100 protein-coding genes and 2 pseudogenes (1 of these 102 running past the window's edge) are annotated in these 115,343 nt (G+C 41.3%); 26 read left to right on the top strand and 76 right to left on the bottom strand.

The window, feature by feature from the left end; translation table 11 throughout:
• Window positions 1–930, bottom strand: partial view of an isochorismate synthase gene (locus KO511_RS14975; RefSeq protein WP_215988212.1) — the 5' portion only. The gene continues 372 nt to the left of window position 1, outside the view; only the first 930 of its 1,302 coding nucleotides appear in the window; its start codon is at window positions 928–930; its stop codon lies beyond the left edge, outside the window.
• A 219-nt stretch (window positions 931–1,149) separates the two neighbouring features.
• Here KO511_RS14975 and KO511_RS14970 point away from each other — a divergent pair, with 219 nt between their 5' ends.
• Both KO511_RS14970 and yfbR read left to right on the top strand, forming a co-directional pair.
• Window positions 1,150–2,364 (top strand): pyridoxal phosphate-dependent aminotransferase, encoded by a 1,215-nt coding sequence (locus tag KO511_RS14970; protein ID WP_215988211.1) that lies wholly within the window; start codon window positions 1,150–1,152, stop codon window positions 2,362–2,364.
• A 117-nt stretch (window positions 2,365–2,481) separates the two neighbouring features.
• Entirely contained in the window at window positions 2,482–3,087 is a 606-nt protein-coding gene (gene yfbR / locus KO511_RS14965; RefSeq protein WP_354668166.1) for a 5'-deoxynucleotidase, read from the top strand.
• On the opposite strand, the gene KO511_RS14960 is transcribed toward yfbR, so the two are convergent.
• The 4 genes from KO511_RS14960 to KO511_RS14945 form a co-directional block, all read right to left on the bottom strand.
• Complete coding sequence (locus tag KO511_RS14960) at window positions 3,084–4,136, bottom strand: hypothetical protein (protein ID WP_215988210.1); 1,053 nt, start codon at window positions 4,134–4,136, stop codon at window positions 3,084–3,086. The two genes, yfbR and KO511_RS14960, sit on opposite strands and share 4 nt — an antisense overlap.
• A 20-nt stretch (window positions 4,137–4,156) precedes the next feature.
• A complete protein-coding gene (locus tag KO511_RS14955) occupies window positions 4,157–5,770 on the bottom strand; it encodes a methyl-accepting chemotaxis protein (RefSeq protein ID WP_215988209.1) in 1,614 nt (537 codons plus the stop codon).
• Between the two features lie 93 nt (window positions 5,771–5,863).
• The gene (locus tag KO511_RS14950; RefSeq protein WP_215988208.1) at window positions 5,864–6,274 is read right to left on the bottom strand and encodes a hypothetical protein; all 411 of its coding nucleotides are present in this window, start codon (window positions 6,272–6,274) and stop codon (window positions 5,864–5,866) included.
• 9 nt (window positions 6,275–6,283) lie between these two features.
• Window positions 6,284–7,408, bottom strand: a complete 1,125-nt coding sequence (locus tag KO511_RS14945) for a hypothetical protein (RefSeq protein ID WP_215988207.1) — start codon at window positions 7,406–7,408, stop codon at window positions 6,284–6,286.
• A gap of 324 nt (window positions 7,409–7,732) precedes the next feature.
• Between KO511_RS14945 and KO511_RS14940 the strand changes: the two genes are divergently transcribed.
• The 5 genes from KO511_RS14940 (at window position 7,733) to KO511_RS14920 (ending at window position 14,173) form a co-directional block, all read left to right on the top strand.
• Window positions 7,733–8,419, top strand: coding sequence for a hypothetical protein (locus KO511_RS14940; RefSeq protein ID WP_215988206.1), 687 nt, complete (start codon window positions 7,733–7,735; stop codon window positions 8,417–8,419).
• A gap of 326 nt (window positions 8,420–8,745) precedes the next feature.
• Window positions 8,746–9,468 (top strand): DUF4956 domain-containing protein, encoded by a 723-nt coding sequence (locus tag KO511_RS14935; protein ID WP_125321661.1) that lies wholly within the window; start codon window positions 8,746–8,748, stop codon window positions 9,466–9,468.
• 2 nt (window positions 9,469–9,470) lie between these two features.
• Entirely contained in the window at window positions 9,471–12,092 is a 2,622-nt protein-coding gene (locus KO511_RS14930) for a CotH kinase family protein (RefSeq protein WP_215988205.1), read from the top strand.
• Window positions 12,089–12,760, top strand: coding sequence for a polyphosphate polymerase domain-containing protein (locus tag KO511_RS14925; RefSeq protein WP_215988204.1), 672 nt, complete (start codon window positions 12,089–12,091; stop codon window positions 12,758–12,760). The genes KO511_RS14930 and KO511_RS14925 overlap by 4 nt, the downstream gene beginning before the upstream one ends.
• Window positions 12,761–12,856: 96 nt before the next feature.
• Window positions 12,857–14,173 (top strand): anti-phage deoxyguanosine triphosphatase, encoded by a 1,317-nt coding sequence (locus KO511_RS14920; RefSeq protein ID WP_215988203.1) that lies wholly within the window; start codon window positions 12,857–12,859, stop codon window positions 14,171–14,173.
• Here the strand turns inward: KO511_RS14920 and KO511_RS14915 are convergent.
• Complete coding sequence (locus tag KO511_RS14915; protein WP_215988202.1) at window positions 14,162–15,178, bottom strand: adenosine deaminase; 1,017 nt, start codon at window positions 15,176–15,178, stop codon at window positions 14,162–14,164. The genes KO511_RS14920 and KO511_RS14915 overlap by 12 nt on opposite strands.
• A gap of 341 nt (window positions 15,179–15,519) precedes the next feature.
• On the bottom strand, window positions 15,520–16,125 hold the full coding sequence (locus tag KO511_RS14910; RefSeq protein ID WP_215988201.1) for a tRNA-uridine aminocarboxypropyltransferase: 606 nt from the start codon (window positions 16,123–16,125) through the stop codon (window positions 15,520–15,522).
• A 3-nt stretch (window positions 16,126–16,128) separates the two neighbouring features.
• Between KO511_RS14910 and rrtA the strand changes: the two genes are divergently transcribed.
• The 3 genes from rrtA to KO511_RS14895 all read left to right on the top strand — a co-directional run bounded on the left by rrtA (window position 16,129) and on the right by KO511_RS14895 (window position 20,485).
• Window positions 16,129–16,692 (top strand): rhombosortase, encoded by a 564-nt coding sequence (rrtA, locus tag KO511_RS14905; protein WP_215988200.1) that lies wholly within the window; start codon window positions 16,129–16,131, stop codon window positions 16,690–16,692.
• A gap of 104 nt (window positions 16,693–16,796) precedes the next feature.
• Window positions 16,797–18,101 (top strand): DEAD/DEAH box helicase, encoded by a 1,305-nt coding sequence (locus tag KO511_RS14900; protein WP_215988199.1) that lies wholly within the window; start codon window positions 16,797–16,799, stop codon window positions 18,099–18,101.
• 773 nt (window positions 18,102–18,874) lie between these two features.
• Entirely contained in the window at window positions 18,875–20,485 is a 1,611-nt protein-coding gene (locus tag KO511_RS14895) for a WH2 domain-containing protein (protein WP_215988198.1), read from the top strand.
• Between the two features lie 76 nt (window positions 20,486–20,561).
• On the opposite strand, the gene sohB is transcribed toward KO511_RS14895, so the two are convergent.
• Window positions 20,562–21,623, bottom strand: a complete 1,062-nt coding sequence (gene sohB, locus KO511_RS14890; RefSeq protein ID WP_215988197.1) for a protease SohB — start codon at window positions 21,621–21,623, stop codon at window positions 20,562–20,564.
• 89 nt (window positions 21,624–21,712) lie between these two features.
• Here sohB and KO511_RS14885 point away from each other — a divergent pair, with 89 nt between their 5' ends.
• Window positions 21,713–22,453, top strand: a complete 741-nt coding sequence (locus KO511_RS14885) for a YciK family oxidoreductase (RefSeq protein ID WP_215988196.1) — start codon at window positions 21,713–21,715, stop codon at window positions 22,451–22,453.
• A gap of 55 nt (window positions 22,454–22,508) precedes the next feature.
• Here KO511_RS14885 and KO511_RS14880 read toward each other — a convergent pair whose 3' ends face one another.
• Both KO511_RS14880 and mlc read right to left on the bottom strand, forming a co-directional pair.
• Window positions 22,509–23,456, bottom strand: coding sequence for a chemotaxis protein CheV (locus KO511_RS14880; protein WP_215988195.1), 948 nt, complete (start codon window positions 23,454–23,456; stop codon window positions 22,509–22,511).
• 124 nt (window positions 23,457–23,580) lie between these two features.
• A complete protein-coding gene (gene mlc, locus KO511_RS14875) occupies window positions 23,581–24,798 on the bottom strand; it encodes a sugar metabolism global transcriptional regulator Mlc (RefSeq protein ID WP_215988194.1) in 1,218 nt (405 codons plus the stop codon).
• Window positions 24,799–25,087: 289 nt separating this feature from the next.
• On the opposite strand from mlc, the gene pyk reads away from it, so the two are divergent.
• Window positions 25,088–26,530, top strand: a complete 1,443-nt coding sequence (pyk, locus tag KO511_RS14870; RefSeq protein WP_215988193.1) for a pyruvate kinase — start codon at window positions 25,088–25,090, stop codon at window positions 26,528–26,530.
• A 6-nt stretch (window positions 26,531–26,536) separates the two neighbouring features.
• Here pyk and KO511_RS14865 read toward each other — a convergent pair whose 3' ends face one another.
• Window positions 26,537–27,691 (bottom strand): patatin-like phospholipase family protein, encoded by a 1,155-nt coding sequence (locus KO511_RS14865; protein WP_215988192.1) that lies wholly within the window; start codon window positions 27,689–27,691, stop codon window positions 26,537–26,539.
• Between the two features lie 9 nt (window positions 27,692–27,700).
• On the bottom strand, window positions 27,701–27,793 hold the full coding sequence (locus KO511_RS22320; RefSeq protein WP_215988191.1) for a YnhF family membrane protein: 93 nt from the start codon (window positions 27,791–27,793) through the stop codon (window positions 27,701–27,703).
• Between the two features lie 133 nt (window positions 27,794–27,926).
• On the opposite strand from KO511_RS22320, the gene KO511_RS14855 reads away from it, so the two are divergent.
• From KO511_RS14855 to KO511_RS14845, 3 genes are all read left to right on the top strand, one after another.
• Entirely contained in the window at window positions 27,927–28,520 is a 594-nt protein-coding gene (locus KO511_RS14855; protein WP_215988190.1) for an outer membrane protein, read from the top strand.
• Window positions 28,521–28,926: 406 nt separating this feature from the next.
• Window positions 28,927–30,393, top strand: a complete 1,467-nt coding sequence (locus KO511_RS14850; RefSeq protein WP_215988189.1) for a sodium-dependent transporter — start codon at window positions 28,927–28,929, stop codon at window positions 30,391–30,393.
• Window positions 30,390–30,491, top strand: coding sequence for a MetS family NSS transporter small subunit (locus tag KO511_RS14845; protein WP_215988188.1), 102 nt, complete (start codon window positions 30,390–30,392; stop codon window positions 30,489–30,491). The genes KO511_RS14850 and KO511_RS14845 overlap by 4 nt, the downstream gene beginning before the upstream one ends.
• Window positions 30,492–30,546: 55 nt before the next feature.
• Here the strand turns inward: KO511_RS14845 and KO511_RS14840 are convergent, their stop codons facing one another.
• The 15 genes from KO511_RS14840 to yceD form a co-directional block, all read right to left on the bottom strand.
• The gene (locus KO511_RS14840) at window positions 30,547–30,972 is read right to left on the bottom strand and encodes a hypothetical protein (RefSeq protein WP_215988187.1); all 426 of its coding nucleotides are present in this window, start codon (window positions 30,970–30,972) and stop codon (window positions 30,547–30,549) included.
• 161 nt (window positions 30,973–31,133) lie between these two features.
• Window positions 31,134–32,630, bottom strand: a complete 1,497-nt coding sequence (gene ptsG, locus KO511_RS14835) for a PTS glucose transporter subunit IIBC (protein WP_215988186.1) — start codon at window positions 32,628–32,630, stop codon at window positions 31,134–31,136.
• Between the two features lie 443 nt (window positions 32,631–33,073).
• A complete protein-coding gene (locus KO511_RS14830) occupies window positions 33,074–33,841 on the bottom strand; it encodes a TatD family hydrolase (RefSeq protein ID WP_215988185.1) in 768 nt (255 codons plus the stop codon).
• Entirely contained in the window at window positions 33,832–34,794 is a 963-nt protein-coding gene (gene holB, locus KO511_RS14825; protein ID WP_215988184.1) for a DNA polymerase III subunit delta', read from the bottom strand. The genes KO511_RS14830 and holB overlap by 10 nt, the downstream gene beginning before the upstream one ends.
• The gene (gene tmk / locus KO511_RS14820; protein ID WP_215988183.1) at window positions 34,791–35,426 is read right to left on the bottom strand and encodes a dTMP kinase; all 636 of its coding nucleotides are present in this window, start codon (window positions 35,424–35,426) and stop codon (window positions 34,791–34,793) included. The genes holB and tmk overlap by 4 nt, the downstream gene beginning before the upstream one ends.
• Window positions 35,423–36,439, bottom strand: coding sequence for an endolytic transglycosylase MltG (gene mltG / locus KO511_RS14815; RefSeq protein WP_215988182.1), 1,017 nt, complete (start codon window positions 36,437–36,439; stop codon window positions 35,423–35,425). Before mltG ends, tmk begins: the two co-directional genes overlap by 4 nt.
• Window positions 36,436–37,239: an aminodeoxychorismate lyase gene (pabC, locus tag KO511_RS14810; protein WP_215988181.1), complete on the bottom strand. Its 804-nt coding sequence runs from the start codon at window positions 37,237–37,239 to the stop codon at window positions 36,436–36,438. The genes mltG and pabC overlap by 4 nt, the downstream gene beginning before the upstream one ends.
• A gap of 76 nt (window positions 37,240–37,315) precedes the next feature.
• Entirely contained in the window at window positions 37,316–38,560 is a 1,245-nt protein-coding gene (gene fabF, locus KO511_RS14805; RefSeq protein ID WP_215988180.1) for a beta-ketoacyl-ACP synthase II, read from the bottom strand.
• 93 nt (window positions 38,561–38,653) lie between these two features.
• Complete coding sequence (acpP, locus tag KO511_RS14800) at window positions 38,654–38,887, bottom strand: acyl carrier protein (protein ID WP_004406112.1); 234 nt, start codon at window positions 38,885–38,887, stop codon at window positions 38,654–38,656.
• Between the two features lie 230 nt (window positions 38,888–39,117).
• Window positions 39,118–39,852, bottom strand: coding sequence for a 3-oxoacyl-ACP reductase FabG (fabG, locus tag KO511_RS14795; protein ID WP_215988235.1), 735 nt, complete (start codon window positions 39,850–39,852; stop codon window positions 39,118–39,120).
• Between the two features lie 20 nt (window positions 39,853–39,872).
• Window positions 39,873–40,796: an ACP S-malonyltransferase gene (gene fabD, locus KO511_RS14790; protein ID WP_215988179.1), complete on the bottom strand. Its 924-nt coding sequence runs from the start codon at window positions 40,794–40,796 to the stop codon at window positions 39,873–39,875.
• Between the two features lie 124 nt (window positions 40,797–40,920).
• Window positions 40,921–41,871, bottom strand: coding sequence for a beta-ketoacyl-ACP synthase III (locus tag KO511_RS14785; RefSeq protein WP_215988178.1), 951 nt, complete (start codon window positions 41,869–41,871; stop codon window positions 40,921–40,923).
• A 5-nt stretch (window positions 41,872–41,876) separates the two neighbouring features.
• Window positions 41,877–42,902 (bottom strand): phosphate acyltransferase PlsX, encoded by a 1,026-nt coding sequence (gene plsX, locus KO511_RS14780; protein ID WP_215988177.1) that lies wholly within the window; start codon window positions 42,900–42,902, stop codon window positions 41,877–41,879.
• A gap of 9 nt (window positions 42,903–42,911) precedes the next feature.
• Window positions 42,912–43,082: a 50S ribosomal protein L32 gene (rpmF, locus tag KO511_RS14775; protein ID WP_215988176.1), complete on the bottom strand. Its 171-nt coding sequence runs from the start codon at window positions 43,080–43,082 to the stop codon at window positions 42,912–42,914.
• Between the two features lie 30 nt (window positions 43,083–43,112).
• Window positions 43,113–43,637, bottom strand: coding sequence for a 23S rRNA accumulation protein YceD (gene yceD / locus KO511_RS14770; protein WP_215988175.1), 525 nt, complete (start codon window positions 43,635–43,637; stop codon window positions 43,113–43,115).
• Window positions 43,638–43,789: 152 nt separating this feature from the next.
• Between yceD and KO511_RS14765 the strand changes: the two genes are divergently transcribed.
• Complete coding sequence (locus KO511_RS14765; protein ID WP_215988174.1) at window positions 43,790–44,371, top strand: Maf family protein; 582 nt, start codon at window positions 43,790–43,792, stop codon at window positions 44,369–44,371.
• Window positions 44,372–44,399: 28 nt separating this feature from the next.
• Here KO511_RS14765 and rluC read toward each other — a convergent pair whose 3' ends face one another.
• Both rluC and KO511_RS14755 read right to left on the bottom strand, forming a co-directional pair.
• On the bottom strand, window positions 44,400–45,353 hold the full coding sequence (gene rluC, locus KO511_RS14760) for a 23S rRNA pseudouridine(955/2504/2580) synthase RluC (RefSeq protein ID WP_215988173.1): 954 nt from the start codon (window positions 45,351–45,353) through the stop codon (window positions 44,400–44,402).
• Between the two features lie 239 nt (window positions 45,354–45,592).
• On the bottom strand, window positions 45,593–45,850 hold the full coding sequence (locus KO511_RS14755) for a hypothetical protein (protein ID WP_215988172.1): 258 nt from the start codon (window positions 45,848–45,850) through the stop codon (window positions 45,593–45,595).
• 66 nt (window positions 45,851–45,916) lie between these two features.
• On the opposite strand from KO511_RS14755, the gene rne reads away from it, so the two are divergent.
• Both rne and KO511_RS14745 read left to right on the top strand, forming a co-directional pair.
• A complete protein-coding gene (gene rne, locus KO511_RS14750; RefSeq protein ID WP_215988171.1) occupies window positions 45,917–48,850 on the top strand; it encodes a ribonuclease E in 2,934 nt (977 codons plus the stop codon).
• Window positions 48,851–49,148: 298 nt separating this feature from the next.
• Complete coding sequence (locus KO511_RS14745; RefSeq protein WP_215988170.1) at window positions 49,149–50,708, top strand: SulP family inorganic anion transporter; 1,560 nt, start codon at window positions 49,149–49,151, stop codon at window positions 50,706–50,708.
• A 41-nt stretch (window positions 50,709–50,749) separates the two neighbouring features.
• On the opposite strand, the gene rnd is transcribed toward KO511_RS14745, so the two are convergent.
• From rnd to KO511_RS14705, 8 genes are all read right to left on the bottom strand, one after another.
• Window positions 50,750–51,865 (bottom strand): ribonuclease D, encoded by a 1,116-nt coding sequence (gene rnd / locus KO511_RS14740; RefSeq protein WP_215988169.1) that lies wholly within the window; start codon window positions 51,863–51,865, stop codon window positions 50,750–50,752.
• Window positions 51,866–52,052: 187 nt separating this feature from the next.
• Window positions 52,053–53,741, bottom strand: coding sequence for a long-chain-fatty-acid--CoA ligase FadD (fadD, locus tag KO511_RS14735; RefSeq protein WP_215988168.1), 1,689 nt, complete (start codon window positions 53,739–53,741; stop codon window positions 52,053–52,055).
• A 110-nt stretch (window positions 53,742–53,851) separates the two neighbouring features.
• Entirely contained in the window at window positions 53,852–54,709 is an 858-nt protein-coding gene (locus KO511_RS14730; protein ID WP_215988167.1) for an alpha/beta fold hydrolase, read from the bottom strand.
• Window positions 54,706–55,263 carry a Slp family lipoprotein gene (locus tag KO511_RS14725; protein ID WP_215988166.1) on the bottom strand — a complete coding sequence of 186 codons (558 nt, stop codon included), beginning with the start codon at window positions 55,261–55,263 and terminating at the stop codon, window positions 54,706–54,708. The genes KO511_RS14730 and KO511_RS14725 overlap by 4 nt, the downstream gene beginning before the upstream one ends.
• A gap of 19 nt (window positions 55,264–55,282) precedes the next feature.
• Window positions 55,283–55,585 carry a chromosome partitioning protein ParA gene (locus KO511_RS14720; protein WP_215988165.1) on the bottom strand — a complete coding sequence of 101 codons (303 nt, stop codon included), beginning with the start codon at window positions 55,583–55,585 and terminating at the stop codon, window positions 55,283–55,285.
• Window positions 55,586–55,605: 20 nt separating this feature from the next.
• A complete protein-coding gene (gene tsaB, locus KO511_RS14715) occupies window positions 55,606–56,307 on the bottom strand; it encodes a tRNA (adenosine(37)-N6)-threonylcarbamoyltransferase complex dimerization subunit type 1 TsaB (protein WP_215988164.1) in 702 nt (233 codons plus the stop codon).
• 8 nt (window positions 56,308–56,315) lie between these two features.
• The gene (locus KO511_RS14710) at window positions 56,316–58,244 is read right to left on the bottom strand and encodes an ATP-dependent DNA helicase (protein ID WP_215988163.1); all 1,929 of its coding nucleotides are present in this window, start codon (window positions 58,242–58,244) and stop codon (window positions 56,316–56,318) included.
• A gap of 136 nt (window positions 58,245–58,380) precedes the next feature.
• Window positions 58,381–58,581, bottom strand: coding sequence for a hypothetical protein (locus KO511_RS14705; protein WP_215988162.1), 201 nt, complete (start codon window positions 58,579–58,581; stop codon window positions 58,381–58,383).
• A gap of 196 nt (window positions 58,582–58,777) precedes the next feature.
• Between KO511_RS14705 and purU (KO511_RS14700) the strand changes: the two genes are divergently transcribed.
• The gene (purU, locus tag KO511_RS14700; protein ID WP_215988161.1) at window positions 58,778–59,611 is read left to right on the top strand and encodes a formyltetrahydrofolate deformylase; all 834 of its coding nucleotides are present in this window, start codon (window positions 58,778–58,780) and stop codon (window positions 59,609–59,611) included.
• A gap of 64 nt (window positions 59,612–59,675) precedes the next feature.
• Here the strand turns inward: purU (KO511_RS14700) and KO511_RS14695 are convergent, their stop codons facing one another.
• Window positions 59,676–61,679: an FAD-dependent oxidoreductase gene (locus tag KO511_RS14695; protein WP_436840227.1), complete on the bottom strand. Its 2,004-nt coding sequence runs from the start codon at window positions 61,677–61,679 to the stop codon at window positions 59,676–59,678.
• 208 nt (window positions 61,680–61,887) lie between these two features.
• On the opposite strand from KO511_RS14695, the gene sppA reads away from it, so the two are divergent.
• The gene (gene sppA, locus KO511_RS14690) at window positions 61,888–63,738 is read left to right on the top strand and encodes a signal peptide peptidase SppA (protein ID WP_215988159.1); all 1,851 of its coding nucleotides are present in this window, start codon (window positions 61,888–61,890) and stop codon (window positions 63,736–63,738) included.
• A gap of 329 nt (window positions 63,739–64,067) precedes the next feature.
• The gene (locus tag KO511_RS14685) at window positions 64,068–65,258 is read left to right on the top strand and encodes an MFS transporter (RefSeq protein WP_215988158.1); all 1,191 of its coding nucleotides are present in this window, start codon (window positions 64,068–64,070) and stop codon (window positions 65,256–65,258) included.
• Window positions 65,259–65,358: 100 nt separating this feature from the next.
• On the opposite strand, the pseudogene KO511_RS22625 reads toward KO511_RS14685, so the two are convergent.
• The 3 genes and pseudogenes from KO511_RS22625 to glsA all read right to left on the bottom strand — a co-directional run.
• Window positions 65,359–66,378 (bottom strand): annotated as a pseudogene (locus KO511_RS22625) (response regulator); the annotation flags it as partial.
• A gap of 318 nt (window positions 66,379–66,696) precedes the next feature.
• Window positions 66,697–68,058 (bottom strand): annotated as a pseudogene (locus KO511_RS22620) (histidine kinase dimerization/phospho-acceptor domain-containing protein); the annotation flags it as partial.
• Between the two features lie 203 nt (window positions 68,059–68,261).
• A complete protein-coding gene (gene glsA / locus KO511_RS14675; RefSeq protein ID WP_215988156.1) occupies window positions 68,262–69,299 on the bottom strand; it encodes a glutaminase A in 1,038 nt (345 codons plus the stop codon).
• 445 nt (window positions 69,300–69,744) lie between these two features.
• On the opposite strand from glsA, the gene ansA reads away from it, so the two are divergent.
• A complete protein-coding gene (ansA, locus tag KO511_RS14670; protein WP_215988155.1) occupies window positions 69,745–70,761 on the top strand; it encodes an asparaginase in 1,017 nt (338 codons plus the stop codon).
• Window positions 70,762–70,825: 64 nt separating this feature from the next.
• Here ansA and serS read toward each other — a convergent pair whose 3' ends face one another.
• From serS to KO511_RS14650, 4 genes are all read right to left on the bottom strand, one after another.
• Complete coding sequence (gene serS / locus KO511_RS14665; protein WP_215988154.1) at window positions 70,826–72,133, bottom strand: serine--tRNA ligase; 1,308 nt, start codon at window positions 72,131–72,133, stop codon at window positions 70,826–70,828.
• Window positions 72,134–72,229: 96 nt separating this feature from the next.
• Window positions 72,230–73,576, bottom strand: coding sequence for a replication-associated recombination protein A (locus KO511_RS14660; protein ID WP_215988153.1), 1,347 nt, complete (start codon window positions 73,574–73,576; stop codon window positions 72,230–72,232).
• Window positions 73,577–73,578: 2 nt separating this feature from the next.
• On the bottom strand, window positions 73,579–74,175 hold the full coding sequence (gene lolA / locus KO511_RS14655; RefSeq protein WP_215988152.1) for an outer membrane lipoprotein chaperone LolA: 597 nt from the start codon (window positions 74,173–74,175) through the stop codon (window positions 73,579–73,581).
• A gap of 99 nt (window positions 74,176–74,274) precedes the next feature.
• Window positions 74,275–74,889, bottom strand: coding sequence for a YecA family protein (locus KO511_RS14650; RefSeq protein WP_215988234.1), 615 nt, complete (start codon window positions 74,887–74,889; stop codon window positions 74,275–74,277).
• A 212-nt stretch (window positions 74,890–75,101) separates the two neighbouring features.
• Between KO511_RS14650 and dusC the strand changes: the two genes are divergently transcribed.
• Window positions 75,102–76,055, top strand: a complete 954-nt coding sequence (gene dusC, locus KO511_RS14645) for a tRNA dihydrouridine(16) synthase DusC (RefSeq protein WP_215988151.1) — start codon at window positions 75,102–75,104, stop codon at window positions 76,053–76,055.
• A 26-nt stretch (window positions 76,056–76,081) separates the two neighbouring features.
• Here the strand turns inward: dusC and KO511_RS14640 are convergent, their stop codons facing one another.
• The 5 genes from KO511_RS14640 to cysB form a co-directional block, all read right to left on the bottom strand.
• The gene (locus tag KO511_RS14640) at window positions 76,082–76,876 is read right to left on the bottom strand and encodes an ABC transporter ATP-binding protein (protein WP_215988150.1); all 795 of its coding nucleotides are present in this window, start codon (window positions 76,874–76,876) and stop codon (window positions 76,082–76,084) included.
• A 27-nt stretch (window positions 76,877–76,903) separates the two neighbouring features.
• Complete coding sequence (locus KO511_RS14635) at window positions 76,904–77,818, bottom strand: ABC transporter permease (protein WP_215988149.1); 915 nt, start codon at window positions 77,816–77,818, stop codon at window positions 76,904–76,906.
• A gap of 48 nt (window positions 77,819–77,866) precedes the next feature.
• A complete protein-coding gene (locus KO511_RS14630; protein ID WP_215988148.1) occupies window positions 77,867–78,829 on the bottom strand; it encodes an ABC transporter substrate-binding protein in 963 nt (320 codons plus the stop codon).
• A 135-nt stretch (window positions 78,830–78,964) separates the two neighbouring features.
• Window positions 78,965–80,161 (bottom strand): methyltransferase, encoded by a 1,197-nt coding sequence (locus tag KO511_RS14625; protein WP_215988147.1) that lies wholly within the window; start codon window positions 80,159–80,161, stop codon window positions 78,965–78,967.
• A gap of 63 nt (window positions 80,162–80,224) precedes the next feature.
• Entirely contained in the window at window positions 80,225–81,199 is a 975-nt protein-coding gene (cysB, locus tag KO511_RS14620) for an HTH-type transcriptional regulator CysB (protein WP_215988146.1), read from the bottom strand.
• A gap of 290 nt (window positions 81,200–81,489) precedes the next feature.
• On the opposite strand from cysB, the gene KO511_RS14615 reads away from it, so the two are divergent.
• Both KO511_RS14615 and miaE read left to right on the top strand, forming a co-directional pair.
• Window positions 81,490–82,251, top strand: coding sequence for a DNA repair protein (locus KO511_RS14615; RefSeq protein WP_215988145.1), 762 nt, complete (start codon window positions 81,490–81,492; stop codon window positions 82,249–82,251).
• A gap of 65 nt (window positions 82,252–82,316) precedes the next feature.
• Entirely contained in the window at window positions 82,317–83,096 is a 780-nt protein-coding gene (miaE, locus tag KO511_RS14610) for a tRNA isopentenyl-2-thiomethyl-A-37 hydroxylase MiaE (protein WP_215988144.1), read from the top strand.
• A gap of 16 nt (window positions 83,097–83,112) precedes the next feature.
• On the opposite strand, the gene pyrF is transcribed toward miaE, so the two are convergent.
• From pyrF to glyA, 26 genes are all read right to left on the bottom strand, one after another.
• Window positions 83,113–83,811, bottom strand: coding sequence for an orotidine-5'-phosphate decarboxylase (gene pyrF, locus KO511_RS14605; protein ID WP_215988143.1), 699 nt, complete (start codon window positions 83,809–83,811; stop codon window positions 83,113–83,115).
• 73 nt (window positions 83,812–83,884) lie between these two features.
• Window positions 83,885–85,054, bottom strand: a complete 1,170-nt coding sequence (gene lapB, locus KO511_RS14600) for a lipopolysaccharide assembly protein LapB (RefSeq protein WP_215988142.1) — start codon at window positions 85,052–85,054, stop codon at window positions 83,885–83,887.
• Between the two features lie 25 nt (window positions 85,055–85,079).
• Window positions 85,080–85,361 (bottom strand): LapA family protein, encoded by a 282-nt coding sequence (locus KO511_RS14595; protein ID WP_215988141.1) that lies wholly within the window; start codon window positions 85,359–85,361, stop codon window positions 85,080–85,082.
• A 222-nt stretch (window positions 85,362–85,583) separates the two neighbouring features.
• Entirely contained in the window at window positions 85,584–85,865 is a 282-nt protein-coding gene (ihfB, locus tag KO511_RS14590) for an integration host factor subunit beta (RefSeq protein ID WP_125319832.1), read from the bottom strand.
• 210 nt (window positions 85,866–86,075) lie between these two features.
• Window positions 86,076–87,746, bottom strand: a complete 1,671-nt coding sequence (rpsA, locus tag KO511_RS14585; protein ID WP_215988140.1) for a 30S ribosomal protein S1 — start codon at window positions 87,744–87,746, stop codon at window positions 86,076–86,078.
• A 103-nt stretch (window positions 87,747–87,849) separates the two neighbouring features.
• Window positions 87,850–88,530 (bottom strand): (d)CMP kinase, encoded by a 681-nt coding sequence (cmk, locus tag KO511_RS14580; protein ID WP_171360143.1) that lies wholly within the window; start codon window positions 88,528–88,530, stop codon window positions 87,850–87,852.
• A gap of 126 nt (window positions 88,531–88,656) precedes the next feature.
• Window positions 88,657–88,956, bottom strand: coding sequence for a ComEA family DNA-binding protein (locus KO511_RS14575; RefSeq protein WP_171360144.1), 300 nt, complete (start codon window positions 88,954–88,956; stop codon window positions 88,657–88,659).
• Between the two features lie 138 nt (window positions 88,957–89,094).
• The gene (gene ppiD / locus KO511_RS14570; RefSeq protein ID WP_215988139.1) at window positions 89,095–90,954 is read right to left on the bottom strand and encodes a peptidylprolyl isomerase; all 1,860 of its coding nucleotides are present in this window, start codon (window positions 90,952–90,954) and stop codon (window positions 89,095–89,097) included.
• 204 nt (window positions 90,955–91,158) lie between these two features.
• Complete coding sequence (locus KO511_RS14565; protein WP_125319837.1) at window positions 91,159–91,431, bottom strand: HU family DNA-binding protein; 273 nt, start codon at window positions 91,429–91,431, stop codon at window positions 91,159–91,161.
• Between the two features lie 191 nt (window positions 91,432–91,622).
• Window positions 91,623–93,974 carry an endopeptidase La gene (lon, locus tag KO511_RS14560; RefSeq protein ID WP_215988138.1) on the bottom strand — a complete coding sequence of 784 codons (2,352 nt, stop codon included), beginning with the start codon at window positions 93,972–93,974 and terminating at the stop codon, window positions 91,623–91,625.
• A gap of 136 nt (window positions 93,975–94,110) precedes the next feature.
• Complete coding sequence (clpX, locus tag KO511_RS14555; RefSeq protein WP_215988137.1) at window positions 94,111–95,394, bottom strand: ATP-dependent protease ATP-binding subunit ClpX; 1,284 nt, start codon at window positions 95,392–95,394, stop codon at window positions 94,111–94,113.
• Between the two features lie 70 nt (window positions 95,395–95,464).
• A complete protein-coding gene (gene clpP, locus KO511_RS14550; protein WP_125319840.1) occupies window positions 95,465–96,094 on the bottom strand; it encodes an ATP-dependent Clp endopeptidase proteolytic subunit ClpP in 630 nt (209 codons plus the stop codon).
• 105 nt (window positions 96,095–96,199) lie between these two features.
• On the bottom strand, window positions 96,200–97,504 hold the full coding sequence (gene tig / locus KO511_RS14545; protein ID WP_215988136.1) for a trigger factor: 1,305 nt from the start codon (window positions 97,502–97,504) through the stop codon (window positions 96,200–96,202).
• 580 nt (window positions 97,505–98,084) lie between these two features.
• Window positions 98,085–98,318 (bottom strand): DUF2789 domain-containing protein, encoded by a 234-nt coding sequence (locus KO511_RS14540; protein WP_215988135.1) that lies wholly within the window; start codon window positions 98,316–98,318, stop codon window positions 98,085–98,087.
• A gap of 120 nt (window positions 98,319–98,438) precedes the next feature.
• The gene (locus tag KO511_RS14535) at window positions 98,439–100,751 is read right to left on the bottom strand and encodes a lipase (protein ID WP_215988134.1); all 2,313 of its coding nucleotides are present in this window, start codon (window positions 100,749–100,751) and stop codon (window positions 98,439–98,441) included.
• A 10-nt stretch (window positions 100,752–100,761) separates the two neighbouring features.
• Window positions 100,762–102,009 (bottom strand): outer membrane protein transport protein, encoded by a 1,248-nt coding sequence (locus KO511_RS14530; protein ID WP_215988133.1) that lies wholly within the window; start codon window positions 102,007–102,009, stop codon window positions 100,762–100,764.
• Between the two features lie 660 nt (window positions 102,010–102,669).
• Window positions 102,670–103,278: a DUF2913 family protein gene (locus KO511_RS14525; protein ID WP_215988233.1), complete on the bottom strand. Its 609-nt coding sequence runs from the start codon at window positions 103,276–103,278 to the stop codon at window positions 102,670–102,672.
• 512 nt (window positions 103,279–103,790) lie between these two features.
• Complete coding sequence (gene copI / locus KO511_RS14520; RefSeq protein WP_215988132.1) at window positions 103,791–104,270, bottom strand: copper-resistant cuproprotein CopI; 480 nt, start codon at window positions 104,268–104,270, stop codon at window positions 103,791–103,793.
• A 114-nt stretch (window positions 104,271–104,384) separates the two neighbouring features.
• Window positions 104,385–104,819 carry a hypothetical protein gene (locus tag KO511_RS14515; protein WP_215988131.1) on the bottom strand — a complete coding sequence of 145 codons (435 nt, stop codon included), beginning with the start codon at window positions 104,817–104,819 and terminating at the stop codon, window positions 104,385–104,387.
• A gap of 126 nt (window positions 104,820–104,945) precedes the next feature.
• Window positions 104,946–106,367 carry a Na+/H+ antiporter NhaC gene (nhaC, locus tag KO511_RS14510; RefSeq protein WP_215988130.1) on the bottom strand — a complete coding sequence of 474 codons (1,422 nt, stop codon included), beginning with the start codon at window positions 106,365–106,367 and terminating at the stop codon, window positions 104,946–104,948.
• 164 nt (window positions 106,368–106,531) lie between these two features.
• Window positions 106,532–107,404: a formyltetrahydrofolate deformylase gene (gene purU, locus KO511_RS14505; RefSeq protein WP_215988129.1), complete on the bottom strand. Its 873-nt coding sequence runs from the start codon at window positions 107,402–107,404 to the stop codon at window positions 106,532–106,534.
• Between the two features lie 74 nt (window positions 107,405–107,478).
• On the bottom strand, window positions 107,479–108,141 hold the full coding sequence (locus KO511_RS14500; protein ID WP_215988128.1) for a sarcosine oxidase subunit gamma: 663 nt from the start codon (window positions 108,139–108,141) through the stop codon (window positions 107,479–107,481).
• Window positions 108,134–111,160, bottom strand: a complete 3,027-nt coding sequence (locus tag KO511_RS14495; protein ID WP_215988127.1) for a sarcosine oxidase subunit alpha — start codon at window positions 111,158–111,160, stop codon at window positions 108,134–108,136. Before KO511_RS14495 ends, KO511_RS14500 begins: the two co-directional genes overlap by 8 nt.
• On the bottom strand, window positions 111,153–111,455 hold the full coding sequence (locus KO511_RS14490; protein WP_215988126.1) for a sarcosine oxidase subunit delta: 303 nt from the start codon (window positions 111,453–111,455) through the stop codon (window positions 111,153–111,155). The genes KO511_RS14495 and KO511_RS14490 overlap by 8 nt, the downstream gene beginning before the upstream one ends.
• A 15-nt stretch (window positions 111,456–111,470) precedes the next feature.
• Complete coding sequence (locus KO511_RS14485; protein ID WP_215988125.1) at window positions 111,471–112,721, bottom strand: sarcosine oxidase subunit beta family protein; 1,251 nt, start codon at window positions 112,719–112,721, stop codon at window positions 111,471–111,473.
• Between the two features lie 93 nt (window positions 112,722–112,814).
• Window positions 112,815–114,068 (bottom strand): serine hydroxymethyltransferase, encoded by a 1,254-nt coding sequence (glyA, locus tag KO511_RS14480; protein ID WP_215988124.1) that lies wholly within the window; start codon window positions 114,066–114,068, stop codon window positions 112,815–112,817.
• A 231-nt stretch (window positions 114,069–114,299) separates the two neighbouring features.
• On the opposite strand from glyA, the gene KO511_RS14475 reads away from it, so the two are divergent.
• Complete coding sequence (locus KO511_RS14475) at window positions 114,300–115,334, top strand: GlxA family transcriptional regulator (protein ID WP_215988123.1); 1,035 nt, start codon at window positions 114,300–114,302, stop codon at window positions 115,332–115,334.
• Window positions 115,335–115,343: the final 9 nt, after the last annotated feature.

The following is a 115,343-nucleotide window of genomic DNA, read 5'->3' as shown; positions in this document are numbered from 1 at the left end:
AACTTTCGATAATTTCACCAAATGAGTTTCTTGATCAATATGAAATCGCGTTGAATAAGGTGTAAGGCTCTCAACAATGTCATCTACAACATGACCGTTCTCATTGATATTTTTGGTATCCAAACCAAGCCAGTTCCCTAGCTTCATATCTTGCTTTGAGTTTTCCCCTCGGCCAACAGTTCCTGCTAAAGCTTCGGTATATAAGTTCTGACCATGTTTCAAATACAAACGCTCTGGGCTAGAACCAATAAAGCTGCAAGAATTGTCCATCGCAAACATAAAATGAAAGCTGTTGTGGTTTTTGAGGTAGCTCGATTTGAGTAGCTCAGCCGCTGTGACATTTCCACTCATCTCCACCAACGTTTTTCTAGCTAGTACTACTTTTTTAAAATCATAACCATCAATTCCGGCCAATACTTTGGCCACCAACTCTGACCACTCAACTTTATCTGGGCAATGGATAAGGCTTTTTATGCCTGTCGAAAGTGGCTGGATAGAAGTAATGTTTGTCACAAGATCTGGCAGTCGAGCCAGCACATAGTGCTTATCATGATTCAAATTTACTGCTAGTGACCATTGCGCGCCTTCTCTAATCAGCTCTACCAACGGCAGCACAAAAAAATGAGAATTTGAGATTAATTCGAGACAAGATTGGCTAGCAAAAGGACTTCCCCCCCATAGACGCTGCCCCTCAGATAAGCACCTGTGACTAATTTGAGCACCGTGAAAAACTTCCAATTGTCCTATTGCTACGACTTCTTCGCGAGCGTCACGAGACTGCCAGTAAAACTTAGGGAAAAGTGACTGAGCATCCATCCAATCAATACCATCACTATTTAACGTACTTTGAAAACGGTATAACAGACGCTTCTCATTGGTTTTTGCCGTTTTTACCCGCTGAATCAAGTGCGCTACAGCTTGATGAACCATGACAAACCCACCTCGCTATGCATCAAAAACGTTATTTATTTTACACCGTCAATTTTTGTATTACCCTCACTCAGATCAATGTTGTAGCCCGTGTTACATCAAATTTTGTAAATAGCGCCTATCAATGACAAAAAACGTATTTAGGTAGTTTTTTATTCTAAAAAATGTGTTTTTGATGTAGTTTAATAAAAAAATCGAAACTATTTTAGGTTGTATACAATGCAAGATATCGAGATGTCGTCAAAACTCGATAATGTCTGCTACGACATTAGGGGACCAGTACTCAAACATGCTAAGCGAATGGAAGAAGAGGGGCATAAAATACTAAAGCTTAATATTGGAAACCCAGCCCCCTTTGGCTTTGATGCACCTGACGAAATTTTAGTTGATGTCATTCGTAATTTACCGACATCTCAAGGCTATTGTGATTCTAAAGGCATCTATTCAGCACGCAAAGCCGTGGTTCAGTACTATCAGCGTAAAGGTATTCATTCTCTAGATGTAGAGGACGTCTATATTGGCAATGGTGTTTCTGAGCTGATAGTGATGGCGATGCAAGCTTTACTTGATAACGGCGATGAAATGTTAGTCCCAGCACCAGACTATCCGCTTTGGACAGCTTCTGTGGCACTCTCAGGCGGCCATGCAGTCCATTATCGCTGTGACGAGCAGTCTGACTGGTACCCAGATTTGGAAGACATCCGTAAAAAGATCACCCCAAAGACGCGGGGTATAGTCTTAATCAACCCGAACAATCCAACTGGTGCCGTATATAGCCGAGATTTTTTACTGGAAGTGATTGAAATTGCGCGTCAGCATAAGCTGATCATCTTTGCTGATGAGATATACGATAAAGTCCTTTACGATGGTGCTACTCATACCTCTGTTGCAACGCTCACTGACGACCTACTTGTTGTCACTTTCAATGGATTATCCAAAGCATACCGTGTTTGCGGTTTCCGTGGCGGCTGGATGTTCCTAACAGGGCCAAAGCACCTTGCGCAAGGCTATATTAATGGGCTCGATATGCTAGCCTCGATGCGTTTGTGTGCAAATGTTCCCATGCAACATGCAATCCAGACAGCATTAGGTGGATATCAAAGTATTAATGAATTGATTCTTCCTGGAGGTCGATTGTTGGAGCAACGTGATCGCGCCTATGAACTAATCAATCAAATACCTGGCATATCATGCGTTAAGCCCAAAGGTGCTATGTATTTGTTTCCCAAAATTGATACTAATATGTATAACATCAAAGACGATCAACAAATGATTCTCGATTTCCTGATTCAGGAAAAAGTACTACTAGTTCAAGGTTCAGGGTTCAACTGGCCAGAGCCGGATCATTTTCGTATCGTAACCTTGCCGCATGTCGAAGACTTAGAAATGGCAATAGGACGTTTTGAGCGCTTCCTATCGACCTATAGCCAATAATCTGGCAAGCCTAATATATCAAGTAAGGAGTACCATATTAGTGCTCTTTTATTGACAAAAATTATGTACACAAACTGACCTACACTTAGTTAAAGGCCAGATTTATAAGGAAACATAGTGAAACAAAGCACTTTTATGGCATGGGTGACCCGCATGCCCTTAATTAAACGCTGGGCTTTAATGCATTGCTTTCAAGCAGAAAATGTTTCTGAGCATTCTCACCAAGTATCTGTTATTGCTCACCTTCTCACTGTAATTAAAAACAAACGCTATAATGGAACTTTGAACCCTGAAAAAGCTGCTGTAGTGGCCATTTACCATGAGATTTCTGAAACCAAACTTCAGGATATGAATTCAAAAACCAAGTACCACAGCCCCGAGTTCACCGCAGCCTTTAAGAAACTTGAAGATATTGCCGAACAGGAATGTTTAGAAACACTACCAATCGATTTGCGTGATGAGTTTTCGAACTTGTTAGTGCAAAAAAATGTCGATGCCGAGTATAAAGCCGTTGTAAAAGCGGCAGATATCCTTGCCGCATATATCAAGACTTTAAATGAGCTGAGATTTAACAACAATGAGTTTTTACACGTAAAAGAGGGCCTAGAACCTCGTATCGAGCAACTAATCGCAACTATGCCTGAAGTGAAAGACTTTATGGATATTTTCTGTGATAGCTGCACAACCACATTTGACAAGATCTCTGGTCATAAAAGTATTTAAAGCCCTTTAGCATCAAAGCTAAAACCAAATAGAATAAACCTTTCAATCTCATTAGAGTCGTTATTTTCCGCAAGTCCCATTTGCAATTTGAGCTTTACACTTTTTGATAAATTTTTCACAAAACCAAGGTGGTGAGACTGGAACTGATTTTCATTCAGAGATTTTGAAAGCAAAGCACCCGTGCTTGGCTGTTGACTTGAAATGGCGCTAAAATCATTACGGGCTTTACTTTCTCCATAAGTGTAATATAAAGTCCAAGTTTTAGCTGGTCGGTAGGCTGCATGAACTCTCGCCCTGTACCCATCAAAGACTGCATATTGATCTTCCTTGTAATCGACTACCGTATATTTCAATGACAGCAAAAACGGCTTTATTGGAATGTTGAATACAGCGTTGTAATAGTAAGATACTTTGTCTTCAAGTTCGACAGTGTTGGGAAGATCAACTAAGCCCCCTTGGATACCACTTAGAGATGTACCCGTCAGATCAACCCTAGTTTCAGCAAAACTAAATTTGGTTATAAAATACCCCCACTTACTACGAACCTCAAAACCAAAAGGAATGTACATATCAAGGGTATTCGCTCCAAAAGTGTTATTATTTGATTTCCCAGAAATAAATCGAGCGTGATGTTTATCCCAATCATAATGCCATTGGAAACCTTCATAGTAGGTCACATTTAAAGGGTTAATCTCCCTTGGCAAAGATAGCCAAGGATAACTCATCGCATTGTAAACATTTTCATCAAATATGTGTAACCGACCAAATGCAAGCCAACCAAATGATTCTGTAGTTTTGGCGGCAAAAAGTTCCGAAACCTCAATATCATTCTCATAAAGTCTGGATAGCATACTAGTATGAAAACGCACACCCTGCCATGATTCATCGAGTGTAAACTTTACGTATGAGTCCCCAATGCCCTCACCTTTGATATAAGTTTCATCGACGGGCGCATAAAATATATTACCACTAAATGTTGCTTCGATAGAGTGACTGAGTGGTATAGCAATAATGTTACTAATGAGCAAACATATCCGGAAAATCGGCACTAATGCTGTCCTATCGATAATCATTTAGAAAATTGGCTTATCGCTTGTGACAAGCTAGAAGACAAGTCTGCTAACTCGACTGACAAGTCACCAACCTTACCGACAGTATCTAATGTTGTACCTATTGCACCACGAGAGTTAACAGTATTCGATTTAACTTTATCTGTCGCTCGGGTTTGCTCTTCTGTCGCAGATTTAATTGAAGCGCTTTGCGCCTGAATATCTTTCACCTGCTGTGAAATCAGCTGTAGTGATTCGCCAGCTTTAGACACCATTTCAGCATTTGACTGCGCTCTGTCTTTAGAGGTTTCAAGTACGCTATTGGCACTTTGGACCGACTCGATTAAATTGCTCAATAACGAGTTTATTTGCTCAGTCGACTTCACCGTTCTTGACGCAAGTTCCCTTACCTCTTCGGCTACTACCGCAAAACCACGGCCTTGCTCACCGGCACGGGCAGCCTCAATTGCCGCATTGAGGGCAAGTAAATTTGTCTGATCTGCAATATCATTAATAACACTTAAAATGCTGGTCACATTTTCAGTATCAGCCGCCAGATTTTGGATAACAGAGAAAGTATTTTGCATATCCTCTTGTAGCTGTTCAGACTGCGTTACTGAGCGATTCATTTTCTCTTCACAAGAGCTCAACTCTTGCTCAGCCTCAATGATCAAATCGGATGTTTCGGTCGTTGATGTGGCCACATGTTCAACACTTTGCGCTAACGCTGACATTTCATCAACAAGCTCCGTGGATAGATTATTCAAATCCTCCATAGCATTACTAGAACTGGAAGTGCTGACTTTAAGTTTGTCTGAAATATTAAGCATAGGGTTACAAACCGCTACAACGGCAGCAACCGACTTCTCAAGATTAGCTATAAAAGCATTAAAATTGCGAGCAAGCTGACCTGTTTCGTCATTGCTCCTTGGTTTCAGGCGATAAGTCAAATCACCTCTGCCTTGGCTTAACTTGGCCAAGTTATCAGATATATTTAAAATAGAGACAGTCACATTTCTAGCTATCAATTGGGCAATGACAACAACCAATAGCACCGAGATAGACGATATCGCCAAGATGATTTTTAACTGATTTTCTAGAGCATTATTGCTTTCAATTGCCAGCTGGTTTAACTTATTTCGTTCCTGCTCAACGACTACGTCAATTTCAGCAACTAACTTTTCGTAAATAGTGCTCTTTTGGTTTGCCGCTTGACTTAGTGCTTCAAATCCACCTTCAAAATCTCCACCCAACATAGCCTGCGATACCATTTCAGATAAGCGAACATATTCACTTAAATCATCAAGCACTACTTGCTCAACCGTGTCAGAGCTTGTCAGTAATAAATTGAGCTTTTGTGCTAAGGCATCAGCACTTGCGCGTGCATCTTGCAAGATATCTTCATCTCCAAAGGTAACACTTTGGGTGAAAAGATCTTCTACACCTTTAATGGCAACACTTGAAAGCTCAGCCGCAATAGTATTAGAAAATTGCTGCCCAGTCAGCTTATCAAGAAATACGGTATTTGAAGAAATTGAGCTAATGTTCAGATAACCAATAGATAGGAAAGCGCAAAGCGCAATAGCTGTGATCGAATGGATTTTCATTCGTATCGAAAGGTACATTGACTTCATAGTGACTCCAAACACCAGATAGGAGGCTTAACTCAAAGACACTGTTAAGCCTCTTAATATTTAAAATTCACCAACAACTTTGACGTTATTTACTTAAAACTCACCAATAACTTTAACGGAATCGTTCACGCTGCCTTTATCGATGTAGCCAATTAAGTCGGGGTTATTTGCTATTAATTGGAGTACCTCACTATCACTATCAACTTCTTTTGGAGGTGTTCCTTTCCCCGTGAATATAAGCTTAGACCAATATGCTTTATATTGTGAGCTTGATTTTCCGACAACGTTTTGGTTGAACTCACCGGCTAATGCACTAGACGACGAATGAGCAATAGGAATAACCGGCTTACCATCAGGTAGCTTCTTATCCAAGTTTAAATAAATACGCGAAATTTGTTCTTTATCTAACGTTGCGGTACTCGATTTGTTAACAATCACGGCGACTGCTGATAATGCCTGAGCTGAAAAAAGCAACGACACTAATAAAGTAAGTACTGTTTTCATGTGACCTCCTTAAAATATTATACTGACGCCAGTTCTGAAAAATTGAGTGTCTTCGTCGGCATAGTCATCATCCGTAAAACCGTACTCAAACTTCAAAGCGGCATTAGAGTGGAAGTCATAGCGAAGCCCGATAATATGTGTTTTATCATCTGTCAAAACATTATCAGTAAATGACTTTGCAGAAGCGTAACGAGCATCAGATGTGGACACCTTATCTAAGTCATTGGTTTTATCTGAACTCGAGTAGGAATAATGAAGGGTATATTCTTCATATCTGTATCCAAGCGTTGCCAAGAAACGATCGTCTTCAGCAAGCGATATTACATCATCATCAAACCTGACTTCTGCATATTCAACCCCAAAATAGTAGGTGCCGGGATCATAATACCCTGCAAGTCCAGCAATGTAGCCGCCCATGTCAGTTGGCAAAAAAGCATTAGGTAAATCGGGAAAGTTCTGATCTAGTTGACTTATCGAGGAAGATGAATCTGAATTAGTCACTGTTAACTCAAACTGTGAATAAATTAACTTAGTTTTAAGATCTCCGTAATTGAGATCAAAGTTAGAAATAATGTCATAGGTCCCAGATAGCTCACCCACACTCAATGTTACTTCTCGCTTCCCTGAACCCAAATAAATCGCATAGTCAAATGAGCTAAAACTATTGGTGTAATAGAAATTAATACCATCATAATTAGTCACATTAGCGGCGTACACTTCTATCGGTGGTGCAATCCAACTGTACGCATAGCTAACGTCTAAGTACTCAGAATAAAAGTAAAATGGCGCTCTAAGTCGTCCAATTTTAACATCCGCATTGTCGTTAATTTGGTATTTGACATAAGCCCATTCAAATTCAGGGTCAAAGTCATTTTTCCCCCTTGCGACAAGCTGAACAGTAGCACTTAAACCGTCTGATAAATCTGAAGAACCTTGCAAACCTACCACAGACAAGTTGTCCATTTCTAACTCGTCAGTTAACGTATCATACGATGTACCACCATCAAAAGTTTTACCTGCTGCTATGGTGGCATACCCTCTCCAATCAATTTCAGCGAATACGGTAGCTGGGTAAAGAATGCACACACTGCTTAGCGCTAAGGTTAATTTGTTCATATTTCCTAGCTTTCTCATTTTTCCTTCCTTTGTTTATCGATATGTGGAATAACTTAATGACTAACATTGAGTAAACACATCAATCATTTCCAACATAGTAGAGAAAAACGCCGTATGCTATTTTAAATGCTTAAATTTATTATTGATGTTTTAGACATAACCTTTTTGACTACATTGGCACGACATACTCCAGCTTTATTTCTGCTGGGTTTCAAATGTTCGTACTGCCCTTTCTGTGAACAAATCGATTATTGGCACTATCATTTATAAGGTGAGTGGTAGGGTCACAAGTCTAATTATTCGTTCTATAGTTAGTAGGGAAGTATTGAAAGCGAGGGTATTATGAATCAATGCCTGAAATTTATTTTTTTGCTCGTCTCTATAAGTCCATTATCGGCATTTTCTGAAGAAGAACTTGTTAAAGTAGCAATAGGAAATATCTATAAAGAACAAGAACAAACTGCAAAATATGGCATACATGTGGAGCGCGACCTCCAAGCCATTTATGCTGGAGCTGGACTTATAGCCAAATTCACATACTTACCAAACGAAAGAGCGATTCAATCTGTTATAGAAGGCCGTAACGATGCGCTTGATATGCGAGTATCTAGACTAGAAGAGAGAAAAGAGCTTATAAAAGTCAATGTTCCTCTCGCAAGTTTTGATGTTTATCTTTTTTCTATTGAAGATAAATTCTACAACAGCCTAGATGAAGCCAAAGATGAGACCATTGTTTCATTCCATGGCACCCGATATACCAAGGTATTAGAAGACTATAAGCATCTCTACTTAGTTCATAAAGCCAAACAAGCAGCACTGATGCTCAGAGAAGGAAGAGTCAAACTCTGGTTAGCTCCTGAGGTCTCATATTTATTCATAAAGGAGCAATTCCCCCAAATAAAGGTGGTCAGCCCTATGATTGCGCGAGGTAACTTATACCATTATATACACGTCTCAAACTCCCACTTACTGCCAAGACTAGAGGCTTCTGCAAAAGCTTATATTAAGTCAAAATCACCGCAAAATTAGTGTTAGTAGGTTTACTAATATTTTCTTACTACTGGCAGTTTTCTGACCATCTGGGATCAAACAGACCTTGTTGTTTTTAATTCTCTCATTTTCATTATTTTCAGCCTGTTATTTAACCTATACAAGATTATTTAAGACAACTTTCATTTGGTGTTTTACAAGCAGCTATAACACTGTCTATGTTTATCAATGTCGCAAGCCTCTGATTTATCTTATAAACCACAGCTTGTTAAACATTCAACTCCGTGTCATTTCATAGGGCTCAAGTATCTAACGATTTCCTGTCATGAGATGCCACTAGAGCACAACCTTTTTTTGGGGGTAATATGGATTCAATCGATCCACTCTTGCTAGGATTTCTTCCTAAAGATGTACGAAATATGTTTTTCCCTTATGCAAGTGTGCAGTTGGGCTCACTACTGATTAACCTAATCTTAGGTTTTGCCCTTGCATCACTAATCGGTTACCACTTTAGACGGTATGCTTCAGCTTTTTGTAATAGGCAGGACTTTTCTCGACTATTTCCTCTACTCATGTTGACTGTGATATTAATAATCACTGTGGTAAAAGCTTCTTTAGCTCTGGCTCTTGGTCTTGTTGGAGCACTCTCTATTGTACGATTTAGAACACCGATAAAAGAACCTGAAGAGTTGGTTTATCTTTTTCTGAACATAGGGGTAGCCGTAGCACTGGGCGCAGGTCAAACATTAGCAGCTGTTATTGCTTGTATCATCACTTTACTGCTTGTCACTATTGCCAAACGTCATCAGTCTAAGATTTCCGAAGAACAGGGACTATTCCTATCGCTCCAATACAATGCTTCAGAGGCTCAGAATGTTCCGATCACTCAACTTAAAGAGCTATTATCTAGCAAAGGGAACGGACTAGATCTTAGAAGGTTTGATACACAAGACGATATGTTCAGCGCAACCTTCTTCATTACTGCCTATCAATCTCAGCACCTTGATGACATGCTTTCTCAACTTAGGCAACAGTTCCCTGGTATACAAGTCTCTATGCTTGAGCAGCATAATATTTCCGGAGTGTAATAATGAAATTGACACACGGTCGTACAGCCTTAAAACCAAAAGAATGGTTAGCTATTGCACTAGGGTTGTTATTGGTCTTTGCTCTCATTACCCCATCATTAGACAGCATTAAAGTTTTTCTACTGCAACGTGGATACACAGCATTATCAGAAGACCCCAAGGAAAAGTTAATACAATTCGCTACGGATATGGCGAAAGCCCCAATCAATTTAGCGACTGCGAACCATCACCTTCCAACTGTTCGAGTTGATATCACTTACCCTAATTGGTCACTTTTGATTAAAGATAGAGAAGCTGCTTTTAGCCAAGGGTTTATTCCTGCTATACGTTCGGAAGTCAAAGCAAGGATTTATTCCGATAACAAAGTTCTCGATGCAAAAGTGCGATTACAGGGTGATTTACTCGATCATATCAATGGCGTAAACCGCTGGTCTCTTAAATTTAAAATTGCTAATAAACAGGCTCTTTTTTCTTCTCGACGCTTTGCGCTGATTAGCCCACATGTGCGAATTAACCATGGCCCTTCCCTCTTTGATGAGACAATGAAGCTGGCTGGTTTTGATATTATTTCACCACACTATACTCCTGTGAATGTTATTGTTAATGGCGAAGAATGGGGGGTGATGTACCATGAGCAAGGCTTTGGACAAGACTTACTCGCTATCAACAAACGAACAGAAGGATTAATCGTTCGTCTCGATTTAGCAGAGCAAAAAGATACTGACGGAAAAGTACACCGGATATTTAAGCCCAGAGTTCTGCAACGAAATACCATTCTCAGTAGCACAGCCCTCGGTTATCAGCGACAAATCGCGCTGTCACTAATCGAAGGTTTTATCAACGGAAAATTCAGTGCTAGTGACGTGTTTGATACTCAACGACTGGGGCAATACCTCGCGGTCATTGATACATGGGGCGCTTGGCACGGGCTAGCTTGGAACAATTGGCGCTGGTATTACAACCCCCATACAGCAAAGCTTGAGCCAATCCAAAGTGACGTCAACGTATCACCCGCTAAGCACTCTCTACTGATGAAATCACCAAGTCACTTTTTCTTACTAAGCAAACAGATGCTTGAAGATAAAGAAGTCCGAAGGCATTATGATTATTCTCTCGACAAACTTAAACAGCTACTATCGAACGATAGCCTGCAGCAACACCTCAAAAAAGTACAAACTCCAATTTTAAAAGCATTGCATAGTGGATTGCCTCTCACTACACCATTTAACCCCGATAATTTGCAAGCACAGATGGTGTGCTTACAATCCAATTATAAAGATGATTCTTGTAGTAATGTGTCCAACCTCAGCCAAAACCTACACCAGCAAATGGACTCAATGGAATCCTTACCGCTTTGGGATCTAACCAGTCACTATGCCACTGCGCCAGAAAACCAGCTCATTATTAACAACCCAGAAAGAAAGCCACTACGTATTCTTGGTCTCATAGGTTGGACTGACTTCAATGAGCGATCAAGCCTTGAGGAAGCCAACTACTCTTTTCCATTAGAAATAGCACCTGGAGAAAGCTTTTCTGTCACTCTGCCACAGCACATTAAAACCGTTGAACTGCGTGCTTCTACTGCTGGGCAGTCCATGGGAAACTATCAGTTTAAGCGCAACATTGAACCAATGAGCTTCCTTCCAAGGTCTTCAAATAGCAACAAAGTCACCAAATATGCCTTTATTAAGCAAGAAGAGAACTCTTGGCGTATTACTGCTGGTAACTGGGTCATTAATGACTACCTTGTGACACCAGAAAATTGGACTTTATACCTAGAGAAAGGCGTCAACATTCAATTTAGTAAAGGGGCTGGCATGATGGTATTTGGACAATTAGAAGTTGAAGGTACGCAAAGCAAGCCAGTGAAGCTATCCCGACAAGGTCAGATACCAAATTGGTCTGGAATCAGCTTATTTAACGCAAGCCCTGATACGCAATCAACTATCCGCAACTTGCATATATCCTACGCTGGTAGACCTGACCTGGGGCTATGGCAACCAAGAGGAGCCACTTATCTTGTCGGTGGAAAATTGTCCATTCAAGGCTTGTTTATAACTGACAACGTTTCTGAAGATGCACTCAACATCGTCAATAGTGATGTCGATATCTCAAACCTATCGATTAAAGAAGCGTTATCTGATGCATTTGACTGTGATTATTGCATAGGGAAAATCTACGATAGTGAGTTTGCAAACATAGGTAAGCGTTCAGGTGGAGATGGGTTGGATGTAAGTGGCTCTAACCTTGATGTAACGGGTATCAGCTTTTCTGATATTCGAGATAAGGCCGTTTCTGTTGGTGAAGAAAGCCAAATGCGCTTAAAGGATATTAAATTCACTCGAGTTAACTTTGGTCTAGTGGCTAAAGATGCATCGAAAGTAGAAGCAGAGTCCATTACTGCAGAAGATGTCAGTCATTATGCTTTAATGAGCTATACCAAAAAGCCCCTATTTGGCTCAGCGACTCTACAAGCATTGAAATTCCAATGCTCTGGATGTGAAGCAAAGATTGTCTCAGAGATGGGTAGTGTTCTTAGTGTCAATGGCGTCTCCATAGCAAGTCAGGCGCTTGATGTTGGAAAACTCTATAACACAGTTATGAAGTCGGATAAGCCTTTATGAGTAAACGATTTGAAATCAAAGTACCTATTCCACTTAATCGCCTTAATATGGTAGAAAACTGGCTCATGCTTCATCCAAACCAGTTTAAAACTCACCACCCCGATAGGCATGTCAATAGCCTGTATCTTGACAGCCCAAACTTCAGGCGTTTTGAAGAGAATTTGAGTGGCATTACCCAGCGTAGAAAAACTCGAATTCGTTGGTATGGCGACCTAGCTAACCCCAAAGAGAGCAGGCTGGAGTTTAAATACCGTCGCGGTGGGAAAGGATCCAAAAGTTTACACCCCTTAAATATTAATTGGCTTGATCATAACTCTTGGCAAAGCCTACTAAATACCTGTCGACAACAGCTTCCTTTAGCGGCTCAAGTTTGTTGGGAATGCGAGAGTGTACCTGTATTGATTTCCCGTTATCGGCGGCGATATTTTATTTCAGCGAATGGTTATATTCGTGCCACTTTTGATGATGATATGCAATGTTTTGACCAAAGGTATTCGGACAAAATCAACATCTATAAGGGTAAGTCATTGGGTGACTATGTATTATTAGAATTAAAAACTGATGCTGTACATGAAAATGCCTTATCGAGCTTGGTGGCTACTTGCCCGCTACGTCCATCAAGACATTCAAAGTACGTCAATGGCATTCGGCAACTGATGTGGTATTAGGAGAGTTATTTAACAAGCATCCGTTAAGGCCAAGTTGAACTTTGTAGTTTTTCGAATATTTGTGTACGGTATCATAAAACGCTTGAGAAAATATCTATGACATTCCAAATCAGTAGCTTATGGCACGAACGGCAAGATGATGAACATAAGATCCGTCGTGATGATCACCGAACACCTTACCAACGTGATCGAGCAAGAATACTCCATTCTGCAGCCTTTAGACGCCTACAAGCCAAAACACAGGTGCACGGTAATAGCTTTGACGATTTTCATAGAACACGTCTCACTCATTCGTTAGAAGCCGCGCAGCTAGGGACTGGAATTGTCGCACAGATAAAGAAAAAGCAACCCGAGTTTCGCGACCTACTTCCAAGCGATAGCCTCATCGACTCGCTTTGCCTTGCTCATGATATCGGGCACCCTCCATACGGGCATGGCGGTGAAATCGCTTTAAATTATATGATGAGAAAGTTTGGTAGATTTGAAGGGAATGCTCAAACATTTCGAATCGTAACCAAACTTGAACCTTACACTGAACACTTTGGGATGAATTTAACTCGTCGTTCACTTCTTGGACTTATTAAATATCCAGCGTTACTCAGTGAAACCAGCGCTAGTGACATGCCAGAGAGTGTTTCACATCAAAGGCAGCTCAAAGCGAAACTTTGGAGACCCGCAAAAGGTATATATGACTGTGATCAGTCTCTATTTGAGTGGGTATTAGCGCCATTAACCAAAGCAGATAAAAAGCTCTTCGGTCAAACACAATCAGGACAAACAGACCCCCATCAACACAAAAAAACCTGCTTTAAGTCTTTAGATTGCTCTATCATGGAGCTAGCTGATGATATCGCTTATGGTGTCCATGATCTTGAGGATGCCATTGTTCTAGGAAAAGTCTCTCAAATTCAGTGGGTGGAAGGCGCTCAAAATCCGCTTTCACAGTGCGGTGAACCTTGGTTCGAAGAACATATAGCCTCCATTACCGATATGTTATTTTCAGGCACACATCACCAGAGAAAAGATGCTATTGGTGGCATGGTTAATGCGCTGCTCACCAGCATTTCAATTAAGTCTGTAGAGGCAGGTTTCACCAGTGATTTATTGGCATTTAATGCTTACCTAAAGCCAGAAATGGACATAGCTTTGCAGATACTCAAATATTTTGTCAGTGAGTTTGTGATTCAAGTTCCACAAGTACAAGTTGCAGAATATAAGGGCCAGCAAATTATCATGGATATTTTTGAAGCGCTCAGTGCTGACCCTCAAAGGCTACTTCCGATTACGATACGCCATGCATGGCAACAAACCCAAAACGATAGTGATGGCTTTAGGGTGATCACCGACCACATATCTTCTATGACCGATGGACACGCTCAAAGGCTTCATCAACAACTATTTTCATCCTATTGAATGGCTGTAGAATTGATCTAATTTACGCTGCATATGATATTTTTCATTATCACTAGTAAAGCTGGCTTCTATGGCGTTTCGAGTAAACTGGACCAACTCTGCCTCAGTCAAGTGATGATTGTCTGCTATTGCTAGAAAGTTATCTGTCATATAACCTCCAAAATAGGCAGGATCGTCAGAGTTAATGGTAACACAAAGGTTTTTCTTTAATAAATCAACCACATTATGCAGCTTCATGTCTTCAAATACTTTAAGTTTTACATTGGATAAAGGGCATACAGTTAAAGGCATACGAGATTCAGCTAGTAAACTCACTAGGTGGCTATCATCAGAGCAGCGAACGCCATGATCAATACGTGAGGTTTGGAGTAGTTCAATACTGTTGTAAATGTTGTCTACTGGCCCTTCTTCTCCCGCATGAGCCACAGCTAAAAAACCGGCTTCGATCGCTTTAGTAAATACTTGAGTAAACTTTTCTGGCGGATGGCCGACTTCTGAGGAATCTAGCCCCACGGCAATAATCTTATCTTTATGTTTCATTGCCTGTTCTAAAGCCAAAAAGGCACTTTGCTGATCCAGATGACGCAAAAAACACATGATAATCCGACTACTGATACCCATTTTTTCTTTTGCATCTTCAAGCGCGCGATAGATACCATTAATCACAGTATCGAAAGAAATTCCTCGCTCAGTATGAGTCTGTGGATCAAAAAAAATCTCTGTATGAATCACATTATCTTGCTGACAATGACATAAGTATGACCATGTCAAATCATAAAAATCTTGTTCATGAATCAAGACATTCGCACCCTGATAATAAATATCCAAAAATGATTGGAGGTTGGTAAATTGATATGCCTCTTTCACATCTTGAGGAGTTTTAAAAGGTAAGGGAATTTGATTACGTTTAGCTAACTTAAACATCATCTCAGGTTCAAGAGAACCTTCAATATGCATATGCAATTCAACTTTAGGTAACTGGCGTATAAATGTGTTTTGGTCCATGCATCTATCTCCATTTCATTTATGGGGAGCTAGATAACGCTTCTTTTCAAAAATTAACCAAACGAACAAAGAAAAAGCGCACGATAATTAACTCTCCAAGACAAAACCTTTTATATTTATATTCAGGCATTTACTCCATAAAAAGCCAAGAGTGCTATCAAGCAACTACTACATAAATGCAATTGACTAGCTATATGCCTGTATAAGTTATTAATAACTTTAGCATAGTATGCACATTAACGAATATTGATAAGGTTAAATATATGAGGACGTGGTTTAACGACCTGTGCATGGAAGCTATGATTTTTGATATCGAATTATGAAAATAACAGCTTTGTTCGTTATGAATGGTTTTTTTCAAATGTTCCTGGTGGCATATGTTTAATTTGAAAATCAATCATACGGTTAAAAGTCTCAAGTAATGCAGAAAAATCACGCTCGGGTTCAAGCAGAGATAGTACATGATACCCAGCTTCTACTGTCGATAAGTTATTGTCGCTGGGAGCTTTACGGATTCGATAGTTACCCTTTAAATCCTTGGGTAAATGAATCATTGGCAAATCTTTTAAATTCTTCGAAAGCTGCCAGATCTTGTAGGCTTTCTTCCAAGTCCCATCAAGTAGAATAATACGGACTTTCTTCTGATAAGCTATAGCTTGGCGAACTTTAGAAAAACTCAAAGATGAATCACTTGGATAGAGAACAAAATGCTGATAATCATTATCAGAGAGTAACCGATTAAATTCTTCATGCTGAGTGAAATTTTCACCTTGGAACAAATAACTGCTTGCTAATGAAAGTTTAAGGATCTTTGCAGTACCCATGGGCTTCTTAGCTTCAGTAGGATGTTGTAAAATGATGAGACCTACACTAGGTGCTAAGTTATCTATCCACTGGCAGATACAAGCCTTGGTTGATTTACCACATTTTAAACAATATCGAGACATAGAGTGCGTTTATTTCTTCTATTGGTTGCAATTAGTTTAGTATGCTTTAGCGTGCAGTTTGAACCTTTCGCGAGCTTTACATATTGGCAGCATAAACTTATCTATCAAGGTCAATGGTGGAGAATCCTAACAGGAAACTTTACCCACACCAACTTGATTCATTTAGCCATGAACATTCTTGGACTTTGGGTCATCACATACTTGTATAAGCCCAAGCCTAGATCACTCCTCTGTGTCTTGTTGCTTGTCAGTATATCAGTTGGCATCCTTAACTTAACAACAGCTATGAGCAGTTATGTCGGTTTGTCTGGAACACTACATGGTATTTTTGCTTACTATGCACTCAATGAGTCTCTAAGTGGTCGAAAAAGTAGTTGGCTATTAGTCATAGGCGTTTTATTCAAAGTCGGCTGGGAGATGACAATGGGTGCCTCTCAGTCCACAAGTGAATTAATCAATGCCGCTGTCGCAGTAGAGTCACATCTTTTTGGTGTATTGACAGGGCTGAGCTTTGCGCTGGCTTCAAATAACAAACAACTGCTTGCAACTCTAAAACGCCCGAAATAATAATTTTTATTGATGTTCCCCTGCAAAGGCCTCACAATATCGCCCTTTGGCAGTCCTTTGCGGCTGCGTGAGCGCTCAGCTCAACCTGATACAGAGAAAATTTTATGGGTTTTACCGCTTTAGGCCTTTCTGCTCCAATTCTTAAAGCCATTGGTGACCAAGGTTATGACAAACCATCACCAATCCAAGAACAAGCTATTCCTGCCGTCTTATCAGGCAAGGATGTTATGGCTGCAGCGCAAACCGGAACAGGAAAAACCGCAGGTTTTACCTTACCTATTCTTGAACTTCTTGATAATGGTTCAAGAGTTAAACCCAATAATGTAAGGGCTCTAGTACTAACACCTACGCGAGAACTCGCCGCTCAAGTACAAGAAAACATTTCCAAATACAGCCGTTACCAGCGTTTAACCTCTAATGTGGTTTTTGGTGGCGTCAAAATCAATCCACAAATGATGAAACTGCGTAAAGGTACTGACATCCTTGTTGCCACTCCTGGCCGTTTGCTAGATTTGTATCAACAAAATGCAGTTCAGTTTTCACAGCTGGAAGTACTGGTTTTAGACGAAGCAGACCGAATGCTAGACATGGGGTTTATTCGTGATATTCGCAAAATACTAGAATTACTACCGAAGAAACGTCAAAATCTCCTTTTTTCTGCCACTTTCTCTGATGAAATTCGTAAACTTGCTAAAGGCCTAGTTAATGACCCTGTAGAAGTCTCGGTTACTCCTGCAAACTCCACAGCGACGACCATTGAGCAATCAATTTACCCTACAGACAAGCGTAAAAAAGCGCCAATGTTGTCAAAGTTAATTCTGGATGGCGATTGGAAGCAGGTGCTGGTGTTCTGTCGAACTAAACATGGTGCAAACCACTTATCTCATTATCTCAATAGCCAAGGCATCACTGCTGCCCCTATCCACGGTAATAAAAGCCAAAATGCTCGAACTAAAGCATTAGCAGATTTTAAATCTGGTGATGTGCGCGTGCTAGTCGCAACCGATATTGCGGCGCGTGGCATTGATATCCCTCAACTACCACAGGTCGTTAACTTCGAACTGCCAAATGTTGCTGAAGATTATGTTCATCGGATTGGTCGTACTGGTCGCGCCGGAGAGGTCGGCAAAGCCATCTCTTTAGTCGAAGCAGCAGAAGCAAGTGAATTATTCGCCATCGAAAGGCTGATTCAGCAGCTATTACCTCGTTTTGAGCTAGAGGGTTTTAAACCTGTTAACGCGCTTCCAGAATCCAAGTTAAACACTCGACCAATCAAACCTAAAAAGCCTAAAAAACCTAAAGTCGGTCACCTTGATGGTCAGCGCTCTGGTGAGAATGCTCGTGGTCATAAACCTGCTGGTAAAAATAAACGCCATTATGCACCCAATAAACAACAGAATAAAAAATAGAGCGAAAGTAAGGCGCCTATAGTTTTACTTAAGCCTTTTATAACGTAAAACCCTCGAGCCTTCGCTCTAGGGTTTTATTTTCCTGAGCCGGTGACGCCTAAGGTTGACTCTTCGGTTTACATAAACTTTCCGTAACTTTTCTTGTAGATAAATCTTCTAGATATCAAATTAGAACAATTTTCACTCAGTCCATGTACAACTACTTTCTTTTAAGATCATATCTAACTGATAAATAAAGATAAATTACAATGTATCTTTTGGCATGAATTAATACGAAAAATTATGACTTGAGGAAAAATACTAAGAATAACCAATTACATAATAATAGAGGATGCGAGTACACAAGTTCGTATTACAGTTTTCGCCAGCATAATTAGTGTGTGGTTAGATATTTATATATTAAATACTTAATGAATAAAAAATATACAAATTTTATTAAATACAAAAAATGCATATGATCATTTTACCTCCGCTAGGTAATTTTCTTATAAAATTTAAAATCTTTCATCCATAAAACCTCCATCTCGATTGTAACGTTTAGCGAAGCTTTCTAAAACTTCAATACACAAAAAGAAGTAGTTTGAAATGAGATTAACAACCATTTCAGGCTATTTCATCATAAGAAGGCAACTTTCAATGGATTAGACTAGGTAGAAACTTGATGACAAAAATAATGAAAAGTTCTTATCTATATTTCATAAATAATCTCGTGAATATTCTTCGGTCAATAAACATACTAGGCATAATATGTAAGTACTATATGGTAGAAAAAAATGCAACCTGGTTTCCAAGCTCAAAAAACAAGTGATGTCGACTCTATTCGTCGATCTGAAGAATCAAGCAACAGTAGCAATAACCCTCTAAATGTAACTTCAGTTAGTTCAGTTTCTGAAAAAAAAATCCATGAATTAATTGAAAAAATCATCTATTTTAATTCGAATCCTTCTATAAACAAGAATAATGTAGAAAAGCTGACACTTAATCTAGACAACTACCTAAATGATCAAGAAAAAAGTCCGCAAAAGCTTTCATCTGGTACCGGAAAAGAGCTTAAAATGCCTCCTCCTCCTCCCCTACCACCTAAACCATCTGTAGATAATGACGTCAAATCTGCAAAAGCAGCTCTACTTGATGAAATAAGAAAAACAGGTGGCACTGCTGGCTTAAGAAAAACAAACCTGGCTAATGACACGGCGAAAGATATATCTCAGTCACTAGCCAAATCACCTACTGGCCAAGGTAGAGACGCTCTACTCGCTGAAATAAAAGAAAAAGGGACAACTGGCTTAAGAAAAACAAACCTGACTAATAAGACTGGGAAAGGATTACCACCACCACCTCCTCCTCCAGAAAAATCACCTATGTCTAACGTAACTAGCCAAGGTAGAGACGCTCTATTCGCTGAAATAAAAGAAAAAGGTGCGACTGGTTTAAGAAAAACAAACAAGCAACTAAATCAACACACTAACAGCAATGAAGGCTCTAACATCAGCAATCATAATCCTCTTATTGACGGCATGTCAGAAAAAGGAAAGCAGCTTCTCTTTGAAAATCCAGACCAAATTCTAGACAAAGCCGACCAATTGTCGGATGCAGATAAGAAAGCCATTGCTGCATTTACGAGTAAGATGACTGTTCATGCAGCTAAACCAGATATTCTGGGCGAACTGAAAAAGCAAATAGGTCATCTACAAGCCAATGAAGTTACTGAAAAACACATTAGCGCTATGCCAAAGTATTGCCAAGACTATTTCTCAGTGATAAAGCCTTATACCCATGATATACATACTTCTACCCCCTTTGGTAATGCACTATGCAGAAAGGCTGAGAAGGAAAACTACCAAAAAATCGATGCTGGTAGTGAAATGAGTCATTTGAAAGGTAGATCACCAAAGATAGCTCAAAAAGGCCAACAACAAACTCAATGGCAAAATGTCACAGAGGTACTAGAAAAGCTTCAGATAAATAAACGCTTAGAAGCAACATCATGGCATGAGAAAAGTGGAACAGTAGTAAAAACACCAAAAGAAAGCAGCTCTGTTTTTGCTGAAGCTCAAGAAAAAGCATCCAAGAGCTTAGATAATGAAACGCGTTCTGAATTGCTAAAAAATAACTATAAAAATCAAGTTACCACAGCATTTAAAGAGGATCCTATATTCAGCGGCTTATTCGCAAAAATAGATAAAGATGCAGCACAGAAACTAGAGTCAGGATTTCGTGAGAGCATTAAGAATCCTGAAACTTTAGAAAAAAGCATTGGTGCCTTTGTGTTAGACAAGTTACAAACACAATGTAAAGAGTTTACTTATGCAGGTCTAACCGCTGAAAATGAGTCACTTCAACAAGAAATTGAGCGCCTGAAGGCACAGCTAGCTAACCGTTAATATTCAATGTCTCAGCTAGGTATTAACCATTAAGCCCTCAAATTATGAGGGCTTACTTTTCAATAGCGATTAGACATTACACTATCGGCCGTTGGCCTCGATCAATAAGCTTCAGCAAAACATTATCAGCCGCTTCTCCTGCTATACCTGCCAGCTTTGATGTAAGCTTTTTCTTCTCAACGTAGCGAATAGATAATACGGTTTTATCTTTACATGCTGCTACCACTATATCGTCTGAAGTACGCACCTCATCAACAAGCCCCAACTCGTGTGCTCGAATACCAAACCAGTGCTCGCCTGTTGCCACTTTTTCAAGCTCCAAAGACGGACGACGCTCACGGATAAAGTCTTTAAACAAATCATGTGTATCTTCCAACTCTTGCTTAAATTTATCACGAGCTTTATCTGTATTTTCACCAAACATAGTTAGCGTGCGTTTATATTCCCCAGCAGTCAGTTGCTCATATTCAATATCATGCTTTTTCAATAGTTTGCTGAAATTTGGTAGCTGCGCTATCACGCCAATTGAACCAACGATTGCAAAAGGAGCGGACACAAGCTTATCAGCAATACAAGCCATCATGTAGCCACCACTGGCGGCCACTTTATCAACCGCGATAGTCAAAGGCAATTGAGCAGCTTTAATGCGATCCAACTGAGAAGAAGCCAATCCATATCCGTGCACCATACCGCCACCCGACTCTAAACGCAGCAAAACTTCATCTCCTTGGTTAGCGACTGAAAGAATTGCCGTGACTTCTTCACGCAACGAAGTAACTTCTTTGGCATCAATACTCCCTTTAAAGTCGATAACAAACAAATGAGGCTCTCTTTTTCCATCAAGATCCCCTTCTTTCGACGCTTGCTTAATTTCCTTTTCCCGGGCTTTGAGTTTTTCCTTTTCTTGCTTCTTTTCTGCCTTGTCGCGCGCTTTAATAAATGCGGTGTCATGCAAATGATGCTCAAGCTGCTCGACTGTTTCTTTGTGCTGTTCAGTCAAATTGGTGACTTCTAATTCACCTTTTGCCGCACCGCCCTTTCCGCTTACTGCTTTAGCAACCACTAAAAGTGAAATTACTGCAACTACCACGGTTACAATCTTGGCCAAAAACAGCCCATAGTCCAACAAAAATTCCAATGTAATATCCCCTAATATGCGAATTAGTGTATTGTAACCATCATATTACAGATCCATAAAGCAGAACGTAACAATTAAGGATATATGACATGAATTATTCTATTTCCCCTGATGCTTTACATGACAAAGTCATACTTGTAACAGGCGCTGGTGACGGTATAGGAAAACAAGCCGCTCTGTCATATGCTCAACATGGTGCCACTGTCGTATTACTAGGCCGTACAGTAAAAAAACTCGAACAGACCTACGATGAAATTGAAGCACAAGGCTTTCCTCAGCCAGCCATTATACCGCTGGATATGAAAGGAGCATCTAAACAGAACTATTTTGATATGGCCGACACGATTGGCAGTCAATTCGGTCGTCTCGATGGCGTTTTACATAATGCCAGCTTGTTGGGTGTGTTAAGCCCATTCAATCAAATTAGTGAAGATACATTTGATGATGTGATGCAGGTAAATGTCAAAGCGCAATTTTTAATGACTCAAGCCCTACTACCCCTGCTGCATAAATCCACTGCCGCGAGTCTTATTTTTACGTCTTCAACTGTAGGTCATAGCGGACGTGCTTTTTGGGGGACATATTCAATGTCAAAGTTTGCAACTGAAGGTATGATGCAAATATTAGCCGATGAACTCAGCGACTCTAATATCCGTGTTAATGCTATCAACCCCGGTGGTACAAGAACAGCAATGCGTGCAAAAGCTTACCCGGCTGAGGATACTGACTTACTCAATACACCTTTAGACATTATGCCTCTGTACCTCTATCTCATGTCTAATCAAAGTCAAGGGGTCAGTGGACAGTGTATTGACGCCCAATCGAGGTAACCTGTAGCAGATTTTTGTCATGGCTAAGGCATTCACAAGAGTGCCTTTACGTTAATTAGTTGGATAATACATCTCTCAGCCTATCTTGGGCGACCTGTACCAACAAGTCCGGCTGAAATTTAGAGATGAACCGATCACAGCCCACTTTCTTAACCATTGCATCATTAAAACTACCACTAAGAGAGGTGTTAAGTGTTACATAAAGATCTTTGAGCTTGGGGTCATTACGAATCTCGTACGTGAGTTTATAGCCATCCATCTCCGGCATTTCGGCGTCGGTAATCATTAATAACAGCTCACGCGGCACATCCTTACCTTCTTCAGTCCATTGCTTAAGTAATTTCAACGCTTCTAGCCCATCACAACACTCTAAAATATTGAGTCCCAATTGAGACAAGCATGCCTTGACTTGAGAGCGTGCAGTCGAAGAATCATCCACTATCAGCACGTTTCTCCCCACCATTTGAGCAGACAGATCTTCATCAAGCACACCTTCTGATATAGATACATCATACTCAATAATCTCTGCCAAAACTTTTTCGACATCTATGATTTCTACAATTGCCTGCAGATCATTCTCTTTTACATGGGTAATGGCTGTTAAATAATGCGCTCTACCTGCAGTTTTAGGAGGGGGCTGAATCTCAGTCCAAGTCGTGTTGACGATATTGCGTACCTGACCGACTAAAAAGCCCTGTATTGACCTGTTATATTCTGTAATGATTAGGTTGTGCTCAATATCGTCTTCATGAGGAGGAGGAAATCCGATTGCCCCGCGAAGGTCAATAACTGGTACAGAAGCCCCACGTAAGGAGGCGACACCAGTAATATGGTGGTGGCACCCAGGCATCTTAGTCAATGGTGGTACCTTAATCACCTCACGAACTTTAAAAACATTTATCGCAAAAATCTGCCGACTGTTAAGACGAAATAGCAGGAGCTCCAGCCGGTTTTCGCCAACCAAATTGGTTCGCTGATCAACGCTATTTAAAACTCCAGACATACGACTTCTCAACTACTATGTAATATATCAAAAATAGACTAAAGCTGGACTAAACTAAATAAACCCATACAACTTAAAAGTTATATGTAAAAAAAAAAAAGACAAACCTCAACAATAACAATGGTTAACCTTCAATAACTTTCATTAATAATAAACCATCATAAAGTGCTTGTTTGATTAAAGCTGCGCCTGGCATTGTTGCTTGTTTATAGAACCGGGACTCAACCACTTGTAAACCATGCTGGTAAGCAGGTAGACTTTGATCTTTGATACAGCTCTGAATCGCAGGATACAGTATGCTTTTAGCTTGATTTATCGCCCCACCTATCAAGATTTTTTCTGGATTGAACAAGTTGATAACAATTGATATCGCTGCCCCTAAATAACAGCCAAGCTTTTCTATCACCTCAATAGCTAAATTATCACCGTTAGCTGCTGCATCACAAATGTCTTCAACAGAAACTTCATTAATACTCGATAATACAGAAGATTCACCGCTAGCTAAGCGTTCAGATACTTCATCACGAATTGCTTGAGAGCTTGCCACTGTCTCTAAGCATCCTCTGTTACCACAATGGCAAGGCTTGCCATTGGGGTCAATTTGGATATGCCCTAACTCCCCAATGTTGCCATGTCTTCCAAGAAGGACACGCCCATCGAGAATGATACCAGCCCCAAGCCCATGATGAATTGAGATAAGTACAGAATTTTCGTTCTCTTGTGAGTGACCAAATAATCTCTCCGCCAACGCCCATGCACGGGTATCATTAGCAATAAAAACAGGCAATCCAGTCGCTTTAAATATTTCAGGACCAAGAGCAAGATTTTCGACATTATAATGAGGCATTTGCAAGACAATACCTTGATCTGAATTGACTAAACCGGGCAAAGTAATTGCAATACTAGTCACGCGGCCAAGCTGGTCAGAATAGCTCTGAAAAAATTCTTCAATTTCATGCAACAAACGAGCTAACACATCCTCCTGATCAATTTCATGAATATCAATTTTAGTATCGATCAGTACTTCACCGCCTAACTCATGTAAAGCGATGGTCAAATAACCACGACCAAGACGCATAGACAAAAATTGCCAATCTTTATTGTTGACTTGCAGTCCAACAGCAGGACGACCACGGCTTGTTGCTTCCTGGACTGTCGTTTCATGGATCAGGTGAGCTTCTATTAATTCCCGAGTGATTTTAGTAATGCTGGCAGGGGCGAGTTTACTCTCTTTGGACAAATCTATTCTTGAAATTGGTCCTTTTTGATCAATAAGTTTATATACACGGCCAGCATTGACCTGCTTAATATGGTCAATATGACCTGGTTGAGCCATGTACATAGCATGCTCCGAATATCAACAACATCGCAATTTTTTTACTTTGCGAAGTAATTGTGAAGGACTTTGATAAATTGCCGTGACAAGCATCACGTATAAAGATGGTTGTTTGAGCGTTTCATCAAATTACTAAACAAATCCAACATTTAACACTATATTTTTTCGCATCAATAAATATGTGCAAATTAGAAGATTTTTTTCCCTAAATATCTCATAACTCAGTATTTTGCATATACTTAATTGAGGCTTACAACGAGTAAGTTTTGCTCTCAGTGTGATCAAGGAACGAATCATGACCTGTATTCAAAGAAGAACAAAAATAGTCACCACATTAGGCCCCTCTACCGACAAAGAAGGTATGCTCGATGCAATTATTAAAGCTGGCGCCAATGTTGTTAGAATGAACTTCTCTCATGGTTCTGCTGAAGATCATGTCCAAAGAGCAACGCAAATACGGAATATTGCCGCTAAATATGGAACTCATGTAGCAATTTTGGGTGATTTACAAGGGCCTAAAATACGCGTTTCAACTTTTAAAGATAATAAAATCCAGCTCTCTGTTGGCGATACTTTTGTACTTGATAGTGACCTTCCACAAGGCCAAGGAGATCAAAACGCCGTGGGGCTAGATTACAAAGAGCTACCACAAGATGTTACCACAGATGACTTATTGTTACTTGATGATGGTCGAGTTCAACTCAAAGTGACCAAGGTCTCTGGTAACCAAGTTACCACCAAGGTCGTTGTAGGGGGGCCATTATCAAACAATAAAGGTATCAATAAGAAAGGGGGAGGTCTATCTGCTGATGCTTTGACAGAAAAAGACAAAAATGACATTAAAACAGCAGCCCAAATTAATGTTGATTATTTAGCTGTTTCCTTCCCAAGAAATGGTGAAGATATGGAGCATGCGAGGCGTTTAGCTCGTGATGCAGGCCTAGAAGCAAAACTCGTAGCAAAGGTAGAACGTGCAGAGACTGTAGAAACAGAGGAGAATATCGATGAAATAATTCTTGCTTCAGATGCCGTTATGGTAGCCCGTGGAGATTTAGGAGTAGAGATTGGTGACCCAGAGTTAATTGGTGTGCAAAAACAATTAATCCGAAGAGCAAGAAGCCTTAACCGCGCGGTTATTACAGCAACACAAATGATGGAATCTATGATTGAAAACCCGATGCCAACGCGAGCAGAGGTCATGGATGTTGCAAATGCAGTATTAGATGGAACCGATGCCGTAATGCTATCGGGTGAAACTGCCGCAGGCAAGTATCCCCTTGAAACCGTTCGTTCAATGGCCGAAGTATGCTTAGGCGCTGAGAAAATGTCAGCTATAAACCGCTCGACATACAGAATGAATACTGTTTTCGAAACTAGTGAAGAGACACTCGCCATGTCGACCATGTTTGCCGCTAATCATTTAAAAGGGGTTAAAGGAATTATTACGCTGACAGAGTCAGGACGAACTGCGCTTATGATCTCTAGGCTAAGCTCAGGTTTGCCCATCTTCGCACTTTCACGTAATGAAAGAACACTTAACCATACTGCACTGTACCGTGGTGTGACCCCAGTTTACTTTGACTCGACAAGTGACTCAGGTCTATCAACCGCCAAAGATGCTGTTCAGTGCCTTAAAGAGAAAGGACTTCTGCACGATGGTGATCTCGTCATTATCACACTAGGCGACGTTATGGATGTTGTCGGCTCAACTAACTGTATGCGAGTACTCTCAGTTTAGGTATAGCTAACCTTGATAAAACTTGGGAGGCGTTTTAGTGGATACTGAGGAAAACATCTCAACGAAGCGAAAACCTGCATCAAGCCCCAGCTGATAGTCGTGTAATAAAGCTCCTCTCTCACTCATTAAAGAGCTAGATAAAAGCGGTTTTTCTGGCTTAATTTGAACAATAAAACAGTCATCTGGGGGATTGTGTAAAAAATCTTGAGTGAGAGAGTAAGTTTGATAATGAACCATTAGCATATCTGCTAATCCCGAATCAAATTTCTCGCCCAGTAAATAACTTAACCGATAGATATCCTCTGCACCAAACAACCACCTCCCACCATTAAGCGCTTCAAGTTGAATGTGCCTTAGCTTTTCTTCCTTGGAACGCTGCAATTGCTCGGTAAAGAAACTTGCCCAATCATCCTTCCAACTTGCTAATTTTTGTTGCCAACGATCTTGAATATTATTAAATGAGCCACGGTACCATTGAATATTATTACCTTGCATTTCTTCTTCAATTTCGGTTTCTAAATCTTCGCCTTCTGTTCTTATTACGATAATGCAACGTGCCTCTTTACGCCACGCCTCTTGCACTGGGATAGACGCTGACACACCACCATCGACATATACTCCATGCTCAAACTGAACGGCTTGATTATATAACCTAGGAATGGCACATGTTGCGATCATGACCTTTCTCCAATCTTGTTCAAGCATGGGTAGATAGTGATCAAATAAGCGACTGGTATCAGTTACAGCCGCAAAAGCTTTTCTATCCTTCAATATTTTTCTACCCATATCAATATCTAACTTATACGGATAATCGCTTATTTTATCGACTGCCCAATCGATTCCAAGGTGCTGCTTGCGTCTGATATAGCGGAATAAATTGAAAAACTTAGGGTCTGTTGTTAGGTCTAGAATGAAAGCACGGCCTATCCCTCTCTGGCGACATAGAAATCCACACAAATTAAGTGCACCGGCCGAGGTACCATAAAAGACATCGAATGGATCAAAGTTAGACAAAAGAAAAGCGTCAAGCACACCAGAAGTAAAGATGCCACGCTGACCGCCTCCTTGAGCAACGAGAGCGGTTTTTCCTCCCGTATATTTCGCCAGACGATGGGTATCCAGTTCAATAGCCGCACTCGTAACTACGCCGCTGTTGTGCATAAGATTAACCTAAACAGAAGTAATCGCGACCAAGCCGAAGCTGATAAGCACAGTAAAAACAATTACCGTGATCACTAGCGCATATTTTAACTCGCTCTCCACTAGAACCTCCTATGTCATGTAACAAAGTAATAACACCCTTGTGAGGTATCTTCAAATATTCCCCTTTTTTTGTGCGTAGTTATGACGTTAGTATCACAATTACAAAACCAACCTGCGCTAAAGGACTGCTGATATGGTCAACAAGACTCGGTACTCTCTCGCCACTCTATTTTTGTCTGTATCCATACCTATTTCAGCAGATGTCTATCTTACTCCTTGGGTTGGCTATTCTGGCGGTGGAAAGGTTGTTGCTCAAAATGAACAAGCCTATGATTTACAGGGCTCTGAAAGTTATGCCATCACCGGCGAGATAAGCTTAAACGAAGGAAGGGTTGGGGTTTTCTATTCTAATCAAGACACTAGCGTTGACTCTATCAACGTCGATTCAACTATGCATTATCTTCAATTCCAAAGTAGCATCTACTACCCTGCTGAAGACAACATCTCATTTTATCTCGGGATTGGCTTGGGAGCATCATATATAGATGCTGACTGGGTAGATGATGAGCTGGGGTTTTCTGCAAGTATTTTAGGAGGGTTTGAATACCGTTTGTATGACCACCTTGCACTAAATACACAGCTTCGCTGGCTTGGAACTGTAGTGGATAACAACTCCAGCGGCATATGTAACTTATCCACTTCAGAGTCTGATAGCTGTATCATAAAATTTAAAACAGACTGGATGAACCAATTTTCAGCCAACTTAGGATTAACTTGGAGCTTCTGATCCTTTGTTCCCCCAAACAGCTTTCACGGTGGGATAGGACTCTGGATCCGAACTTGGCGACTAAAAACACCTACGCAAAGTTAACTACAAGATATTAAGTTATTTTTTTACGCAATGAATCTATTGCGTTAAATCATTTTAGTAGTTAGTCTTTTTATTGCATACAGCTTATTATTTCAGCCTTTGCAAACACACACTAATAAAATCAACATAAAACCCTAAGATAGTATGATTTTTACAGTGCAAAAGACCAACTTATTATCTATTAAAAGTTGATTCATTACCTAAAATAATACCAATTGGGGTATATCTACTTTTTGCACTAGAGTTAAATAAGCTAACGTTCAGCTTAAGCACTTAGTTTCAAATCATGTTACTCATAAATATGGGTTTACAGGAGTCCTATATGCAAAGAGAACAATGGGGATCCAGAGCAGGCTTTATTTTAGCTGCAGTTGGGTCAGCAATCGGGTTAGGAAACATATGGCGTTTTCCATACATGGCCTATGATAATGGTGGTGGCGCTTTCTTTATTCCTTATCTTTTTGCCATGCTCACCGCAGGTATACCTTTCATGATCCTCGAGTTCAGTATGGGGCAAAAATATCGGGGAAGTGCCCCTAGAACCCTTGCAAAAATCCACTCAAAGTTTGAATGGCTTGGATGGTTTCAAGTGGGAGTAGCCGCCATCATCGCCGTATACTACGTAGCCGTTATTGGTTGGGCAATTTCTTACTTTGGTATGTCTTTCAAACAAAGCTGGGGCACTGACACAAATGCTTTCTTTTTTAAGGAGTACTTAGCACTAGGTGATAACTCTCCAACCAATCTGGGCGATATTCAGTGGAAAATAGCCGCTGCTATGCTCATCGCTTGGGCAATCACATATGCAGCTATTGTTGGAGGTGTAAAAGCTGGTATAGAACGCGCTTCAAAAATCATGATGCCAATACTGTTCATCATGGTCATATTACTGATAGCTAGAATGGTTTTTCTTCCAGGTGCATTAAATGGCATTAACTATATGTTTGAGCCTGACTTTAGCAAAATTTTGGACGTCAAAGTTTGGGCTGCAGCTTATGGGCAGATATTCTTTACTCTGAGTATCGGATTTGCAATCATGCTCGCCTATTCAAGTTACTTACCTGAAAAGTCAGATATCACTAACAATGCCTTTATGACTGTCCTCATTAACTGTGGATTCTCAATTTTAGCCGGAATTATGATCTTTTCTGTATTGGGCTACATGGCCTTTGAGCAAGGAAAACCTCTAAATGATGTCGTTTCAGCAGGAGTTGGACTAGCGTTTGTGACTCTACCCGCAGCAATCAACCTGCTACCTGCCCCCTACATTTTAGGGCCCCTATTTTTCTTTGCTCTTGTTGTCGCTGGACTAAGCTCCCATATCTCAATTATGGAAGCGGTCACTTCCGCAATCATGGATAAGTTAAACTGGAGCCGTAGAAAAGCTGCAACCGTAGTTATCGGTGTGGGTGTCATTGTATCAATGGCCTTTGCAACCAATGGCGGGCTGCTTCTACTCGATTTGGTTGACCACTTTGCCAACAATGTCGGAATTATGGCTGGTGGATTTGTAGAGATTATATTGATGGCATGGCTGTTAAATAAAGTAGCTGACGTACGCCAATACGCCAATGACACATCAGATTTTTCAATAGGATCTTGGTTTATCATTTGCCTTAAGTTTATTACGCCAATAATGCTGGCCATTATTCTAGCGACCAAGCTACATACCTTATTGACTGAAGGTTATGGTGACTACGATCTAACTTTAGGCTGGGCAATGATAGCAGCACTATTTGTCACTGGCATTCTAATTAATACAACGAGTAAACACGAGGAATCACTATGACCACTGGAGCAATTGTAATGATGGTGCTAGGGCTGGGACTTACTTGGGGCGGCGCCGCTATTTGCATGATAAGAGCAATGAATAAGAAAGCAGAATAAGTCTCCTTCTCGATTAAAAATGCCGGCATAGATGTGCCGGCATTTTTGTAAGGAGCTAGAATGTATACTTAACGCCAAGCGCTCCACCTATCTGCAACTCTGCACCACCATGTAAGTCCAGTTCTGGGTGAATTTGTCCATACATATCCCAGTTTTTATGGAAGTTCCAGTTCACACCAAGGGGGACTCGAGCTCCAAACTCGTCATGATCCCACTCACTCCAAGCACCTGCGCCTACATACCAAGTCAAAGGTACATCAGCATCAAATTCCCCTCTGGCAAAGATGTAATCGAAAGCTGTACCATCATTGCCCAAGGTGAGGCGGTATTTATTGTCCAATTCAACAACAGCGCTCAAGTCTTGATCGAAAGCCATACCTGCAGACCACTGATGAGCCCCTTCACCTTCAGCCAAAACTGTCGCGCTCGCGGTCAAAGCGGCAAATCCTAGAACTCCTCTTGCTAGGATACTTTTTTTCATTTCGATGCTCTCTACACTAATAAAACACCGTTCAAATCTACAGATAAGAGACTATTTTATGTCAGGCAAAAGTTAAACAAATTGATAAAGTAGACAATTATATTCAGGCCCTACAAAAAAAGGAGGCTAATGCCTCCTTTAAATATCAAATGTTCACTGGATTAGCCGTTGTTACGAATCCACTCATCCATTTCTGTTTTTAAGTTATCTGATTTAGTACCGAATATTGCTTGTACCCCACCAGCAACAACAACAACACCAGCAGCTCCTAGACGTTTAAGTTTTTCTTGGTCAACAGCTTCACTGTCTGCAACCGCAACACGTAAACGAGTAATACATGCATCCAAACCCGTAATATTTTGCTTACCGCCGAACGCTTCGACAAGTTCACCAGCAAGATCGGAACTAGATGTCACTGTTTCCTCAACGGATTCTTCTTCACGACCAGGTGTTTTAAGGTCAAGCGCTTTAATCACTACTCGGAAAACTACATAGTAGATAACGGCGTAGACAATACCTGTCGCTACCATTAGGCCAATTTTCTGAGAGTTACCGGATAAAACAAGGAAATCAATTAAACCGTGTGAGAAAGATGTACCATGAACAAACCCGAGTGTATTAGCTACAACATATGCAGAACCTGCTAGCAAAGCATGAATACCGTATAAAATAGGTGCAACGAATAAGAAAGAAAATTCGATTGGTTCTGTTATACCAGTTAAAAATGACGTCAATGCAGCAGATGCCATGATGCCCATGACCTTTGCGCGATTCTCAGGCTTAGCTGAATGAGCAATAGCGATTGCTGCTGCTGGTAAACCAAACATCTTAAACATGTAGCCGCCAGCTAGTTGGCCAAAACCATTACCAGCTGCACGAGATGCATCATCTGCAACCAAGTAACAAGTAAGAACACCATTCTGAGCTTCACCAGCCGCGTTAACACAAGATCCAGCTTCAAAGAAGAAAGGAACGTTCCAAACATGGTGTAAACCAAATGGGATTAAAGAACGTTCAACAATACCATATATACCAAAAGCGACCTGTGGGTTTTGGTGTGCAGACCAATCTGAGAAAGACTGCATAACGGCAGCAACTGGTGGCCAAATGATTGACAGCCCCAAAGCTAGCGCAATGGCAAGGAAACCAGTAATAATTGGCACGGCACGTTTACCCGCAAAAAAGCCCAAGTATTCTGGAAGCTGAATTTTGAAAAAACGGTTAAAAGACCACGCAGCTATACCGCCGACTAAAATGCCACCAAGAACGCCTGTCTCATAGCGTTTCAATATCAGCCCTACAGCATTATCATCTAAAACATTACCTGCCGCTAAAGCTGCCGCTTTAGCTGATTCAACGTCTAGCTGAGCAAGTGCTCCTAGCGTAGCTGTCATAATACCATAGCCAACTATTGCAGCTAAACCAGCGACACCATCATTGTTCGTGAAACCAAGCGCTACACCTACCGCAAATAGAAGCGCCATCTGGTCAAAAACAGAACCACCCGCTCGTTCCATAAGATTTGAAACAATCTCGGGGATAAAGCTAAGATTGGCTGCACCAACCCCAAGTAGGATGCCCGCAACAGGTAAAACTGATACTGGTAGCATCAGAGCTTTACCCACTTTTTGCAGGTTAGCAAAAAGATTCTTAAACATATATATGCTCCTGAAAAATTATAAGAATTCTTGGGTTCTAACGGCACACCCCCGCAGCCTTAAATGTTAGCACCCATGGAAAATGAAACCACATATTGCAGTATATTTTCCGGCTCTAAATATATATTGATGGTAAACAAACTTTCTAGCTGCTTACAAAAATAAGTTCCAAACTAATAGATAGATCACAGTCTAAAATCAAAGTGTTCATCACAAATATGGCCTTATCCTATTGAATTATAAGATCTTAAGTAATGATAATATTAATTTTACAGGGAAAATAAAATAACGCCCATAGTTATTTTATTAAGAAAATTTACATTGCAACAGAATCAATACTGCTAGCTCAACATCATTAGTATAATAGATTAATTAATCAACAAGTGATGATCCAGAGCATAAAACATTAAAACTTATGACTTTTATTGCTCAGATCTTTATTTTCATCTAAAAAAAAGATCCTTGAAATTATTGCTGGTTTTAAAACCAACTTCAGATAAAGAAAGCCCCTTCAACTTGGCAATATAGGAAGCGACATCGGCAACATATGCAGGCTGGTTTTGTTTTCCTCGGTGCGGCACAGGAGCTAAATAAGGTGAGTCTGTCTCAATTAACAAACGTTCCAATGGAAGTGCTTTAACTACTTCTTTCAGGTCTGTAGCCTGTTTAAAAGTAACAATACCAGATATGGAGATATAAAAGCCGAGATCCAATGCTGCTAGAGCAAAGTCTAAATCTTCTGTAAAGCAATGAATTACACCTCGACATTTTTCTGCGCTCCCTGAACGCAAAATATTTAAAGTATCTTTCCTTGCTTGCCTCGTGTGAATGATCAGAGGCTTATTTAACTTAACCGCCAGTTCAACATGTTGCTCGAACCGCAACGTTTGTAACATTTTGGTTTCAGGTTGATAATGATAGTCTAGCCCTGTCTCACCAATTGCGATAACTCTAGAATGAGATGCGTATTCATAAAGGCGCTCTAAAGAAAATTCACTTTCAACATCAAGGGGGTGAACACCACAGGAGGCATATACATTATCGAAAGGTTCAATTAACGCCATCATATCCGGAAAAGAGTCTAGAGTAACACCAACCGAAAGTATTTCGGTGACATTTGAGGCTTTCGCCTTTTCTATTACATCCGCAACGCCCGAGTGTAAGTTTTCATAGTCTAGTTTATCAAGATGACAGTGTGAATCTACGAACATACTTCCTCATTAAATTTGGTTAACCAATTTAGAATCAGCAGCTCACTATTTAGTCCTGTGTACTCTTTTAACTGCTCCGTTAATCGACTCAGACTGTCTGATTGTTGATACAGTTTTTCATAGCTTAAACAACCAGCCAACACTTTAGCACCAGGAGTAAAATAAGCCTCATCCAGACCAAAATACACTTTTTGTGCATCAGTAAGTAAATACCAAACCCATTTTAGGTACTCTTCATGTGAACTCGAAAGTAGTTTTGCCAAACTGGTAATATCACCGTTAAGTTTTATACAATCAAAAAATTCTCTCTCGATTTGATGATATTTATCTCCCTGCTCTCTTTCAAGAAAAGACAGGGTGGCCAACGGTGCATTGTCGTTAATGTGTGCAACGAAAGAAGGGAGTGTAGAAGACACTTCTTTGCTTAACCACTCGAGCATTACTTGCGAAGAAGGTTTGGGTACCTGCCATCTTTGACATCGACTCATCACAGTCGGCAAGACTTGATGACATTTATAGGTAATAAGAAGGAATACACACGTTTTTGTAGATTCTTCAAGGGTTTTTAGTAAGGCATTAGCCGCAGATTCCGTCATAGACTCAACGGGGTCAATTATAAACAAACGCTTTCCAGACAATTGCGATGATTCATGAGCTAAGCGATTGCAGGTTCGAATTTGTTCAACAGTGATTGTTTTACCTTCTTTTTCAGGTTTCACCAAATGAAAATCAGGATGATTACGCGCTTGCATTAATTGGCAACTATGACACACACCACATGCCTCACTAGCATAATTGCCACACATAACCGCACTACTAAATAAGTTGACCAGCTGCTCGGTACCTAAACCTGGCTCAGAGATTAGTAGAGTCGCACTTGAAAAAGTGCCATGCTCGAGACCAAACTGCCATTTGCTCCAAATATTGGCTAGCCATGGGTAGTTCAATGTCATGACTGTAGCTCTAACCATTGACTTAATTTACTTTGTATATCGTTTGCAACAGCACTAATGCTCTGTTCGGCATCAATAATAATAACATCGTTATCGTTAGCCGCTAATTCTAGATAGCGTTTTCTTGTCCGTTCAAAAAAACTCATATCCATCTTCTCGATACGATCTAACTCTCCTCTTCCTCTCGCTCGTGCAAGGCCGACTTGAGGATCAATATCAAGATATATCGTTAAATCGGGTTTAAAATCACCTAGCGTGGTTCGTTTAAGCTCTAGTAACGACTTTTGTGAAAGCTCACGTCCACCACCTTGGTACGCTTGGGAAGACATATCATGCCGATCACCAACAACCCAACGGCCTGACGCTAAAGCTGGTTTAATCACGTTCTCGACTAACTGAACACGAGCAGCATACATAAGTAAAAGCTCCGTCATATCTTGCAGCTCTTCACCTTCATGCTCTTGCTTAACCAAAGTACGTAGCTGCTCTGCCAAAGCCGTACCACCAGGTTCACGGGTATTTTGAATGCTCTTCACTCCAGCATTCTCAAGAGCCTCAAGTATCGCTTTAATCGCAGTACTTTTCCCTGCACCTTCCAGGCCTTCTATAACGATAAATTTCGCTTTGTTCATTTCCTACTTCTTAACTTTTTTAAATAAGCTCGAACTGCTCGATTATGTTCGGCTAAGGTTTTTGAAAAAACATGTCCACCGTCACCACTAGCTACAAAATAAAGGTAGCGACTATCTTCAGGGTTTAGAGCGGCTTCAATTGACGCTTCTCCAGGCATAGCAATTGGTGTCGGCGGCAAGCCAAAAATAGTATAGGTGTTGTACGGCGTTGGTGTTCGAAGATCTTTCTTGCGAATATTACCGTCATATTTATTTCCCATTCCATAAATGACTGTTGGATCAGTTTGCAATCGCATACGTTTGTTGAGTCGGTTGATAAATACGGCTGCCACGCGCTGTCGCTCTGAGTCCACCGCAGTTTCTTTCTCGATGATAGATGCTAAAATCAATGCTTCATAAGGCGAATTAAGCGGCAGTTTTTTGTCATTCTCAGCCCACTGTTCCTCAAGTACTTGTTGCAGCTGATTTGCTGCACGCTGCAATATATCGAGGTCGGTCGTGCCCACAGTGTAATGGTAAGTTTCTGCCAGTAATAGGCCTTCCAGCTTGTTCTTTTTCACACCTATTTGCGTTGCAATCTCAGCCTCACTTAAATCATCGATTTCATGTTCAAGGTGTGGTGATTGCTGTAATAATTCACGCCATTCCGAAAAGGTAGAACCTTCAACAAAAGTGATAGAAAACTGATGTTCTCTACCCGTTTTGAACAGTTCTAGAGCTTGCTTTAATGTCATCCCTGGTATTAGAAGGTAGGTGCCCGCTTTAACTTCGACCATTTCGGGATAAAATCTATGGACTAGGCTATTAAGTTTGCTCGTTAAAATCAATTGGTCCTGCGACAAACTCGATAGAACTCTGTTAAAACTTTCCCCAGGATTGACGGTGTAAATTCTTTCTTGCTTTAATGCTAGAGTCTGGTTGATGAACAGTTCCATTTTCTGACCAATGTATACATAGCTAGCAATGGCCAACAGTCCAACACATACCAATAAAGCGGTGACTTTTCTAATCACGAGTTAACCATCTCCTGAATTTGTTTTGTGATTGGCCCTTTGTCATAGGCTTGCTTACCAATAAAATCTACTTGTGCGACGCCAAGCAGCGAGTTGGAAACAAAGACTTCATCTGCATTAAATAACTCTTCAAGTGCGTATTGCCCTGTCTTAACATCAATTTTATTCTTAGCCGCAAAGTCAATTATGACACGCTGCATGACGCCCTTTACACCAGCATTAGAAAGGTCTGGTGTATAGATAACATCTTCCTTAACCCAAAAAATATTGGCTGATGTGGTTTCAATGACATTATCGTTAATATCGAGAACAACACCATCCGGAAGACCTTCTTTGTCCATTTCAGCTTTCAGTAATACCTGTTCAAGTCGGTTATTATGCTTATGGCCGGCAAGTAAAGGATTTAAACCAAGGCGTAAACTGCATATACCTAGGCGAATACCTTTGATAAGCCATCGCTCATAATGCACTGGGTAATTAAAGGCATTTATGGTAATACTGGGTGATATAACTTGATTCGGGCTATATCCACGCCCACCTTCACCACGACTGATATGAAGCTTAAGGCCGGACTTAGCATCAGCAATAATTGCTTTACTCAACCAACTCTCCACTTGTTGCCAGCTGGGTGGTGTAATTCCAAGTAGTTCGAGGCAGGACTGCATCCTTTCCTTGTGTTTATCCCAATGCTGAACCTGGTTGTTTTTAACCAACATAGTTGTGAAGCAACCATCTCCATATTGAAAAGAGCGGTCACGCAACGAGATCATATCTGTAGCTTGTCCATTAACCCAGTACATAGTTTCACCTGTATATAAAGAAACGGCCTAATGCCAATGCATTAAGCCGTTTTATCACAGATCTTTCAGAGACTCTTTAGATTTTTTTGAAAACCAAAGAACCATTTGTTCCACCAAAACCAAATGAGTTACAGATAGCATACTCTGAGTCCATTGATTTTGAAATATGCGGGACGAGATCGATATCTTCTAGCCCGTCTTCACAATTATCTAAGTTGATAGTAGGTGGTACCATCTGATCAATAAGAGCCATAATAGTAACGATAGCTTCCACAGAACCTGCTGCACCTAAAAGGTGACCTGTCATGGACTTAGTAGAAGAAACCTTAACCTGCTTGCAACCCTCTTGTCCTAGAGCACGTCGAATACCCTTAGCTTCCGCAACGTCACCTGCTGGAGTAGAAGTACCATGAGCGTTAACATAACCGACTTGCGAACCAGTAATCCCTGCATCACGCATTGCCGCTTCCATCGCTAAAGCACCACCAGAACCATCTTCGCTCGGGGAGGTCATATGGTAAGCATCGCCCGACATGCCAAAACCGACAAGTTCGGCATATATTTTGGCACCACGTGCTTTAGCGTGCTCATATTCTTCAAGGACAATAACGCCTGCTCCATCACCTAGAACAAAACCATCACGTTCTTTATCCCAAGGTCGAGAAGCTTTTTGAGGCTCATCATTACGAGTAGATAATGCTTTAGCTGCGCCAAAACCAGCCATACCCAGTGGAGTAGAAGCTTTTTCAGCACCACCGGCTACCATAGCATCCGCATCACCATAGGCAATCATACGAGCGGCATGGCCAATATTATGCAAACCCGTAGTACAGGCTGTAGAAATAGCGATATTAGGGCCACGTAAGCCACGCATGATCGATAGGTTTCCCGCTACCATATTAACAATGGTTGATGGGACAAAGAAAGGGCTTACTTTTCGTGGTCCCTTTTCGACCAAAGCCGTATGGCCCGTTTCGATAAGGTCAAGTCCACCAATGCCAGAGCCAATAGCCACACCAACGCGCGCAGCGTTTTCGTGGTTAATTTCTAAGCCTGAGTCATCAATAGCTTGGATGCCAGCAGCAATGCCGTATTGGATAAACAAATCCATTTTACGAGCATCTTTTTTTGACATGTATTCAGTGCAGTCAAAATCCTTTACTAAGCCCGCAAAACGGGTCGAAAAGTTTTCTGAGTCAAAGTGCTCGATATTTACGATACCGCTTTGACCTTCTAGCAGGGCCTTCCAGGATGATTCTACAGTGTTGCCGACCGGTGACAACATACCCATGCCAGTGACAACAACACGACGCTTGGACACGATTTTTATTCTCCGGAATTGATGTGATTCTATGAAAAGGTATAGAAGAGTTAAAAAGAACACAGGCGGCCAGAAGGCCGCCTGGGAGAGATATTACTGAGCGCTGTTTACGTAGTCGATTGCAGCTTGAACAGTGGTGATCTTCTCAGCTTCTTCGTCTGGAATCTCAGTGTCAAATTCTTCTTCTAGAGCCATTACTAGTTCAACAGTGTCTAGAGAATCAGCACCTAGATCGTCAACAAATGAAGCTTCATTTTTTACTTCTGCTTCATCTACACCTAGCTGTTCAACAATGATTTTCTTTACGCGTTCTTCGATGTTGCTCATTTTTCTTTTCCTTTACAGATTTCGCTTAATGCGATGGTTCCGTAGTTTATTCGAACTATTGAAAGTTGCAAGAGGGTACTTGCTGGTCAAACCACAAATTTAGCGATTTTTACCGAAATTCAATACATTTTTGACTTATATCATGCACAATTCTTGTGCACATAGACGCTGGTCATCACAAACTATAGGCTATTTTGTAACATCAAATGCCTATTTTGTTCAACTTAGCATCAAACCATATACATGCCACCATTAACGTGCAAAGTTTCGCCCGTAATGTACGCAGCTTCTGGTGAAGCAAGAAACACTACCGCTGAAGCAATTTCACGCGGGTCACCAAGACGACCTGAAGGAACATTAGACAAAGTTGCAGCCCTTTGATCTTCATTTAACATCTTAGTCATATCGGTTTCAATAAAACCAGGAGCGACAGTATTTATTGTTACGCCACGAGAAGCGACTTCACGTGCCATAGACTTAGTAAAACCAATCACACCCGCTTTAGCAGCAGCATAATTAGCTTGCCCTGCGTTACCCATAGTACCAACAACAGAGCCAATATTAATAATACGGCCTGAGCGCTTCTTCATCATACCACGAAGAACTGCTTTAGACATGCGGTAGATTGGAGTCAGGTTAGTATCGATGATGTCATTCCATTCATCATCTTTCATGCGCATAAGTAAGTTATCACGCGTAATACCTGCATTGTTCACCAAAATATCGATTGTTCCAAACTCATCGTTAATTTTTTTCAGAGTTGCTTCAATTGATTCGATATCTGTCACGTTTAGAGCTAAGCCCTTACCTTTTTCACCTAAGTAATCACTGATTGCTGCAGCACCACTTTCAGATGTAGCGGTACCAACGACTGTTGCGCCCCTTTCTGCTAGAAGTTCAGCAATAGCACGACCGATACCACGGCTAGCACCTGTCACTAAAGCGACTTGGCCTTCAAGATTCATCATATGTATTTTCCTCAATATTACTTAGCAGCTTCAAGCGATGCTACATCATTAACGGCAGCGCCGCTAAGTGACTTAACAATACGCTTTGTTAGACCGGTTAGAACCTTGCCTGGACCAAGTTCAAATAACTTATCCGCACCTTGATCGCTCATCAGCTGAACACTTTCAGTCCAACGGACAGGGCTGAACAGCTGTCGCACTAGCGCATTTTTAATTTTGGCGGGATCAGTTTCTGCAATAACATCAACATTATTGATTACTGGTATTTGTGGTACATTAAAATCAATACCTTCTAGTGCAGCCGCTAATTTGTCCGCTGCTGGTTTCATGAGAGCGCAATGAGAAGGGACAGATACTGGTAGTGGTAATACTCGCTTCGCACCTGCTTCTTTACAAAATACTCCTGCACGTTCAACCGCCTCTTTGCTACCGGCGATAACAACTTGCCCAGGCGAGTTATAGTTTACTGGGGAAACGATGTCACCCTGCGCAGCTGCCTCACATGCATCGGCAATAGATTGATCATCAAGACCAATAATTGCGAACATAGCACCAGTGCCAGCAGGAACAGCTTGCTGCATTAATTGACCGCGTAATTCGACCAACTTAATAGCTTGCTTAAAATCAATAACACCAGCACATACTAAAGCAGAGTATTCACCAAGACTATGGCCTGCGATATTCTTTGGTTGCTCTAAGCCAAGCTCTTGCCAAATCCGCCAAATTGCCACTGACGAAGCAAGTAAAGCCGGTTGAGTACGAGAAGTCTGATTTAAATCTTCAGCAGGACCATCTTGGACTAGTGCCCAAAGATCGTAACCCAAAGCCTCAGACGCTTCTGCATAAGTGTTTTTTACCACATCATAGTGTTGGCCAAGCTCTGCAAGCATACCAACGGCTTGTGAACCTTGGCCTGGAAATACGATAGCAAAATTGCTCATTTTATTTACCTTAAAAATAAAATAATAAACAAACGATGCCTATTTCTAGAGGCCATCATCGTGCTATTTGATTCAGCAAGAAAATAGGCTCTAGACATCAAACATTTAGAAAGCTTACGATAGTCTAGAATTTAACTAGCGCAGAACCCCAAGTAAACCCCCCACCGAAGGCTTCAAGCAAAAGGGTTTGACCTCGCTGGATACGCCCGTCACGTACTGCTTCATCCAACGCAGTCGGAACCGTCGCCGCAGAGGTATTCCCATGTTTATCAAGCGTTATCACAACTTGCTCAAGAGACATAGATAACTTTTTGGCTGTCGCTGATATGATACGGTAATTCGCTTGGTGAGGCACCAGCCAGTCTAGCTCAGATTTGTGCATACCGTTGGCCTTAAGCGTATCTTTTACAAGATTTGAAAGCTGTGTGACTGCAACTTTAAATACTTCATTACCTGCCATATGCAGCCATTTATTGGCATCTTTACCTCGCTCTGGTGCTTCAAGACTTAATAAATCACCAAAACGGCCATCTGAATATATATGGGTTGATATAATACCAGGATCTTTACTAGCGCCCATTACCACAGCCCCAGCACCATCTCCAAACAAAATAATTGTTGAGCGATCAGTTGAATCACATGTTTTGGACAAAGTATCAGAACCGATGACCAAAACATTTCTACACATACCCGTTTTGATATGTTGATCGGCTACAGATAAAGCGTAAATAAAACCAGAACAAGCCGCAGCAATATCAAAAGCAGGGCATGTAGAGCGCCCTAACTTAGCCTGAACCTGACAAGCTGAAGATGGAAATGCATGGCTACCACTGGTCGTTGCGACAATAATAAGGTCAATATCATCGATTCCAACTCCCGCCATTTCAATGGCATTGCGCGCAGCAATGGCTCCCATGTCTGCAACAGTTTCATTCTCAGCAGCGATGCGTCTCTCTCGTATTCCAGTACGAGCTACGATCCATTCATCACTTGTGTCTACCATTTTCTCTAAATCTGCATTTGAACGCACTTGAGATGGCAGGTAGCTGCCAGTACCTAAAATTTTGCTATACATGAAGACTAATAATGCCTCTCGAGTAAAACCGCTTCCAAACGATCGCTAATACGGCTTGGTACCTGTCGTTTGACCTCGTGTAATGCCTCGCCAATCGCATTGACAAGAGCATCTACATCAGCACTTCCGTGGCTTTTTATCACAATGCCGCGCAATCCTAGCAAACTTGCCCCGTTATACTGGTCGGGGTTCAGTGTTTTTAGGTCATTAAATAATCCAGAAAATAATTTTCTTGCAACCCAACCCTTTATAGATGTAGACATCATACTCGACCTCAGCTTGTCGATAAATATCTGCGCAGTGCCTTCACATGCCTTAAGGCAAACATTTCCCACAAAACCATCACAAACGACAACATCAGCGACATCAGAGAGTAATTGGTTACCTTCAATATAGCCAACAAAATTAACTGAGTTAGTTTTAGATAGCATCTCAGCGCAACGCTTAACCAAGTCATTGCCTTTAATTTCTTCTGCACCTATGTTGAGAATCGCTACACGGGGGGGGGACTGCAGATATTGTTCAGCTAAAGCACTTCCCATCACAGCAAACTGAAACAACGAATCTGCATCACTAGAAACATTAGCGCCAAGGTCTAGCATCCAAGTTTGTGAGCCCGAAGCTGTGGGAAGTGCCGATATTAATGCGGGGCGCTCAATACCGGGCAGTAATTTAAGCTTAAACCGCGATAAGGCCATCAGCGCACCTGTATTCCCACCACTAACACATGCATCGGCCTCTCCTTTCGCCACAGCGTCAATAGCCAATGCCATTGAAGTGCCATCGCTATGTCTTAACGCTAAAGAGGGTTTTTCTGAATCAGAAATGACTCGGTCACTATGCTGAACGACCAAGCGGGAATGAGGTTGATAACCAAGCGAAGATAATAAAGTAGTGATCACTGTTTGATCACCTGTAAGAATCACTTTTAGCTCTGGGAAATGCGACAGTGCCTGCACGGCGGCAGGCACTGTAACGCGAGGACCGAGATCCCCGCCCATTGCATCAAGTGCAACGGTTAGATTCGGCAAAGGTCAACCTTACTTATTGATAACCTTTTTGCCACGGTAGTAACCTTCAGCAGTTACATTGTGGCGCAGGTGTGTTTCACCTGAAGTCGCATCTACAGATAGTGCGGCTGTAGTTAGAGCATCGTGAGAACGACGCATGCCACGCTTAGAACGTGATTTTTTGCTCTTTTGTACGGCCATTGACCCTACTCCTATGTTAACTCTTAAGAATTAATTCTTTAAGTTTTTTAAAACATCGAATGGATTCGGCTTTTCTTCCACAAGTTCTTCTGGAATTTCACCAAATACCAAATTGTTTGATTGAACGCTACAATCCGCTTCACTGTGTTTTGCAATTTGAGGCAAGTTTAGAATGAACTCGTCTTCAACTAACTGTATTAAGTCAACTTCACCGTACTCGTTAAGATCTACCAAATCGTACTCTTCCGGCGCATTTTCTTCACTTTCTTCACCACGATAGGGAGTATAAGTGAATTCAATTTCGCATTGGTGTGCGAAAGTTTCATTACAGCGTTGACACTCTAAATCAACTTCGATGTTAGCTTTACCAGAGATAACAACGAGTCGCTGCTCATCTAACTCAAATGACAACAACACCTGAGCGTCGCGTTTTACGCCTTCAACTGATTCGAACAAACGTTTAAAAAGGCTGACCTGAATGTAACCATCATAGTCTAATCGTTTTTGTGCCGCTCGTGCCGGATCAACTGTTCGCGGTATTTTTACCTTTTGCATAGGGCGCGAATTCTATCTTCCTATTCAATTTTAGTCAAAGAAAAAGGACAAAAAGTTATGGTTTTTTTCATTACTATCAAATCATCAACGACGGAGAGCCAAATATGATTTACTCTTTTGCATCCGAATAAAATCAATTGTAATCAAAAAATATGACACATTACCAACTTGTTTTAGCCTCTACATCTAAATATAGGCAGTATTTACTGTCTAAACTTTCAGTACCTTTCACCACTGCTTCTCCGCAATGCGACGAAACTCCTCTAAAAAACGAAAGTCCTGAGCTTTTAGTCAAACGACTAGCGAAAACTAAAGCAGAGTCTTGTATTGTCGAGCAACCTAGTCTTATTATCGGCAGTGACCAAGTATGTGTGATTGACGGGGATATTATAGGAAAACCTCTCAATCGCAAAACAGCCATTGAACAACTTAACCGTCAAAATGGAAAAACAGTTCAATTTTTTACAGGTCTCGCTGTTTATAACAATCATCTAAAGCAAACTCATGTCCATTTAGATACCTTCAATGTACATTTTCGTCATCTAAAACAGTCACAAATAGAAAATTACGTTGATAAAGAAACACCCTATGATTGCGCAGGAAGCTTTAAAAGCGAAGGATTAGGGATTGCTTTATTTAACAAATTAGAGGGTAAAGATCCAAATACTCTTGTTGGCCTGCCGTTAATCGATCTCATCTCTATGCTGCAGGTACAAGGTGTAGATATTCTGTAACTCTGCTGTTTCTGCGCCGACTTTGCCTCTAGCTCATGCGCCTACGTAAATCAGACAATACCTGCTCAAGCTTATTTTCCAATGGTGCATGAATTTCCATCCATTGTTCGTTTTCTGGATGCTGAAATTTTATATTTGCAGCATGAAGAAATAGTCTGTCTAGGCCCACTTTCTCCATATAAACGTCAAATCGATAATCACCATAGCGATCATCTCTCGCTATTGGATGCCCTGTATATTGAGTATGAACTCTGATTTGATGAGTACGGCCAGTAATTGGACTGGCCTGAATCAACGTTGCCTCAGGAAATTTCTCGATAATTCTAAATCGTGTTTCAGAACTTTTACCTTGTGGGTTAACGCGCACAATACTGTTGATTTCATTTTTCAAAAGTGGAGCCGTTACTTTCTTACAACTGGATTTCCATTGCCCCATTACGAGTGCAAAATAATACTTTTGCACAGTTTTAGCTCGAAATTGAGCCTGAAGATGACGAAGGGCTGACCGCTTTTTAGCAACTAACAATATACCAGAGGTATCACGATCAATACGGTGTACTAATTCAAGAAAACGTGCTTGTGGCCTTAATGCACGTAACGCTTCAATAGCTCCAAACTTTAACCCACTGCCACCATGAACCGCAGTACCTGAAGGCTTATTGAGTACTAACAAATGATCATCTTCGAAAATAATCATTTGTTCAAGCTCAGCCACCTTATTAAGCTTCGTACTAACCGCTGAAGACTCTGTTTGCTTCTCGTCAACAGTTACGGGTGGTATACGAACCAAATCTCCCGCTTTGAGTTTATATTCAGCTTTGATGCGTTTTTTGTTTACACGGACTTCTCCCTTACGCAAGATTCTATAAACTAGGCTCTTAGGGACGCTTTTCAGTTGATTACGTAAAAAATTATCAATACGTTGACCAGCCATATCGTCATCAATGTCGATAAACTGGACTTGGGTTTTAATTTCACTCATTTTGATATTCTATCACTGAGATGCTTGTAAGTTCACGTTTTCTGCACAACAAATTATAAAATCCACCTTAATGACTGAGTTTCACTAGTGGCTAGACATGAAAATTCATCAAGATAATTATTGACTAGGTTAAAGGATAGATAGGTGCTTACAATACAATCAGTTAAAAATTTATAAAATAGGTTTTTTAACCTTTTACAGCAAAGCAGATTGCTGAGTTTAATGGGTACTGCTATAGTTCACTCCTGCAATGGATGATTAGGCCATATTTTACTAAAACCTAACCATCGTTGAGCAATATATTGAGTAGCCGCTAGTTTAGTGAAATGCAGCATACGGCGTAAGACATTTTGAAAATTAGTCAAGCTTGTTGCCCTACTCATAAAGCTTTCATGTTGAGTATCATCCGCCTTATAGCGGCTCACAAGGGAAATACTTGTGAGGCTGACGTGCCCTAGAGCACCCCTCCAGCCGTGAGGCTGCACATATTTAGCCATGGGGTCAGGCACCTTGAAAGAAACGAAAAGGCAGCAAAAGCCATAGAATGACAACGAGATTTATTAATGAAAAGAATGTTAATTAACGCAACTCAAAAAGAAGAGTTGCGTGTAGCTTTGGTTGATGGCCAACGGTTATATGATTTAGATATCGAAAGCCCAGGACACGAATCTAAGAAAGCAAATATTTATAAAGGACGTATTACCCGCGTTGAACCCAGCTTAGAAGCTGCTTTTGTTGACTACGGAGCAGACAGGCACGGTTTCCTTCCTCTAAAAGAAATTTCTCGCGAATATTTTCCTGAAGGATATACATATCAAGGTAGGCCTAGTATCAAAGAGGTCCTATCCGAAGGCCAGGAAGTCATCGTCCAGGTAGAAAAAGAGGAGCGTGGAAGTAAAGGAGCAGCACTGACTACTTTTATTTCTCTTGCAGGAAGCTACCTTGTTCTGATGCCCAATAACCCTCGAGCTGGTGGTATTTCTCGCCGAATAGAGGGTGACGAACGCACACAACTTAAAGCAGCTTTGAGCACTCTAGACCTACCGCAAGGTATGGGACTAATAGTTCGAACAGCAGGTGTTGGGAAAAGTGCAGAAGAGTTGGAATGGGATCTTAACGTCCTGCTCAACCATTGGGGCGCGATAAAGCAGGCTTCAGAAGCTCACCCTGCCCCTTTGCTCATTCACCAAGAAAGCAATGTTATTGTTCGCGCTATTCGTGACTATCTGCGCCGTGATATTGGTGAAATCCTGATTGATAGCAATACCATTCATGAACGTGCCTTGGAGCATATCCGCCTTATTCGTCCTGATTTTGTTAATCGAGTCAAGAAGTATGACGGTGAGATTCCTCTGTTCAGCCATTATCAAATAGAGAGCCAGATCGAATCCGCTTTTCAACGTGAAGTTCGGCTTCCCTCAGGCGGTTCTATCGTTATCGACCCAACAGAAGCGCTAACATCTATTGATATTAACTCTGCCAGAGCGACTAAAGGTGGAGATATTGAGGAAACTGCACTCAATACGAATCTTGAAGCTGCAGAAGAAATTGCGCGTCAGCTTAGACTTCGAGATCTAGGTGGCTTGGTTGTTATCGACTTTATCGATATGACTCCAGTACGCCACCAACGAGAGGTAGAAAATCGCCTGCGTGACTCAGTACGACTCGATCGTGCTAGGGTCCAAATCGGCCGCATCTCTCGCTTTGGACTTTTAGAAATGTCTCGCCAACGGTTAAGTCCGTCTTTAGCGGAGGCCAGTCATCACATATGCCCACGCTGTACTGGCACAGGTGTTGTTCGTGACAATGAATCTTTAGCCCTTTCCGTTCTTCGTCTCATCGAAGAGGAAGCTCTTAAAGACAATACAACACAGGTACTTGCAGTTGTTCCAGTTCCTATAGCTTCTTACCTTCTTAACGAAAAACGTCGCTCAGTTAATCACATCGAGCGTATTCAAGAAGTTAAAATTACTGTAGTTCCAAACTCAGAGATGGAAACACCTCACTTTGATGTAATTCGTGTGCGCGAAGGCGAAGAATTTGATCTTCTCTCATACTTACTACCAAGTAAGCTTGATGAGATTAAAGAAGCTGAAGGTAGAGATGTAGTAGAAACCGAAACTAAACCCAAGAAAGTTGAAGAACCAGCGCTCAAAGGTTTTGCTGCGCCGTCTCAATCGGCACCAACACCTAAGCCATCACCCAAGGTCTCTGGAAGCACAACTTCAAGCTCCAACCCTAACCAGCCTGGCTTGGTTACTCGATTGTTCAAAGCTGTTGGTAATTTCCTTTTTGGTGCTCAACCAGAGCAGAAGCCATCAGACTCTGAGCAAGCTCAAGATACCAAGCAAGATGAGCAGCGCAATAATCGTAACCATCGTAATCATCGTAATCGTAACGACCAGCGCCGTAGAAATGGCCGCGATAATCGTAAAGACAGCCGAGATGAGAAACGCGATAATAATCGTAACAAGCCACTACGTGACAGTGACGAGTTAGCTTCAGATATCAAAACCTCGTCAGTTGAACATAAACAGCAAAATCGTAAGCCAAAGCAAGAACGTCGTAATAAGCAACGTGATGATGTGAAAACGACTAAAGTCGCTGAAGAAGGCCTAAAACTCGCAGCTGAAGCTCAAAACGACGATAAACCTAAACGTACAGAAGAGAAAACAGCCAAAGTCAAAGAGCGCCGTCAAAGACGTAAATTGACCAAGCAAATACGAACCAAAGACCAAAATGCTCAGTCAGCCGCATCTGAAGAAGTGAAGCAAATTCAGGCTACTACAGCTCAAGAAGCCGCCGTAGAGAAGGCTGAAATTGCGTCAGATGACGAAGCAGAACAGCCTAAACAACGCCGTAATCGTCGCTCACCACGTCACCTGAGAGCGAGTGGTCAACGCAGACGCCGTGGTCGCGATCGACGCCCTAATCCTTTCAGATTGCGCAAAGGTGGTGTCGCATCTCCAGAGATGGCGATGGGTAAGGTAATGCCAAGCTACGGTATAAGCAAGCCACAACCAAAGCAGATTGAAGAAACGGTATCTAGTCAATCGGACAATGTACTCGGTGGTGTTGTGTTCCCTGAGATGGCAATGAGCAAAGTTATTGTTAACTCTCATGTCCCAGAACAAGAAAAAACAGAACAGCCAGTTACAGTAGAAACGACTGTCGAACCTGAGACACTTTCTTTAGACGCACCGGTCGAAGTACCTATTCAGCCAAAAGCGACAACACAAGTGAATCCAGAGTCGTTACAAACACAAGATGTTCTGCACTCTTCTGAAGATAAATCACAGTCTGATATTTTTGTGCCTACCGCCTTTAAGGGCCACTCTTCGGCACCTATGGCAAAAGCACCTGGGAATACAGAGATGAAAGAAATTGCTGTCATTGCAGCACCTTTCCGCGAAACACGTTATTTACCTAAAGGGGCGGGTAGCCAGGTTGCTCGCAATAAATCAAGTGCTGGCATGACTAGACCTCACAGCTATTAGTCGATTATTTCTCGTCGGATCAAACAGCCCCCATACGGGGCTGTTTTCTTTTCATACTTTTCACGGGACTATAAGTCTGACTAATCATCAGCATTAACATCAAGTATCTGACTCATTATTGAACTTAATCATACTTTTAGGTAGCATGCTTCTGGCCGCTCTGAAGCTGTTACTTAATTTCAGGTTCTCTTCTTTCCTAGTATTTACTTACATGAAAATTGAGTCAGAGCCTATACTTTTATCTATTAATTTATCGTTATCTTACCATCCGGATAACATTTAGCATAACTGAGCAAACATGTTTGAATTCCCTCAATTTTCAAAACACTCTGTAAAAAATGATGTGTTATCTGGTTTAACCGTTGCTTTAGCATTAGTTCCAGAGGCCGTTGCTTTTGCATTCGTTGCTGGAGTCGATCCTATGGTTGGACTCTATGCCGCTTTTATTGTTGGTCTAGTCACCTCTATTTTTGGTGGACGCCCTGGTATGATCTCTGGTGCAACAGGTGCAATGGCGGTGGTCATGGTATCACTGGTCGCTTCCCACGGAGTGCAGTACTTATTTGCCGCAATTATGCTGGCTGGCCTTCTTCAAGTTACAGCAGGAATATTTAAATTAGGTAAATTTATCCGAATCGTGCCACACCCAGTGATGATTGGGTTTGTTAATGGTTTAGCAATTGTCATTTTTTTAGCTCAACTAGGCCAGTTTAAAGCACCTGATATCAATGGTATTCTTACTTGGTTACCCCAAGATCAAATGATGTTAATGCTTGGTTTGGTCGCTTTAACAATGGCAATCATTCACTTTTTACCCAAGCTTACCACTGCAGTTCCATCATCACTTGTAGCCATTGTGACCGTCACTGCTTTAGTCGTTGGTTTAGACTTGGAAACTCGCACTGTTGTTGATTTCCTGCGTACTATGTCTGGAAACGATCAGGCTACTCTAGCAGGTTCTTTGCCTACTTTTTCGTTACCAATGATTCCACTAAATCTTGAGACTCTGCAAATCATTTTGCCTTACGCTATCATTCTGTCGGCTATTGGCCTTATTGAATCTCTCTTGACACTGACAGTGCTCGATGAAATGACTAATACACGAGGGCAATCAAATCGAGAGTGTATCGGTCAAGGTATGGCGAACATTACCTGTTCCGTATTTGGGGCTATGGGTGGTTGTGCAATGATTGGACAATCAATGATTAATGTCAATTCCGGAGGAAGAGGTCGTCTTTCTGGTATTGTTGCTGCAAGTGCACTGCTCATATTCATTTTATTTGCTTCTGCACTCATCGAAATGATTCCTCTTGCCGCTCTTGTGGGAGTTATGTTCATGGTTGTTGTCGGCACCTTTGAATGGGCAACCTTCAAATTGGCACGTCGCGTACCGAAACAGGACTTCTTCGTCATCGTTCTTGTGACCGTTGTTACAGTTTTAACCGATCTTGCAATTGCTGTGGGAATCGGCGTCATCGCATCGGCTCTGATGTTCGCTTGGCAACATGCAAAGCACATATATACCGAGACTACGATCAATGCCGAGGGCTCAAAAGAGTATAAAATCCACGGACCAATTTTCTTTGGCTCTACCGCTAACTTTCTCGAGTTATTTGATGCTCATAATGACCCAGTAGACATCATTGTCGATTTTGCCGATTCGAGAGTTACAGATCACTCAGCTATCGAAGCCATCGAGACACTGGCTGAGAGGTATTCCTCTGTCGGAAAAACTCTACATTTACGTCATTTAAGTCCAGACTGCCGTAAATTGCTCGATAAAGCTGGCAGCTTAGTTGAAATAAACATCAAAGAAGACCCTAGCTATAAAGTAGCCACTGATGTTCTAGCAGGTTAATTTTAAAAGGGCTTTCAAATGAAAGCCCTTTTTCTTTTCACTTAGAGCTGTTTATTCAGTTTTTCGCCTAGCAGTTCCAAACGCCACCCTTGCATTACATCAGGTAACTGGGCTGGATCTCTGCCCTTCTTCCAAACCCAACTAATCATTTGATTTAACTGTTTTTTAGATGCGAGAAACTCACTCGCTAAGCCTGATGACTGCGACACTTTTTTTACCTCATCTTTGAGAACCTTAAATTTCTGCTTATAGCTAGGCATATCCATTAAGCGTTCAATTTTATTCGGGTAGTTTTCGCCAGACTGCATTCGAGCGGATTTAACGATTGATATGATTCTTGTGCTATGTCGATCAACTGAACGGCTATCTAGCCCTTCGCACACCATGCTTTCTTTACTTTGTAGCCCCAACTTGGCAATGGTAAGAAGATCATTTTCTTTGAATATAAAATTCAAAGCCAAATCACGACGTATTGCTTCTTTGTATCGCCAAGCCGCAAGAGGTTTCAAAATAGCCAACTCTTTTGGTTTCAGCTGCCAAGCTCCTTTAACATCAAGATAAACAGCCTCAGGGTCGATGATTTTAATCCGCTTGGTTGCCAATAAATCACTTTCTTGCTGTGCTGCTTCCCACCAGCCTGATTGGTTAATACCATTAAGCAGCTTTTCATATAACGGCAGCAAATAAAAAACATCCGCAGCCGCATACTCAAGCTGCTTATTAGTTAGTGGCCTCGCTAACCAATCCGTACGAGACTCACTTTTGTCTAGCTCAATACCAAGATACGACTCAACTAAGGCCGCGAAACCTGTCGATAGACCATGGCCCAAAAAGGCAGCCATTATTTGAGTATCCACCATTGGGTGAGGTAGACAATTAAAACTATTTTTAAATACTTCTAGATCCTCGCCACAAGCATGCAGCACTTTAAGCACTGATGTATCTTGCAAAAGAGCGTTAAAAGATGACATGTCATCAATTGCGGTCGGATCAATTAAGCACAGTTGCTCACCATCATATAACTGAATAAGCCCAAGTAACGGGTAAAACGTTCGAGTCCTAACAAACTCTGTATCCAGCATCACAAAGTCAGCTTTTCTTGCCTGCTGGCATACTGTAATTAGTTGTTCTGATTGGGTAATAATTTGGTAATTCACAACACTCTCACTGTGAGTATTAGGGCATAGTTTCATTAATATTTAACTGCATCAACACGCCCTAGAGTCTATAAATAAAAATGCCGACTGGTTATAGCCGGCACTTTATCACTACTGTCTATTTATTCTCTACAATGCCATTTTACAGACTAAATAGCTAAATTTCGGTTTCTCTTTATAGGTGAATTTAGCTAACTTTATCGAGTTTTGCATCATTCTCTTCTCGTAAAATACGCCGTAATATCTTGCCAACATTAGTTTTCGGTAATTCGTCTTTAAATTCGACCAATTTTGGTACCTTATAACCTGTCATATGTTTACGGCAATGGGCAATTACTTCGTCTTTAGTCAAACTACCATCTCTTTTTACGACAAAGATCTTGACAACTTCTCCTGATATATCATGAGGTTGCCCTATAGCAGCAACTTCTAAAACTTTGTCATGCAGAGCCACGACATCTTCAATTTCATTTGGATAAACATTAAAGCCTGAGACTAAAATCATATCTTTCTTGCGATCAACGATGTGGATGAATCCCTGCTCATCAAACTTGACTATATCACCCGTTGATAACCACCCATCAGCATTCATTACTTCTTTTGTCGCTTCTGGCCGCTGCCAATACCCTTGCATCACCTGAGGCCCACGTACTTGAAGTTCTCCTGTCTGCGTATTGGGCAATTCATTCCCTTGCTCATCAACAATACGAACATCTGTTGATGGCACAGGTAAGCCAATTGAACCAGTATATTCCATCAAATCATGTGGGTTTACTGTTACCAGAGGAGAACATTCAGTTAGTCCGTAGCCTTCGAGAAGATGGACACCTGTCGTGTTCTTCCACTGTTGTGCTACAGCTCTTTGGACAGCCATCCCGCCACCAACGGCAAGCTTTAGTTGACCAAAGTCTAGCTCATTGAAGTCTTCATTATTCAGTAGTGCATTGAACAACGTATTAACACCTGTTACTGCAGTAAAGCTATTTTTCTTAAGCTCTTTGACAAAGCCTGGAATATCTCGTGGGTTTGTAATTAGTAGGTTACTACCCCCAAGTTCTAGGAACAATAAGCAATTTACCGTTAAAGCAAAGACATGATAAAGAGGAAGGGCGGTGACAACGATTTCTCTACCTTCATTAAGTACAGGGCCATACATACCTTTAGCTTGCATGATATTGGCGATCATATTGCTATGTGTCAGAACCGCGCCTTTCGCAACTCCAGTTGTTCCACCCGTATATTGCAAAAATGCAATATCATCTCCAGACATAAAGGGCTTAACATATTGGAGGCGGCGCCCTTTGTGTAAGGCCTTTCGCATTGAGATAGCACCAGGTAAATCATACTTAGGTACCATACCTTTCACATATGTCACAACAAAATCAACTAAAGTTCCTTTTGCTCGTGGAAGCATCTGGCCTAAGCTAGTTAGCACCACATGTTTAACTAACGTTCTCTCTACAACCTGTTCCAAAGTGTTGGCAAAATTTGACACAATGACAATGGCTTTAGCCTCGGAGTCCTTTAACTGATGCTCCAATTCACGTGGTGTGTAGAGCGGGTTAACATTGACAGCAATGAGACCAGCGCGCAACACACCAAATAAAGCAACTGGATATTGCAAGAGATTAGGCATCATCAAAGCAACTCGGTCACCCTTTTTAAGTTTTAGTTCATTTTGTAGGTAGGCAGAAAAGGCTCGGCTACGCTCTTCCAATTTACGGAAAGTCATTACCGATCCCATATTGGAAAAAGCGGGCTGATCTGCAAACTTGTGCACCGACTGTTCAAACATTTCTACTAGGGACGGATATTGTTCTGGATTGATGTGCTCTGGCACATCATTAGGATAACGAGATAACCAAGGTTTATCCACGATAACACTCCTCGAAATAAGCTGGCTGTTGTCGATGAAACGCCGTGTGTTAGTAAGTAAACATTACAACACAAGCAAACAGCCCGAGCACGAAAGGCTCAAACACTTGTTTAAATTTTGTTAACTAAAGCAAAGATTAGTTCAGATACTCTAGAAGGGGCCTGCAGATGACAATGATGGCCACCTTCAACGGTAACAATTTCAATTAATTGTCGCTCGCCTTGCTGTTTCTGCTGCAGATAGGGAAACCCATTATTACCTAAAATAACCAAATGAGGGCACGTAATTTGCTGTCTGATCGACTGAGCATGTTGGTGGGACATCCGATACAAAGACTGGCTTTGTAACTTTTCATCATGATGCCATTGCCAACCTTGTGGCGTTTTCTTTAGGCCTCTTACTACAATCGGTTTGATAAGTTCAGCAGCAATTTGATTAATCTTAGATCTAACTTCAACGGCATCCTTTTGTGACAAAAATGCTCGTCTCGGTCTATTACGAATTCTCTGGCGACTCAAAACTCCTTCTCTCAAACGAGAGACGGTTTGGCTACTATCTTCCGACAAAGGTCCACGCCCTTCTATCTCAACTAACCCATTAATTTGCTCAGGAAAAGCTGCACTATAGCAACTTGCAATCAAAGCACCAAGTGAATGACCGACTAAAACCACTCTATTTGGCGATAAGTCAGACAAAATTTGATAGATATCATCAATATAATCATGGAATGGGTAAAAATTATTACCTAGCTTATGACTTGATTTACCATGCCCTGAAAGATCTATCGCACAAAGATGAAGAGTAGGATCCATATCATGCAATACTTTCATCACAGACTGAAAGCTAGCCGCATTATCCAACCACCCATGTATAAAAACCACTGAGCTTTTTGCTAAATGACTGTAACCACATTCAATAGCAGTTAAATAACCTTCAGATAAGGAGTATCGAGTATCTCTTAATCTCATTTTACTTCTTGGATAACCACTCCTTGCTGAGTACCTCGGATAATTTCTCGACAATAAAGACCACGACAAGAATAATTACTGGGACCAAAGTTATTATGGATAACCACACGCTCCTCAATTCTCCACAAATGATAGTTTTTCACTTTCATCACCGGAAAATCATAGCTATAGTCCCCAACTGTCGCAGCTTCTTGACTGTCACTATTACCAAGTAAGGTAATCAAGCGACCTTCAGCGAACTTTATAGGATCAGCAAAACCTTCGACATATCCAACAAAACGTCCTTGTGGTTCTTGATTTATGTCTGGTTTACCGCTTGAATCAATCGGCAAGTTAACCACTTCGATCCTAGTCTTATTTTTAAGGTTTTTCACACTCGCAATCACACCTCCTAAACGAAGTTCCTGTGTGACATCAAGTGTTGAGTTCCAAGCTGAATAGCTAGTTTGTAGGTTAGGATTAGTAGATACCAAGTTCTCAGGCAGAGCACTACAGGCACAGATCCCTAATAACAAGAGAGCAAGAGTAGAAAATTTTAAAATTTTTGATTTCATAGCTAATTTATCAACGCATTTAAATATAAAGATCGACACCCAAGAGTTGAGATAACTCCTCTCGTTTCGATTGATTCATCACGTCCATATACTCTTGCAGTGCTTTTCTTCCTTGTCCTTCAGGGAGATCATACTGCAGTTGAGCTTTATGAATATCTGACTCGTGAACATGACGTATGGATTGCGCCACCGCGTTAGCCACTTTGCTTGGCTGGCCAACGGATGGATTGTCCTGAGATTTTTTTACTCCACCTTTTTTTCCAGTTTTATTGGCTTTGTTAGGCCCTGGAATTGATGGAGGTAATCCATTAATAGAAACCATACTCTCCGTCTTGTCACCTCTTATTCTCTACCGGGCAGCTTCTTCCATGCAACTTTGTCACGTAAATAGACAGGGCTTGAGTCTTCAACAGTAACCATATTACCCTTTTCAAACTCAAACTGTGCCAACAAAGCAATATCTTCAGCGTCTGGATACAGTACATTTCCCTCAGTTACTTCAAACGGAACTTTGTCTAGTGCATCTGAATATGCGTCCCAACCGGTTCCAGCTTTCATCCAAGAAAAATTATCTGCTTGGCTTTTACCAGCTAGTATAGACGGTGGAATCACCACCTCTTCATCAACAGAGCACCAAGTGCCATCTTCTTGACGCGCAAAACGCCCCCAATAAACCTCACTCATTCGAGCGTCAATTGCACAAGCCACATAGGTTGAGCCCATATTACGAAAACTACCTTGCGCCATTGCTTGTAAAGTGGAAATACCAATCATCGGGAGTTCAGCCCCAAATGCTAAACCTTGTGCAATACCGATGCCAATACGTACTCCTGTAAAACTACCTGGCCCACGACCAAATGCAAGAGCATCCAGATCAGTTAGCCTAAGACCTGATTCTTTTAATACTTCGTCCACCATTGGTAGAATTTTTTTGGTGTGATCGCGTGGTGCAACTTGTCTGCGGACATAGACACAATCGTTAACAAGTAGCGCAACAGAACAATTTTCTGTTGCAGTATCTAATGCAAGGATTTTTGCGCTCATTGGCTTCTCTAACTATTCGTTTTTTCTGATATTTGTACAAGGAAATCCTTCACGACTCCCAAATCCCGAGTCCGAGGAATGGGCGGTAAGCTGGCAAGAAAGACTCCACCGTAATCACGAGTGACTAATCGATTATCACAAATGATCAACGCACCCTTATCTCTCTCATCACGGATAAGACGCCCAACTCCCTGTTTCAACGTAATGACCGCTTCTGGTAACTGAACCTGAGAGAATGGCTGGCCTCCTTTTAACTGGCAATCCTCTATTCTTGCTTTGAGTAAGGGATCATCCGGAGCAGTAAAAGGCAATTTATCGATAATAACACAGCTAAGGGCATCTCCTCTAACATCAATTCCTTCCCAAAATGCACCTGTTGCGACGAGTAAAGCATTACCCAACTCCATAAACTCCTTGAGTGTTCTCTGCTTACTCGTCTCACCTTGCATTAGCACTGGTATAGATAAAATATTGCGAAACCTATCCCCCAGTTCCTTCATCATACTGTGGGATGTACAAAGAAAGAAGCATCTACCTTGGTTCTGCTCAATAACAGGTCCTAGCATAGAAACTAACTTATCTGCCATTTGAGGGCTGTTGGGTTCAGGTAAGTAGCGAGGAACACATAACCTTGCTTGGCTTTGATAATCGAATGGGCTAGCAAGCACTAATTCCGTATTTGGCTGTAAACCAAGCCGAGAAGTGAAATGCTTAAAGTCACCTTCAACTCCAAGCGTAGCCGACGTAAATACCCACGCACCACTCGCCTGTTCTATCTGCTCTTGAAATTTATCGGCAACCGACAGAGGTGTAATATGTAGACCAAAATGGCGTGGAGTCGTCTCATACCAATACGAGTATCCCGTTATAGAAACATCACAAACTCTTATTAAACGCGCTTGGATAGCACTCGCCCTTTCGTATGCAACATCCAGTAACTGGCTACGACCAAGCGCTAATTTTAGTACATCAAGACAAAAATCAAGTGTATCACGTAGGCGTTGAAGTTCTCTTTTAATAGCAAGAGACGTTATCGCTTCACGCCAATTACCTCGGTAACCTGGTTCACCCAAAGCGATTCTGAGGTCCATTGCGCATTGTGACAGCTTCTCTCCCACTTTTTGCAACTGACGCATGTCTTGGGCTTCGGTGCGATATCCTATTTCTATGTCACTTGATAGTTGTTGGATCTGACGACTGGACAAAGATTGTCCAAAATAATGGCTAGCAATATCAGGTAACTGATGAGCTTCATCGAATATAAAAACTTCCGCTTCGGGGATTAATTCTCCAAAGCCCGTTTCTTTTATTGCCAAGTCTGCCAAAAATAAATGATGATTCACCACCACTACATCGGCATCCATTGCCTTCTTACGAGCTTTAAGAACAAAACAATCTTGGTAGCTAGGGCACTCTTTCCCCAAACAATTATCATTGGTTGAAGTAATGGTCGGTATAACTAGGCTATCTTCCGCAATGTCGTTACATTCGCCAAGATCACCACTTTTAGTTTCACTCGACCAAGATCGCACTTTAACCAATTGACTAAGTAGATCGGTGTCGGCCCTATCACTATGGCTTTCAACCATTTGCCGGCTTAAACGGTCAAGGCATAAATAGTTAGCCCGGCCTTTTAAAAGTGCTACCTGTCCGCAAAAGCCAAGGGCGTCCGTCATCAAGGGTAAATCGCGGTGATATAATTGCTCTTGAAGATTTTTTGACCCAGTACTAATAATCGTCTTTTTGCCACTTTGAAGTGCTGGGATAAGATAAGCAAACGTTTTACCCGTTCCTGTACCAGCTTCAATCACCACTTGCTGGTTAGCCTGAATCGCAGTAGAAATGGCTTCAGCCATTTCCAACTGAGATTTTCTAGGTTGAAAGCCTTGGATTACTTTGCCTAAAGCACCATCAGCTGAAAAAATCTTTGAAATCATCAACAAGAAAATACTAGGGTTTAATTAGATAGGAATGGATTATGTCAGGTTCAAGGGAGGGATGCGAACTAATTAAAGTCAATAGTATCTACCCGCCCATAGAGCTGTAAGACGAGTAAATTTTTGTTTCAAATACTCAACGTCGATTCAAAAAACGCGACAACCAAGCAGGCCCTTCGAAATCACTTTGGCAATCAGTCATAGCACGAGCAGCTTCACTTGGTGAAGCTTTGTTTTCCCACATTTCGTTGAGAAGTTCTTCATTAAGCTCTTGATCACCAAGTAGTGCATTCACTCTTTCCGAATACAACTTGCGAGCGAGTAGATCTCTATCCATACATACCACCTTTAGGGGCTGAGATCTGGCAGTTTCGGTACAAATTCATCAAACCAAACGGTTAACTGATATTAATGATTGAAACTGTCACAACATTAGGATAATTGTAGCTGATATTACATAGGCCGCTTATTTGTTTGGCCCTCAACTTTAATTTCACTCCACAAAAAAAATAATTCACGGAAAAACTAACCCAATGGAAAAGAAAATACTGCTTACTCACTGTAAAGATGCTTCAGGACTCATATCAAAAGTCACCAACATCTGCTACAAACATCAACTGAATATTATTCACAACAACGAATTTGTCGACAATACGAGTGGCCACTTTTTCATGCGTACCGAGCTACAGGGATACTTTAACGACAATATACTTCTTAACGAACTTGACCAAGCTTTGCCGCAAGGGGCGACACGAAAGTTAATCGGTCCTAATCGGAAGCGTATAGTAGTTATGGTAACAAAGGAAGCACATTGTCTTGGTGATATTCTGATGAAAAGCTATGATGGCAGCCTGAATGTCGATATTGCCGCCGTAATAGGTAACTACGATACCCTTGAGTGTCTAACTAAAAAATTTGATATACCCTACCACCTTATCTCACATGCAGGTTTAGATAGAGAAGAGCACGAGAAAAAGCTGCTTAACATTATCGAACAGTATAATGCAGATTACCTTGTTCTAGCTAAATACATGCGAGTGCTAACTCCATCTTTTGTCGAAAAATACCACCATAAAATCATTAATATCCACCATAGCTTCCTACCTGCGTTCATCGGCGCTAAGCCATATCAGCAAGCGTATGATCGTGGGGTGAAAATAATTGGCGCGACGGCACATTTTGTTACTAACGACCTAGATGAAGGCCCGATAATCAAACAAGATGTCATACCAGTAGACCATAATTTTAGTGCTCAAGATATGGCACAAGCAGGACGTGATGTAGAAAAAAGCGTATTGAGTAAAGCGCTTAATAAAGTGACTAATGATCATGTTTTTGTCTTTGGAAACAAAACGGTAATACTCTGAACGATAAATTTAAACAAAAAATATGAAGACCCCATTAATAAGGTCTTCATATTGAATGAAAATGTTATAACTTTATCGCGAGCTCTACCCCTTGACGAATGGCTCTCACCGCGTCAAGTTCTCCCGCATGATCCGCACCACCGATAATATGTAACTTCTCACCCATCTGCTGCCATTTGCTTTCAAATGGTCTTACAGATTCTTGACCTGCACATATGACAACCTTGTCAACTTCAAGTAACTGAGTCTGGTTACTGCATGTAATGTGCAAACCTTGCTCATCGATTTTATCGTAACTCACTCCCCCTAGTAGGTTCACACCTCGCTTTTCTAACGTACGCTTATGAATCCACCCTGTCGTTTTTCCTGGCCCTTTACCAACCTTACCAGCACGACGCTGGAGTACCCAAACCTCTTTATCACTTTGAGATTCTGGGTAAGGGAATAATCCTCCTGGGTAAGCGATCTCTTTATCAATTCCCCATTCATGTAACCAATCATCTAAATTGTGGCCAGTGGGCTCTGTGAGCATGGTAGCAACATCAACCCCAATTCCACCCGCACCTACAATGGCCACCTTTTCACCTACGTAAGTTTTATCTTTAATCAAAGTCTGGTAATCAATCACTTTTTCTGGGTTTTCAATTCCTTCAATCTTCACTTTACGAGGTTCAACTCCAGAAGCCATTACTACTTCATCATACTCAGAAAGTAAGTCAAAGTTAGCTTCAGTTTCAAGATGAAGTTTTACTCCAGTTTCATCAATCTGATTGGCAAAATATCGAATCGTTTCTCGAAATTCCTCTTTTCCAGGGATCTGCATAGCAAGACGAAACTGACCACCAATTCGGTCATGTCGCTCGAAAAGGTCAACTTGATGTCCACGCTTGGCTAACGTTGTAGCACATGATAAACCAGCTGGACCCGCCCCAACAACAGCAACATTTTTAGGCTTGTTTGTAGGAGTAACTATTAACTCATCTTCACGACAAGCAAGCGGATTGACTAAACAGCTAGCTCTCTTACCTTTAAATACATGGTCTAAGCAGGCTTGGTTACAACCTATACAAGTGTTGATCAAGTGAGCCTGTTCATTCTCAGCTTTAGAAACAAAATGCGGATCAGCAAGAAAGGGGCGAGCCATTGACACCATATCAGCATGACCACTCGATAAAATACGCTCCGCCTCTCCTGGGGTATTAATTCGATTACATGTGACTATAGGGATCGATATATGAGGTCTTACCTTTTCAGTAACCCAAGTAAAGGCCCCGCGAGGTACTTGGGTTGCGATAGTAGGGATTCTCGCTTCATGCCAACCGATACCAGTGTTTATAATAGTAACTCCTGCCTTCTCCAACTCTTTGGCAAGAGTAACTACCTCTTCAAAGGTACTTCCTTCTTCAACCAAGTCCAACATAGATAAACGAAAAATAATGATGAACTCTTCACCTACTGCTTGTCGGATCGCTTGCACAATTTCCAGTGGAAAGCGCATACGATTTTTGTAGCTGCCACCCCAATCGTCATACCGTGTATTCGTACGCTTACAGATAAATTGGTTAATCAAATAGCCTTCCGAACCCATCACTTCCACACCATCATAGCCTGCTGCTTTTGCCAATACAGCACTATTGGCAAAAGCACCAATGGTTTTATTTATTTGTCGAATACTCATTTCACTGGGAGAAAAACGCGCGATAGGGGCTTTAATAGCTGATGAACTCTGAGAAAAAGGATGCATAGCATAGCGACCTGCGTGTAATAGCTGGATAGCAATTTTACCGCCATGCTCATGTACTGCTTCAGTCACTACCTGATGCGCCCTAGCGTGTTTAGCTTTGCTAAACTCGGCGCTAAAGGGATGTAGTCGTCCTCGCAGGTTAGGAGAAAAGCCCCCAGTAACGATAAGACCAACGCCTCCTTTGGCACGCTCAGCATAAAAAGCAGCCAATTTTCCTAGCCCTTCTTTATGCTCCTCAAGACCAGTATGCATAGAACCCATCAGGACCCTGTTTCTAATCTGAGTGAATCCTAAATCTAACGGCTTTAACAAATTTGGGTACATAGCGGACATCACTTTTTATTATCAATTCTGGTCTGACCACAATAGATTTGCCAGCAATTAAAATCAAACAGGTGTTTACACTTTTGTAACACCGATCAATCTTGTTGTTGTTCAGTTATACTAGTTTAAGTAGGATGTAGGCCTACTAACACCTTTACGCTCAAATGTATCTAGATTTAAACCTGCGCGCGAGTGCAGTGGAGCCACAATGAAAAAAATATTCAAATATATTGGCATGCTTTTCAAAGGGATATGGAAATTGATCACCTTTGCTCGCCTTGCTCTAGTGAACCTTGTCTTCCTGTTTGCACTTGGAATTCTTTATTTCACATACACAACCAGTAGCTCGGTAACTCCCAACTTAACTCAAAAAAACGCACTCATTCTCAATCTTTCTGGTCCAATCGTCGAGCAATCGCGCTATGTCAATCCAATGGATTCATTTGCTGGTTCTCTATTTGGAGAAGGTATACCGAGTGAAAACTTGCTGTTTGACATAGTAGATACTATCCGACATGCGACAGATGATGACAACATCACAGGAATTGTACTTGCTCTGGGCGATATGCCGGAAACAAACTTAACAAAACTTCGTTATATTGCGAAAGCTCTTAACGAATTTAAGGCCTCTGGCAAACCAGTTTACGCTGCGGGTGACTTCTATAACCAGAGCCAATATTATCTTGCAAGTTATGCTGATAAAATCTACCTAGCCCCAGATGGTGCTGTACTCATTAAAGGCTATAGCGCCTATTCAATGTATTACAAAACCTTACTAGAGAAACTTGATATCAACACTCATGTATTCCGTGTTGGTTCCTACAAATCGGCTATTGAACCCTTCGTACGTGATGATATGTCAAATGCAGCCAAAGAGTCAGCTTCCCGTTGGCTAGGACAGCTTTGGGGTGCATATGTCGACGATGTAGCAACCAATCGACAGGTTTCTAAACGTACTCTAAACCCAAGCATGGAAGAGTTTTTAATCCAACTAAAAGAACAAGATGGCGATCTGGCTAGTCTCTCTCTTGAACTTGGCTTGGTTGACGAGCTTGCCACCCGCCAACAAGTTCGAGAAGAGCTGATTGAAACATTTGGTACCAACGGTGAAGATAGCTACCAACATATCGATTATTATCAATACCTCACAACAATTAAGCCGAAGTTTGATTCTACGAAAGATGATATCGCCATCGTTGTAGCCAGTGGTGCCATTATGGATGGATCACAACCTAAAGGAACCGCTGGCGGTGACACAGTTTCAGCATTACTACGCCAAGCTCGAAATGATGATAACGTCAAAGCAGTCGTATTACGTGTTGATAGCCCAGGTGGAAGTGCATTTGCTTCTGAGGTAATACGCAACGAGATACAAGCACTGAAAGACTCAGGAAAGCCTGTCGTGGCATCTATGTCTAGCTTGGCAGCCTCAGGGGGATATTGGATTTCAATGAGTGCAGATAGGATTGTAGCTCAGCCTACCACTCTAACTGGATCAATTGGTATCTTTAGTATTATTACTACCTTTGAAAAAGGCTTAAATAAACTCGGTATATATACCGATGGGGTAGGAACTTCGCCATTCTCAGGTGTAGGTATTACAACAGGTTTATCTGAAGGTGCAAGCGATGCTTTTCAATTAGGAATTGAACATGGCTACCATCGCTTTGTTGACCTTGTCAGTGAGAACCGAAATATTCTTCTTGAAAACATGGATAATATCGCCCAAGGACGAGTTTGGACAGGCCAAGATGCCGAGAAACTTGGCTTAGTCGATCAAATGGGCGATTTTGATGATGCCGTCAAATTAGCTGCTGAACTTGCTAAATTAGAAGACTTCAACCTCTATTGGGTAGAAGAACCTCTGACTCCAACCCAAGAGTTCATTCAAAACATGATGAGCCAAGTTCAAGTGGGTCTTGGTATCGATGTTTACACCATGCTTCCTTCATCTTTAAGGCCTGCTGCTAGTCAGATAATTCAAGACGCAAGCTTATTAGACAGTTTTAATGATCCCAAGGGTCAATATGCATTCTGTCTAAACTGTCAAATTGAATAAATAAAACCCTCGCTTACCAAACGCCTATATTAAAATAATATGGGCGTTTTTAGTTTGCTTTCTTTAAACACATAAATATTTTCAGGTTAATTTTCATACTTTCAAGCAGCTGTCTTATATCGTATTTCTCTTGCAAAACCAATTTTATAGTGTACTATGCGCATACTTTTAAATAAGAGTAATAGCAGTAATATCTCTACATATTCTTAACCATTTATTAACTTAAGAATATAAACATTCTCGAACAACTTTTATATACATTCATCATAGAGTTCAACTCATATTTTAGCTTAGGAAGTAAGCTAAAGATGAAAGAGGGGTCAATTAGAATGTCGCTCACTTGGAAGCAACGCACAAGTGCTGTACTTGGTAATGCCATGGAGTATTACGATATTGCCGTATTTGCATCAATATCAATGTATATTTCACAACTATTTTCAAAACAAGGCATTGAACATTCGGAATTTATTGTATGGGGTGTATTTGCACTAAGGTTCTTAATACGCCCTATTGGTGGAATTGTAATTTGTCGCTATGCAGCACAGCATGGGCGTAAAAAAGCGCTAGTTTTCTGTAACTTACTCACAGGTTTCGCTACCATTTCAATGGCTTTAGTCCCCATAGAGGCTGTAGGTCAATATGTGGTCATTATCTTTTTGATCTTACAAATGCTCCAAGCTTTTAGTTTTGGTGGAGAATACCCGACACTTTTTAACTACCTATTGTATGATGCAAAAACATCTGAACGTTCTAGAATTAGCAGTCTAATTGTATCTAGCTCAATCGCAGGCGTCATTATCTCACTATTAGTTGTCGCTGGACTGGAGCACTATCTTAGTCAAGAACAAATGATGAGCTGGGGATGGAGAATACCGTTATTGGTCGGCGTAATAAATATTATGGTTAGTCTATATCTTCGTCTTTCTTTACCAGAATTACCAAAAGTCGAAAATGTGTCAAGCACACCTAACTACAACGTCATTATAAAAGTCTTTAGTTTATCCATTCTTGCCGGCGTCATATTTTACGTGCAAAACTTAGCAAGTGGTATTCTAGGTAAAGCAATGAATATTGAAAACTTAGCACTAATTAACTCTTCGGTTTTAGTATTATTAATATTCATATTTTCATTTATTGTAGATAAACACTTTTCGACTAAACACGCATTCAAATTTGGCGCAACAGTTATGCTCTTCGCTGCTATTCCTCTTTTCCTACTTCTTGGAGCCGACGAGTTTATTTGGCAAGTATGTGCGGTATTGGGTATAAGCGCATTATCGGCTATTGTATTGGGCAACACAGTTGCCGTGCTATGGCAACACTCAGAAAACCACATAACAAGTTTAGGGGTTGGCTACAATATCGCTTTATCAATATTTGGTGGGCTTACGCCTCTGATTGTAACGGAAGCGATGAAATATAGCTCTGCTTACGTGGGTGTATATCTAGCCATTGCTGCCATTCCTAGCATAATTGTGCTTTACGGTACTAGTTCAAACCAAGAACTCGCTGCTGCGTAATCTTAGTGGGCTTAAACTGCTAAGGCTCAGAGCATTCATTGCCTGAGCCTATTTTTATAAATGGGGCTACCGACTCGCAAATAAGTTTATATCTTCATCATTAAGTAATGCTTTCAATTTCATTTATAAGTGTCTCTTTTTTAAAAGGTTTGGGCAAATAGGCATCCATTCCAGAATCGAAACAACGACGAATATCATCATCCACTACACTGGCTGTTAATGCAATAATAGGTGTTTTGGCAAGTCCTAAAAGCTGTTCATACTCCCGAATCTTTTTCGTTGCTTCAAAACCGTCCATTATCGGCATCATGCAATCCATTAGAATGATATCGAAAGTGCTATCTTGCTCATATTTTTCTATAGCAATCTGTCCATTTTCAGCAATTTCATATTGATACCCGGCCTTATCAAGCATAAGTGTCGCAACTTTTTGGTTAACATTATTATCTTCCACTAACAAAATTCTTCCAATACAATCAGATACGCTGTCCTTAGGTGCAAAATCTACACTCTCGTTCTGTGGCTCAGAAGCCGGAGTTAATGGTAGAGTGCTCTCCGAATCTTGAGATGAAAATGTTGTGATTTTTCCTCTTAAAGCCTCAGCTTTAAAAGGTTTAGGGACATAATCATCCATACCGACCGCAAAACATTTCTGGATGTCTTCATCCACGACACTAGCAGTCAATGCAATAATAGGTATATGGCTGACTCGTTTTTCCTCATGTTCAATTTGGCGAATTTTTTCTGTTGCTTCAAAGCCATCCATCACTGGCATCATGCAGTCCATAAGAATTAATTCGTAGTGATATTTTTTAAACATCTCTACCGCTTGTTTACCATTTTCCGCCAAATCGAAACTAAAGCCCGCTTTTTCAACGTGGATAGTGGCAATCTTTCGATTTACCTCATTGTCATCTACCACCAATATCTTCTTGGTGTTAACTTCATTACACACTCTTTGCGACTTTTGAACAGCAGCTTGAGTCAAATCTTGTTCCAGCCGTTCGATTAACTTCACTAATCGTTGACCAAGCAAGGGCTGCGTAATGATCGCACTAACATTTTCCCCAAAGTCATACTGCTGACTATGTAAATGTTTCATTAAACATAACTGAATATTCAAGGCCTTCAAATGACGAAAGAGGCCTTCTCTTTTAACCGCAGTATTAGGAATAGTTTCAACATAGATGACGATGACATTATCTTTCTCATGAACCCATTTTGGTAAGTGATCCAAACTGGTTGTAGATTGGTAAACAGGTGCATGATAAAAATTTAAACACTCACATAATTGCTCTTCCACTACCTTATCATCACATACTAAACACAATGGGCTAAGCCGCGAAGTATGCTTAGAGTTATAGTCCATTTGAGAAATAGGAAGAGACAGCTTGAAGAAGAAGCGACTACCTTGGTTTTTTTCTGACTCTAGCTGGATTTCCCCACCCATAAGCTCAACCAACTGAGTACTGATTGCTAAACCAAGACCAGTACCACCAAATTGGCGAGTCGTAGATTCATCTTCCTGCTTAAATGGCTCGAAGATTTTATTTTGTTGCTGTTCATCAATACCAATTCCAGAGTCTTGTACTGAAAACTCTACTAGAGCTTTTTCCGCCGTCACATCACTGGCAATAACAGATAGGTGCACACTCCCCTTCTCGGTAAATTTCACCGCATTTGACATAAAGTTCATGATTACCTGGCGTAGCCGATGGTCATCGACCATCAAGCAATAGGGTATACCTGAACCTATCGTTACTTTCAGATCAATCTCTTTTTCTTGAGCTCTTGAAGAAACAATAGACACAATATCATAGATAGATTCCCTTACATTAGTCGGGTTAGGGCTAATGACTAACATCCCTGACTCTATTTTGGAAAAGTCTAAAATATCATTGATTAAATTTAGTAGCAGATGAGAAGATGTCTCAATAGTATCGACATAATCACGTTGAGTCGCAGTTAGTGAAGTATCGGAAAGTACTTCCGATATACCAATTACGCCGTTGAGAGGCGTACGGATTTCATGTGACATATTGGCTAAAAAGGAACTTTTGGCTCTACTTGCTCTAATCGCCTCATCTTTAGCTCGTTCCGCATCTTCTCTAGCTTGATTTAACTGGCCGTAATGGGCTGTAATGATCTCATTCGAATGGTTAAATTTATCAGCTAAGTTAGTAATTTCATCATTAAACCAAGAGGTTGGCAGAGAAATATTATTTGGTGACTGATTGTTTTGACTATTACTGACCGTTTTTTCCATAAGGTTAATACGCTTGATAACAAAAAGCCAAGTGAAGGCAAGTACACTCGTAACTAATAACACTATACGGACACTTTCTGCTGACAGGATATGCACAAACTGGGACCAAAGACTAGCGTAAGTCGATGTAAGATCAGACTGGATAATTAGATTACCCAAAACATAATTCTTACCTCCAAGTTGGTATTCTAACGGCCATATTTGTGTAATGGCGCCTTCACTTAACCTTTGTCCCCTTTCAATAACGGATTCCCTATCGTTCCAAATGTTTGCGTAATCCACACCTGGTAAGGTTAGTAGCCCTTCAATTTGAGATTCTAGCAATACTCTATCTTCTACCCACAAACTACCCGTAATGCTTGATAATTGGCTTTTTTTTATATTGGACAATGTGGTATTAATATTATCAATATCCAGATGTAACCTATGGTAAAGGTTGTAACTAGTGGTGGTTAGGGCGAGGATGATACTGATAAGGGTGACAGCAAAGAGTAGCTTTTTATTAATACTCAAGTATCGACGCTTATTTTTCATGTGAAACTGCACTCTTATTGTATTGGTCTCGAATAAGAATAGTAGGGTGTGAGGCAAGTGTGAAATATTCGAGTGATCGGCCGTTAAAAAGTCAATTCTTTTTTCCTCTACGCACTGATTCTCGCTTTAATAGATTTAGAATATGCCATTACTTTGTCAAAACCAGTACCACATACTGAATACCTGATACTGGCCTGTTTCCATTAATTTGCCTTATTAAGCTCGATACAATTACCTTGTTGTTGATTCGAGTATGGATTTAGGTCCATTTCACTAACAATGTAACTCACTGCTCTCTGCGCTCGTACACTATTACCAAATTTATCAAGTGGTGGGGAAACTACTCCTATAGACATTTTACCCGGTATAATCGCTATAAATCCGCCACCCACACCACTTTTAGCTGGTACTCCAGTTTCATAAAACCAACTTCCAGAGTTATCGTAAACTCCTGACATAACCATTGATGACAGTATTTTGGGGACATAATCGCTATTAAGGATTTCTTTGTGAGTGATAGGGTGTGTACCATAATTAGCAAGCACAGACCCCATAACAGCTAAATCATGTGAAGTCACATTGATTGAGCACTGTTTTGTATACGCTGTAACTGCATCAATTGGTGTAGTCCCTAACTTTCCATAGGAATCAAGTAATGTTGCAATTCCAAGGTTACGTTTGTTATCACTCATTTCAGACTGTAATACATCTTTATTCACATGCAGTTTTCTACCCGCGTAGTTATCCATATTGCTTTTTATAACCTTCCAGCGGTCTAATTCATTTTGAGGCGTTAGCCAACTTACGGTCGAAATAGCACCAGCATTGACAAAAGGATTCGACGGGGAGCCATTTTGACTTTCGATCGCCATTACAGAGTTAAAAGGCAATCCTGTGGGCTGAACACCAATTGTATTTTCTACAAAATCAGGCCCTCTGCCATTCATCAGTAATGCCAAAGTAAAGACCTTAGACACTGATTGAATAGAAACAGGAGAATCATAATCACCAAATTCGCACACACGGCCATCAACGGTCACTACAGATATACCAAATGTTTTTGAGTCAACAGATTCCAGTGCTCTGATATAATTAGCATTTTCCCCAGAGTCTATATCTTTAAACTTTAGGTATGCCATCTGTGCCGCTGCGCAAATTTGATCTCCTTCTTTCTGACTTGCATAAGAAGTATTACATATCAAAAAAAACAATGAAGAAAACAACAAAAAATGTCTAAACATACCAATCCTCATACTGGCTACATAAATTACAATTCATATATCGAAGATAATCAGAACAATAATCATATGGATTACTCAATAAAAATATGCACTCCCCACCATTTAAAAATAAATACAAATATCAATAAAATCATTAATTTTATATGAAGGGATCACATTAAAGGTGGATAGTAGCAAAGTCTAAGTAAAGTCAATTTACAAACAAGCTAGAACTATATTTTATTGGTCATACCAGATTGCTTGGTTAAGATTCTGGTCGCTTTGGATGCCTCATTACTTAGCACCATCTTCCTCAGGCACGACCAAATTTAAAAATTATTGCTTTAAGCAATTATTGATATTTGAGATTATAAAAACAACCTGAGAGTAACGTCACCCTTTTTCTTAGTTTATATTACTATATAATTCCACGCTCTGTTCCCTACAACTGACTGGTTTTTAAGCAATGGCAAGAAAACATATTTATATCGCCTACACTGGCGGAACCATAGGCATGAAAAAGTCTGATGACCACGGTTACGTCCCAGTGGCTGGTTTTATGGAAAAGCAGCTGGCAAGTATGCCAGAGTTCCAACGCCCTGAAATGCCAGAATTCACCACCCATGAGTACGATCCTTTGATCGACTCATCAGATATGACTCCCAAAGACTGGCAGCAGATTGCTGATGATATTCGAAAAAATTACGATAAGTACGATGGCTTCGTTATACTTCACGGCACAGACACCATGGCATATACCGCATCTGCCTTATCATTTATGTTAGAAAACCTTGCAAAGCCAGTTATTGTGACAGGCTCGCAAATACCATTAGCTGAGCTTAGGTCTGATGGTCAAGCCAATTTACTTAATGCTTTACACATCGCGGCTAATTATCCAATAAATGAAGTCACTCTATTTTTTAATAACAAACTAATGCGTGGTAATCGAAGTACTAAATCACATGCAGATGGCTTCAACGCATTTACTTCTCCAAACCTTCCTCCACTTCTAGAAGCTGGAATCAATATACAGGTTAGTAACGATATTAAGATCGGAAAACAACCCGAAGGAAAGTTTAAAATACACGACATTACTCCCCAGCCAATTGGTGTGATCACCATGTACCCAGGGATCTCTCATGAAGTCATTCGTAATACTCTACTCCAGCCAGTCAATGCTATGATTTTGCTGACCTTTGGTGTAGGTAATGCTCCACAAAACACAGAACTTCTGTCTCACCTTAAAAGGGCTTCTGAACGCGGTGTTATTGTCGTCAACCTCACTCAATGTTTAGCCGGTAAAGTCAACATGGGGGGGTATGCTACGGGCTGTGCTCTTGCCGAAGCAGGTGTTATCAGTGGGTATGATATGACACCAGAAGCCGCTCTGGCTAAACTCCATTATCTACTTAGCCAACAACTTAGCTATGAACAAGTAAAAAAGCAAATGCAGCAAGTACTGCGGGGCGAAATGTCAATTTAAAATTTGGAATAACTGAACTAAAAAAGGCCAGCTCTAGGAGCTGGCCTTAGCTTGAGGAAAAGACTTAACCTATATGGGTAGCACCGCCCATATACTTTTGCAGAACTGTAGGAATTGCAATACGACCATTCGCTTCTTGGTTATTTTCCAAAATAGCGACCATAGTACGACCAACGGCCAAACCTGAGCCATTCAACGTATGTAAAAGTTCAGGTTTTTTCTCTCCTTTGCGACGAAAACGAGCCTGCATACGACGCGCTTGAAAATCCCAAGTATTTGAACAAGAAGAAATTTCACGATACGTTTCTTGTGCTGGCACCCAAACTTCAAGATCATAAGTTTTACGGGCACCAAATCCCATATCTCCAGTACACAAAATAACTTTGCGATAAGGAAGCTCTAGCATTTGTAGCACTTTTTCAGCATGGCCAGTAAGCTCTTCTAGCGCAGCCATTGAATCTTCCGGCTTAGTAACCTGGACTAACTCAACTTTATCAAATTGATGCATACGAATAAGACCACGAGTATCACGACCGTAAGATCCCGCTTCAGAGCGGAAACATGGTGTATGCGCTGTCATTTTAATCGGCAAATCTGCTTCATCTACGATAGTATCTCGAACCATGTTGGTCACTGGAACTTCAGCGGTTGGAATGAGAGAAAGTTTACGTGGTTCTTCATCATTCACTTTGTCAGTTAATGGTTCTGTGTGAAAAAGATCTTCGCCAAATTTAGGCAACTGCCCCGTACCATATAAACTATCAGTGTTCACTAAATAAGGCACGTATACTTCCGTATAACCATGCTCTTCAGTATGTAAATCAAGCATAAACTGCGCAATAGCACGGTGAAGGCGAGCAAACTGTCCTTTCATAATAATAAAGCGAGCACCGGTAATTTTGGTAGCACTGGCGAAATCAAGACCACCAGCAAACTCACCTAGGTCAACGTGATCTTTGACATCAAAATCATAAGCTTTAGGTTCACCCCAACGAGAAACCTCTACATTGTCATTTTCGTCTTTACCATCAGGAACTTCATCATCTGGCAAGTTTGGAACCGACAATGTGATATATTCCAACTTATTTTGGATTTCTGCTAATTGTGCTTTTTTCGCTTCAAGATCGCTGCCTAAAGTACCGATTTGCTTTTTAATCGCTTCAGCACCTTCTTTGTCTCCAGCTGCCATTTTCTGACCAATTTGCTTGGAGATGGAGTTACGCGTGGATTGTAAATTTTCAACTTCGACTTGGATCGACTTACGTTGATTTTCAAGTGTACTGATTGTCTCTACGTCTAGCTTAAAGCCACGGCGCGCCAGTTTTTCAGCTGTTTCATCCAGCTCTGTACGAAGTAATTTAGAATCCAGCATTGTTAATCCTATGCTTTGGTGTAGTAAAAAGTACGCTTAAACATCATGCTAAAGCGCTTTGGTAATTAGACCGACAAATGTATCCAAAAAAGACACTTATTCATAGCGCTTTTGTGGGCTTTTTGCATCTAAACTCGCTAGGTATTCTAACTTTTCAGCAATTTTTACCTCTAAGCCTCGGTTTGTAGGAAAGTAGTAACGGCTATCATGCATTTCTGGAGGGAAATAATTTTCACCTGCAGCATATCCGCCCAATTCATCATGGGCATAACGATATTCCTCTCCGTAGCCGAGATCTTTCATTAAGCTTGTAGGTGCATTACGAAGGTGGGCTGGCACTTCAAATTCTGGTTGATTGTGAGCATCATTTAATGCCTGCTTCCAAGCCATATAAACAGCATTACTTTTCGGTGCGCAGGCCAAATAAACAATAGCTTGGGCAATAGCTCTTTCTCCTTCTGCAGGACCAACTCGAGTAAAACAGTCCCAAGCTGATAATGCCACTTGCATCGCCCTTGGGTCTGCATTACCAATATCCTCTGACGCGATTGCCAGCAAACGACGTGCAAGATATAAGGGGTCACAACCTGCGGCTATCATTCTTGCTGACCAGTAAAGAGCAGCGTCTGGATCCGAACCGCGGATTGACTTATGTACAGCAGAGATTAAGTCGTACCAAATATCGCCTTTATTATCAAAACGAGAAACTTTTTCTCCAACGACTTCAGCTAATAGAGGGACAGTGATTTGCTTTACACCCTGATCATCCTCTTGTGCCATATCATAGAGCAACTCAAGATAGTTCAGTGACATACGCGCATCACCATTCACTAACTCAGATAATCGCTCAAGTACATTGTCAGCAAACTGAGCTTTTAACTTCCCTAACCCAAGCTCTGAGTTATTGGTCGCTTGCTCAAGCGCTCGATAAATATCTTGCCCTGACAAAGATGTAAGCTTGTATACACGAGCTCGTGATAACAAAGCGTTATTTAGTTCAAAAGACGGATTTTCTGTGGTAGCACCAATAAAGGTTATCGTTCCATCTTCAATATGAGGCAAAAAAGCATCTTGCTGAGATTTGTTGAATCGATGGACCTCATCAACAAACATAATCGTACGAATACCTGCCAATTGATTTTCACGTGCTTTTTCAATAGCAAGACGTATATCTTTTACACCAGAGGTCACGGCAGATACACGTTCTACTTCAGCATTAGCATAATTAGCCGCAATTTCTGCTAAAGTAGTCTTGCCTGTACCTGGTGGCCCCCAAAGAATCATCGAGTGCAAATGGCCGGATTCAAGAGCACGGCGTAAAGGTTTACCCTCAGCTAATATATGCTCCTGCCCAATATATTGTTCGAGCGTTTTTGGTCGCATTCTAGCCGCTAGAGGGCGAAAATCTTCTTGCCCTGTAAAATCCAAACAATAGTTACTCACTCTCAGTTCCTTTGATCATCCACCTCTACTCCTTTCGGGATAGTAAAAGTAAAGTGGTCAGCACTTGGTTTAGCTAAATTGACATTCTTAAATGTAAAGTCACTTTTCTGGCCATCTTGTTCAATAACACTAAAGCCCTTAACTGCTCCTTTTTTATCAATTTCGAGCTTAAATGTACCTTGGTTACTGTCAACCGCTGTTGGAATTAATGTAAACATATCGTCTTGCTGTGACACTTTATAGTTGTCCCAATCACTAGTACGGTTGCGAGTTAACAATACAAACGGTGTTTGTGCGGTCGCTTTTTCTTGCCAGTAAATGCTTACTTGTTGTATAAACGGGCTGTAATACCATAGTGATTTACCATCAGAAACCATTACATTCTCATCTGGTGAAACGGTTTCCCAACGAAACAAACTCGGCCTTGAAATGTCCACTTTTCCAGACCCTTTGATTAATAGCTCCCCTTCTGGGCTAATTAATTGCTGAGTAAAATCAGCACTGAATCCCTCAGAAAGTTGCAACCGCTTACTTAACTCATCTTTAGGGGCTGCCATCACAGAAAAACTCAACATGAGTAGCACAGCAAATTTTTTCATTCTTTTGATCCTATTTGGTCGATAAAAATCGACTTTAAACCTTAATTCAACTTTAAACCTTAGCTTCTTGGTGTTTGACCGATTACTGTTAACTTTGTTCTATTGACCACAACACTGTTTAAATTTTTTCCCGCTGCCGCATGGACATTGATCGTTTCGACCAATATCTTTAAACGGATTCACTGATTGTGCTTTAGTCCCTACCATGATTTCATCAGCGGCAAACGCCACCTCATTAATCATCAAGTCAAGCTGAGAAACTAGATCGTCTAAAGCTGGTGGTGATTCGACTCCAGCAGCTTTCATCTCAGCTTGTGTCTTAGGCTCATCAATTGCCAACATAAGTGTGGTGAGTAAAGCTTGCAACATTCTTAACGAACCGTCGCTAAGTCGAGCATCTTGCCATTGGTTTTCTATCCTTGGCCACAATCTCATAAAACCTTCGGAAAAGTCAGCTAACTGCTCACCTCTATCAGTATTGCTAAGAAGTGATAAAAGCGAGTATTCATTTCGCTTTAGGTAAGCATATTGCTGATGGATATGCTGCTCAACCTTTGCTTTCACAATTAAAGCCTGATCAGCAAATATGTCTGGTAGCCAAAGTTCTGGTTCTAACGGTTTTGTCGCCAAATTGGCCGCCAAAACAACCCCTTCAATGAAGATGTCAGATTCTTGTGTTTGGGATGCTGCTATTTTCAATAATTGATAAGTCATTGCTAATTTTGTGATCATATTCGTTGTCAGTCATTATAACCCGACCTAAAGGCTGTGGTCACTCATACCTTATCTGCTTTGAAAAATTCTTAACTTTATCTGATAACTGCAGATCTATACCCTATTAATCCTGTCAACAAATCGCTTATGTTATTAGACATCTTGGTGGTAAGTATCTAGAATCACGCCTCCTGAATTGAGAAACATTGTTTATGCGACTTGTATTAGGCCCTATGGAGGGCGTTTTAGACCATTTGATGCGCGAGATCTTAACCAATATTAATGATTATGACCTCTGTGTAACAGAGTTTGTACGCGTGGTAGATCAATTGCTGCCGGAACATGTTTTTTATCGTTTGTGCCCAGAACTTAAACAAGGGTCAAAAACCAAGTCAGGCGTCCCTGTTCATATTCAATTGCTAGGTCAAAACCCTGATTGGATGGCTGAGAATGCCGTTCGAGCATCTGAACTTGGAGCTAGAGGCGTTGATATTAACTTTGGTTGCCCTGCAAAGTTAGTGAATAAAAGCAAAGGTGGAGCCGCCTTACTACAACACCCCGAGCTAATTCATCGCATTGTGAAAGCATGCCGAGATGCGCTTCCGCATCATGTTCCTCTTACGGCTAAAATTCGCTTGGGTTGGGATAACCCTGACGACTGTTTTGAGATTGTTGATGCTATCCAAAGTGCAGGAGCTAATGAACTCACTGTCCATGCTCGAACTAAAACTGGTGGCTACAAAGCGAGTGAAATCAAATGGCCATATATTAATGAGATAAAGCAACGTTTTAGTATACCATTAATTGCTAACGGTGAAATTTGGAATTTTCAGGACGGCCAAGCCTGTATTAAAACCACAGGTGTGGACTCTCTAATGGTCTGCCGAGGCGCATTTAATGTACCGAATCTTGGTAATGTCGTTAAACATAATCAAACAACCATGCCTTGGCAAGAAGTCGTCGATTTGTTATTACTTTATTCTCAATATGAAATGAAAGGGGATAAGGGCCTATACTATCCTAACCGAGTTAAACAGTGGTTTTCTTACCTGCGTCAAGAATACCCTCAGGCTACTGAACTATTTCGAGAAATCCGCGCTTTCAATAAAGCTGACCCTATCGTAGAAAGAATAAAAAAGTATCAAGATGAAACATACTCTGCATAATCGCATTTTGCTATCAATTGCTGTTGTTAGTTGAGAAGAAGGCTATCATCTTCGAGCTCTTCCCCCCTGACTTGTGAAAACATTTCGAGCAAGTCTGAGACCTGCATATTAGCTCTTTGCTCACCCGTAACGTCTAAGACAACTTCACCTTGATGTAACATAACAGTACGATCACCGCATGCTAAGGCATCCTTCATTGAGTGAGTTACCATCATCACCGTTAAATGAAATTCAGCCACAATAATTTTTGTTAGCTCTATGATAAATTTAGCCATTCTAGGATCTAATGCTGCTGTGTGCTCATCAAGCAATAAAATTTCACTATCAGACAACGTCGCCATCACCAAGCTAACGGCTTGCCGCTGCCCACCAGATAAAAGGCCAATATTATCTCCCAATCGATCTTCCAAACCAAGTCCAAGGATGCTTATGCGCTCTTGAAATATTTTACGCCGCTGACTTGAAAGCGCAGAACTCCAACCACGCTTTTTACCTCTCATATATGCCAGTGCCATATTTTCTTCAATAGACAAATCAGCGCAAGTACCTGCTAAAGGATCTTGAAACACTCGTGCACACTGGCTAGCTCTTTGGTGGACAGCCTGTGTGGTCATATCTACACCATTAAGAACAACGCGACCAGCAGCTATCGGCGTTTCTCCTGTTACCGCACCTAACAAAGTCGACTTCCCCGCTCCATTAGAGCCAATTACTGTCAAAAACTGGTGCTTTACGACTTGCAATGAAACCCCCTTAAGTGCAGGATTTTCTAATATACTTCCCCGGTTAAATATGACATGAATATCACTAATATCGATCATAAAAAAAACCACTTCTATTGAGAAAAATTAGCTTTTATTGTCGCTATGGCTTACGGGAAGCAGCTTCTTTGCATGGATTTTCGCTTTAATTTTAGGTGCGATAAGTGCCATAGCAACCAAAACTGCGGTGACAAGGTTAAGATCAGAAGCTTGCAGACCAAACATTCCTGAGCTTAAAGCAAAGGCTACTACAAGACGATAAAGTACTGAGCCAACAACTACAGCGACTACTGACACCCATATTTTTCGCCCAGGTATTAATGTTTGACCAAGTATCACAGCTGCGAGTCCAACGACAATTGTGCCTACTCCAGAAGTCACATCCGCAAAACTATTCGTTTGAGCAAATAAGGCTCCAGCAAAGCCGACGAAGGCGTTAGATAGGGCAAGACAAAAATAGGTATAGAATGAGGTACTTCCACCTTGAGCAGCAAGCATACGAGAGTTTACTCCCGTTGCACGCAGACCTAAACCAAAATCACTAGTTAGAAGTCGAATAACGAAAAGAGAAGATAACACCACCAATACACCTACTACTATTGGCCGTATCAGCATAGGATCAGCAACAGCTTCAAAAGACGTCAGAATAGTCTCTTCTCCTAGAAGAGCTGTGTTAGGACGTCCCATGATGCGAATGTTGATTGAAAATGCAGCGATCATGGTTAGAATTGAGGCTAATAAGTGCAGTATCCCGCACCTTATCGCTAAAAAGGCTGTGACCCAACCTGTTGCGGCTCCAGCCAAAATTGCTAAACCTGTTGCCAACCAAGGGTTAATACCCGCAACAATTGCTGTGGCAGCAACTGCCGCTCCCATAGGGAAGCTTCCATCTACGCTCAAGTCTGGAAAGTCAAGTACTCGGAAAGTGAGGAAAACGCCTAGCGCGACTAAGCCATAGAGTAACCCAATTTCAAGCGCTCCAAAAAATGCAAAAGCAGACATCACCACTCCCCCTCTGTTTTAGTCGCTAAAATAGGCAGTTTTGCCCCGCTACTTCACTTTAGTCGCGCGCTCAAGCACAGAGTCAGGGATAGTTATCCCAAGTTGTTTTGAGACTGTCATGTTCACAACCAAGTCAGAGCCATTAGCGACTCTCACATCTAATGTGCCCGGATCTGCGCCTTCCAATATGGCAACTACATAATCGGCCGTTTGAATACCCACCTGATAATAATCAAAGCCAATACTCGCAACAGCACCTTTCTCGACATAAGATGTTGCACCACCAAAAACAGGCGTTTTGGTTTGATTGGCGGCCACCAGCATACCTTCAATTGCACTTGCAACTGTATTGTCAGTCGGTGCATAGAGAATATCCGACTTCTCTGCAATAGCCTGAGTAGCCGATTGGACATCGGCACTTTTTAAAGCAGTCGCTTCCAACACGCTAATACCTTGAGCCTTTGCATTTTCTTTTAACAATTTTACCAAGGTGACGGCGTTGGCCTCGCCGGGATTAAATACCACTCCGATAGACTTCACATCAGGCATAATTTCTTTGATGAGCATAATATGTTGATTTACTGGAGAAAGATCCGAAAGTCCAGTGACATTTTTTCCTGGTTGCGCCATACTTTTAACCAATTTTGCTCCAACAGGATCAGTAACAGCAGTAAAAACGACTGGAATAGAGCGAGTAGCAGCGACGAGTGCTTGGGCGGTAGGAGTGGCTATCCCTACCAGCACATCTGGCTTTTCTCCCACATACTGACGTGCAATCTGAACTGCAATCGCAGGGTTCCCTTGAGCTGTTTTGTAGTCAAACTCTAGGTTTTTTCCTTCTACATAGCCCTTTGCTTTAAGCCCATCTAACAACCCCTGACGCGCTGAATCTAAAGCTGGATGTTCAACAATTTGAGATACAGCGACTTTAGCTACCTTCGCCATACCATTTATCGGTGACAGTAGTGTCACTGCGACTAAAGCACCTACAATAACCTTTGCTGCTTGCATCTAAACTCCTTGATTTCAGCATTTCTGACTTGATGGTGACCACACAAACCAGTTTATTAAATTTTGTACTGTTATTTATAATTGGCAATAATTGATAAAATTGAAAGGTTTAATTAATCAAACATGACATGATTTCTATCGCTTAACTGCTTGTATCAAAATATTTCTAGGGGTGACACTTTGACAACAAAAAGTGTTAAGAGAAACCTGGTAGCCTCGTTCTGTAAGGTATAATGCTTTATCAAACACCAACCACATTTCTAAACTACGACGAAATGGCTGCTGAACTAGACTCAGCCGTTCCATCTGCCAATAGAGCTGTATGCCTCTGGCATGAAAATCATCAAACGCAATATTTTTTGGTAACGATAGCCTTTTAGTCTCTGATGCCCATAGGCAAAATGATTCAAATCCACTTGATAGCATCGATTTTTTTATACTCGGAATTGGCATATAGTTTTTATGTCCACATACTTCTCTCAGGATCAAATCCAGGCCTAACCGATAACTCATTTCAAGAAATCGCTGTTTTTTAATTCTATCGCCACCTGTAACTGTCTCTTGCAACGGAATTCGCAGCTCCGCTTTTGTGAGCTGAAGATCCGATGATTTTGCTTGCTTGGATAATGGTTGGTAATGGTTATGTTGGATAAGATGATAACAACATGGTGAGATAGTCAAAGCTGGCAGCCCTAATGAAGTCGCTTTTTCAATCAGTGAAATATGCAAATCTCCACACGCATGTAATGCAACAGCATGTTGATTATTATTGAGTACTGATAACGCCGACGAAGATAAGGCATCACCTTGTACAAAGGTCATCGGCAAATTGAGTTTATCTGCTTCCTTTTGCCCCGAATCACACAACATGTTTTGATACTCAAAGCTCGTCACAGGCAGGTTACTGTAACGACTCAGAACTCTGCCTAGATAACCTTTGCCTGAACACCATTCTAACCACTCACTTCCATATTGACACTTCAGAGCGGCTTCTCCCATAGACATTATTTGCTCAAGCTTTCTTCCAGGTACACCTGTTTTTAGAGAGCGATCTAACTGCATCCCTTTTATATCCAGTAGATTCAACTGATTAAGTTTAAGGTGAGAACTCAAATTAGGAAGGAACTCATCTAAGCATTGAGTTAACTGTCTTGAATCAGACTTAAGAGCCTCTATTTGCAAATCAGATAAGTTTCCGAGCCACTGCGAAAGCTCAGGGTATTTATCCTGCCAAGGTATCATACCAGTGGAACTGGCTAAAAATGGTTCAAATCGCCAGAAAACCTGATGAGCCGTAAGAAATGAATCTAGTGCTAAAAATGTTGTTTGCATACTTCCCCCTAATTGCCAGATATTTTAGAGGGAAGCATTGAGATAAGAAAGGGAAGCCTTTATCTAACGTACGGGCAACTGTATAGACTGGAACATTTCCTCAATCTCAGTATTGGACTTTAGAGACAGAGCACGCTCTACGACAGGGCGTGTAAGATGGGGGGCAAATCGCTCCATAAAGTCATACATATAAGTGCGAAGGAAAGTCCCTCTGCGAAAACCTATACTCGTGGTACTTGCACCAAACAAATGACTCGCATCAATGGCAACTAAATCTTCATCTTGATCATTATCCATCGCCATGCTGGCAATAACACCAACTCCTATCCCCATACGCACATATGTTTTTATGACGTCAGCATCAGTAGCAGTAAAAACTACTTTTGGGTTAAGCCCTACTTTATTGAAAGCAGTGTCTAACTCTGAACGACCAGTAAATCCGAACACATAAGTCACCAAGGGGTATGAGGCAAGGTCTTCGATTGTAATTGTTGACTTTTTAGCCAATAAATGATCTTTGGGTACTACGATTGAACGATTCCAGTGATAACAAGGAAGCATTACAGCATCTTGATATAGGTGAAGAGCTTCCGTTGCAATCGCAAAGTTTGCCGTTCCCTTAGCAATAGCTTCGGACATCTGTGTTGGCGTTCCTTGATGCATGTGTAAAGATACCTTAGGGTACCGAGCCGTAAATCCTTTAATAACATCAGGGAGAGCATAACGAGCTTGCGTATGTGTGGTCGAAATATTCAAAGTTCCCATTTCGGGATGCGTATGCTCACCCGCGACCGCCTTGATACTTTCTACTCGTGCCAAAATTTCTTGTGAAATTCGTATGATATCTTCACCGGCAGACGTAACTTGGGTTAGGTGCTTACCGCTACGTTCAAAAACCTGGATTCCTAATTCATCCTCTAACAAGCGTACTTGCTTACTAATACCGGGCTGTGAGGTATATAGGCTTTCCGCTGTAGCAGATACATTCAGATTGTGGTTAACGACTTCAACAATATACTTCAGTTGCTGTAACTTCATTTTTGACCTGTAATCCCTTACCCAATGCCCCACTATAGGCAAACATAGATTATAATATTTAGTTATAACGCCTCTTGATACAAATTGATAGCCCAAGGGGGCATTTGGGAGGCTTCTAATGAGTAATTTCTGAATTGGACAAATTTTTTTGCAATCAATAACTCAAAAATTACCCATAGATCAGAGTTTTCGTTAATAATTAGCTTAGAAACGTAATAATATAAAATAGATGCAGTGATTCATAAGAATCGTGTATCCTTATACGCTAGCCAACAAAAGATACGGAATTTATGAATATTGGGTTAATCATAGCTTTAGTTGCCATCTTACTGGTCTTAGTACTTGGCTATAACATCATGCTCCAGTACAAAGTCAAAGTTGAATCGGCAAAAAAACAGGAAGGTGTGAGGTATTTAGCAGTTATAGATGCGACGGAAGAGCTCATCGGGCACGCCAACCATTTACCATACAGCAGAGATTTGTTGATTTGTCTTAATAATCGAATACTAGATTCGGTTCAAAGTATGCATGAACTGGATCCGAAGAATAAACAACTTGAGCAAAGAGTTGCCCACGTTAAACAACAGATAAGTCAATTAAAAAATGACAAGAGTGGTGCGGAAAGTACTGCTTTTAAGACACCAAGCAGTGATAAACAAGCAATCGTAATGCTGAAACTAGTCAAGCGTTTAAGAGATACAATTAGAAGCGAGCATAATAAAGGCCGCTTTGACACTCAGGCATATGTTGCTGAAAATGGTCGATTAGAGACTATTCAAGTACGCATTAATATAGAGAACGTTCTCAAGAGAGCGAACGATGCTATCGTTCGTGGACAACCAGGTACTGCGCTTCAATTAGTACGCAAAGGTTTGGACGTTCTCAATACAAAAAATGATAATTATTCAAATCAAGCCCGTGAGAAACTTCAACAAATGAATGATGATTTGGAACAGAAACGTCAGTCGAAAAGTGCTGAAGATCTTCACCAGATGGAAGACGAACGCAAAAACGATATGGACGAGATCTTTGGTGAAAAGAAAAAATGGTAATATAATCGCCATACGCCAATTGCTTAAGGCCGCTCATGCGGCCTTTTTTATTTTTAAAAAGAATTATGATCGATTTAAAACATTACGATGACCTGCTAAAGCCTATAGATGATTTTCTTCACTGTTCTACACCCCAAGCTTGGATAGATGAAGCCAAAAAGCCCCAAAATATCAATACGGTATTAATCGATCATCTACTGTGTGAACTTAAAGCGGGACAATCCGCTATGTACCTCATACGTAAATACGCTGTTGACAAACAGAGTACACAAAATCTACTCGATTGGCTCAAACCATATGAAGACTTTACCTACCGAAAAATAGGTAGCTTAAAGACTCTTAAAGGTAAGAGTAATATCTCCAAAGCCATCATCGCTAAATCAGACTCTCTCTATAGCCAAGAGCTGATCGATAAAATGGTCATGCTCATTAAAGAAGAGCTTCACCACTTTTATCAAGTACTTGAAATTATGGAAAAACGTAATATCGATTACGAGCCTATTCCTGCAAGCCGCTACGCTAAGGGGTTACTTACTCATATGGCAACTCATGAGCCGCAAGCGCTAACCGATAAGCTCATCATTGGAGCTTATATCGAAGCACGCTCTTGTGAGCGCTTCGCTAAACTCGCTCCTCATATGGATGAAGATATTGCAAAGTTTTACATCTCATTACTGCGCTCAGAAGCACGTCATTATCAAGACTATCTTAGCCTTGCAGAAGATATTGCTGGTAAAGATATTTCTCAGCGGGTCACATTTTTTGGTAACTTAGAGGCTGAATTGATATCTAGTCCTGATAATGACTTTAAATTTCACAGTGGCTCGCCAATTAAAGATAGATGAACTGAATTACAAACGATCAAGTAGTAAGCGTTCGGTTAATTTCTGTCAGAACTTGTGCAGGCTCTTTTGCCTGAGTAATAGGGCGGCCAATAACCAAGTAGTCTGAACCTGCTTCTATTGCATCCACAGGCGTCATAATCCGCTTCTGATCGCCATTATCCGCTCCGATAGGACGAATACCTGGTGTCACAAGCTTGAACGCTTCGCCAAGCTCACCTTTCAACATGGATGACTCTTGGGCAGAGCATACCACACCATCTAAACCTGAGTTTTGTGTCAGTTTAGCCAAGCGAACAACATGCTCTTGAGGAGTCGTACAAATACCTATGCCTGCCAAGTCGCTTTGTTCCATACTCGTCAGCACAGTGACGCCAATAAGAAGCGGCCGACTTTGTCCATAGGGTTCAAGTATCTCTCGCGAAGCGCTCATCATGCGCTCCCCCCCACTTGCATGCACATTAACCATCCACACTCCAAGTTCTGCAGCAGCACGCACTGCTTTAGAGCAAGTATTAGGAATATCATGAAATTTAAGATCCAAGAACACCGAAAAACCACGTTGGTGTAATTGTTTAACAAAATCTGGACCAAAGAGTGTAAACATTTCCTTACCGACTTTGAGGCGGCATGACGCAGGATCAATTCTATCAATAAACGCAAGCGCATCCGCTTGGCTGTCATAATCCAATGCGACAATTACTTTTTGGTCAATCATTTCATTTCCTATCTAATGTTACTTGTTGCTAAAAAAAATGCAGCGAACAGAGTATCTGCGAGCTGCATTAGAATCATTCTCCATCCAATCCTCGGATTGGTTTAATCGTCCCCCACCCTTTACAAGAAGGGCAATGCCAATACATAGAATGGGTTGAAAACCCACATTTACGGCATCGATAATGAGGTTTGATTTTCAATTGTTCACCTACCAGTCTCTGCAATGTTTGCAGACTGGCTTTAGCTCGACCTTCTTCCGCTTCTGTAAGGTGGTAATCCATCAAACGATAAAAGCCCTTCATGGTAGGGTTCTTAACTAACTGTCGCGTAAGAAGTTCTTGTGCAGAGTCGGAACCTTCATGCTGAGCGACCATCTGAGCAAGCATTAATTCTGCCGACACTCCTGCTTTCGTTGCAATACATTGACGCAAAAAGTCCAATAACTCATCTTCTTGGCCAAGGTGATGGTAACAGTCAGCCAGTGTTGGCAGTACCTCGCTTACAAAGTCTATATCTTGTTCGAGTACCATTTCCATATACTTTATGGTTTTGGTGTAGTCTTCATTTTCCAAATACAATTTACCAAGGGCAATGCTCGCTCGTACACATTTAGGGTCTTCAGACAAGGCTCTTTTGAAATGCAAAATAGCTCTATTACTATCGCCTTCAGCCTTCTCTTGCATTGCAAGTTCACACCAGAAATGAGCGATACTTGTTCGCATGCGCTTGCGCCCTAATTTAACTAATTGGGACGCATACTGAATGGCCTTAGCCCATTCACGTGTTTGTTGGTAAATAGACATTAACTGATGTAATGCTGCTTCTCTATGATCGGGTTCATCAACAAGCTGCTCGAAAATTTTCTCTGCGCGATCAAGAAAGCCAGACGCCATATAATCTTTAGCAAGTTGCTGAAGAGCAATATTTTTTTGATCAATTGTCAGACCGGAACGTGAAATGAGATTTTGGTGAATACGAATGGCGCGATCAACCTCACCTCGGGAGCGAAATAAATTTCCCAAAGCTAAATGCGTATCAATAGTTTCATTGTCAACTTGAAGCAGCTCAATAAAATGATCAACTGCTTTGTCCGATTGATCAGACAAAAGCAGATTTAGTCCCGTGACATATTGGCGGGAAATCTGGTTAGAGTGCTTCTGCTTATCTTGCTGGGCACTGCGGTTACCCATATACCAGCCGTATGCAGCAGCAATTGGTAGTAGTAAGAAGAGTATTTCTAGCATCAAGAAAAAGCTTACCTATAAGACCTTATTGGACTTTAATCTGTTGAGATTCTTTCTCAGAAGGTGAGAGTTTCTTCACCTGCTTTTTTAACTTACGTATCTGTAGTTGGGAGCGAAAATGAACACCACCAAACATCACCCAAGCGAAAATAAAACCACTAACAAATACCCCTCCTAACAAAGTTGAAAGGTGGAATGTACCTTGCGCAAGTAAGTAATTAAAATTGACGACTTCTTGGTTTTGAGAACCCAGAGCTAGTGCAATGAGAAACAAGAACAGCACTATAGCAATTTTTAAAAATTTCATATCTCGTCACCTGAGTGAATATCTACCGATATGATTATGCAGTAAATCCCGCAAACAAACCATGCCTATATTGGAATTTCATCCATCAAGGTCTAGTTATGCCACACAGTTACAAAGGACATTTCGAGTCTAGAAAGTAAACTGATTTACTTAGCCTGTTTAACGTTACCATTAAAAAAGCGACATACCTGAGTATGCCGCTTTTACAAAATAAATGATGTCTCAGTCCATATTGACACGTTCACGCAGTTCTTTGCCTGGTTTAAAGTGAGGAACATATTTTCCGTCTAGCTTCACTTTTTCACCAGTTTTAGGATTGCGACCTACACGAGGCTCACGATAGTGAAGAGAAAAGCTACCAAATCCACGGATTTCAATTCTATCGCCAGTATCTAGTGTCGAAGCCATATGTTCTAAAATATCTTTCACAGCATCTTCAATTTCTTTTGCTGAAAGATGGGTTTGCTCAGCGCAGAGTCTCTCAATCAGTTCAGACTTAGTCATAGTTTCCCTCATAGCGTATTTTATCACTTATTATAGTAAGTAATACCAATTCCAACAAACACTTGGTAACTATTCTAGACACAAAATCGACAGATTGCTCGGCGATGAATCGTATTTTTTGAGTCACTTGATGAGATTGGTATTAAAACTATTTTAGCTCAATTGATAAAAAAGGAGCCTTTCGGCTCCTTTTTTTATAAAGGAGAATTATTATTCACCTTTAGCAGCTTTGAAAGCATCAGCCATAGCATTACCGAACGAAGCTTCATCAGCTTTGTTTATAGTTGCCATTGCTTCTTGCTCTTCTGCTTCATCTTTAGCTTTAACAGATAGATTGATAACACGATTCTTACGGTCTACACCAGTAAACTTCGCTTCAATGCTATCGCCAACGCTTACGATTAGAGAGGCATCTTCTACGCGGTCACGAGACACTTCAGAAGCACGGATGTAACCTTCTACACCTTCTTCAAGCTCGATAGTTGCACCTTTAGCATCTACTGCAGTTACAGTACCGTTTACTAGTGTACCTTTCTTATTGTCTGCTACGTAAGCATTGAATGGGTCATTTTCCATCTGCTTAACGCCTAGAGAGATACGCTCACGCTCTGCATCTACTGCTAGTACAACTGCAGAGATTTCGTCACCTTTCTTGTATTCACGTACCGCTTCTTCACCTGTAACATTCCAAGAAATGTCAGATAGATGAACTAGACCGTCAATACCGCCATCTAGACCGATAAAGATACCAAAGTCAGTAATAGACTTAATCTTACCAGTCACTTTGTCGCCTTTAGCTTGCGCTTCAGCGAAAGATTGCCAAGGATTAGCTTTACATTGTTTCAGACCTAAAGAAATGCGACGACGCTCTTCATCGATCTCAAGAACCATTACCTCAACTTCATCGCCAACATTGACGACTTTAGATGGGTGGATGTTCTTGTTAGTCCAATCCATTTCAGAAACGTGAACTAGACCTTCAACGCCTTCTTCGATTTCAACGAAACAACCGTAGTCAGTTAGGTTAGTTACACGACCAGATAGCTTATGACCTTCTGGGTAACGCTTAGCAATTGCTACCCATGGATCTTCGCCTAGCTGCTTAAGACCTAGAGATACGCGAGTGCGGTCACGATCGAACTTAAGAACTTTAACTTGGATTTCATCACCAACGTTCACAATCTCAGAAGGATGCTTAACGCGTTTCCAAGCCATATCTGTGATATGTAGAAGACCGTCAACACCACCTAAATCAACGAATGCACCGTAGTCAGTTAGGTTCTTAACGATACCTTTAACTTCTGCACCTTCTTGTAGAGACTCAAGTAGCTCATCACGTTCAACACTGTTCTCAGATTCGATAACTGCACGACGAGAAACAACTACATTGTTACGCTTTTGGTCAAGTTTAATAACTTTGAACTCTAGCTCTTTGTTTTCTAGGTGAGCAGTATCACGGATTGGACGTACATCTACTAGAGAACCTGGTAAGAAAGCACGAATACCGTTTAATTCAACAGTGAAGCCGCCTTTAACTTTACCATTGATAATACCAATAACAGTTTCAGCTTCTTCATATGCTTTCTCAAGCACAATCCAAGCTTCGTGACGCTTCGCTTTCTCACGAGAAAGTTGAGTTTCACCGAAACCATCTTCAACAGCGTCTAGCGCTACGTCTACTTCAGAACCGACTTCAACTTCAAGTTCACCAGCCGCATTCTTGAACTGTTCTGCAGGAATAGCAGACTCAGACTTAAGGCCTGCATCAACAAGAACAAAACCGTTCTCGATAGAAACTACAGTACCTTTAACAATAGTACCTTGTTGAAATTCAGTTTCGTTTAGAAACTCTTCAAAGAGTTGAGCAAAAGATTCAGTCATTTATTTAATCTTCAATAAATTAAACGTCCACGGGTATCCTACCACATGGGGTTATTAAATTCGCCGATCATCATCCGTGCGATCAACGTTCTTACTTGATAGCCTAAGCTACCAGTTTAGATTCGATATATTGTAGCGCCTGTTCTACTACTTCGTCGATACTCATCGTAGTAGAATCTAGCAAGAGCGCACCTTCCGCAGGACGCAATGGTGCAACTGGACGATTACGATCCCGTTCATCACGCTCTTGTATTTCGCACAAAAGGTCACCAAAGTTAACATTTAAACCTTTATTTTGCAACTGTTTGAATCGGCGAAGTGCTCGCTCCTCAGCACTAGCATCAAGGAATATCTTAGCTTCAGCATCTGGAAAGACAACTGTCCCCATATCACGTCCATCTGCAACCAGCCCTACACCAATTGAAAATGCCCGTTGTCGGCGCAGTAATGCTTCACGAACGCGAGGAAATGCTGCTACTTTCGACGCGGCCATGCCCGTCTCTTCTTTGCGAAGTTCACCTGATACATCTTCACCTTCGAGAATCACTTTAACCAACTCACCTTCTGCCGAAAACTGTACATCCAGATGAGTAGCCAAAGGTACCAGTGCGTTTTCTGATTCAAGATCTACACCATGATGCATAGCCGCCAAAGCTAAAACTCGGTAGATTGCACCTGAGTCCAATAGCCCAAAGCCAAGCTTGTTTGCCAACAGCATACAGAGAGTACCTTTACCCGCACCACTTGGTCCATCAACGGTGACGACTGGCGTATGAGACGACATGTTTTACTCCACATTAATTGAAACAACTGCCTTAGTTTGGCGTCAAATTATAGTGGTAATCAGGTCACTGCACCAGCGCGTATTAAAGCTAATTTAATAAAATAGAGCGCTAAGCGCTCTATTTAGTCACAGTTTTATGCGGCTTCGGTTTTTATCCACCATAGATGGTCCAATTCCTTTGACTTGAGCTAAATCTTCCGCTTTTTCAAAAGGTCCATTTTCATTTCGATACCTGACAATTTCTTGCGCCTTTTTCAGCCCTACACCACTTAGCAAAGTGGCTAATTCCGCTTCCTCTGCTGTGTTAATATTTACAGTAATATCGATTTGTGAATATTTTCCATTTACAGGTTGATCATTTGAGTAGCCAACTGGGCTGTGAAAAACCAAAACCATTAATATAGCTGTCATTAAGTGTCGTATCATAAGGTGTGCTCCTAGAGTTTAAATTAACCCTAGATACGATAAACCAAATATAGAGTTAAGAGATTGAAGTTAATACAAATTAAAACGGACTGCAAAAGCAGTCCGTTTTATCAGTATTATCAATTTCATTAACTCATATTACTGAGCAACTGCGTAATATTTAATCTCAATAGTTTTACGAAGAATACTGATTAGGCCAGATAGATCCTGTTGAGCATTCATCTGAGTTAACTGAGTACCTATCTGTTGGTTATACTGAGCATCAACATCAGATTTCACTCCTGTCAACTCAACCACGATAATATCACCATTGAAGTCTTTTGCTTGTCCAAACTCAGCTTGTCCATCTGCTGGCTTTTTCATTGAAAATACGACATCTGCTAGCGGTGAGCTACGATCAATACTTTCTGAATCGCCAAACTTAAGACCATTTTCTTTCATTAAGTCTTTACTGCCTTTTTTAAGTTCTGCGACAAGGCTATCAGCTAATTCAATTGCGCTTTGTTCGCCTTTTACTTTCGACAAAGAAGCAACTACCTGCTCTCTGACTTCAACTAAGGGGAGAACTTTCTCTTCACGAGTATCTTCTACACGAACCACAATAACATGCTCAGGTGCTACTTCAATAACTTCAGAGTTTAGACCATCTTCCTTAACTTCTGGGCTTTGAATCGCTTGTATAACTGCAGGGGTCTTCAATAACTCGGGAGAATCAGATTCGGAAATAAAGTCTGTAGTATGGATCTTAGCATCGATAGTTTTCGCAGCATCATCAAGAGAGTCTGGATATTCAAATGCTACTTTTTCAAGTTTACTTTGTAATGTATAGAATTGGTCAATTGCTTCTTGATCTTGAAGCTCTTGTTTTATGTTGTCAGCAACCTCTTTATACGGCTTAACAACGGAACCTTTAAGTTCATCAAGTTTGATAATATGGTAGCCAAAATCAGATTTAACTATGCCGGTAGTGTCACCCACTTTCTTCAACGCAAACGCTGCATTTTCAAAAGCTTGGTCCATCACATCACGCTCTATCCAACCAAGAGAGCCACCTTCAGAAGCACTGCCTACATCATCAGAGCTTTCTTCAGCCAATGTAGCAAAGTCAGCTCCTGCATTTAATTTCTCTAGAATAGTTTGCGCTTTCGCCTTATCACCATCTTCAATCAAAATATGGCTAACACGACGCTTCTCTTCGGATGAGTATTTATCAAGGTGTTGCTGGTAATACTGCTTCCCTTGCTGGTCAGATACCGCCACACTAGCTTTTAACTGTTGGGCAGATAATTCGACATAAGACACTTTTACTTGCTCAGGGCGAGTATATTCAGCTGCGTTTTGAACGTAGTAGTCATTGATATCTTCTTCTGACAACTTAGCTTTAGTAGCAAAATCTGTAAGTGAAAGTGTGACTTTCTTAATCTCACGCGTTTGAGTTAATAGCTTACTTTGTGCTTCAACTTCACCTTCTAGTGAAAAATCACTACCTTGAATGGCACTGAGCAGTTGGTTTCTAACCAAATCTCGACGCAAGTATTCAGCAAAGCTTTCCGGGCTAAATCCTGCACGACGAAGAGTCGCTTGATACACTTCCTGGTCAAATTTATCATCCACCTGAAACTGGGGCATGTCCACAATCATATTTCTAACTTGCTGATCGCTAACACGTAGCCCTAGAGACTGAGCATGCTGTTCAAGCAGCGAGTCATTGACCATGCGGTCCAACACTGACTTACGGAAAGACTCCACATAGGTGGGGTCAGCCAATAAATTTGAGAAATAGTCACCGAGTTGAGCTTGCATACGATTGCGTTCATTCTGGTAGGCTTGCTCAAACTCACCACGACCAATCTCAACGTTACCTACCTTCGCAGCAGAGCTATTACTTCCACCCACGATATAACTGCCAACACCAGCAAAGACAAAAGATAGGATAATAACCCCAAGGATAATTTTAACCGCGATGCTATTAGCACCTTCGCGTAATCGATCCATCATATTTAAAATACTCTCCACCTGTAGTCCGCGCTAGCTCAATCAAAGCTATAACGGCATAGGTTACAATAAAAATCAGATAGCGCGATAATATCAGAAAAAGAAATGCGCATCAGTATGATGCGCATATTTTAAAAAGGTTCGATAGAACTGCCGATATTGGCTATTTTTTAACTAACATTATGCAGCTTTGAAAATAAGCAATTCTTAGTTACAAGAATCCTTCAACGCTTTACCCGCTTTGAAAGCAGGTACATTAGCTGCAGCTATTTTAATTTCTTCACCAGTCTTAGGATTGCGGCCAGTACGTGCAGCACGAGTGCGTACACTAAAAGTACCAAAACCAACTAGAGCCACTTGGTCTCCCGATTGTAGAGTATCACCCACAGCTTCTATAAATGCATCTAGAGCGCGACCTGCTGACGCTTTTGAAAGGTCAGCGCTTTGTGCAATTTGTTCTACTAATTGTGTTTTATTCACTGTAATTCCCCTTTGCGCCACCAATGGTATTTGTTAAAGGCAGCTTTCATTCCATTCCAATTTAAAACTAACCTCAAGCCTTACCCAACAAGGCCTGAGGCTATGTGGGTAACGTTAGCTCTCAAAAAAAAAGCTGACAAGCCTTTTTATGCTTATCAGCCTAATCTTTTATTTATTTTTGCTACACATCACTATTTTACAGCAGCAATTTCGACACCTGACGGGTCTTTTTCTAAAGCAACCTTGAGTACATCGTCAATCCATTGCACAGGAACAACCCTAAGATCCGCTATCACATTATCTGGAATTTCTTCTAAATCTCGTTCGTTATCTTTAGGAATAAGCACTGTTTTTATGCCACCACGATGCGCCGCTAATAACTTCTCTTTTAGCCCACCAATGGGTAAAACCTCACCTCTTAAGGTGATCTCACCAGTCATAGCGACTTCAGCTTTTACAGGATTACCAGTAAGGCTAGATACCAACGCCGTGCACATCGCAATACCGGCACTTGGGCCATCTTTAGGCGTTGCACCTTCCGGTACATGCACATGGATATCACGTTTTTCATAAAAATCAGTATTGATGCCTAAGTGATTGGCACGAGAACGCACAACCGTCATTGCAGCCTGAATGGATTCTTGCATTACATCACCTAAAGAACCCGTTTGGGCAAGCTTACCTTTGCCAGGCATAGCTTCGGTTTCAATGGTTAGTAGATCCCCCCCAACCTCTGTCCAAGCTAGCCCTGTCACTTGACCAATGCGATTTCTATCATCCGCTTTCCCATAATCATGACGCTGTACCCCTAAATAATCTTTTAGGTTGTCGATTGTTACAGTGACGGTTTTTAAACTGGTGTCGAGCAGGATATTTTTCACAGCCTTTCGACAAATCTTAGAAATTTCACGTTCTAAGTTACGTACACCAGCCTCACGTGTGTAATAACGAATGACACCGATAATGGCAGAGTCTGCAATTTCAAGCTCACCGAGCTTGAGACCATTGCGTTTGATTTGTTTGTCAACAAGATGCCGCTTAGCGATATTGAGTTTTTCGTCCTCCGTATACCCAGACAAGCGGATAACTTCCATACGATCAAGCAAAGGGCCCGGGATATTCATCGAATTTGACGTAGCAACAAACATCACATCTGACAGGTCATAATCAACCTCAAGATAATGATCGTTGAAGGCGTTATTTTGCTCAGGATCTAAGACTTCTAACAGCGCAGATGACGGATCTCCTCGCATATCTGAAGACATCTTATCGATTTCATCTAGCAGGAATAATGGGTTTTTAACCCCGACTTTAGACATTTTTTGGATAAGCTTACCAGGCATAGAACCAATGTAGGTTCTGCGGTGACCTCGAATTTCTGCTTCATCACGTACTCCACCCAGCGCCATACGTGTATATTGGCGACCAGTTGCAGCCGCAATAGAGCGTCCTAAAGACGTCTTACCGACACCTGGAGGCCCGACTAAACATAGAATAGGCCCTTTGAGTTTATTAATACGATTTTGTACCGCTAAATACTCTAGGATGCGTTCTTTGACACGCTCTAAACCATAGTGGTCTTCATTAAGTACTTCTTCAGCTTTTGCCAAGTTCTTTTTAACTTTCGAACGTTTATGCCAAGGTACCCCTAGCATCCAGTCAATATAACCACGCACTACGGTAGCTTCGGCTGACATCGGCGACATCATTTTAAGTTTCTGAAGCTCTTGTTCCGTTTTATCTCTTGCTTCTTGAGGCATTTTGGAGTCGACAATTTTTTGTTTGAGAGTTTCAAACTCATCAACACCATCTTCTGTTTCACCAAGTTCTTTTTGAATCGCCTTCATTTGCTCATTCAAATAGTACTCACGCTGAGATTTTTCCATCTGCTTTTTCACCCGTGTTCGGATGCGTTTTTCAACTTGAAGCAGATCAATCTCAGACTCCATTTGACCCATTAGAAATTCTAAGCGTTCATTAATTTCAAGAGTTTCTAGGACAACTTGCTTATCTGACAGTTTAAGAGGCATATGCGCTGCAATAGTATCAGCAAGACGAGCAGCATCATCGATCCCATTGAGTGACGTAAGTACTTCTGGTGGGATTTTTTTATTGAGTTTGATAAAGCCTTCAAACTGATTGATCGCGCTACGAACAATCACTTCTTCTTCACGTTCATCAAGTTCAGATGTCATCAGGTATTCTGCATCTGCGGTGAAGAATTCTTCTTCAGCAAACTTATGGATTTTTGCACGCTGCTGGCCTTCAACCAACACCTTAACCGTTCCATCAGGGAGTTTGAGCAATTGAAGAATGGTGGCGACCGTACCCACACTAAACAAGTCTTCCTTTGTTGGTTCATCGGTTTCAGCTTGTTTCTGCGCAACTAGCAGTACTTGCTTGTTGTTATCCATCGCAGCTTCAAGGCAAGCGATTGACTTTTCGCGTCCAACAAACAAAGGAATTACCATGTGCGGGTAAACGACTACATCTCTTAGAGGTAGCACGGGGATCTCGATACGTTCGGAACGTTCCAAGTTCATATTCTTCTTCTTCTCTCTTCCGCTTAGTCTTATGAGGAGTATATGGGGGCTAATTGATTGGATTCAATGAAAGAACAAAAAAAAGGAGGTAAATCACTACCTCCTTAATTTAATCCTAAATTTATGTGAATCTAATTTAAGATTCAGCCCCTGCTGCTTGATTGTCAGAGTTACTGTAAATCAGTAAAGGTTCAGATTCACCATTAATAACCGACTCATCAATAACAACTTTACTGACATCATTCATTGATGGCAATTCATACATCGTTTCAAGCAATACGCCCTCCAAAATAGAACGCAAACCGCGAGCACCCGTTTTACGTTCCATAGCTTTTTTCGCTATCGCACGCAACGCATCTTCACGAAACTCTAGTTCAGAGTCTTCTAGCTCAAACAAAGCCGCATATTGCTTAGTTAAAGCATTTTTGGGTTCACACAAAATTTGAATAAGCGCTGCTTCATCCAACTCTGTCAGGGTGGTTGTGACTGGTAAACGACCGATAAATTCAGGTATCAAACCATATTTCACCAAGTCTTCTGGCTCTACCTGGGTGAAAAGCTCACCCACTGTTTTGGTTTCATCTTTAGAGCGCACTTCAGCACCAAAGCCAATGCCAGTTCCAGTTGCAACACGTTGCTCAATGACTTTATCTAAACCGGCAAAAGCACCGCCACAAATAAAGAGGATCTTCGACGTATCCACTTGAAGAAACTCTTGTTGTGGGTGTTTACGGCCACCTTGTGGTGGAACCGAAGCAACCGTGCCTTCAATCAGTTTCAATAACGCTTGCTGAACGCCTTCACCGGAGACATCTCGAGTGATAGATGGGTTTTCAGCCTTACGCGAAATTTTATCAATTTCGTCAATATAGACAATGCCTCGTTCAGCTTTCGCCACATCATAATCGCATTTTTGTAGTAACTTTTGGATGATGTTCTCAACATCTTCACCGACATAGCCAGCTTCAGTAAGCGTTGTAGCATCAGCCATAGTGAAAGGAACATCAAGAAAACGTGCTAACGTTTCTGCCAATAAAGTTTTACCGCTACCAGTAGGACCAATGAGCAAGATATTACTTTTACCAAGCTCAACACCTTCACTGGTCGTGTCTCCATTACGTAAACGCTTATAGTGGTTATATACGGCTACCGCTAGCACTTTCTTAGCATAATCTTGGCCAATCACATAATCATCAAGATGGTCACGAATTTCTCTGGGCACAGGCAGTGCTTCAGATTGCTTCTTTGGTAACACATCTTTGATTTCTTCTCGGATGATATCGTTACACAAGTCGACACATTCATCACAGATGTATACGGATGGACCGGCGATTAGCTTGCGAACTTCGTGCTGGCTTTTGCCGCAGAAAGAACAGTAAAGAAGTTTATTACTACCGCTCTCTTTGCTTTTGTCTGTCATTCGCTAACCTCTTAGCCTTTACTCATTATAATTTGAGTGTATATCAATTATAGCCAAAATGCTCTGGCAATTATTGCTCACTTCGGTGAGTCAGCATTGAATCAACTAACCCATAATCTACAGCTTGTTCTGCTGCCATAAAGTTGTCACGATCAGTATCGCGCTCAATGATATCAAGGGGCTGACCCGTATGCTCAGCAAGTAACTTGTTGAGTTTTTGTTTAATGGTCAGAATCTCCTGAGCATGGATTTGAATATCTGACGCCTGCCCTTGGAAACCACCAAGAGGCTGGTGAATCATCACTCGTGAATTAGGCAGCACATAACGTTTACCAGGTGCACCACCCGCCAACAGAAACGCGCCCATAGAACATGCTTGTCCCATACACACTGTACTGACATTTGGTTTTATAAACTGCATGGTATCGTATATAGACATACCCGCAGTCACACTACCACCAGGCGAGTTAATGTATAGGAAAATATCTTTATCAGGATTTTCAGACTCTAAGAAAAGTAACTGTGCCACCACAAGGTTTGCCATGTGGTCTTCTACTTGCCCTGTTAGGAAAATCACGCGCTCTTTTAGTAAGCGAGAATAAATATCGTAAGAGCGCTCACCACGAGAAGTCTGCTCGACTACCATGGGTACCAGTGCGTCTAGAATGGGTGACATTGCATTTTTTTCTTGGTAGCTCATATTGTTATGTCCCTAAAATAAATGGTCCGGATGATGAATATCATACGGACCATTGTTAGCAGAAGAGTTAACGTTCCGTCAACCTTGTACGCAAGATATTGCTTATTAAGCAGGCTGCTGTTGGTTCATTAGCTCGTTAAAGCTTACCGTTTTTTCAGACACCTGAGCTTTAGAGATAATTGCATCAATTGCTTGCTCTTCTAGAGCAACATTACGCATATTGTCCATCATCTGAGTGTTTTGCTCGTAGTAAGCAATCACTTCAGATGGGTCTTCGTAAGCTGTTGCCATCTCTTCAATCAGTGATTTAACTTTATCATCGTCAGCTTTTAGCTCTTCAGATTTGATCACTTCACCTAGAAGAAGGCCAACCCTAACGCGACGCTTTGCTTGCTCTTCAAATAATTCGCGTGGCAGCTGCTCGGCTGCTTCTGGGTTTCCACCGAAACGCTGGGCCGCTTGCTGACGCAAGGTACCAATTTCTTGGTCGATCAGTGCCGCAGGCACATCGATTTCGTTTTCTTGAACTAGACCTTCTAAGGCTTGTTCTTTAATACGATTTTTCACTGCTTGCTTAAGCTCACGCTCCATGTTTTTGCGTACTTCTGCTTTCAGTGCATCAATACCACCACCAGAAACACCAAACTTAGAAACGAACTCATCGTTAATTTCTGGTAATTCACGAGCTTCAACTTTGTTTACTTTTATCGAAAACTTAGCCTCTTTGCCTTTGAGGTTTTCAGCATGGTAGTCTTCTGGGAAAGTCACATCGATCTCAAATTCCATACCAGCAGTCTTACCTGCAATACCGTCTTCAAAACCAGGGATCATTCGTCCCGCACCCATTTCTAATGGGAAGTTTTCAGCTTTACCACCTTCAAACTCTTCACCATCAATAGAGCCGATAAAATCGATAGTTGCGCGCTTGCCTTCTTCAGCCGCGTCTTCAACCTCTACCCAAGCCGCTTGCTGCTTACGTAGTGTTTCGATCATTTCTTCAACATCTGCGTCTTGAACTTCAGTGGTTGGTTTTTCAACTGAAATCTTCTCTAGACCTTTTAGCTCAACTTCTGGGTAAACTTCAAAAGTCGCATTAAAAACAAGATCTTCACCCTCTGCATTTTCAACAGGAGCAAAAGCAGGAGCACCTGCTGGGTTAATCTTCTCTTTAACAATCGCTTCGATAAAGTGACGCTGCATCACTTCACCCATCACGTCCTGACGTACTGCTTTACCATACATCTTCGCAACCATTTTTAATGGCACTTTTCCTTTACGGAAACCATCAAAACGACGGTTTTTTGCGATGTTGCGCAGTTCAGCTGTGACAGCATCTTCGATGTTGGCAGCAGGAACAGTAATGTTAAGACGGCGCTCTAGGCCTTCTAGCGTTTCAACAGTAACTTGCATTATTCATTAACCTCAAAACTGGCTCAGAATTGAAACTGAGCATATGAACCCAGTAAAAAGTTCATCTTTATTGGTACTCAAAGAGCACTACTTGTAAATCGAGAATCGATAACTAAACGAGTCAGTCACCGGACTAATTAGTGATATCTTTATCGACTTAATCTCAAAAGCTATCTCCGATTAGCCTCAGGATAAAATTCAGACGCCGCATTCTACCGACCTGATCGGTTACTGTCGAGCTTATACCCAACATCACTTAGCCTTCTGACCTAAAAACTCCACTAACCGCTAAAAAACGTCAATCAATCAGACAACAGTATTTGAAATGGGGTCGTTAGTCACGTTTTCAAGTCAGAGGCGATTATTTTCTTAAAGAAGTGGCAAAACACGATCTAAATCCAATTTTTCATTTTAAGGTTTAACATGAAAAGTTAGGAATAATTTGAAATAATGTAGGATTTAACATCAAAAATCAGCACAGAAAGGGGCATAGTAGAATACAGAAAAGGCTTATCACACAGTACAATAAGCCTTAAATCGCTTTGCTCGACACAATCCATAGCAAAGGTGTAAACTCATTCTAGCCTCTTAACATGGCGTCAAGTTGGTCAACAAGTTCTGCCCAATCAGCATCTTCATCAATGGCTTGTTTTAAAAATGTAGCCTGAGAGCGCGACCAAAAGAAAGCTTCATGCAGCGCCGTGCCCACTACCAAGCCACTGTGTGTTTGGACAAACTCTCGTATATTATCATCTGAGCTATCGAGCCCAAGTTGCATAAACAAATCAGGCATCGAGTGCTGGTGCATTTCCATATTCGCCTCACTCAATATTTTGATTAAAAATAAGGCGACGTTTCCGCCGCCTACATTTTATTATAGATCAATTGAGTGAATGTTAAGTCGTACTGTGGTTAATCACTTAAAGTCAGGAAGTTATTTCCCGCCTTTTAAAGCTGTCAACGTTACAAGATCTGAATCTATATTTTTAAGTTCTTCACTATCATTCGATAGAAAATCCACCACTAACTTTCTCATTGACTCTGTATTGGCGTATTGCTTCATTACACATAGTGAGTCAAAACCACTTTTTGCATCGCCCGCAACATTAAGGCACCTCTCCCCAATGTCAGGAATTAATAATGATTTATGATCTCCTGTTGCATACTCGGCGAAGAGGCTATTAACACTAACATCTGGGCCTTTTAAAGCACTGCGTAAACCTTCCGTTCCAACAAAACCACCTGTTGGTATAGACAATGCGGTACCTGAACCATTATTGGGAACAGTATCATCATTCTCAACTTGAATTAAAAGTGTTGGCAAGTCATTTGGATAAAGACCTGCACTAACCACTGAATGAGGATCCACAGTATCAATTAAGGTTTGAGCAATAATTTTATATGGTACAAGTGTTTTCTCAATCAACTTAGCAGCTTCAGGATTGTTGGTTGCAAAATCCGCATAACATTTTCCCTCTTTAAGTGGAATAGGCTTCTTCTCACAGACACCACTAACATAATCTTGGTAACCAGGGTTTGATTTATTTAACTTGTGCTTGATAAGGGGACCAAACGTTTCTGAAGCAAATAGCAATTCAGCAATATGCCCACCCGATTTGGCAAATACTGCTGAGCTAAACTGATATTCTTCGGCGCCTGTCTCGTTAGCAATAGCCATCGCCGTATTACCTAAAATACCGCCCAGTGAGTGGCCTAGGAACTTAATGTTGGTAGACTCAAGCTTTAGAGCGTTATCTCTATTAACACTCTCTAGTGGGCCAAGCACTACCTTATCTGATTGTATTTCAAGATATTGATCTTCCAAAGCTAAGCGTAGGCCAAGAATATCAAAAACACTTTGCCTCATATTATCTCTGGCTACGGGCAATGCCGCAAGATTAAGATAAGGCGTAGCATCATACGTATGAGCTCTCACCTCGCCATTAACCTTTCTTTCGCCATGAATAGGGTGGTCGATAGCAATAACTGCCAATCCTTTAGCAACAAGGTCAGCAGCAAAAGAATAGGCATCTTCTTTTATCGAGGTAACCCCATGCTGATAAACCACCAAGCCTTTTAGGTTGCCGCCATCTAAGCTATTAAGCACATCTTGTTTAGGCGTGAAGAGAATAAATTCTACTTCTTGCAAGGCTTTTATTTTAGGGATGGGATTATAGCGACTAACCACTGAAGCCTCTGGGTTGGCAGGCTCAAAAGGTGTGGTGGCGAACTTAGCACCCGTTTCCAAAAAGTAAGGTAGCTTGACTATACCTTTGGTGACATTAACTTTGCCCAACACTTGTTCAGCAGCACTTCTGGTGTAGTACTGATGAAATACTAATTTAAAAGCAGCACCCTCTTCAGAGACTTTAAATGCATCAACCTTCTCTAAGCCATCGGTGAATAGTTGCACATTCTTACCATCACTGTATTCCGTTAGCGTCAATGAGTAAGCATCTGTGAGATCTAAATTATCTGGGTTAGCTCTAAACTTAGCATTGTCCGCAGATTTTAACTTTAACATCTCTTTCGCAGTTTCAGTCATTACACTGCCCACAGAGCCAGTGGTAAAAGTAGAAGAGTACACCATGGTTTTAGGATCAATGCCGAACTTCTCAGCGATCACTTTTTGACCTTTAAGCATGGCTTGCAAATAGCCTAACTTACCATCATTATAGGGGTGAGAATTCAGCCCAGCATAAGTCCTAGACATGCCAATCGACTCATTTTGTACATCTTTGATTTGATTGGTTAGCGCCAACACATAGTTCGTACTGGGTTTAAAAGGCTTAAGCGGAACGACGATAATTTTATCATCCAAAGTTGAAGCTACGAAATCAACGCCATAAGTTAGCTTGCTAGAAGTGTTAACATTAAATAAGCTGACTCCCTCTGCGATCGATCTTAGGCCGTCACCAAATCCTCTGCCATCAACAGTGATATAGAGTGGCATAGATGTAGAAAACCCATCGGCATAGCCAAGCGCAAACATAGGATCAGTGATATGGCTTAGTTTATATGGAAGCTTTAATTTACCTGTCTCCGGATCAAGAAACAGATTATTGTTTAGAGGCACAGATGGCTTATTGGGATCAAGGTCCATCTTGACCGTGGTACTATGAGATAGCGATTCTGCGATATACGCTTCTGGCCCTGTTCCAGAGCTGCCTTTGTCATCACCACAAGCGGTTAGAGCAGCTGTCACCAACAGCACAGCCAAGCTAAGAATATGTTTCTTACTTATCATTCCACTGACCTTAGTTAAATAGATAATTGATTTGTATCGAGGAGATAAAGGCGCGACCTTGTGATTCAAAAGTGCGCTCTTCTTTTAAACCATTCGTTTCTTTAAACGAACCGTCATCACTCATAACAAGGGCAAAGCCTGCATCAAAGGATAAAGCTGGGCTCCATTGGTAGGTGAAACCTGTGCTATACCAATGACGATCACTGTCTGGAATGCTCAGTGTCGCTTTACCGGCTTGCTCATCAAAAGCGTAGCCAGCTCTTAAGGTCCATTCTTTATTGAGTTGGTATGTTGCGCCGAGTGATAAACGATCATTATCGTTATAGTCTTCCGCTTTATAGAAGCATCGACCTGGGACACCGTCAAAGGTACAGTTTGGATTAGTGGCTTCAAGCTTAGTAAAGGTGCTCCAATCCGTGCGCTGCCAGCTATAGTGTACAGCCCACTGGGAGTTCAACTGATGAAAACCAGAAAACTCAATAATCGCTGGTAACTCAACTTTAAGGCGCCCAGTCACCGTAGGCTCTGTGGCAATTCCTGAACTATAAGAATTAAATTTACCCTCATCAAAATCTAGGTTGACCGCAGAGCGATAGGCCAAAGAAAAGCGGTTATCCTCATCAAGCTCGTATAAGCTGCCGATATTCCAACCATAACCAAAGGTTTTCCCTGTCATTCCAATCAGCTTATCACTTGCATTACCCCCCCTGTAATCGGCAATTTCACCTTTATAGCGGGTTAATTCAGCTTCGGCGTAAACCAAATTTACACCTGCACCAAAACTCCAAAACTCATTTAAGCGATAAGCAATATTAGGGTTTAAATTGACCGAACGCAGCGAGGTATTACCCGCCATATCACCCGCTGAGATATCGGTTGGGTAGTCGGTGGCAACACCATAATTGGTAAATAAACCAAGACCCCAGGCCCAGCTTTGATTAATTGGCGCTATGTAGTAACTGGCTGGCACAACCTGAAAAGGCGCGATATCATTGGATTGCTCATTATTGCTGACATCTTTGACATCAATTTCTGGATCGATAAAGGAGATAGCACCTGAAAAGGCTGCTTGCTCAAACCTCATCATGGCTGCAGGGTTACGAGCCAATACACTTGCATTATCGGCAATAGCGCCTTCGCCTGAAAATGCTCGACCTAAACCGGATGCGGAATGTTCCGCCACTTGAAAGCCTGCCGAGTGTGCTTGGCTGGCGAGTAGGATGGACACTGCTAACAAGGAGCACTGCTTTGTGTTCATTCTTGCCTCTTTATATGAATAGAATTAGACATAATTTGGTGATGCGTTTTTACGCTTAATCACCTCAAGATTTATTATCAAAATGATGGATCCAATAGGAAATAGTCACACTAGTAACAAAACTATAATTATATTGCTCTCTAGAAGGATTAAACGCCTCTGAGCGCCCCAGTCAGATTGATGTCAACAATTTGTTAAGGACGTGGTATTAGATACGAAAATAAACAAAAAGTGGTCCGAGCAGATAGTAATTACTGTCTCTTTAGTGCGACAAATGAGCAAAAACTACATCTAGTTACACAAAGGTTAATAAATAGATGAAAATTTGAAGGGTGTAAACACAGAGGTGAGAATATACAGTGGCGAAAATACTTTCACATTTCACGATTAAGTAAAACGAACGGCAGCCAGTGGCTGCCGTTTTATAATGTGGGAAGTGAAAGTCATAAAGGAGACAGAACTGCCTTCCATTCCCAAGCGCAAACATGGGTCAAACAAAAAACTCCATGTAGATAAAATAAGCATAGACCCTATTGTTTGATTTATCATTTGATAAGGTGATTATCTCAACTGCCATAACTCAGTGCAAAAAACCAAAGGCTTTTAAGGTTCACAATCGAGGAGTGTTTTGCAAGCTTAGTTATTAAATAAAACAAGGCGTTACTTAATGGTCAGGCAGAACCGTAGAAAGTGATCATCTTCATAGTCGACTTTGTGCTCAAATATCGAGGAGGCATATATGATACGTAATATGGCGTGTTTCTCCCCTCGAGAACCACGAAATAACATTGAAATACCCTTGGTTAAGCGATTTCTGTTATCAAAATGCACATTAAGATCTGACGATAAAACACATAGTAGGCAGCCATTTGAGTTATAGGATAAATCAACACTCTCTGGACTTGACACCAACACCGTCGTATTGAGTTCTTTTTCAAGCATATTAATAAGCAGAAGGAAACTATCCAAATGAGGAAGTTCATCACCGTATAGAGGTGATAATAAGTTATCTAGCATCAACTCCATATCTAAGCGTTGAGAACGAGCATGAGTCACTAGAGAGCGTATTTTCTTCTTTAAGGGCTTGTATTTCTTACTATTCCCTGCCTTATTCAGCCAAGCAGAAAGAATATCGTTAATCTCAGATCGAGACTTATACGCTAATACTTTAGCGCTATGGTTAGTCCATAAATGCAGCAAAGCATGTACCGCTAACTCTGACAATAAAGGCTCAAACTCGGGTTTTATATTGGTATGAATACTGCGCATGATGTTTGAGCGTATTAACGCTGCTAAAGTCTCGTCAATTTCGATCATGTAAGAAGGACAGACATGCTACCGAAAAGCACCGCCTATGTACAGTTAGAAAAGAGGTTGCTTATCACAGCTCCGCTATACTCCAACATATATTCAGTAGATTTTACAATTCAAGCTATGAGAACAGCTGATGTTAAGGAAGTACTATGAGTCGATTTAACTTAAACCCTTTTTCTTTCACCAGATCGCAGAAGAATGACCCCGTAAGCCAAGAATGCTTTCCAAGTGAGGAAGCCGCCTACCGGCAGTTTGACAATACGCCCCCCTTTGTAAAGAGGACAAAGACCAAATGCTAAATGAAGCTGCGGTCTCAATAGAAAGGCCTGAGTTTGTAAAGCATTTTACAGCTTTAAAACGTTCAGACTTTTATTGAATTTATTAATACTATTTCGACATCATGATGATACAGATTTATTTTTCGCCAGCGCTCTAAATAGCACTGGCGAGCTAAAAATAAAAACAAACTACAACGTCATTTTTTTAACCATGCCAGCTTCTGCGTGACCCGGAATATTGCAGGCAAACTCAACGTTATTATTTCCGTGGAAATGCCATAAAACCTGCTTGGACTCCCCCGGTTTGACGGTAACCGCACTTCCAGAGTCGTGCATATGCTGGGGCATGGTTTTCATCATTTCTCGATGCTCTAACTGCTCTTTCGCTGAACCAATAGTGAACTCATGGTCAATTTTACCAAGATTCTTGACTACAAACTGCACGACATCATTTGGTTCAATGTTGACCCCTTTTTTAAATTGGATAGTCATGTCATCGTTAAGCAATACATCAATGACCTTATTTGGCTGCGCCCCTTTTGCTGGCATACCAACTTCTGACATGTCTTCAATACCCATCTTCGAATGTCCCGTGGTGGTATGGCCAGCATCAGCGAAAACCGAGTTTGCTATGATTGAAGAAAGTAGTGCGATTAGTATCTTTTTCATCTGTTTACCTTATTAAATAATTTTATGCGTATTTTATTTTGCATAACAACTAGCTCCACCAATTAGAAGCAAAGTGCATAATATGTTTGAGAACGAGCAATAATGAGAATTAAACTAAGAAGAGGGGGGACGAAGTAAACCAGTAATATGTGTAGCTGTTAAGCCAATTTTAAGTGATTGGTAGGGCGCTAAAGAAAATGGCAGTGAACCCAGATCTTCGAACGTATCTAAAGGATAAAGCACACTAGAACATACAGAGGGGCAGCAGTTGTCAACACTAAGATTGGAATCCCTACAATGAATTGACACTGGCCCCTGCATGCCTTCCGCAGAGACACTTTTCATCGTATGGCATCTAGTATGATTGACACTCTCCGATATATTGTCAGACTGATTGAAGCGAGTCTGGCAATGCGCATTCTCTGATGTCTGAACTTGTGAAAGCATACTATCAACTGACATCACAGGCGAACTCGATACATAGCTTGTCATCAGCATCGCTAAGATACTGAATAACGTAATCAAAGTATGTTTAAGTGAATGATTCATAGTATGCCTTTAGTTCGAAACCAAAGTATAAACCTTCCCCTATGGTTAAGGTCAATAGCTTAAAAATATAACCCGGTATTTTATGTTGAAGATAAACTATTTATCAACTAACAAAACTTTGCTAACTCAGTTATAGCTGACCTCTCGCAAAATAAATTTATCTGTTGCGGCAAAGATAAGGCTGATTACAGGTGATATCCAGCAAGCAAAAGCTAGCGGAATATATAATAAATTTTCAATATTACCTTCAGCGATCCCAAGACCTAAAGCACTAATAACAACTGCTCCACCTGCATTCCAAGGCACAAGTGGAGAAATAAGTGTTCCTCCCTCTTCGACTGCTCGCGATAAGTTCAGCTTCGAGTACCCTTTTGCTTCATACACAGGTACGAACATTCGTCCCGGTAAACTAATAGATAAATATGGGTCGCCGGCGACTAAATTGGTTGCAACTGAAGTACCAATCGCTGATGCTTGAAGACGAAAAAACGAACAATTTTTACTTAATATTGCTTCCACTATCGTTTCTAAACATCTGGTTCTTTCTAACGCTCCGCCAAAACCGAGTGATATCATGATCAAAGTAATAACCCATGTCATAGATTGAATACCTCCTCTAGCAAGCAAGCTATCAATCTCTTGAACACCTGTTTCTATTTGATATCCATTTTGAGCGTATTTGAACAACTCATGTAAAGATGCATCTTGCATAGCATTGGCAATCAGAGCACCACTCACCACTCCAATAAATAAAGATGGCAGAGTAGGTAACTTAAAAAAGGAACAGGTTAATACCAAAACTGGAGGGATTAAAAGCCAAGCGGATAAATTGAAATTGGCCGCTATACAAGCATTGATAAGCTCTATTTTATTTAATGCCTCACTTCCCAAAGGTGCGTTACTTAATCCAACAAACAGATAAATACTAAATGCAATTAGCATTGCAGGAATTGTAGTAGGCAGCATGTTTTTAATATGTTGGAACAAATCAACGCCAATCACTGCTGGTGCTAAATTGGTTGTATCTGACAGGGGGGACATTTTATCACCAAAAAAAGCACCAGAGACAACCGCTCCAGCAGTCCAGTAAATTGGTATATCAAACCCTACACCAATACCTACAAGTGCCAACCCCACTGTACTTACCGTACCCCATGACGTTCCAAGAGACAGAGAAACAACCGAGCATAGCAGCATGCTTGCAGCCAAAAATATCTGCGGGTTCAGCATGGTAAGACCGTATTGAATCAATAAAGGGACAGTACCACTAGCAATCCAGATACCTACAATCATCCCTACAAGCATCAATATGGCCAAAGACTGCATCGCTAAACGCACTGTATGTAATATTCCATCCTCAATATCATGCCAGCGATAGCCTCTTAACCAAGCAAGAAAAGCCGTCACACTAATACCAATAACAAGTGGAATATGGGGCGTAAAATCATTAAAAATAAAAAGCTGCACTGCCAGAATGCACAGAGTAATCGCGATAGGCATTATCGCCATGACTAAGCTAGGCTGTGCGGATTTATCTATTTCCGTCATATCGAATCTTCCTTATTTCTCGTTTGATGCTAAATTTTGGGTGCAAGAAAACGAGCTCAACTTTTGTTGTCAATAAAGAGACTCGTCGAGCTATTTTTGCTTTAGCTTGTCTTAAACTTACAGAGCGAAAATACTTACCTACATTCAGTAGGCGATAGAACTAATTAGGAACGTTCGAAAACAACCGTTTTGTCATTAAATAGGAATACTCGCTTTTCTATATGGTATTGAATGGCCCTAGACAGAGTTAATGCTTCAACATCCATCCCTTTCTTTATTAAATCTTTTGGATAATTGGTGTGGTTAACGTTCTCCATACCTTGTGTAATGATAGGGCCTTCGTCTAAGTCGCTACTCACATAATGGGCCGTTGCACCAACCAACTTAACGCCTTTATCATAAGCCTGGTGATAAGGTTTTGCCCCTTTAAAACCAGGTAGCAAAGAATGATGAATATTGATTGCCTTTCGGGACCAACGCTCACACATGGAATCAGAAAGTACCTGCATGTAACGAGCAAGAATCAATAGCTCACACCCAACATCATCCAGTACTTTTTGTACTTGCGTTTCCTGCTGTATTTTGGTTTCACTAGTGATAGGGAAGCAGTGATAGGGGATATTGTGCCATTCGGCAAGGGATCTGAGGTCTTCATGATTAGAAATGACAGCTCGAATGTCTACCGACAAGTTATTAGTACGGTAACGGTAGAGCAAATCATTTAAGCAGTGATCGTATTTAGATACCATAATGACAACTTTGGGCCTGTAACTCTTATTAGTCAGCTCCCACTCCATTTTAAATGGTTTAGCTCGCCCCTCAAAACCTTGTTTAAACGCTTGCTCATCAAACTCTCCACCGCCTTCTTTAGTGAACTCTACACGAATAAAAAAGCGCCTATTTAACTCGTCATCAAAAGAGTTTAATTCCGATATGTAACATCCCGATTCACATAAAAAACGTGTCACAACATCAACCGTACCAATACGACTTGGGCAACTTGCGATTAAAATGTAGTGGGAATTTGATTGGTTCATTAAATCACCTTAAGACTATAATTATCAGTCACCAAAACTACCACAGCATGGTGACTGGTTATCAATATTGTTGATCAGTGTTTGTGAAAAGCCACACCATACTCCCGACCTGCATCCATTAACCACATCCAAATGTAATCAGCAAAACTTCTACGGATAATAAGCTCAAAGGCCTTTTCACTGACACGCCTGATCTGAACTTGAGACTTAGCAAAATTGGTTCCGACCACTCGACCAACCGGAAATTGACGGATATGGACATCATACAGTGTTGATTTTTTTATCACGTTTTCAGCATTTTCACCGCTCAATGTTACCAGAGTCTGACCACTACTGACCTCAGTAACCGCATAATGACCAACTAAGTGTTTATGCAAAGCCGCTTCAATACCACATGCTAAATTTGGTTTTGCGATAATCAACCATTCATCAGGAGATTGCCAGAATACTCGTAGCGCGTCAGCTTGGACAGAAGTACCTGGGGTGATAGGAAGCTCGATTCCTATCGCTTGCTCTACCCCATAAATAAACGCTGGGTCCTCTGACTTTCCTCGTAATACTAGGTGAGTAAGTCCTTTAATTTCCTTAATCTCGACGCTGACATCTCGGTAAGATTGAGCAGGTTGCATAATCTCAACATGATCAAGTGGTGATGCTGCACGAGGTGTCCATTTACTCTGTTTATCTATTGGTAGATTTGGCTTTGTAAGTGTAGAATCGAGAGTCATATCAGACATTTTGGCGCTCTCCTTTTGGGTCATAAAAGACAGATGTGGCGATTTCAGCTTCGACTGATGTTCCGTCAGGTAATGGGAAATACACTTTTTCACCTTGCAAAGATAAACCACCTTTTATCACGCCTAGCGCAATCGAACGATCCAATACAGGGCTGAAGTAACTCGAAGTAACATGCCCAACCATAGTCATTGGAATCGGCTCATTAGGATCGAATACGGCTTGTGCTCCCTCTGGCAACACGCAACTAGGATCTGTGGTGAGTAAACCAACAAACTGTTTTCTGTCTTGTCTCTGATTATCTTCACGCCCCCATGAACGCTTGCCGATATAACTAAATTCCTTGTTCTTACCCACTATCCAGTTCATGTCCATGTCTTGTGGAGATACCGAGCCATCTGTATCTTGCCCGGCAATAATGAAACCTTTTTCTGCGCGAAGAACATGCATGGTTTCAGTGCCATAAGGAGTAATACCAAATTCTTCACCCGCCGCCATGACTTGCTCCCACACATATAAACCGTAGTTAGCAGGTACATTGATTTCAAAAGACAATTCACCTGTAAAACTGATTCTAAATACTCTTGCGTTCACCCCAGCAACACGCAATGACTGCCAACTCATATAAGGAAATGATTCATTCGACAGGTCATGACCATCCACCAGCTTTTCAAGTAACAATCGGCTGTTAGGCCCTGATATCGTCATTGTCGCCCAATGGTCCGTGACACTGGTAAAGTAAACGTCTAACTCAGGCCATTCGGTTTGATGCCAAAGTTCCATCCACTCTAAAACAGCAGCGGCTCCACCAGAGGTCGTCGTCATTATAAAATGGTTGTCGTTGATACAAGATGTCACTCCATCATCGAAAATCATGCCATCTTCTTTACACATCACACCATATCGGCAGCGTCCCGGAGCAAGCTTTGACCAAGGGTTGGTATAAATTCGGTTAAGGAATTCTCTAGCATCTTTACCTTGGATATCGATTTTTCCAAGTGTGGAGGCATCCAAAATACCAACACTATGACGAGTTGCCATACACTCTCGGTTGAGAGTTTCCTGCATAGTTTCCCCTTGTTTGGGAAAGTACCAAGGTCGTTTCCATTGCCCTACATCTTCAAATTTTGCTCCATTCACTACGTGCCACTCGTGCATTGCAGTAAATCTTGCTGGATCAAAGAGCTTTCCAGTATCTCTACCGGCTAAAGCGCCAAAGGTGACGGGTGTATACATAGGACGAAATATCGTCGTTCCCGTCTCTGGTACACTTTGGTTTAATGCTTTGGCTACAATTGCCATGCCATTAATGTTGGAGGTTTTACCTTGATCGGTACCAAATCCCATTGCGGTGTAGCGTTTTACATGTTCAATCGACTCAAACCCTTCTCTTGTGGCTAATTCGATACCAGCGGCTGTGACGTCATTTTGAAAGTCAACAAATTGCTTGGGAGCTCGACTGGTAGGTTTCAGGTGCGGAATGTGATAAAGCTCCATCGAATCAGACTTTACGCAACCATCAACGGTTGGCACTGCAAAGTTATTTTCAATTAATTCGCCACCTAATTCTTCGCCACTGATTAACCCTGCACCTGCGCCTTCAACAAGCACCGCTGCTAATGAATATGTGCCTACGATTCCACCAACATATAATTGGTTTTGAGAAGGTGCACTTGGGACAAAACCGGCTATATCTGAATTCCAGATAGGTTTACTGCCTGTGTGACAGGATAAATGAACCACTGGGCTCCACCCTCCAGAACTTGCCACTGTATCACACGCCAAATGATGGACTTTAGCTTGGCTAATGAGTTCACTACCATCATGGTTAATAGAGGCGACCTCAACCCCATTAACTCGTCGATTACCTTTGACATCAATGACTGCCATACCAGTAAGTACAGTGATACCCAAGTCTCGCGCCTTCGCTGGTAAGTCTCCTCGAGACTCCCGCCGAGTATCAATAATAGCCACTACCTCTCGCCCTTTACTGTGCCAATCAATAGCGGTTTGATAGGCGTGGTCATTGGTGGTCATCAACACTAATTTGTTGCCCGGAACCACTGCGTAGCGATGAATATAAGTAGAAACCGCAGACGCTAGCATACAACCAGGTACATCATTATTACCAAAAACTAATGGTCTTTCTAATGCGCCAGTGGCCAGTATCACTTTCTTTGCACGAATACGATGCAAACGTTGGCGAACACCTGGCATATTTTCGCCCAAATGATCGGTGCACCGCTCCACCGCTCCAATAAAATTATGGTCGTAATAGCCAAAAGCGGTTGTTCTTGTCAGTAAAGTAAAATTCGGTTCGCAAGACAGCATACTTAAGGTTTCTGATACCCAATCCACACATGGCCTGCCATCAAGTAGCTCTGTACTGGATAAAAGTGATCCCCCAAATTCATTTTGTTCATCCAGCATAATTACTCGAAGGCCGCTACCAACCAGAGTTCGTGCCGCAGCTAAACCAGCAGGTCCTCCACCAATGATCAGAACATCTGAATGATGATTAAATTTATCGTATTGATCTGGGTCTTCATTGGCAGGCACTTTCCCCAAGCCTGCTGCTTTTCTAATGTATTTTTCATAGGTTGGCCATAAACTCTGTGGTTGCATAAAAGTCTTGTAGTAAAAGCCTGGCGGCATCATGGAGCCACCTACCCTTCCCAAACCAGCCATTACGTCCAAATCCAAACTTGGCCAGCCAGATACCGAACTCGCAATCAACCCTTGATACAATTCAGCTTGGGTAGCACGAATATTGGGAATAGTTGTTGAGTCAGTGCTGCCCACTTGTAAAATTGCGTTGGGTTCCTCCGCACCGGCAGCAAGTATTCCCCTCGGGCGAGAATACTTAAAACTTCTTCCCACCACATCCACGCCATTAGCCAACAAAGCAGATGCAATCGTGTCACCTTTGTAGCCAATATAACTCTTACCATTGAAAGAAAAGGTCATGCTTTGTGATCGCTCAATTCGACCACCTTTATTGAGTCTATTGCGTTCAGCCATTTTGCTCCTCCTTTTGACTCAATGAAGCAGAACGACTGCCCATCTTGTACACCTTTTCTATGTCGTTCGTCACCGTATGGCGAGTGGCATTAAAAAACTTGCGACACCCTGCGCTGTGATACCACATTTCAGTGTGCGCACCTTTGTTATTTTCACGATGAAATAAGTATTTACCCCATTCTTCATCTGTCATTAAATCTGGGGCAGAAGGTCTAACAATATGTGCTTCTCCAGCATAGTGAAATTCCTCTTCTTCTCGAATTTCATCACAATATGGACAATGAATTTGCAGCATTTTTTTCTCCCTGAACTAGTGCGCAACGCCAGCTGCGCCGTGCTCATCAATTAAATGCCCCGTAACAAATCGATTTAGGTTAAAAGCTTCAGCCAAAGGGTGTGGATGATTTTTGGCAATGGTGTGCGCAAATACATGACCAGATCCTGGTGTTGCTTTAAAGCCTCCTGTTCCCCAGCCACAATTAAAATACAAACCTTTAATATGGGTTTTACTGATGATTGGGCAAGCATCAGGCGTGGTATCAACAATGCCTCCCCAGTGGCGATTGAGCCTGACTCGGCTAACGATGGGAAACATCTCGATAATTGCCGCTATGGTGTGCTCTATGACAGAAAAAGAACCTCTTTGCCCATATCCTAAATAACCATCAATACCAGCACCGATCACTAGGTCACCTTTATCAGATTGGCTCATATAGCCATGAACATGGTTAGACATCACTACGGTATCTAAACAGGGTTTTAAAGGCTCAGAGACCATAGCTTGTAATGGGTGAGATTCTAATGGCAGGCTCATATTGACCATCTTGGCTAATTCACCAGAGTTACCTGATGCTACACAAGCTACTTTTCCAGCACTAATAAAGCCCTTCTTAGTTTCAACTCCTACCACTGCGCCATTTTCTACTCGAATACCTGTCACTTCGTTCTGTTGAATGAGATCGACACCTAACCTATCTGCAGCCCGCGCATATCCCCAAGCCACTGCATCATGACGGGCAGTTCCCCCACGTTTTTGCCAACTTGCTCCTAATACTGGGTATCTTGAATTGGGTGAACAATTGAGTATTGGGGCCAATTCTTGTACCTCTTCGGTAGTCAGCACCTCGCTATCTATGCCATTAAGCCGATTCGCATTCACTCGCCTTTCTATATCCCTCATGTCTTGTAATGTGTGGCCAAGGTTTAATACACCTCTTTGGCTAAACATAAGGTTATAGTTGAGCTCTTGAGACAGACCTTCCCACAATTTCATCGAGTGCTCGTAGAGTTGAGCAGCCTCATCCCACAAATAATTAGAGCGAACAATTGTGGTATTTCTCGCGGTATTGCCACCACCTAAATAGCCCTTTTCTATCACTGCGATATTGTTTAAGCCATGCTGCTTAGCAAGATAGTAAGCCGTGGCTAAGCCATGACCACCACCACCGATGATGACAACATCATAATGTTTTTTTGGTAGTGGATTTCGCCAAACTCGTTGCCAGTTCTCATGGTAAGTTAAGGCATGCTTAAATAGCCCAAAACCTGAGTAATCCTTCATTGTTTACCTTCCATAAAACGTTAAAATCTAATCGTCTTGTAAAGGACGCATCGGTTAGGGTGTTGTTCTTTCTTGAGCGCCCTCGGATTGGTGTTACCGATAAACCGGGAATTTGGCGCATAAAGAAGCCACTTTCTCTTGCACCTTCTTAACCAAATCTTCGTTATCCAGATCATCTAAAATGTCGCAAATCCAATCAGTTAGTATGGCCGCCTCGGTTTCTTTGAATCCTCTTGAAGTAATAGCTGGTGTACCAATACGTAGTCCACTTGTCACAAACGGAGATCTTGGATCATTAGGTACCGCATTTTTATTGACTGTGATATGCGCTTTCCCCAGTGCAAAGTCGGCATCTTTTCCTGTGATCCCTTGTTCAATAAGGCTGACTAGAAACAAATGATTGTCTGTCCCACCAGAAACCACATCATAACCGCGCTCAATAAACCCCTTTGCCATTACTTGCGCGTTCTTCACAACCTGAGCTTGATACTCAGAAAACTCAGGTAATAAAGCCTCTTTAAACGCCACTGCTTTTGCTGCAATCACATGCATCAGAGGCCCACCTTGTCCAGCAGGGAAGACAGCCGAGTCTAGTTTTTTTTCTAGTTCTTGATTGCGTTTAGATAAAATAAGGCCACCTCGCGGCCCTCTCAGCGTCTTGTGGGTCGTGGTAGTGACCACATCTGCGTATGGAAGGGGGTTAGGATAATGGCCTGAAGCAACTAACCCAGCTACATGCGCCATATCGACAAATAAATAGGCATTAACCGAATCAGCAATCTCTCTAAATCGTTGCCAGTCAACAATACGCGAGTAAGCTGAAAATCCTGCAATGATCATTTTGGGCTGATGCTGTTTGGCTAACTCTGCAACTTGGTCGTAATCTATTTCACCTGTTCCATCTTTCAAGCCATACTGGACAGAGTGGTATATTTTGCCTGAAAAGCTCACTTTAGCCCCATGGGTGAGATGTCCTCCATGGGCGAGACTCATGCCCAAAACCGTATCACCGGGATTTAACAAGGCCATAAATACAGCAGCATTAGCTTGTGATCCGGAATGAGGTTGAACATTAGCGTAGTCGGCATCAAACAAGCTTTTTGCACGAGAAATAGCCAAACACTCGATGGTATCAACATGCTCACAACCACCGTAGTATCGTTTACTTGGGTAACCTTCTGCATACTTATTGGTCAGCTGCGTACCCTGTGCTTGCATTACTCTTTTACTGGTATAGTTTTCAGAGGCAATTAGCTCTATATGTTCTTGCTGGCGGGTATCTTCACTTTTAATGGCCACAAGCAATTCATCGTCAAACCCTTCAATGGTGTCATTTTGATAGAACACACGTCTCTCCTTCAACACATCAATGTAACAATAGTGTTAACAAACTATCCTGCATCCCGTCCTCATGACCGACTGTAAGCGTCATAATTCATGTCTTTTGCGACAAATCGACCTATTGATGAGTAGTGAAATGAAAATAATGTGATGAAGTTAAAAATAATCATTGCGAACATTTGTAACAAAAACCTTACTTGAGACACTGCAAGAGCACTCCAACCACGAGACAAGGTCATGAAAACTATAAGAACATTTTCGACCCCAATGAGAGATACGAACCAATGCTTTATGCCCAAAAAAAAGCTGTCCTCTAAACAAACCTCGGTTTTATTTGTTGTGCTTGAGCATTTTTCTTTAATGTCATTTACATGTGCGGTCGACTGCTTAGTCACCTCTAATTTGGTGGAAGGGGAAAATCGGTTTATCTTTGCTATAGCTGGTCTGGAGCCAGTAGACGTAATCAGCGATCTTGGAATAGCTGTCACTCCAGATCAAACCCTGAGTGAAATAAAAACAGTAGACAATATAGATATTTTAATCATTTGCGGAGGGTATCGAACTAACCTTACAGAACATTCTCATCTGTCAAAACTATTAGCTCTGGGCTTCAAACGTGATGTGACTCTCGGAGGTATATGGAATGGTGCCATATTTCTGGCCCAAGCTGGTGTGCTTGATGGACAACAATATGCTCTTCATCCAGACAATCATGCCTATGCTAAGGAAAGGTTTCCTCGCTGCATTCTCTCCTCAAGTTCATATGTCAATAATGGCAATATACTGACTTCTGCCGGAGCAAGTAGTACATTAGATTTGATGTTAACGCTGATTCAAAAAATAACTTCTCAGCCAAACTCGAATGCCGTGCGAGAAATACTCTCTTGTGACCGAGGGATTTCTACAACGGTTCAACCTATCATTCATACTTGTTTACCCGACTCTGTGCCCGCTATTCTTAAAGAGGCTAGCACGCTCATGACAAATAACCTCGATGAACTACTCACTATCGATGACATAGCCCGCTACCTCAACATATCGCGCAGAAAGCTAGAACGACTATTTAAGACGCATATTCAAGCCTCTCCATCTAAGTACTATTTAGAGCTGAGATTAACTTATGCAAGACAATTATTACTCCAGTCTGAAGACTCGATATCAACCATTGCTGCCTCTACTAGCTTTTCTTCAACAACTCACTTCAGCCGATGTTTTAAAGAGTTTTTTTCTGTATCGCCGACAGCAATGAGAAGCCAAGCAGCAACTAATTAATTAGTTGTG

This window comes from Vibrio hepatarius (assembly GCF_018860525.1).
Lineage (GTDB): Bacteria > Pseudomonadota > Gammaproteobacteria > Enterobacterales > Vibrionaceae > Vibrio > Vibrio hepatarius_B.
The sequence above is the reverse complement of the archived record's forward strand: the minus strand, read 5'-3'. Positions and strand labels throughout refer to the sequence as shown.

Excerpts from the sequence above, each read along its gene's own strand:
- KO511_RS14970 (WP_215988211.1), top strand. The coding sequence starts at position 1,150 with ATGCAAGATATCGAGATGTCGTCAAAACTCGATAATGTCTGCTACGAC.
- KO511_RS14955 (WP_215988209.1), bottom strand. The coding sequence starts at position 5,770 with ATGAAGTCAATGTACCTTTCGATACGAATGAAAATCCATTCGATCACA.
- KO511_RS14950 (WP_215988208.1), bottom strand. The coding sequence starts at position 6,274 with ATGAAAACAGTACTTACTTTATTAGTGTCGTTGCTTTTTTCAGCTCAG.
- KO511_RS14945 (WP_215988207.1), bottom strand. The coding sequence starts at position 7,408 with ATGAGAAAGCTAGGAAATATGAACAAATTAACCTTAGCGCTAAGCAGT.
- KO511_RS14940 (WP_215988206.1), top strand. The coding sequence starts at position 7,733 with ATGAATCAATGCCTGAAATTTATTTTTTTGCTCGTCTCTATAAGTCCA.
- KO511_RS14935 (WP_125321661.1), top strand. The coding sequence starts at position 8,746 with ATGGATTCAATCGATCCACTCTTGCTAGGATTTCTTCCTAAAGATGTA.
- KO511_RS14930 (WP_215988205.1), top strand. The coding sequence starts at position 9,471 with ATGAAATTGACACACGGTCGTACAGCCTTAAAACCAAAAGAATGGTTA.
- KO511_RS14925 (WP_215988204.1), top strand. The coding sequence starts at position 12,089 with ATGAGTAAACGATTTGAAATCAAAGTACCTATTCCACTTAATCGCCTT.
- KO511_RS14920 (WP_215988203.1), top strand. The coding sequence starts at position 12,857 with ATGACATTCCAAATCAGTAGCTTATGGCACGAACGGCAAGATGATGAA.
- KO511_RS14915 (WP_215988202.1), bottom strand. The coding sequence starts at position 15,178 with ATGGACCAAAACACATTTATACGCCAGTTACCTAAAGTTGAATTGCAT.
- KO511_RS14910 (WP_215988201.1), bottom strand. The coding sequence starts at position 16,125 with ATGTCTCGATATTGTTTAAAATGTGGTAAATCAACCAAGGCTTGTATC.
- KO511_RS14900 (WP_215988199.1), top strand. The coding sequence starts at position 16,797 with ATGGGTTTTACCGCTTTAGGCCTTTCTGCTCCAATTCTTAAAGCCATT.
- KO511_RS14895 (WP_215988198.1), top strand. The coding sequence starts at position 18,875 with ATGCAACCTGGTTTCCAAGCTCAAAAAACAAGTGATGTCGACTCTATT.
- KO511_RS14885 (WP_215988196.1), top strand. The coding sequence starts at position 21,713 with ATGAATTATTCTATTTCCCCTGATGCTTTACATGACAAAGTCATACTT.
- KO511_RS14880 (WP_215988195.1), bottom strand. The coding sequence starts at position 23,456 with ATGTCTGGAGTTTTAAATAGCGTTGATCAGCGAACCAATTTGGTTGGC.
- mlc (WP_215988194.1), bottom strand. The coding sequence starts at position 24,798 with ATGTACATGGCTCAACCAGGTCATATTGACCATATTAAGCAGGTCAAT.
- pyk (WP_215988193.1), top strand. The coding sequence starts at position 25,088 with ATGACCTGTATTCAAAGAAGAACAAAAATAGTCACCACATTAGGCCCC.
- KO511_RS14865 (WP_215988192.1), bottom strand. The coding sequence starts at position 27,691 with ATGCACAACAGCGGCGTAGTTACGAGTGCGGCTATTGAACTGGATACC.
- KO511_RS14855 (WP_215988190.1), top strand. The coding sequence starts at position 27,927 with ATGGTCAACAAGACTCGGTACTCTCTCGCCACTCTATTTTTGTCTGTA.
- KO511_RS14850 (WP_215988189.1), top strand. The coding sequence starts at position 28,927 with ATGCAAAGAGAACAATGGGGATCCAGAGCAGGCTTTATTTTAGCTGCA.
- KO511_RS14845 (WP_215988188.1), top strand. The coding sequence starts at position 30,390 with ATGACCACTGGAGCAATTGTAATGATGGTGCTAGGGCTGGGACTTACT.
- KO511_RS14840 (WP_215988187.1), bottom strand. The coding sequence starts at position 30,972 with ATGAAAAAAAGTATCCTAGCAAGAGGAGTTCTAGGATTTGCCGCTTTG.
- ptsG (WP_215988186.1), bottom strand. The coding sequence starts at position 32,630 with ATGTTTAAGAATCTTTTTGCTAACCTGCAAAAAGTGGGTAAAGCTCTG.
- KO511_RS14830 (WP_215988185.1), bottom strand. The coding sequence starts at position 33,841 with ATGTTCGTAGATTCACACTGTCATCTTGATAAACTAGACTATGAAAAC.
- holB (WP_215988184.1), bottom strand. The coding sequence starts at position 34,794 with ATGACATTGAACTACCCATGGCTAGCCAATATTTGGAGCAAATGGCAG.
- tmk (WP_215988183.1), bottom strand. The coding sequence starts at position 35,426 with ATGAACAAAGCGAAATTTATCGTTATAGAAGGCCTGGAAGGTGCAGGG.
- pabC (WP_215988181.1), bottom strand. The coding sequence starts at position 37,239 with ATGTACTGGGTTAATGGACAAGCTACAGATATGATCTCGTTGCGTGAC.
- acpP (WP_004406112.1), bottom strand. The coding sequence starts at position 38,887 with ATGAGCAACATCGAAGAACGCGTAAAGAAAATCATTGTTGAACAGCTA.
- fabG (WP_215988235.1), bottom strand. The coding sequence starts at position 39,852 with ATGAATCTTGAAGGCCAAGTCGCTTTAGTGACAGGTGCTAGCCGTGGT.
- fabD (WP_215988179.1), bottom strand. The coding sequence starts at position 40,796 with ATGAGCAATTTTGCTATCGTATTTCCAGGCCAAGGTTCACAAGCCGTT.
- KO511_RS14785 (WP_215988178.1), bottom strand. The coding sequence starts at position 41,871 with ATGTATAGCAAAATTTTAGGTACTGGCAGCTACCTGCCATCTCAAGTG.
- rpmF (WP_215988176.1), bottom strand. The coding sequence starts at position 43,082 with ATGGCCGTACAAAAGAGCAAAAAATCACGTTCTAAGCGTGGCATGCGT.
- yceD (WP_215988175.1), bottom strand. The coding sequence starts at position 43,637 with ATGCAAAAGGTAAAAATACCGCGAACAGTTGATCCGGCACGAGCGGCA.
- KO511_RS14765 (WP_215988174.1), top strand. The coding sequence starts at position 43,790 with ATGACACATTACCAACTTGTTTTAGCCTCTACATCTAAATATAGGCAG.
- rluC (WP_215988173.1), bottom strand. The coding sequence starts at position 45,353 with ATGAGTGAAATTAAAACCCAAGTCCAGTTTATCGACATTGATGACGAT.
- KO511_RS14755 (WP_215988172.1), bottom strand. The coding sequence starts at position 45,850 with ATGGCTAAATATGTGCAGCCTCACGGCTGGAGGGGTGCTCTAGGGCAC.
- rne (WP_215988171.1), top strand. The coding sequence starts at position 45,917 with ATGAAAAGAATGTTAATTAACGCAACTCAAAAAGAAGAGTTGCGTGTA.
- KO511_RS14745 (WP_215988170.1), top strand. The coding sequence starts at position 49,149 with ATGTTTGAATTCCCTCAATTTTCAAAACACTCTGTAAAAAATGATGTG.
- KO511_RS14730 (WP_215988167.1), bottom strand. The coding sequence starts at position 54,709 with ATGAGATTAAGAGATACTCGATACTCCTTATCTGAAGGTTATTTAACT.
- KO511_RS14725 (WP_215988166.1), bottom strand. The coding sequence starts at position 55,263 with ATGAAATCAAAAATTTTAAAATTTTCTACTCTTGCTCTCTTGTTATTA.
- KO511_RS14720 (WP_215988165.1), bottom strand. The coding sequence starts at position 55,585 with ATGGTTTCTATTAATGGATTACCTCCATCAATTCCAGGGCCTAACAAA.
- tsaB (WP_215988164.1), bottom strand. The coding sequence starts at position 56,307 with ATGAGCGCAAAAATCCTTGCATTAGATACTGCAACAGAAAATTGTTCT.
- KO511_RS14710 (WP_215988163.1), bottom strand. The coding sequence starts at position 58,244 with ATGATTTCAAAGATTTTTTCAGCTGATGGTGCTTTAGGCAAAGTAATC.
- KO511_RS14705 (WP_215988162.1), bottom strand. The coding sequence starts at position 58,581 with ATGGATAGAGATCTACTCGCTCGCAAGTTGTATTCGGAAAGAGTGAAT.
- purU (WP_215988161.1), top strand. The coding sequence starts at position 58,778 with ATGGAAAAGAAAATACTGCTTACTCACTGTAAAGATGCTTCAGGACTC.
- KO511_RS14695 (WP_436840227.1), bottom strand. The coding sequence starts at position 61,679 with ATGTACCCAAATTTGTTAAAGCCGTTAGATTTAGGATTCACTCAGATT.
- sppA (WP_215988159.1), top strand. The coding sequence starts at position 61,888 with ATGAAAAAAATATTCAAATATATTGGCATGCTTTTCAAAGGGATATGG.
- KO511_RS14685 (WP_215988158.1), top strand. The coding sequence starts at position 64,068 with ATGTCGCTCACTTGGAAGCAACGCACAAGTGCTGTACTTGGTAATGCC.
- glsA (WP_215988156.1), bottom strand. The coding sequence starts at position 69,299 with ATGTTTAGACATTTTTTGTTGTTTTCTTCATTGTTTTTTTTGATATGT.
- ansA (WP_215988155.1), top strand. The coding sequence starts at position 69,745 with ATGGCAAGAAAACATATTTATATCGCCTACACTGGCGGAACCATAGGC.
- serS (WP_215988154.1), bottom strand. The coding sequence starts at position 72,133 with ATGCTGGATTCTAAATTACTTCGTACAGAGCTGGATGAAACAGCTGAA.
- lolA (WP_215988152.1), bottom strand. The coding sequence starts at position 74,175 with ATGAAAAAATTTGCTGTGCTACTCATGTTGAGTTTTTCTGTGATGGCA.
- KO511_RS14650 (WP_215988234.1), bottom strand. The coding sequence starts at position 74,889 with ATGACTTATCAATTATTGAAAATAGCAGCATCCCAAACACAAGAATCT.
- dusC (WP_215988151.1), top strand. The coding sequence starts at position 75,102 with ATGCGACTTGTATTAGGCCCTATGGAGGGCGTTTTAGACCATTTGATG.
- KO511_RS14640 (WP_215988150.1), bottom strand. The coding sequence starts at position 76,876 with ATGATCGATATTAGTGATATTCATGTCATATTTAACCGGGGAAGTATA.
- KO511_RS14635 (WP_215988149.1), bottom strand. The coding sequence starts at position 77,818 with ATGTCTGCTTTTGCATTTTTTGGAGCGCTTGAAATTGGGTTACTCTAT.
- KO511_RS14630 (WP_215988148.1), bottom strand. The coding sequence starts at position 78,829 with ATGCAAGCAGCAAAGGTTATTGTAGGTGCTTTAGTCGCAGTGACACTA.
- KO511_RS14625 (WP_215988147.1), bottom strand. The coding sequence starts at position 80,161 with ATGCAAACAACATTTTTAGCACTAGATTCATTTCTTACGGCTCATCAG.
- cysB (WP_215988146.1), bottom strand. The coding sequence starts at position 81,199 with ATGAAGTTACAGCAACTGAAGTATATTGTTGAAGTCGTTAACCACAAT.
- KO511_RS14615 (WP_215988145.1), top strand. The coding sequence starts at position 81,490 with ATGAATATTGGGTTAATCATAGCTTTAGTTGCCATCTTACTGGTCTTA.
- miaE (WP_215988144.1), top strand. The coding sequence starts at position 82,317 with ATGATCGATTTAAAACATTACGATGACCTGCTAAAGCCTATAGATGAT.
- pyrF (WP_215988143.1), bottom strand. The coding sequence starts at position 83,811 with ATGATTGACCAAAAAGTAATTGTCGCATTGGATTATGACAGCCAAGCG.
- lapB (WP_215988142.1), bottom strand. The coding sequence starts at position 85,054 with ATGCTAGAAATACTCTTCTTACTACTACCAATTGCTGCTGCATACGGC.
- KO511_RS14595 (WP_215988141.1), bottom strand. The coding sequence starts at position 85,361 with ATGAAATTTTTAAAAATTGCTATAGTGCTGTTCTTGTTTCTCATTGCA.
- ihfB (WP_125319832.1), bottom strand. The coding sequence starts at position 85,865 with ATGACTAAGTCTGAACTGATTGAGAGACTCTGCGCTGAGCAAACCCAT.
- rpsA (WP_215988140.1), bottom strand. The coding sequence starts at position 87,746 with ATGACTGAATCTTTTGCTCAACTCTTTGAAGAGTTTCTAAACGAAACT.
- cmk (WP_171360143.1), bottom strand. The coding sequence starts at position 88,530 with ATGTCGTCTCATACGCCAGTCGTCACCGTTGATGGACCAAGTGGTGCG.
- KO511_RS14575 (WP_171360144.1), bottom strand. The coding sequence starts at position 88,956 with ATGATACGACACTTAATGACAGCTATATTAATGGTTTTGGTTTTTCAC.
- ppiD (WP_215988139.1), bottom strand. The coding sequence starts at position 90,954 with ATGATGGATCGATTACGCGAAGGTGCTAATAGCATCGCGGTTAAAATT.
- lon (WP_215988138.1), bottom strand. The coding sequence starts at position 93,974 with ATGAACTTGGAACGTTCCGAACGTATCGAGATCCCCGTGCTACCTCTA.
- clpX (WP_215988137.1), bottom strand. The coding sequence starts at position 95,394 with ATGACAGACAAAAGCAAAGAGAGCGGTAGTAATAAACTTCTTTACTGT.
- clpP (WP_125319840.1), bottom strand. The coding sequence starts at position 96,094 with ATGAGCTACCAAGAAAAAAATGCAATGTCACCCATTCTAGACGCACTG.
- tig (WP_215988136.1), bottom strand. The coding sequence starts at position 97,504 with ATGCAAGTTACTGTTGAAACGCTAGAAGGCCTAGAGCGCCGTCTTAAC.
- KO511_RS14540 (WP_215988135.1), bottom strand. The coding sequence starts at position 98,318 with ATGGAAATGCACCAGCACTCGATGCCTGATTTGTTTATGCAACTTGGG.
- KO511_RS14535 (WP_215988134.1), bottom strand. The coding sequence starts at position 100,751 with ATGATAAGTAAGAAACATATTCTTAGCTTGGCTGTGCTGTTGGTGACA.
- KO511_RS14530 (WP_215988133.1), bottom strand. The coding sequence starts at position 102,009 with ATGAACACAAAGCAGTGCTCCTTGTTAGCAGTGTCCATCCTACTCGCC.
- KO511_RS14525 (WP_215988233.1), bottom strand. The coding sequence starts at position 103,278 with ATGCGCAGTATTCATACCAATATAAAACCCGAGTTTGAGCCTTTATTG.
- copI (WP_215988132.1), bottom strand. The coding sequence starts at position 104,270 with ATGAAAAAGATACTAATCGCACTACTTTCTTCAATCATAGCAAACTCG.
- KO511_RS14515 (WP_215988131.1), bottom strand. The coding sequence starts at position 104,819 with ATGAATCATTCACTTAAACATACTTTGATTACGTTATTCAGTATCTTA.
- nhaC (WP_215988130.1), bottom strand. The coding sequence starts at position 106,367 with ATGACGGAAATAGATAAATCCGCACAGCCTAGCTTAGTCATGGCGATA.
- purU (WP_215988129.1), bottom strand. The coding sequence starts at position 107,404 with ATGAACCAATCAAATTCCCACTACATTTTAATCGCAAGTTGCCCAAGT.
- KO511_RS14500 (WP_215988128.1), bottom strand. The coding sequence starts at position 108,141 with ATGTCTGATATGACTCTCGATTCTACACTTACAAAGCCAAATCTACCA.
- KO511_RS14495 (WP_215988127.1), bottom strand. The coding sequence starts at position 111,160 with ATGGCTGAACGCAATAGACTCAATAAAGGTGGTCGAATTGAGCGATCA.
- KO511_RS14490 (WP_215988126.1), bottom strand. The coding sequence starts at position 111,455 with ATGCTGCAAATTCATTGTCCATATTGTGATGAAATTCGAGAAGAAGAG.
- KO511_RS14485 (WP_215988125.1), bottom strand. The coding sequence starts at position 112,721 with ATGAAGGATTACTCAGGTTTTGGGCTATTTAAGCATGCCTTAACTTAC.
- KO511_RS14475 (WP_215988123.1), top strand. The coding sequence starts at position 114,300 with ATGAAAACTATAAGAACATTTTCGACCCCAATGAGAGATACGAACCAA.